This window comes from Pedobacter sp., assembly GCF_040513095.1.
In the GTDB taxonomy this organism is placed as follows: domain Bacteria; phylum Bacteroidota; class Bacteroidia; order Sphingobacteriales; family Sphingobacteriaceae; genus Pedobacter.
The window spans coordinates 1-115,343 of the sequence record NZ_JBEVDX010000046.1; the positions used below are offsets into that span (position 1 = coordinate 1).

82 protein-coding genes, 1 tRNA gene and 1 pseudogene (1 of these 84 running past the window's edge) are annotated in these 115,343 nt (G+C 43.4%); 43 read left to right on the forward strand and 41 right to left on the reverse strand.

The genetic code is table 11. The features are described 5' to 3' along the window. The 8 genes and pseudogenes from ABWY16_RS06625 to ABWY16_RS06660 form a co-directional block, all read right to left on the reverse strand. A pseudogene (locus tag ABWY16_RS06625) lies at nucleotides 1-484 on the reverse strand (SusC/RagA family protein); the annotation flags it as partial. 27 nt (nucleotides 485-511) lie between these two features. Beyond that, nucleotides 512-1,519 (reverse strand): FecR family protein, encoded by a 1,008-nt coding sequence (locus ABWY16_RS06630; protein WP_353903864.1) that lies wholly within the window; start codon nucleotides 1,517-1,519, stop codon nucleotides 512-514. A gap of 111 nt (nucleotides 1,520-1,630) precedes the next feature. Then, nucleotides 1,631-2,923 carry a DUF2264 domain-containing protein gene (locus ABWY16_RS06635; protein WP_353903865.1) on the reverse strand — a complete coding sequence of 431 codons (1,293 nt, stop codon included), beginning with the start codon at nucleotides 2,921-2,923 and terminating at the stop codon, nucleotides 1,631-1,633. Nucleotides 2,924-2,944: 21 nt separating this feature from the next. Then, nucleotides 2,945-4,468 (reverse strand): glycoside hydrolase family 28 protein, encoded by a 1,524-nt coding sequence (locus tag ABWY16_RS06640; RefSeq protein WP_353903866.1) that lies wholly within the window; start codon nucleotides 4,466-4,468, stop codon nucleotides 2,945-2,947. A 19-nt stretch (nucleotides 4,469-4,487) separates the two neighbouring features. Beyond that, nucleotides 4,488-7,346, reverse strand: a complete 2,859-nt coding sequence (locus ABWY16_RS06645; RefSeq protein ID WP_353903867.1) for an alpha-L-rhamnosidase — start codon at nucleotides 7,344-7,346, stop codon at nucleotides 4,488-4,490. A 21-nt stretch (nucleotides 7,347-7,367) separates the two neighbouring features. Next, the gene (locus ABWY16_RS06650; RefSeq protein ID WP_353903868.1) at nucleotides 7,368-9,587 is read right to left on the reverse strand and encodes a glycoside hydrolase family 3 N-terminal domain-containing protein; all 2,220 of its coding nucleotides are present in this window, start codon (nucleotides 9,585-9,587) and stop codon (nucleotides 7,368-7,370) included. A gap of 101 nt (nucleotides 9,588-9,688) precedes the next feature. Continuing rightward, nucleotides 9,689-11,368: a RagB/SusD family nutrient uptake outer membrane protein gene (locus ABWY16_RS06655; RefSeq protein ID WP_353903869.1), complete on the reverse strand. Its 1,680-nt coding sequence runs from the start codon at nucleotides 11,366-11,368 to the stop codon at nucleotides 9,689-9,691. 16 nt (nucleotides 11,369-11,384) lie between these two features. Continuing rightward, nucleotides 11,385-14,594, reverse strand: a complete 3,210-nt coding sequence (locus ABWY16_RS06660) for a SusC/RagA family TonB-linked outer membrane protein (protein WP_353903870.1) — start codon at nucleotides 14,592-14,594, stop codon at nucleotides 11,385-11,387. 324 nt (nucleotides 14,595-14,918) lie between these two features. Here ABWY16_RS06660 and ABWY16_RS06665 point away from each other — a divergent pair, with 324 nt between their 5' ends. The 4 genes from ABWY16_RS06665 to ABWY16_RS06680 all read left to right on the forward strand — a co-directional run bounded on the left by ABWY16_RS06665 (nucleotide 14,919) and on the right by ABWY16_RS06680 (nucleotide 21,579). Continuing rightward, nucleotides 14,919-17,621 carry a glycoside hydrolase domain-containing protein gene (locus ABWY16_RS06665; RefSeq protein WP_353903871.1) on the forward strand — a complete coding sequence of 901 codons (2,703 nt, stop codon included), beginning with the start codon at nucleotides 14,919-14,921 and terminating at the stop codon, nucleotides 17,619-17,621. Nucleotide 17,622: 1 nt separating this feature from the next. Next, on the forward strand, nucleotides 17,623-19,797 hold the full coding sequence (locus ABWY16_RS06670) for a right-handed parallel beta-helix repeat-containing protein (protein ID WP_353903872.1): 2,175 nt from the start codon (nucleotides 17,623-17,625) through the stop codon (nucleotides 19,795-19,797). Then, nucleotides 19,797-20,483 (forward strand): carbohydrate-binding family 9-like protein, encoded by a 687-nt coding sequence (locus tag ABWY16_RS06675; protein ID WP_353903873.1) that lies wholly within the window; start codon nucleotides 19,797-19,799, stop codon nucleotides 20,481-20,483. Before ABWY16_RS06670 ends, ABWY16_RS06675 begins: the two co-directional genes overlap by 1 nt. Before the next feature lie 187 nt (nucleotides 20,484-20,670). Further along, on the forward strand, nucleotides 20,671-21,579 hold the full coding sequence (locus tag ABWY16_RS06680; RefSeq protein ID WP_353903874.1) for a class I SAM-dependent methyltransferase: 909 nt from the start codon (nucleotides 20,671-20,673) through the stop codon (nucleotides 21,577-21,579). Nucleotides 21,580-21,619: 40 nt separating this feature from the next. Here the strand turns inward: ABWY16_RS06680 and ABWY16_RS06685 are convergent, their stop codons facing one another. Then, the gene (locus ABWY16_RS06685; protein ID WP_353903875.1) at nucleotides 21,620-22,696 is read right to left on the reverse strand and encodes a substrate-binding domain-containing protein; all 1,077 of its coding nucleotides are present in this window, start codon (nucleotides 22,694-22,696) and stop codon (nucleotides 21,620-21,622) included. Between the two features lie 323 nt (nucleotides 22,697-23,019). On the opposite strand from ABWY16_RS06685, the gene ABWY16_RS06690 reads away from it, so the two are divergent. The 5 genes from ABWY16_RS06690 to ABWY16_RS06710 are packed head-to-tail and all read left to right on the forward strand — an operon-like array spanning nucleotide 23,020 to nucleotide 30,551. Beyond that, a complete protein-coding gene (locus tag ABWY16_RS06690) occupies nucleotides 23,020-26,181 on the forward strand; it encodes a DUF5107 domain-containing protein (RefSeq protein ID WP_353903876.1) in 3,162 nt (1,053 codons plus the stop codon). A gap of 4 nt (nucleotides 26,182-26,185) precedes the next feature. After that, nucleotides 26,186-27,088 (forward strand): phytanoyl-CoA dioxygenase family protein, encoded by a 903-nt coding sequence (locus ABWY16_RS06695; RefSeq protein WP_353903877.1) that lies wholly within the window; start codon nucleotides 26,186-26,188, stop codon nucleotides 27,086-27,088. A gap of 4 nt (nucleotides 27,089-27,092) precedes the next feature. Then, on the forward strand, nucleotides 27,093-27,932 hold the full coding sequence (locus ABWY16_RS06700; RefSeq protein ID WP_353903878.1) for a sugar phosphate isomerase/epimerase family protein: 840 nt from the start codon (nucleotides 27,093-27,095) through the stop codon (nucleotides 27,930-27,932). Then, nucleotides 27,922-29,208: a sugar MFS transporter gene (locus ABWY16_RS06705; protein WP_353903879.1), complete on the forward strand. Its 1,287-nt coding sequence runs from the start codon at nucleotides 27,922-27,924 to the stop codon at nucleotides 29,206-29,208. Before ABWY16_RS06700 ends, ABWY16_RS06705 begins: the two co-directional genes overlap by 11 nt. A gap of 2 nt (nucleotides 29,209-29,210) precedes the next feature. Further along, nucleotides 29,211-30,551, forward strand: coding sequence for a M28 family metallopeptidase (locus ABWY16_RS06710; RefSeq protein WP_353903880.1), 1,341 nt, complete (start codon nucleotides 29,211-29,213; stop codon nucleotides 30,549-30,551). Here the strand turns inward: ABWY16_RS06710 and ABWY16_RS06715 are convergent. Further along, nucleotides 30,542-31,093, reverse strand: coding sequence for an RNA polymerase sigma factor (locus ABWY16_RS06715; RefSeq protein ID WP_353903881.1), 552 nt, complete (start codon nucleotides 31,091-31,093; stop codon nucleotides 30,542-30,544). The genes ABWY16_RS06710 and ABWY16_RS06715 overlap by 10 nt on opposite strands. Nucleotides 31,094-31,201: 108 nt before the next feature. After that, nucleotides 31,202-32,458 carry a YdcF family protein gene (locus ABWY16_RS06720; protein ID WP_353903882.1) on the reverse strand — a complete coding sequence of 419 codons (1,257 nt, stop codon included), beginning with the start codon at nucleotides 32,456-32,458 and terminating at the stop codon, nucleotides 31,202-31,204. Between the two features lie 324 nt (nucleotides 32,459-32,782). Between ABWY16_RS06720 and ABWY16_RS06725 the strand changes: the two genes are divergently transcribed. From ABWY16_RS06725 to ABWY16_RS06735, 3 genes are all read left to right on the forward strand, one after another. Beyond that, a complete protein-coding gene (locus ABWY16_RS06725; protein WP_353903883.1) occupies nucleotides 32,783-33,961 on the forward strand; it encodes an ROK family transcriptional regulator in 1,179 nt (392 codons plus the stop codon). Nucleotides 33,962-34,078: 117 nt separating this feature from the next. After that, complete coding sequence (locus ABWY16_RS06730) at nucleotides 34,079-37,408, forward strand: SusC/RagA family TonB-linked outer membrane protein (protein ID WP_353903884.1); 3,330 nt, start codon at nucleotides 34,079-34,081, stop codon at nucleotides 37,406-37,408. Nucleotides 37,409-37,431: 23 nt separating this feature from the next. Beyond that, entirely contained in the window at nucleotides 37,432-39,009 is a 1,578-nt protein-coding gene (locus ABWY16_RS06735) for a SusD/RagB family nutrient-binding outer membrane lipoprotein (RefSeq protein WP_353903885.1), read from the forward strand. A gap of 123 nt (nucleotides 39,010-39,132) precedes the next feature. Here the strand turns inward: ABWY16_RS06735 and ABWY16_RS06740 are convergent, their stop codons facing one another. Further along, entirely contained in the window at nucleotides 39,133-41,034 is a 1,902-nt protein-coding gene (locus ABWY16_RS06740) for a SusD/RagB family nutrient-binding outer membrane lipoprotein (RefSeq protein ID WP_353903886.1), read from the reverse strand. 17 nt (nucleotides 41,035-41,051) lie between these two features. Then, the gene (locus ABWY16_RS06745; RefSeq protein WP_353903887.1) at nucleotides 41,052-44,195 is read right to left on the reverse strand and encodes a SusC/RagA family TonB-linked outer membrane protein; all 3,144 of its coding nucleotides are present in this window, start codon (nucleotides 44,193-44,195) and stop codon (nucleotides 41,052-41,054) included. A 526-nt stretch (nucleotides 44,196-44,721) separates the two neighbouring features. Between ABWY16_RS06745 and ABWY16_RS06750 the strand changes: the two genes are divergently transcribed. After that, entirely contained in the window at nucleotides 44,722-45,096 is a 375-nt protein-coding gene (locus ABWY16_RS06750; RefSeq protein WP_353903888.1) for a response regulator, read from the forward strand. A 65-nt stretch (nucleotides 45,097-45,161) separates the two neighbouring features. Continuing rightward, a complete protein-coding gene (locus ABWY16_RS06755) occupies nucleotides 45,162-45,521 on the forward strand; it encodes a response regulator transcription factor (RefSeq protein ID WP_353903889.1) in 360 nt (119 codons plus the stop codon). A gap of 37 nt (nucleotides 45,522-45,558) precedes the next feature. Here ABWY16_RS06755 and ABWY16_RS06760 read toward each other — a convergent pair whose 3' ends face one another. Further along, nucleotides 45,559-47,334 carry a DUF885 domain-containing protein gene (locus ABWY16_RS06760; protein WP_353903890.1) on the reverse strand — a complete coding sequence of 592 codons (1,776 nt, stop codon included), beginning with the start codon at nucleotides 47,332-47,334 and terminating at the stop codon, nucleotides 45,559-45,561. 196 nt (nucleotides 47,335-47,530) lie between these two features. On the opposite strand from ABWY16_RS06760, the gene hxlB reads away from it, so the two are divergent. From hxlB to ABWY16_RS06775, 3 genes are all read left to right on the forward strand, one after another. Next, nucleotides 47,531-48,115, forward strand: a complete 585-nt coding sequence (gene hxlB / locus ABWY16_RS06765) for a 6-phospho-3-hexuloisomerase (RefSeq protein WP_353903891.1) — start codon at nucleotides 47,531-47,533, stop codon at nucleotides 48,113-48,115. A gap of 27 nt (nucleotides 48,116-48,142) precedes the next feature. Further along, the gene (gene hxlA / locus ABWY16_RS06770; protein ID WP_353903892.1) at nucleotides 48,143-48,775 is read left to right on the forward strand and encodes a 3-hexulose-6-phosphate synthase; all 633 of its coding nucleotides are present in this window, start codon (nucleotides 48,143-48,145) and stop codon (nucleotides 48,773-48,775) included. A gap of 159 nt (nucleotides 48,776-48,934) precedes the next feature. Further along, nucleotides 48,935-49,306 carry a response regulator transcription factor gene (locus ABWY16_RS06775; RefSeq protein WP_353903893.1) on the forward strand — a complete coding sequence of 124 codons (372 nt, stop codon included), beginning with the start codon at nucleotides 48,935-48,937 and terminating at the stop codon, nucleotides 49,304-49,306. A gap of 20 nt (nucleotides 49,307-49,326) precedes the next feature. Here the strand turns inward: ABWY16_RS06775 and lpxB are convergent, their stop codons facing one another. From lpxB to surE, 3 genes are read right to left on the reverse strand one after another with little or no spacing between them, the layout of a single operon-like run. Then, entirely contained in the window at nucleotides 49,327-50,436 is a 1,110-nt protein-coding gene (gene lpxB / locus ABWY16_RS06780; protein ID WP_353903894.1) for a lipid-A-disaccharide synthase, read from the reverse strand. Further along, the gene (locus ABWY16_RS06785) at nucleotides 50,433-50,702 is read right to left on the reverse strand and encodes a stationary phase survival protein SurE (RefSeq protein ID WP_353903895.1); all 270 of its coding nucleotides are present in this window, start codon (nucleotides 50,700-50,702) and stop codon (nucleotides 50,433-50,435) included. Before ABWY16_RS06785 ends, lpxB begins: the two co-directional genes overlap by 4 nt. Continuing rightward, nucleotides 50,695-51,474, reverse strand: a complete 780-nt coding sequence (gene surE / locus ABWY16_RS06790) for a 5'/3'-nucleotidase SurE (RefSeq protein WP_353903896.1) — start codon at nucleotides 51,472-51,474, stop codon at nucleotides 50,695-50,697. The genes ABWY16_RS06785 and surE overlap by 8 nt, the downstream gene beginning before the upstream one ends. Before the next feature lie 163 nt (nucleotides 51,475-51,637). Here surE and ABWY16_RS06795 point away from each other — a divergent pair, with 163 nt between their 5' ends. Further along, nucleotides 51,638-54,571 carry a M16 family metallopeptidase gene (locus tag ABWY16_RS06795; RefSeq protein WP_353903897.1) on the forward strand — a complete coding sequence of 978 codons (2,934 nt, stop codon included), beginning with the start codon at nucleotides 51,638-51,640 and terminating at the stop codon, nucleotides 54,569-54,571. Between the two features lie 188 nt (nucleotides 54,572-54,759). Here the strand turns inward: ABWY16_RS06795 and ABWY16_RS06800 are convergent, their stop codons facing one another. Continuing rightward, nucleotides 54,760-54,945, reverse strand: a complete 186-nt coding sequence (locus tag ABWY16_RS06800) for a CsbD family protein (protein WP_142530979.1) — start codon at nucleotides 54,943-54,945, stop codon at nucleotides 54,760-54,762. Between the two features lie 78 nt (nucleotides 54,946-55,023). After that, nucleotides 55,024-56,919 (reverse strand): acetate--CoA ligase, encoded by a 1,896-nt coding sequence (acs, locus tag ABWY16_RS06805; RefSeq protein ID WP_353903898.1) that lies wholly within the window; start codon nucleotides 56,917-56,919, stop codon nucleotides 55,024-55,026. Nucleotides 56,920-57,254: 335 nt separating this feature from the next. Between acs and rpmB the strand changes: the two genes are divergently transcribed. The 7 genes from rpmB to ABWY16_RS06840 all read left to right on the forward strand — a co-directional run bounded on the left by rpmB (nucleotide 57,255) and on the right by ABWY16_RS06840 (nucleotide 63,039). After that, a complete protein-coding gene (rpmB, locus tag ABWY16_RS06810; RefSeq protein ID WP_037437638.1) occupies nucleotides 57,255-57,488 on the forward strand; it encodes a 50S ribosomal protein L28 in 234 nt (77 codons plus the stop codon). Nucleotides 57,489-57,528: 40 nt separating this feature from the next. Continuing rightward, nucleotides 57,529-57,711, forward strand: a complete 183-nt coding sequence (gene rpmG / locus ABWY16_RS06815; RefSeq protein WP_008242799.1) for a 50S ribosomal protein L33 — start codon at nucleotides 57,529-57,531, stop codon at nucleotides 57,709-57,711. A gap of 24 nt (nucleotides 57,712-57,735) precedes the next feature. After that, entirely contained in the window at nucleotides 57,736-57,897 is a 162-nt protein-coding gene (locus ABWY16_RS06820; RefSeq protein ID WP_090556573.1) for a DUF4295 domain-containing protein, read from the forward strand. A 75-nt stretch (nucleotides 57,898-57,972) separates the two neighbouring features. Beyond that, nucleotides 57,973-58,935 carry a signal recognition particle-docking protein FtsY gene (ftsY, locus tag ABWY16_RS06825; protein ID WP_353903899.1) on the forward strand — a complete coding sequence of 321 codons (963 nt, stop codon included), beginning with the start codon at nucleotides 57,973-57,975 and terminating at the stop codon, nucleotides 58,933-58,935. Nucleotides 58,936-58,970: 35 nt separating this feature from the next. Next, entirely contained in the window at nucleotides 58,971-60,305 is a 1,335-nt protein-coding gene (gene rimO / locus ABWY16_RS06830; protein WP_353903900.1) for a 30S ribosomal protein S12 methylthiotransferase RimO, read from the forward strand. Between the two features lie 46 nt (nucleotides 60,306-60,351). Beyond that, the gene (gene bshC, locus ABWY16_RS06835; protein WP_353903901.1) at nucleotides 60,352-61,941 is read left to right on the forward strand and encodes a bacillithiol biosynthesis cysteine-adding enzyme BshC; all 1,590 of its coding nucleotides are present in this window, start codon (nucleotides 60,352-60,354) and stop codon (nucleotides 61,939-61,941) included. Between the two features lie 9 nt (nucleotides 61,942-61,950). After that, nucleotides 61,951-63,039: an Ldh family oxidoreductase gene (locus ABWY16_RS06840; protein ID WP_353903902.1), complete on the forward strand. Its 1,089-nt coding sequence runs from the start codon at nucleotides 61,951-61,953 to the stop codon at nucleotides 63,037-63,039. Nucleotides 63,040-63,278: 239 nt separating this feature from the next. Here ABWY16_RS06840 and lepB read toward each other — a convergent pair whose 3' ends face one another. The 5 genes from lepB to ABWY16_RS06865 are packed head-to-tail and all read right to left on the reverse strand — an operon-like array spanning nucleotide 63,279 to nucleotide 67,608. Continuing rightward, entirely contained in the window at nucleotides 63,279-64,475 is a 1,197-nt protein-coding gene (lepB, locus tag ABWY16_RS06845) for a signal peptidase I (RefSeq protein ID WP_353903903.1), read from the reverse strand. Nucleotides 64,476-64,483: 8 nt separating this feature from the next. Continuing rightward, nucleotides 64,484-65,224 carry a 4-hydroxy-tetrahydrodipicolinate reductase gene (gene dapB / locus ABWY16_RS06850; RefSeq protein ID WP_353903904.1) on the reverse strand — a complete coding sequence of 247 codons (741 nt, stop codon included), beginning with the start codon at nucleotides 65,222-65,224 and terminating at the stop codon, nucleotides 64,484-64,486. 29 nt (nucleotides 65,225-65,253) lie between these two features. Continuing rightward, on the reverse strand, nucleotides 65,254-65,874 hold the full coding sequence (locus tag ABWY16_RS06855) for a DUF5683 domain-containing protein (protein ID WP_353903905.1): 621 nt from the start codon (nucleotides 65,872-65,874) through the stop codon (nucleotides 65,254-65,256). Further along, the gene (locus ABWY16_RS06860; RefSeq protein ID WP_353903906.1) at nucleotides 65,874-66,791 is read right to left on the reverse strand and encodes a ParB/RepB/Spo0J family partition protein; all 918 of its coding nucleotides are present in this window, start codon (nucleotides 66,789-66,791) and stop codon (nucleotides 65,874-65,876) included. The genes ABWY16_RS06855 and ABWY16_RS06860 overlap by 1 nt, the downstream gene beginning before the upstream one ends. A 10-nt stretch (nucleotides 66,792-66,801) precedes the next feature. Further along, the gene (locus tag ABWY16_RS06865) at nucleotides 66,802-67,608 is read right to left on the reverse strand and encodes a ParA family protein (RefSeq protein ID WP_353903907.1); all 807 of its coding nucleotides are present in this window, start codon (nucleotides 67,606-67,608) and stop codon (nucleotides 66,802-66,804) included. A gap of 180 nt (nucleotides 67,609-67,788) precedes the next feature. Here ABWY16_RS06865 and ABWY16_RS06870 point away from each other — a divergent pair, with 180 nt between their 5' ends. Continuing rightward, nucleotides 67,789-68,310, forward strand: a complete 522-nt coding sequence (locus ABWY16_RS06870) for an NADPH-dependent FMN reductase (protein WP_353903908.1) — start codon at nucleotides 67,789-67,791, stop codon at nucleotides 68,308-68,310. On the opposite strand, the gene ABWY16_RS06875 is transcribed toward ABWY16_RS06870, so the two are convergent. After that, nucleotides 68,307-68,762: a hypothetical protein gene (locus ABWY16_RS06875; protein ID WP_353903909.1), complete on the reverse strand. Its 456-nt coding sequence runs from the start codon at nucleotides 68,760-68,762 to the stop codon at nucleotides 68,307-68,309. The genes ABWY16_RS06870 and ABWY16_RS06875 overlap by 4 nt on opposite strands. A 42-nt stretch (nucleotides 68,763-68,804) precedes the next feature. On the opposite strand from ABWY16_RS06875, the gene ABWY16_RS06880 reads away from it, so the two are divergent. Continuing rightward, the gene (locus tag ABWY16_RS06880; RefSeq protein WP_353903910.1) at nucleotides 68,805-70,436 is read left to right on the forward strand and encodes an ABC transporter substrate-binding protein; all 1,632 of its coding nucleotides are present in this window, start codon (nucleotides 68,805-68,807) and stop codon (nucleotides 70,434-70,436) included. On the opposite strand, the gene ABWY16_RS06885 is transcribed toward ABWY16_RS06880, so the two are convergent. The 6 genes from ABWY16_RS06885 to ABWY16_RS06910 all read right to left on the reverse strand — a co-directional run bounded on the left by ABWY16_RS06885 (nucleotide 70,437) and on the right by ABWY16_RS06910 (nucleotide 79,385). Beyond that, the gene (locus tag ABWY16_RS06885) at nucleotides 70,437-72,854 is read right to left on the reverse strand and encodes a TonB-dependent receptor (protein WP_353903911.1); all 2,418 of its coding nucleotides are present in this window, start codon (nucleotides 72,852-72,854) and stop codon (nucleotides 70,437-70,439) included. A 135-nt stretch (nucleotides 72,855-72,989) separates the two neighbouring features. Further along, the gene (locus tag ABWY16_RS06890; RefSeq protein WP_353903912.1) at nucleotides 72,990-75,542 is read right to left on the reverse strand and encodes a phosphocholine-specific phospholipase C; all 2,553 of its coding nucleotides are present in this window, start codon (nucleotides 75,540-75,542) and stop codon (nucleotides 72,990-72,992) included. Nucleotides 75,543-75,581: 39 nt separating this feature from the next. Next, complete coding sequence (locus ABWY16_RS06895; RefSeq protein WP_353903913.1) at nucleotides 75,582-76,721, reverse strand: TIGR03364 family FAD-dependent oxidoreductase; 1,140 nt, start codon at nucleotides 76,719-76,721, stop codon at nucleotides 75,582-75,584. Beyond that, the gene (locus tag ABWY16_RS06900) at nucleotides 76,718-78,028 is read right to left on the reverse strand and encodes a DUF5690 family protein (RefSeq protein ID WP_353903914.1); all 1,311 of its coding nucleotides are present in this window, start codon (nucleotides 78,026-78,028) and stop codon (nucleotides 76,718-76,720) included. The genes ABWY16_RS06895 and ABWY16_RS06900 overlap by 4 nt, the downstream gene beginning before the upstream one ends. Beyond that, complete coding sequence (locus tag ABWY16_RS06905) at nucleotides 78,006-78,719, reverse strand: HAD-IA family hydrolase (protein WP_353903915.1); 714 nt, start codon at nucleotides 78,717-78,719, stop codon at nucleotides 78,006-78,008. The genes ABWY16_RS06900 and ABWY16_RS06905 overlap by 23 nt, the downstream gene beginning before the upstream one ends. 87 nt (nucleotides 78,720-78,806) lie before the next feature. Continuing rightward, nucleotides 78,807-79,385, reverse strand: a complete 579-nt coding sequence (locus ABWY16_RS06910; RefSeq protein ID WP_353903916.1) for a helix-turn-helix domain-containing protein — start codon at nucleotides 79,383-79,385, stop codon at nucleotides 78,807-78,809. A gap of 126 nt (nucleotides 79,386-79,511) precedes the next feature. On the opposite strand from ABWY16_RS06910, the gene ABWY16_RS06915 reads away from it, so the two are divergent. From ABWY16_RS06915 to ABWY16_RS06925, 3 genes are all read left to right on the forward strand, one after another. Continuing rightward, nucleotides 79,512-80,093: an HD domain-containing protein gene (locus ABWY16_RS06915; RefSeq protein ID WP_353903917.1), complete on the forward strand. Its 582-nt coding sequence runs from the start codon at nucleotides 79,512-79,514 to the stop codon at nucleotides 80,091-80,093. A 250-nt stretch (nucleotides 80,094-80,343) separates the two neighbouring features. Continuing rightward, nucleotides 80,344-83,565: a SusC/RagA family TonB-linked outer membrane protein gene (locus ABWY16_RS06920; RefSeq protein WP_353903918.1), complete on the forward strand. Its 3,222-nt coding sequence runs from the start codon at nucleotides 80,344-80,346 to the stop codon at nucleotides 83,563-83,565. 62 nt (nucleotides 83,566-83,627) lie between these two features. Further along, entirely contained in the window at nucleotides 83,628-85,226 is a 1,599-nt protein-coding gene (locus ABWY16_RS06925) for a SusD/RagB family nutrient-binding outer membrane lipoprotein (protein WP_353903919.1), read from the forward strand. A 243-nt stretch (nucleotides 85,227-85,469) separates the two neighbouring features. Here the strand turns inward: ABWY16_RS06925 and leuS are convergent, their stop codons facing one another. Then, nucleotides 85,470-88,271 carry a leucine--tRNA ligase gene (leuS, locus tag ABWY16_RS06930; protein ID WP_353903920.1) on the reverse strand — a complete coding sequence of 934 codons (2,802 nt, stop codon included), beginning with the start codon at nucleotides 88,269-88,271 and terminating at the stop codon, nucleotides 85,470-85,472. A 182-nt stretch (nucleotides 88,272-88,453) separates the two neighbouring features. Here leuS and ABWY16_RS06935 point away from each other — a divergent pair, with 182 nt between their 5' ends. From ABWY16_RS06935 to ABWY16_RS06970, 8 genes are all read left to right on the forward strand, one after another. Then, complete coding sequence (locus ABWY16_RS06935; RefSeq protein WP_353903921.1) at nucleotides 88,454-89,332, forward strand: cell division protein FtsX; 879 nt, start codon at nucleotides 88,454-88,456, stop codon at nucleotides 89,330-89,332. 2 nt (nucleotides 89,333-89,334) lie between these two features. After that, nucleotides 89,335-89,556 (forward strand): DUF3098 domain-containing protein, encoded by a 222-nt coding sequence (locus ABWY16_RS06940; RefSeq protein ID WP_502930987.1) that lies wholly within the window; start codon nucleotides 89,335-89,337, stop codon nucleotides 89,554-89,556. A 6-nt stretch (nucleotides 89,557-89,562) separates the two neighbouring features. After that, on the forward strand, nucleotides 89,563-90,357 hold the full coding sequence (locus tag ABWY16_RS06945; RefSeq protein WP_353903922.1) for an undecaprenyl-diphosphate phosphatase: 795 nt from the start codon (nucleotides 89,563-89,565) through the stop codon (nucleotides 90,355-90,357). A gap of 52 nt (nucleotides 90,358-90,409) precedes the next feature. Continuing rightward, on the forward strand, nucleotides 90,410-91,171 hold the full coding sequence (gene truB / locus ABWY16_RS06950; RefSeq protein ID WP_353903946.1) for a tRNA pseudouridine(55) synthase TruB: 762 nt from the start codon (nucleotides 90,410-90,412) through the stop codon (nucleotides 91,169-91,171). A gap of 4 nt (nucleotides 91,172-91,175) precedes the next feature. After that, entirely contained in the window at nucleotides 91,176-92,039 is an 864-nt protein-coding gene (locus tag ABWY16_RS06955; RefSeq protein WP_353903923.1) for a YitT family protein, read from the forward strand. Nucleotides 92,040-92,050: 11 nt separating this feature from the next. Further along, nucleotides 92,051-92,986, forward strand: coding sequence for a bifunctional riboflavin kinase/FAD synthetase (locus tag ABWY16_RS06960; protein ID WP_353903924.1), 936 nt, complete (start codon nucleotides 92,051-92,053; stop codon nucleotides 92,984-92,986). Nucleotides 92,987-93,071: 85 nt separating this feature from the next. Continuing rightward, nucleotides 93,072-95,300, forward strand: a complete 2,229-nt coding sequence (locus ABWY16_RS06965) for a monovalent cation:proton antiporter family protein (RefSeq protein ID WP_353903925.1) — start codon at nucleotides 93,072-93,074, stop codon at nucleotides 95,298-95,300. A gap of 86 nt (nucleotides 95,301-95,386) precedes the next feature. After that, on the forward strand, nucleotides 95,387-96,424 hold the full coding sequence (locus ABWY16_RS06970) for a DUF2157 domain-containing protein (RefSeq protein ID WP_353903926.1): 1,038 nt from the start codon (nucleotides 95,387-95,389) through the stop codon (nucleotides 96,422-96,424). Between the two features lie 55 nt (nucleotides 96,425-96,479). Here the strand turns inward: ABWY16_RS06970 and ABWY16_RS06975 are convergent, their stop codons facing one another. Together ABWY16_RS06975 and uvrA are read right to left on the reverse strand one after the other, a co-directional pair. Next, complete coding sequence (locus tag ABWY16_RS06975; protein WP_353903927.1) at nucleotides 96,480-97,103, reverse strand: LysE family transporter; 624 nt, start codon at nucleotides 97,101-97,103, stop codon at nucleotides 96,480-96,482. A gap of 16 nt (nucleotides 97,104-97,119) precedes the next feature. Beyond that, complete coding sequence (uvrA, locus tag ABWY16_RS06980; RefSeq protein WP_353903928.1) at nucleotides 97,120-99,939, reverse strand: excinuclease ABC subunit UvrA; 2,820 nt, start codon at nucleotides 99,937-99,939, stop codon at nucleotides 97,120-97,122. Nucleotides 99,940-100,202: 263 nt separating this feature from the next. Here uvrA and ABWY16_RS06985 point away from each other — a divergent pair, with 263 nt between their 5' ends. From ABWY16_RS06985 to recA, 3 genes are all read left to right on the forward strand, one after another. Beyond that, nucleotides 100,203-100,778, forward strand: coding sequence for an RNA polymerase sigma factor (locus ABWY16_RS06985; protein ID WP_353903929.1), 576 nt, complete (start codon nucleotides 100,203-100,205; stop codon nucleotides 100,776-100,778). A gap of 354 nt (nucleotides 100,779-101,132) precedes the next feature. Continuing rightward, on the forward strand, nucleotides 101,133-101,825 hold the full coding sequence (nth, locus tag ABWY16_RS06990; protein ID WP_353903930.1) for an endonuclease III: 693 nt from the start codon (nucleotides 101,133-101,135) through the stop codon (nucleotides 101,823-101,825). 137 nt (nucleotides 101,826-101,962) lie between these two features. Then, nucleotides 101,963-102,976 (forward strand): recombinase RecA, encoded by a 1,014-nt coding sequence (gene recA / locus ABWY16_RS06995; protein ID WP_353903931.1) that lies wholly within the window; start codon nucleotides 101,963-101,965, stop codon nucleotides 102,974-102,976. A gap of 63 nt (nucleotides 102,977-103,039) precedes the next feature. Here the strand turns inward: recA and ABWY16_RS07000 are convergent, their stop codons facing one another. Beyond that, the gene (locus ABWY16_RS07000) at nucleotides 103,040-103,243 is read right to left on the reverse strand and encodes a hypothetical protein (protein ID WP_353903932.1); all 204 of its coding nucleotides are present in this window, start codon (nucleotides 103,241-103,243) and stop codon (nucleotides 103,040-103,042) included. Between the two features lie 33 nt (nucleotides 103,244-103,276). Continuing rightward, nucleotides 103,277-104,278 carry a tRNA (adenosine(37)-N6)-threonylcarbamoyltransferase complex transferase subunit TsaD gene (gene tsaD, locus ABWY16_RS07005; protein WP_353903933.1) on the reverse strand — a complete coding sequence of 334 codons (1,002 nt, stop codon included), beginning with the start codon at nucleotides 104,276-104,278 and terminating at the stop codon, nucleotides 103,277-103,279. Between the two features lie 117 nt (nucleotides 104,279-104,395). On the opposite strand from tsaD, the gene ABWY16_RS07010 reads away from it, so the two are divergent. Then, the gene (locus ABWY16_RS07010; protein WP_353903934.1) at nucleotides 104,396-108,781 is read left to right on the forward strand and encodes a translocation/assembly module TamB domain-containing protein; all 4,386 of its coding nucleotides are present in this window, start codon (nucleotides 104,396-104,398) and stop codon (nucleotides 108,779-108,781) included. Between the two features lie 66 nt (nucleotides 108,782-108,847). On the opposite strand, the gene ABWY16_RS07015 is transcribed toward ABWY16_RS07010, so the two are convergent. The 3 genes from ABWY16_RS07015 to ABWY16_RS07025 form a co-directional block, all read right to left on the reverse strand. Next, complete coding sequence (locus tag ABWY16_RS07015) at nucleotides 108,848-110,059, reverse strand: bifunctional 3,4-dihydroxy-2-butanone-4-phosphate synthase/GTP cyclohydrolase II (protein ID WP_353903935.1); 1,212 nt, start codon at nucleotides 110,057-110,059, stop codon at nucleotides 108,848-108,850. Between the two features lie 138 nt (nucleotides 110,060-110,197). Beyond that, nucleotides 110,198-111,634, reverse strand: coding sequence for an LptF/LptG family permease (locus ABWY16_RS07020; protein WP_353903936.1), 1,437 nt, complete (start codon nucleotides 111,632-111,634; stop codon nucleotides 110,198-110,200). Between the two features lie 30 nt (nucleotides 111,635-111,664). Then, nucleotides 111,665-112,045 (reverse strand): START-like domain-containing protein, encoded by a 381-nt coding sequence (locus ABWY16_RS07025; RefSeq protein ID WP_265793448.1) that lies wholly within the window; start codon nucleotides 112,043-112,045, stop codon nucleotides 111,665-111,667. A 103-nt stretch (nucleotides 112,046-112,148) separates the two neighbouring features. Here ABWY16_RS07025 and ABWY16_RS07030 point away from each other — a divergent pair. Continuing rightward, a tRNA-Met gene (locus tag ABWY16_RS07030) sits at nucleotides 112,149-112,222 on the forward strand. 179 nt (nucleotides 112,223-112,401) lie between these two features. Here the strand turns inward: ABWY16_RS07030 and ABWY16_RS07035 are convergent. Both ABWY16_RS07035 and ABWY16_RS07040 read right to left on the reverse strand, forming a co-directional pair. Continuing rightward, nucleotides 112,402-112,749, reverse strand: coding sequence for a DUF6169 family protein (locus tag ABWY16_RS07035; RefSeq protein WP_353903937.1), 348 nt, complete (start codon nucleotides 112,747-112,749; stop codon nucleotides 112,402-112,404). A 434-nt stretch (nucleotides 112,750-113,183) separates the two neighbouring features. Continuing rightward, nucleotides 113,184-115,343, reverse strand: the 3' portion of a protein-coding gene (locus ABWY16_RS07040) for an alpha-L-rhamnosidase (protein ID WP_353903938.1). 507 nt of this gene lie beyond the right edge of the window; the window shows 2,160 of its 2,667 coding nt (coding positions 508-2,667); its start codon lies beyond the right edge, outside the window — the gene reads right to left on this strand; its stop codon occupies nucleotides 113,184-113,186.

The following is a 115,343-nucleotide window of genomic DNA, read 5'->3' on the forward strand; positions in this document are numbered from 1 at the left end:
CTTTTCTACCGGAGGCGACATCAATTACCGTAACACCCGGAAGCGGTACGCCGCTCATATCTGTCACTGCACCTGTTACAGGAACGTCTACTGCTTTGGTGCTTTTTACTGGAGCTGCAACAGGGGACTGGATTTGCTTCTCTACATTGATCAGTACATGGTTATTATCCACTTGCGTTACACTTCCTTTATAGTTTTTTAATAGAGATCTCAGTACAGAATAAACCGACTGGTCTTTAACAGTTAAAGAAACTCTTTTTTGAGCATCGATCACATTGTCGTAACCGATAAGAAAATTAGTTTTTTGTTCAATCAGTTTAAAAACCTCTTTTAGTGTAAGGTTCTTCGCCCTGAAAGAAACGTTGGTATTGTTCATCGTCTGTGCTTCTGCGGCAAATCCCGGCAGGCTGAACTGGATAAAAAAGATGGCCGCTAAGAGTAGTTTGGCACATCTGGAAAAAGGGATCAGATAAAATTTTCGCATTTTTTTAATTTGAGATTACAAGGATTTTTAAAATTTATTTTTTGGATTGATGATTACTTTTCTTCCGTTCATGGTATAAGTCATACCTGTAAGTGCGGACAGCACATTGAGGACTTTGTCAGGACCTTCATTATAAAAACTGAGCGTGTATCGTTTGGTATCATGATGATTTGCATTGAGCGTAACCTCCAGATTGTACCAGCGGCTCAACATTCTGGCAATTTCTTCATAAGAGGCATTGTCAAAATTCAGGTGATTGGTACGCCAGGCACTGATAGAATCTACATTGACTTTTGTCAAGTGGTGACTGTCTTTAACTTTGTCATAAACCAGCGCCTGATTATGCGTCAGTGCTTTTGCAAATAATTGCGTTTTGGCATCAGGCTTTTCCACTTTGACCTTCCCGGTAGCTACGCTTACTTTCACATGTTCATCTTCGGGATAAGCCTTGATATCAAATGATGTTCCGAGCACGGTTGTCTGCAGTTTGCCTGACTGAATGATAAAAGGTTTGCGGGCATTATGGTGTACCTGAAAGAAGGCTTCGCCGATGAGTTTAACTTCTCTTTTCTGCGCATCAAAGCGGGAAGAAACAAATACACTGGAACCTGAGTTGAGGAATACAGTAGTTCCGTCTTCAAGGGTAACCTCCTTTTTTTCGCCTTTCAGCGATCTGATTTCCGTAAAGGTTTCAGGCAGTACAGCTTTTTTGCTGAACTTGTTCCTGATCAGGAGGCCCGATCCCAATAAGGCGAGAAACATTGCCGCCACCTGCATCCAGCGGAAGTTCAGTTTGCGTATTGCAGCGGGTTCTTCATTTGCGTTGCTTGCAGATTCAGCTGTTTGATTTTCAGTCAGCATTGCGGCGATCCTTGCATCAAGGTCTTCAAATACCGATGCTTCTTCGTTGCGGCTCAGCATCCTGCTTTTTTGCCCATAGTGGCTTTCGAACCAGGTTTCTACCAGCGCGCGTTCCTCTGCGGTGGCTGTTCCTTCCTGGTACCGTTGAAATAAAGATTTGATGTTATCGTCCAAAACTGTGCTTTATTAGAGCTCGCGCTCAAACACAGAATGTCCTTTAAGAAATTGTTAAGTTTAGATTAGGTTTTTGTGCAGGGTGGTCATCACATAGAACAACTAACGTCGCTAGTAAGATACTGCATGATCTGCAGGGAAGTTCTCTCCGCCCCAGACCTTTTTGGAAGTCCAGCTGGCGGCGGGAGCTGTCCAGAAAGAATCACTGGCAGGTAAGCCCAGCACTAACATGCCCGTTGTGCAGAGATAAAGACTACCTGTAGAAATGTAGTTTTCAGCAATATCCACCTGGTGCCCGCAGAAGCCTATAGTGAGCCAGCCGTTTTTATCAAAAGTGCCGGGGGCTTCAATCATTCTTTTGATGACCAGAGAAAGTGCTTCTCTTACCTGTGCGGGTTTCACTGCATCCGGTAACTTTTTCATCAGTGCGATCTGGTTCAATGCCTGCATGGCACCGAAGCGGTAGGCCAGCGATCTGCCCACGACCGGGAAAGTACCTTCTGGTGAGATCAGTCGTTCCTGGATGACAGCATACCTTATTGCCCTGTCCAGCACTGTGCGTAGATTCTCTTTTGTTTCTTTGCCTGTGTCCGCCATTACCGTAGTGATATCAACCAGCATCGGATGGATCACATAACTGTTATAATAATCGTAGTGGAAAGTTGGCCCGTCACCATAGATACCATCCCCTTTATACCATTCGGCATGTTTTTTCAGCGCATAGTCCAGTCTCACCGGATCATACTCTTCGCCAAACTTTATGAAAAAAGCTTCGATCATCCCCATGAACAGCAGCCAGTTGTTGTATCCCGGTTTAATCACGCGTGTAGATTTTAAAGCTTTGATCACATTTGTCTTTACCGCTGCGGGTAATGGTTCCCATAAATGTTTGGGAGACCTGATCAGTGCATGGGCTAAAAAAGCACCGTCTACCAATGCCTGTTCATATTCCTGACCGGTAAACTGCATAAAATCCGCGGAAGAAGGATCTACTGCCTGTGCAATGCTTTGCTGTGCCAGAAGAATATACTTTGCCCTGAGTTTTCCTTCTTCAGTTTGATCAGGACCAAGCTCCAGCCATGGAGCCATACCTGCCATTAACCTCCCAAGAGCTTCGAGATAGGTAACCCTGGTGCGGTCAAGTTTGCCGGACGGGTTTACTTCTACAGGCATCGTTGCTTTGAGGCGGCCTTCACTCAGGTTTTTTAATACAGGATCAGCGATTCTTGTAAGGGTCTTTACCCAGTAGCTGCGCAGCTGAGCCGCGGCATCAGCACTGCTTGTATTTTCTGCGGCGGCAGCAAGAGCATTTTTGCCAGGATCTGCAGCAAGAGCCGATTCCGGTGAAAGAATACTCAATGAGGCAGCCGCGGGAAATAAAGAAACAAAAAAACGTCTGTTCATCACATTAAAACTTAAGGTACATCAGTTAAGAATCCGGATCTCAGCATTAGTCCCAGCCGCTGTAATCAGCTTTTTGAAGTAATGCTGTGTCACCTTGTGTAAAATAACAGCAGGTGCCCTATTGCCGGAAGCCAGGTTCAGCTTGTTAATATATACTTTTTTTACATCATCAAATACAAGAGGCGATCTGAAATCATCTGCCAGGAATCTGAACTTAGAATTTTTAATGGTAATTCCTGCTGCATGGCGTACATACAAAGCCCAGGCCGGCAACTCTCCAAACATACTGAACTCAGGATATTCATCAGCCATTTCAGGGATTTTGCTGAGTGAATCCAGCGATACATATGCTTTACTTCGATCCGCCCCTCCGCCATAGGTAACTACTATATTTTCCATAGTTACATCTTCAATGGGATGCCCGGGCAAACCAACAATTTGTGCGGGCAGCAGGTTGTGCGGGTAAATATCTTCCTCCGGCGGACCCTCCATGGTATATCCTGCATCAGTTTTTGCATTTGGCACTTCCACACTGACATCACTGATATGTATTCTCCTGATGATGCCCGGAGGCGAGGTTTTTTTTCGCTGTCCCAAACGGATGAAGATGGCTCCGCCGGTGTTTTTTGCAGTGATGTGGGAAACATCAATATCTTCCATTGTTCCGCCGTCTACTATTTCAAGTGCTATGGCTGTTCTGTAAGTATCAAAAGCATAAATATTTTTTACTTTGATATTTCTAAAACCACCTAACGAAGCTGTTCCGAATTTCACTGCGCTGGCGCTTGACCGTATTTTACAATCTGTAACCAATACTTCTTCACAGGCACTTTTGGGATCACTTGATTTGAGACAGATTCCGTCATCTGCAGCGTCAATACTTGAGTTTTTTACCACTACATGCTGGCAATCCTGAATATCGATACCGTCATTGTTCCAGTAAGCCGTACTTTTAACCGTTATACTGTCAATGGTCAGCCGCGTGCAGTGGTTATAGGTTTGTACCCAGCAGGCAGCATTGAGCAGTGTCACTCCTTTGATTAAGACCTCATCACTACGCTGGATTTCTATCAGTTGAGGACGTAACCTTTCATTTGGACGTTTGAGCACCAGCGGATCTATCACTGAACCGTTTTTCACCATTTTGAGGACATTCATTGCCAAAGTCCTGCCCTGCCCATCTATTGTTCCCTCACCGGTAAGGGAGATATTTTTCTGATCATCAGCAATCAGCAGTGCATACCAGCGGTCGTTTCTTTCGTAATCGGCCAGGTTGGTACTGCCCAGAAGAACTGCGTTTTTCTGCAATACGAGTTCTACCCCTGTTTTCAGGTGTATGGTGCCTGTAAGGAAAATGCCTTCGGGTACAATAACTTTGCCGCCCCCTTTGCTGTTCATGGAATCTACAGCTTTCTGAATAAATTCAGTATTCATTTTAAGCCCATCTCCAATAGCACCAAAATCTTTAATATTCGCTTTCTGTGCATGGGTAGTAAAAGCCAGAATGGATAGCAGTACAGTTAAAGTTGTTGTAAATTTTCTCATTTATATTAGCATTAAACAATTATTGATAGTGATATTGATAATGGTAAGTCCCGGATCCAAGGGAAACTTTAACATCTGTACTGCCTGTTTGCTTTGCGAGTGGTTTGTTATTCTGGGTAATAAGCGCAGCAGCAGATCCCGGGAGGCTGACCTCAGCTGTCGTATTAGGAGGAATGATCACATCCAGCTGGAAAACCCCGTTGTTGAGCTGCCATTTTGAGCTGGCCTTGCCATACAGCGTTTCAAGTTCTGCATTCACAAGGCTTAAATTACCTCCGGGATGTGGTGCGATATGGATTTTTTTGTAGCCTGCTGCTTTCTCATCTGTGTTTAGTCCTGCCATCACCCTGTACATCCAATCGCCAATTGCCCCGTAAGAATAGTGGTTAAACGAGTTCATGCTTGGATCCTGCAGGTCACCATTGGCCTTGATACCATCCCAGCGCTCCCAGATAGTTGTAGCACCCTTGGTAACAGGGTATAACCATGAAGGATAAGTATCCTGAAGCAATAAGGTATAGGCGATATCATCATAGCCGAAACGGCTGAGCACATGACAGAGGTAGGGCGTGCCCAAAAAACCTGTAGTGAGGTGATTACCGTAATCTTTGATATTCTGTACCAGGCGTTTTGCCAGCTGGTCCCGCATTTCAACCGGCAGCATATCAAATGATAATGCTAAAGCAGCTGCAGTTTGTGTACCGGAGACAAGCCTTCCGTTAGCCGTCATGTATTCTTTTACAAAAGCATTTTTAATCCTGAGCAGCAATGCGCTGTAGGTTTTCACATCTTCTGTTTTACCTAAAACTGTAGCAGCATTGATCAGCAGCTGTGTTGAATGTGCATAGAACGTTTGTGCGATCAGGTATTTATCTGTTACTGCTGCCTTGCCCCCGTCATCCGTCGGGCTCGGACTGTAAAAACACCAGTCGCCAAAGTGCGTTCCGGTATTCCAAAGGTCATCTGTACTTTTGCCTTTCATAAACTCAACCCAGCCCTTCATACTGCTGTATTGCTGCTCAAGGATCCGCTGATCTCCATAGGACTGGTAAACACTCCATGGAATAATCGTTGAAGCATCGCCCCAGCCTGCTACTCCCGAAGCGGTTTTAGACATCATATCCGGTACAACCCAGGTTACCGCACCATCTTCATGCTGGTCTGCCGCCAGGTCTTTCAGCCATTTGGTAAAAAAACCGGCAACGTTCATATTGTATGCTGCAGTTCGGCTAAAAGCCTGTGCATCTCCCGTCCAGCCAAGTCTCTCGTCCCTTTGCGGGCAGTCGGTTGGCACGTCGAGGAAGTTCCCTTTTTGTCCCCACTGGATATTGTGCTGCAATTGGTTGAGCATAGTGTTGGAAGTAACAAGGCTGCCTGTTGGCTCCATATCAGAATACATAGCTACAGCCGTTATGCCTGCTGTATCCGGTTTACCCTGTAACCCTTCGATTTTGATGTAGCGAAATCCCTGATAGGTAAAATGTGGTTCATGATGTTCCATCGTATTGCTGCCCAGGATATACTTGATTTCACTTTTCGCATGGCGGAGATTGGTTGTGTAAAAGTTGCCTGTCTTATCCAGCACTTCTGCATGGTAGATACGGATCTCATCACCGGGTTTACCTTTGATATTAAGTACCACCCAGCCCACCAGGTTCTGCCCGAAATCGATTACCGTTTCCCCTTTTGGTGTGGTGATCAGTTTCTGCGCATGGAAGACCTCATGTTTCCTTACGCCCTTTACTTCCGGGGCAATCAGGTTTGTTTTTGCCTCGTCTGCAACAGCAACGCTCTGCCAGCTGTCATCGTTATAACTGCTGAGGTCCCAGTCTTTTTTCTCCAGGCGGCTGTCATAGGTTTCCCCGTTGTAAAAAGAGGAAGTCAGTATAGGCCCTGTGGCAGATTTCCACTGGCCGTCTGAAATGATCGTTTCTTCAGTCCCGTCGGCATAGCTGACTTTGAGCTGGAACAGCAGTGCGAGGTCTTTGCCCCAGATGTTTTTCCATTTATCCAGGTGCCCGCGGAACCATCCGTCCCCAACCAGTACACCCGCTACATTTTTTCCTTTATTCAGCAATGCGGTCACATCATAGGTCTGGTACTGCAAACGTTTTTTATAGCTCGTCCATCCCGGCGCAAAGTAATCGTTGCCGATTCTGTGTCCGTTGAGATAGGCTTCAAAGATGCCATGTGAAGTGATATATAAACGTGCCGATTTTACTGGTTTACCTAAACTGAAAGCCCTGCGGAACATCGGACTTGCGCCATCGGCTGTATCTGCTTTCAGGTTACTTTTAATCCATTTGGCCGACCAGTCAGAAGGCTGTAACAAGCCCATTTCCCAAAAAGCAGGCTTACTCCATCCCGACGAATTGCCTTTATTGTCCCAGATCCTTACCTGCCAGTAATAACGTTGTGAAGACTGCAGTGCCGGGCCTTTGTATGTCACATGTACCGACTGATCAGATTTAACCCTTGCCTGCTGCCAGAATATTTTTTTGCCGCTGCTTAGCGCAGCAGCATCAGTTCCCACCCGCAGTTCATAGGCTTCCTGCATGACATTGGTTCCCGTGCTTGTGAATTTCCAGCTTAAACGGGGTTGTGCAATACCTATTCCCATTGGGTTTTGCTGATATTCGGTTGTTAGCGAAGAAAATGACAGTTTCTGCGCCAGCAGGGGTACTGAGCACAGCATTGCTATCGCCACCAGGAGAAAAGCTCTAAATACCAGAGACTCCACATCGACAGCAGCGGTTTCAAAAAAATCATGATCAGCAGATTTTGCTGCTGCATTCACCTGTTCAAAGGGCTGGGGCGTAAACATTGAGCAGCGGGTGCCAATAGATCTTTTTACGATTGCGTTTAATTTCGGGTTCATATCTTGATTATCATGAAAGCATCAATTCGTCAGGTTTAATTTAACAGTACTGAGTGCCGTGGAATTTGGCCCCAGCATTACAGTGAACTCACCGGGCTCAGTGATCCACTTTCCGTCCTTCCAGAACTCCAGTGATTTGCTGCTCAGCGGAATTCTCACCAGCTGAGAAGCTCCTGCTTCCAGTGTAATCCGCTGAAAGCCCTTCAACTCCTTTAAAGGCCTTGTCAGTGAAGAGACCTCATCACGGATATACAACTGTACGATCTCATCGCCCTTCATCTTTCCCGTGTTCTTTACAGTGACCTCGGCATAAACTGTATCCCTGGTAGTCATAGTGTTACTGGAAAGGCGGGCATCTGTATAAACAAAGTTCGTATAGCTCAGCCCAAATCCAAAGGGATAGCTTGGCTCAAAAGATGATCCCCAGATCTCACGCGGACGCCCCGGGGCAAGGGAGTTGTAAAACGCCGGCACCTGGCCCACATTTCGGGGATAGGTCACGGTAAGTTTCCCTGAGGGGTTCAGTTCACCGAAAATAGCTTCAGCAATGGCTGTTCCTGTATCCTGACCTGCAAACCAGCCATCAAGGATTGCCGGAACATGTTCCTTTGCCCATTGAATTCCTGGCGGGCGACCGTGTAACAGCACCAGCACCACCGGCTTTCCTGTTGCTGCGACTGCTTTCATCAGTTTGTCCTGATCACCGGGAAGGGCGATATCATCACGGTCGACATTCTCCATGACGGTTTTATCATCATCTCCCAGTACCAGTATGCAGATATCAGACTGACTGGCTATGCGCACTGCTTCTGCGATCTGCCTGTCATCGGGATGCTGGATATTTGTACCTTTGGCATAATGAATCATGGCAGAGCTGCCCGCGGCCTTTTCTATTCCCTGCCTTACCGTCACAAAATGTTTGGGCTGCTGCGTAGAGTAGGTTCCCAGCCGCACTGTATCCGCATTGGGGCCAATAACAGCGATGGTTTTAAACTGGTTTTTCCGGATCGGCAGCAGCTGAGCTTCATTTTTCAGCAGGATCAGGCTTTTTCTCGCAGCCTCTAAAGCCAGCAGATCATGAGCGGGATTATTCAGTATACTTTTATAGTTTTTACGCGGGTAAGACAAGGAGCCGTCAATCTGTGAGAAAAAGACGTCCGCTGCTACATCTGCATTTTTCGTTTCAGTTTTCAGCTGGGCCATCTCCCTGCCCATTGGATTTTCTTCATTTTCGAGCTGTAAAGCAAACTTAAATCCGAGCACCTTTCTCACAGCCTCATCAAGTAACGCCGGAGAAATCTGTCCGTTTTTAACTGCTTCGGCCAGTGGAGGGCCATACATTCTGTTTGCTCCCCAGGTTTGCTTAAAAGCCAGTTCGGTATGCACACCGGCTTCCAGCGCTTTTTTTATTGTTTCAACCCTGCTGCCTGTCGCTTTCAGGCGGTCCTGAACCCAGCGGATATCATTGTTGTCAGAGACCACCAATCCATCGAAATTGTACTCATTCCTTAAAATATCATTTAATACATAGGTATTGATATGGCAGGGTACGCCATTGAGGCTGTGGTGCGCAGGCATGATTGAACCTACCTGTGCTTCTTCTACAGCTGCCCTGAAGGGCGCCAGGAAGATCTCATGCAAACTGCGCAGGGAAATTTCTACTGCAGCACCGTTGGCACCCAGAGCTGGTTCTCCGTCAGCAACAAAATGCTTGGCTGTGGCTATTACATGATGACTATCGTAACGCTCTTTACCTCTGCCCTGCAAACCATTGATAAAAGCTACACCTGTACGGCTTACCAGAAAAGGGTCTTCAGCATAGGCTTCTTCAAAACGCCCCCAGCGGGCATCCCTGACTACACCCAGCATTGGGGTATACACATGCTGGATTCCCAGGGCACGGGCTTCGGCAGCAATAACGGTTGAAACACGTTCAACCAGGTCCATGTCCCAGGCACTGGCGAGTGCAATAGCCTGCGGGAAAGACGTTGCACCTGCAGCAACTACCCCATGCAAACATTCTCCCGCCTGCATATGGGGAATGTTTAATCTCCTGTTGGCATTGGGATAAAACGAAGCCAGCTGATGCGCCTTTTCATCCAGCGTCATTTCCTTCAGCAACGCTTCAATTTTTGAATGCTGCTGCCGCGTTAGAGGAATATAGCCAGTCTGCTGCTGTGCCTTTGCGTAAACAAAGAACAGACAAACGGGGATTGATAAGACAAATCGGATGAATCGCATAATTATATTGACCAAAATTAAAAAGCAAGAGGGGGGCTATCCGGCATACCCCTCTTGCTACTATTAACTATTATTAACTAACCTTGAGAGCGTTAATATTTTTAATAACCGGGGTTGTTGATGATTTGAAAACCAACATTCCGGTCAATTGCCGTCTGCGGTATCGGCAGTAAGTTATTGTTAGGTGAAACAGAAGCTGCGGCTGCTTCGTATCCGAAACGTTTTGTTCTGTCATAGATTAACCCGAGCCGCGCCAGGGTTAACATCCTGAATTCTTCGCCATACAGTTCACGGGCGCGTTCATCAAGGATATAATCCATATTCACATTTGCTGCTGCAACAGGTGTGGCTTTCGCACGTGTCCTGACCACATTCAGATCTGCCGCGGCGCTGGCAGTATTTCCCTTGTTCAGGTAAGCTTCGGCTCTCAGGAAATACGTTTCAGGTAGCCGGACCAGATAAAAATCCCTTACATAACCATTGTCAGGTGTTCCGTTGATGTGTTTGTCGGTTCCGAATTTCGCCCAGTTGGGATAGATGTATAACATGGTGTCATCACGACTGGTCAGGAAAGACTTAGGAATCAGATCTTTGGGTTTAAATCCCGTGCTCGCAGCGACGGTTGGCCCAAAATAGAACTTACGTTTGATATTTGTTTCGTTGTTTCTCATGTCTGTTCCGGAGTTCCTCCAGATGGTATAATTCACATAATTGGTCTGCCTTACAAAAGCCACTCCGCGACCGGATGTATCTGTCGCCACTCCCGAATTGCCGGCTTTTATCAGGGACCATGGCTTAGACCACATCATCCTTTCGATCAAAGGCCTTGTAAAAGGAGTACTAACACCTGGTGCCGCTGCTACACCACCGGGTACAACAGCGCCGGTAGCGGTTACTTCAAACTGGGCAACAAAAATACCTTCAGTGTTGCCTGTCTGCCTGTTCTGGTTACCCATAGCAAAAAGGTCATAATAATAATCTTTGTTGATATCCAGTGCCGCCGTGGTATTGCGGCTTCCGAAACGTGCGTTTACCAGGGCATAGGAACCATCAGTACCGTCTATCACACGGCTGGCCGCTGCAATGGCTCCATCGTAGTCCTTCAGCGAAATATTCACTTCAGACAGGAAATGATCTGCTGCAGCCCGTACCACGCGGCCCGGGGCAGTGGTAGTCAGTGGCAGGTATGTTCTTGCAAATTCCAGGTCGGCTTTAGCAAAAGTCCATGTTTCTTCACGGGTACTTCTCTGGAAATCTACTTTGGGTGTAGACACAGGCTCAGAAACGATAGGCACCCCGCCGTAAGCATTGGCCAGGTTCCGGTAAGCAAATCCCCTGAAGAACCGTGCTTCGGCAATAGTAGCATTTTTTTCAGCTTCACTTGTCCACAATACTTCGGGGTTTGCTGCTGCGCTGATCAAAGTATTTGCCACTTTAATCATATCATACTGCAGGTTAAAGAAATCTGCAGAAAAGGTTTCCTGCGAATTGACCAGCCCCCAGTTATTGTATTTTGTGGTGTTATCCAGAGGATCAAACATCACATCAGTTCCCAGTCCAAGTACCCAGGCGTCATGTGTGCCATCCACCGCAGTAAAAAGCAGCTGTATATCATGGTACATTGATGCGCTTAATGCATCAAACTGTGCTTTACTGGTGAACCCGCCTTCCACAACAAGTCTATCTTTCAGGTCTTCCTTTAAAAACTTGTCATCCTTGCAGGCGGAAAATAAGAGAGATCCTGCTGCGATGGCGATTAATATATGTTTATATGCTTTCATAGCTGTAATAATTTATTTAGAAGCCTAAGTTTAAACCAAACGAAACGGTACGCATCAGCGGCAATGAGGTGTTCACAGTGGTGTTTGATGAACCGCCGTTACCTCCAATCTGCGCGCCGTTGGCAGGATCCAAACCTGTCCAGCCGGTTAATGTAAAGAGGTTGGTACCACTTACAAAAACCTTGAGGTTATTGATTTTTAGTTTTTCGGTTACACTTTTTGGAAAAGTATAGCTCAGCGATGCATTCTGAAGCCTTGCAAAGGTTCTCGACTGGTAGAAACCATAGGAGAAAGTATTGCCATAATTTGGCCGCACTGTAGTAGAACTTTCGCGCCCCGGCATCCAGTATTCTTCATTCAGCCAGTTGGCCACAGTTGGCAATACAGCTCCCGGATCCAGTCCCCTGAGGTTTGTCGACATGAAATAGTTGTTCTTGCCTCCACCTATGATTGCGTTGATGCTAAAAAACAGCTGGAAGTTTTTATAGCTGAATGTGTTTGATAAGTTCATGTTATAGTTTTCCTTGCCATAACCGATAACCGACTTGTCTTTTACATCAATCACACCGTCATTGTTCAGGTCGCGTATTTTCAGATCACCCGGAACAAAGATGTTTGCACCTGCTGCAGTTTTATACCTGTTCATATATTCGGTATCTCCGCTCTGTACAATTCCGTCTACAGTGTAATCATAGATAGCGCCCAAAGACTTTCCGATAAAGAGTGAGTTATCAATATCATCATCCTCTTTTCCATCCTTATTCACATCCAGTCCGTATAAATGCACAAGTTTGTTCCTGTTCAGCCAGAAGCTGTAGCCGGATTCCCATCTGAAACCGCCGTCCGTTTTCAGGTTGACGGAGTTAAAGGTGATCTCAATACCTTTATTCTGAACTTCACCGATATTTGCGTTCACAGTCTGGAAGCCCGTAAAGATTGGGATGTACCGGGTGAGCAGCTGATCGGTAGTTTTGCTTTTGTAGACATCGATGTTACCTGACAGGCGGTTATCGAACAAACTAAAGTCTAAGCCAAGGTTAAGTGCTGCCGTTTTTTCCCAGGTAAGTGAATTGTTGGCAATGGAAGATGGGATACTATAGGCAGTACTGGTACTTCCAAATACTGTATATCCTGAACCAATCAATGCCTGTGTTGCGTAAGGGCTTATTCCCTGGTTTCCGGTTTTACCATACGAAGCCCTTACCTTCAGATAGTTAATAAAAGTTAAGCTCTTCATGAATTTTTCTTCACTCAAGGCCCAGGCTACAGATCCGCCCGGAAACCAGCCAAACTTATTACCTTCTGAGAAAGCTGAATAGCCGTCTCTGCGGACGTTTAAAGTGGCATAGTATTTCTGATTATAGTTATAATTCAATCTGCCGATATAACCTACGTTCTGGTATTTAGAGTAGCCTCCGCCATTACTGGCACCATTGACCAGACCCGTCGAAGCCCCATTGAGAATAGTCTGCGTAGTTGCTTTGTATAAACCATAATATCCCAGAGAAGTGGTTCCGAAGGCAGCAAAATCAGAACCGTTTACAGCGAGACTTTCAATGCGCGTATAATCACGGGTGTAACCGGCCAGAGCGTCGATATTATGTTTACCAAAAGAACGCGTATAGCTTAGCAAATTGTTTATCAGCCAGTTTGAACTGGACGTAGTAGACATTGATCCGTTTGCCTTGGATAGGAACTGCAGTGGATTCGCAATTTCTGCAGGTACGAGCGTATTCACTTCTGCACCTTCATGGTGGAAAGAGGCAAGTTTTGCGTTTGCCCTGTTAGCAGTCACATCAAACCTGAAATTTAATCCCTGGATGAAAGGGATTTTCGCATTCAAAAAACCTGTACCCCTGATGCTGTTAGCGCGTTCCAGATTATCATCGTAATACCCTTGCGTGGTAATCGTACCATTGCCCACGAAAGGATTAAATAATGAAGTATTACCTGCCGGATATCTTTGCAGCAACTGGTCGTTTGTTCCATCAACATATTTATAGCTGAAGGGAGACATATAAGTAGCCATATACAAACCTGGTGAAACGCCGGAATAATCTGTGGATGAATAATATCCTGTAGCACCGTAAGAGAGCCAGTCAGTGATATTATTTTCAAGTTTCAGCGTAAAGTTTGGTTTCTTAAATTCGTCGTTGTACATAATCCCCTTCTGGTGCAGGTAACCGCCTGAGAAATAATAATTCATTTTATCGGTTTTACCGGAGATACTTACCTGGTAGTTTTGAATTGGCGCATATTGCTGCACTTCATCGATCCAGTCCATCGTGTGCCCCTCATTGTAAGCTTTCAGCTCCAGTGGTGAAAGCACCTTGGTAAGATCGGTGATATCCTGACCGCGGATAGAGAGGTTATCTTTTCTCCACTGCAGGAACTCTTCACCATTACGCATTTTGGGTACACGGGTAGCATTTTGTATCCCATAATAGGTACTGAAGTTGATTGTCGGCGCATCCGTCCTGCCACGTTTGGTAGTGATCAGGATTACACCATTTGCGGATTTCGATCCGTAAATAGCTGCTGAACTTGCATCTTTCAGGATGTCGTACGTTGCAATATCATTCATATTGATCTCATTCAGGTTTCCGTTATAGATTACTCCATCCAGTACAATCAGCGGAGAAGTGTTTGCGTTTACGGAGTTCTGTCCCCTGACAACAATATTAGGGTTTGCACCAGCGCTGGTAGATGGCCCAACGTTGATACCGGATGTTCCCTGTAATGCTTCCAGTGCATTGATGTATGGCACGGATGATTTTGGACTGTCTTCCAGTCTGATCGTTGTTACTGCACCTGTAACATCTTTCCTTTTTTGCGTACCGTAACCCACTACAACGACATCATTGAGCTGGCTCGAATTTTCTGCGAGCTGAACATTGATTGTAGTACGTCCGTTTACTTTCACTACCTGAGAAGTATACCCGATATAACTGAAGGTCAGTGTTGCATTGTCCTCCGTTCTAAGGGTATAAATCCCCTTTGCATCAGTGATGGCAGCGGGACCGTCAGAGCTGCGGACGCTCACACCAATCAGGTTTTGCCCCGTATTGTCGGTCACCTTACCAGTGATGGTAATGGGCGCGTGGTTTACTGCTGCAAGCGACACCTGACTAACTGCACAAAGCAGCATCAGCACGAATACAGTCAGCACAATTTTTCCAGTCCTTAGCGTGGAAGAGCAGGAATAAATGAGTCGATTTTTCATCATACATAATTTGTTTAGGTTGTGGGTTGGTTCTGGTTGTGTTTTGGTCAGACCGCGTTTTTGATTCGATAATGCCAAAGGGTTAGTGCTCGCATACAAAATTAATATTTGGTTCCGCGCACAAAGCATTTTAAAAGCGCTGTGTGCGAACACAATTTTAAAATTAATTTTTAATAAATCCTAATTTTTTTTTATGTTTGGCTATACCCTAACTCAATAATCTTCAGTGAGGTATAAAAAAACCATATATAGATAGTATTTGAACATTCCCGGGCTTTAGCGATCAGGAATAACCCCATAAGAACCACGCTGACAATAACCGTTTATATGAAAAAACTCCTTACCATAAGTTTGATCCTGACCAGTTCATTTAGTTACGCACAAAATAAGGACAAACTTACCCATGCCATTGACGTGGATGCTATCAGGCAAACGGAATTAACAGGCGATATCGGACTGCGTCCTACTGTCATGTCTTTGATGGCCAGACCAGCCAGTGTAGATGCTTACCTGAAGAAATTTCCGGCAAAAAAGTATTTCACCTTTCCGGAGCGCAGGGAAAATTCAATCAGGCTGCTGGACGGCCTGCCTGAAAAATGGCTTTCATATAGTGCCGCAGCATCCGGCTCCTTTACTGATCAGGCAAAACCCGGTGAGTACTTTGTTTTCCAGGTGGGTGTATACGCATCCGGCGTCCCGCTAAAAGATATAAAGGTTAAAATTTCAACATTGCAAGGCAGCGGGCTACAGATAAAAGATGTGACCTGCTTTAATACCGGCGGCATCTCCTTTAAAGGCGATGAATTTCATAAAGCACTACACCTCGGTGCAAAAAAAGTGCTGCCGCTTTGGTTTGGTATACAAATACCAGAGAACGCCAAAGGCTTATTTAGGGGAAACGTTGAGATCAAACCGGAAGGGCTCCCTGTTACCACAATCACCGTTAACCTTCATGTAAGTGGCACCGTGGTAGAAAACCGCGGGTATAATGATCAGAATTCACTGTCCCGTTTAGCCTGGCTCAATTCTAAAATTGGTTTGGATGATGATATCACTACCGGATATCAACAGCTGGTACGCAACCGGAACAATATCTCAATCCTTGGCAGAAATATCATCCTCACAGCAACCGGCCTGCCGGCAACAATTGACACATACTTTGATCTGAACAATGAAAAGATCCTGCCTGAAGGCCAGCCTATACTGGCTAAACCCCTGGAATTTATTGTTGCACAGGGCGGTAAACCGATGAAATTTAAGGTGGGTCTTACACAATTTAAAGACCATCTGCCGGGAGCCAGCAGCTGGGAAACAAAACTCATCAATGCCGATATGGTGATCACCCTGAAAGGCAGGGCAGAATATGATGGCTTTATCGGCTACACTGCGCTGGTTACCCCTTTGAAAAACACTTCAGTTGATGACATCAGGCTGGAAATCCCGATGCGTCCGGAGAAAGCGGTTTACATGATGGGACTGGACAAAGAAGGCGGATTTTCGCCTAGGGAAGACTGGCACTGGAAATGGGACGTACTGGAGAAACACCAGGACGAAGTATGGATGGGCGCAGTCAATGGCGGGCTGAAAGTGAAACTGAAAGGAAAAAACTACCGCCGCCAGCTGGTAAACATATATTACCCTTACGGACCACTGAAAGAACCTGAATCGTGGGGCAACAACCATAAAGGGGGAGTAGATATAACTAAAGCAGACAATGCAGTGCAAATCAAAGCTTATTCCGGACAGCGTAACCTGCTGAAAGGGGAAACTTATGAGTTCGACTTTGAATTGCTGATCACGCCCTTTAAAACAATCAATAAGAACATCCTGTTCAATGACCGCTATTATCATTCTGACATTGATACGAGCCTGAATTTCATTAAGGTAGCCAAAGAAAAAGGCGCGGACATCGTGGTGGTCCATCATAAAAAAGACATCTATCCTTTTATCGATTATCCATTCCATGAAGAAAACGTGCCCGATCTGAAGGCATTTATTGACAGTGCTCATGTGAACGGACTACAAACACAACTCTATTATACCACCCGCGAGCTTACAGTGAACGCACCGGAACTATGGGCCATGCGGGCACTGGACAATGAGATCATATACCCCGGCCAGGGTATGGCAACACGTACACTGGTTAATCCCAAAGGGGTACATCCCTGGCTGGGCGAAAATCTGAAAGAAAACTTTATCCCGGGATGGGTGGCCACGTTTACGCATGGAAAGTATAAGGGAAGACAGGATCTTGCAATTCTGACCACTCCGGATTCAAGGTTGAATAACTTTTTCCTGGAGGGGCTCGACTGGATGGGTAAAAATCTGAAGATCGACGGTATTTACATGGACGACCTGGCGCTGGACAGGGAAACGATGAAAAGGACCCGTAAAGTGCTCGACCGTGAGCGGCCGGGGGCAAAAATTGATATGCATACCTGGAACCATTACAATAAATATGCAAAATGGGCTTCATCCCTGAACCTGTATATGGACATGCTGCCCTTTATCGATCAGCTCTGGGTAGGTGAAGCCCGGGATTACAACCGTTCTTCAGACTACTGGCTGATTGAAGTAAGCGGGATCCCTTTTGGCCTGACCTCCCAAATGCTAAACAAGGGGGGGAATAAATGGCGTGGCATGACTTTCGGCATTACCAACAGGCTGGGCTGGTACAGGTCTACCTCTCCCGAATACCTGTGGAAATTCTGGGATGAGTACCATATCGACAAAAAAGAAATGATCGGCTTCTGGAACCCCTCCAGTCCGGTAAAAACCGATAACACGGATACGGAAGTGAGCATTTATAAAGGAAAGGATGAAGTGATTATCGCTGTAGCGAACTGGACCAGCAAGGAGCAGAAATGCAGGTTAAAGATCGACTGGCAGGCCCTGGGCTTTTCGCCGGAGGAAGTGACTGCGGAGATCCCTGAAATTACAGAGTTTCAGGAGAAAAAATCTGTCAGTTTAAAAAACGAGCTCAGCCTGGAATCAGAGAAAGGATTTTTGATCGTGATGAGAAGGAAATAAGATGAAAAGAGCCTGTTTTTTTAGTTTTGTTTTGTTGAGCATGCTGTTGTTAAACTCAGGTTTTTCAACGGCACATGCCCAGGGCATCATTAAGATTTTCGTTTCGGCACATGGCAAGCCTAATGCTTCAGGCAGTAAAAAAGATCCAGCGGGGAGTATTTCCTCCGCACTGGAAATTGCAAAAGAAGCAACTGCCGCAAATCCCCGGGCAATTAGCATATTGCTGCGCGAAGGAACATATTTTCTGGACCATACACTTGAGCTGGTACAGGGCAAAACCTGGGACTCTGCTGTCCCCTTAACTATTGCCGCCTATGGTAAGGAAAAAGCAGTTTTACATGGGGGCAGCGTTGTGCGTCCGGACTTGATAAAAGAGGTGTCCGATAAAAGTTTCGCTGCCCGCTTTAGTCCGGAGGCAGCTAAGCGTATCCGGCAGATCAACCTGAAAGAGGCAGGCATCAGCAATACCGGTAAACTGCATGCTTTTGGATTTTCGCGGCCAATGTCTCCTTCCTGGCTGGAGATCTTTATCAACGACCAGCCGGGAAAACTTGCCCGCTGGCCAAACGACAGCACAGTGCTGATCAAGGCTGTCTTAGACAGTGGCTCAATGCCCCGCTGGGGAGATAAAAGTAACCGAGGCGGTAAATTTACCTATGCGGACACAAAGCGGCCTTCAAGATGGAAGGATCCGGGCAAAGCCTGGATTGCAGGATACTTTAAGTGGGGCTATGCGGATGATGCCGTGCAGCTAAATAACATTGACACACTGAAATCTGTGATCACTACACAAAGTCCCTCGTATTACGGATTTGGCAGCGGTAAACCCTGGCGCGCCTGGTATGCTTATAACCTGCCGGAAGAAATTGACCTTGCAGGCGAATATTATGTGGATGAAGAAAGCAAAATGCTCTATTTTATGCCAGCGGATTCCCTGAAAAAAGTAGAGATATCTGTCCTTGAAACACCGATGATGGCCATTGAGGGAGTAAGCCATGTAACGCTGAGAAATCTGTACTTCACTTGCAGCAGGGGCATGGGAATTTCAATGGAGCGCACAACAGCTGTACTTATAGACGGTTGTACATTTTCGAATCTGGGGATGATGGGCATTTATATGGGCAAAGGCATTCAGCCTGAGGATCCCGCATCAAATATCGGCGGGACACCCGCTTCAAGAACCGCAGGAAACATTGTACAGTATGTGTATGAACACAGTACCTTCGACAGGGAAGCCGGTACAAAAAATGGCATTGTCAATTGTGAGATCTACAATACCGGCAGCGGCGGAATTTACATGAGCGGCGGTAACCGCCTTAGCCTTGAGGCTGGGGATAACTATGTTAACAACTGTAGCATACATGATTTCACGAGGATAGAAAAAACCTACAGGCCAGGCATTTGGATCACCGGAGTGGGCAATAGTATTACACATTGTGATGTTTATAACTCTCCATCGGTAGGAATATTCCTCCATGGCAACAACCACCTGATTGAATACAATAACCTGCACGACCTGGGTACGGATGCAGATGATATGGGTGCTTTATACTTTGGCCGCAACCCTTCAGAACTGGGCAACGTAACCCGCTACAACTACTTTCATCACATTGGGGGCAAGCACAAAACAATGGCCATTTACCATGATGACGGGGCTTGTGGAATGCAGGTCTATGGTAATCTTTTTTACCAGGCTGGCACCGTAGCAGGATTTATAGGCGGCGGCAGGGACAACGTATACACCAATAACATCTTTATCTATACTCGATTTGCCACACATATTGATGAACGGTTAAAGGATTGGGCAAAGGCCATGCTGGTTAAGGATGGTTTATACCAGCAACGCCTGGAAGCAGTAAACTTTAATAAAGCACCCTATGCCATACGATACCCCCGTCTGGCGAAATACTGGGATGACGATCCTGCAATTCCCAAACGCAACACCTTTTCGAAAAATGTACTTGTAAATATTGCTGATACTACTGAAGGTAAAGCGGCATGGCTGCCTTTCCTGAAGGATAACTATGTAACTAAAAAAGATCCCGGCTTTAAAGATTATGTGAACGGAGATTTTAGATTGAAACACAAATCCGAGGTATGGCGATGGATCACAGACTTTAAAGCTCTTCCATTAAAGAAGATTGGATACCGGTACAAAAGAAACTTTGCCAGATAATGAAGACTGTATTAGAAATACCCTATTTAACGGATTTTAACCAGCATTCCTCAGCTGAAGAACTGGCCGTGTATCTGAACGATCTGCCCAGCCATTGGCTTTTGTATACTCCCTGGCAGCAGCTAATGCACAGACCGGCCGTATCTTTTGTCATCGCCCATGGCGAAGGCGCAATCTTTCTGAAGTATTTTGTGGAAGAAGAAACTTTACGGTCTACCTATCTTCAGCCAAATGATCCGGTATACAATGATAGCTGTGTAGAATTTTTCATAGCTTTTGCAGGGGAGGAAAACTATTATAATTTCGAGTTTAACTGTGCAGGTACCTGTCTTGCGGGATTTGGTAGCGGGAGGGAAAGGCTACTCCTGCCGGCAAAGGACATTTTGAAGATCAGGCATCACTCCCGTTTACTAAATTTGAAAGTGAGACCGGAACATCAGCAAAGCCAGCCTTTACCAGTAAGCAAACAGCATCCGGTCCAATGGGAACTTACTGTGGTCATTCCTGCAGACGTTTTTATATATCACGACTTGAGTACCTTCAGAAACATCAGCAGCAGGGGCAATTTTTTTAAATGTGGCGATGCGCTTCCTGAACCCCATTACCTGACCTGGAACAATATTGTATCGCCCTGCCCGGATTTTCACCAGAAAGAGTTTTTTGCAGCAATGGATTTTCTATCCTGATTTTATTGAACAGATGACTGGTTTTACACAATACCCAAAATTAACTAACCGAAGGCGAAATTATATTGCTTGTCAATTTGCATTTTTTTTTCTAATCTTGTTTACTGTGCCCTGCAAAATTTACATCTTACGGGAATGCACATTTGACGCTAAATCCGGACCACAAAATCATAATTGAAGAAATCAGATGTTTCAAGAAGAAAGCTACAATAAACACGGGGAGTGGTACAATACACATTTCCCAACCGAGGAGTCAAAAAAAGCCTTTTTTCAGAAATTCAGGGATGCTGATCAGAATACAATCAACAACTGGCTCCAAAAAATATTATTTTCCTGTATTGATCCATTGCTGGGCACTGCGGGTATAAGCTGGCTGACAGTGGGTGATGCCTATGGGCTTGACGCACATTATATCCATACAAATAATCCCAGTCATACTGCACATGCGAGTGATCTGAACAGCGACTTCCTCGAGGTAGCCAGTAAAGAAGGCTTTGTTTCCAGCTTTTCAGCTGAAAATGCAGAGAAGCTTTCGTTTGAGAACAACACCTTTGATTATGTGCTTTGCAAAGAATCTTACCATCACTTTCCCAGGCCATACATGGCCGTATATGAGATGCTGCGCGTTGCTAAAAAAGGCGTGGTAATTATTGAACCTCAGGACCCGATCTCCAAAATGCCCGTATTGTTGTTCATCACCAACATTCTCGCTGCCATAGGCGATAAGATGGTAGGCAAAGTCTGGAAAAACAGGTTTTCCTATGAACCTGTGGGGAATTTCGTGTACAAGGTTTCGGAACGGGAATTTGAAAAACTGGCTGCCGGTATCAATTTACCTTTTGTGGCTTTCAAAAGAATAAATCCTAATTTTTATTTCAAAGGTGCAGAAACTGAGAAGGCAACGGAGGACAATGCACAGTTTAGGAAATTGAAATTCAAGAAAAAAATAGTTGATACAATGGTTAAGCTGGGCATCATCTGCAGTCAGGCTGTAGGCACTATTATTTATAAGGAAATGCCCACAGCAGCAGAAATCCTGCAGCTGGAAGCCGCAGGATTTCATACAGTAAGAGTTCCTGCAAACCCATACCTGTAAAGGTGCTGGCAACGTTCCCGCTGCTGCGGCAATAAAATATTTATAAACGGTTGTACAACATCGATTCGTCAATATAATAATTCAGGTTCTCTTTTGTCACAATGTCAAGCGGCAGAAATTTCACCGCCGAAATCTCTTTTTTAAATACCAGATGATCTACCAGCTGGTTGATCCCCCAATACCCCTGCCCTAAGGGATTCTGGTTGATCAGAAAGCTGATCAGCCCTTTATTGAGATAATACAGATTTTGCGGAATCAGGTCATATCCAATGATTTTGATGTGGGTGATAAATTTCTGTTCAAAATACTTTGCAATTTCATGCGCCTTTGAGGTAGTTACAAAACAAAACTGTATCTGCGGATTTCCTTCAAATATCGCATCCAGCTGTGCTACAAACTTTGCGTAATTGCTTCTGTTGAGTTCTGCCTTAATGATCTCATAATGGTGGTGCAGGTTATTCTGCACGAAATAATTTCTAAGTCCCTGTTCTTTCTTGGTGAGGTGGGCAGAATTACTGGTCTCTTCATCAATGTGCGCCACCAGTACGGATGGGGGTTGTGGTTGTCCGTAATGGATTAGCTTACCGGCTACCATTCCGCTCTGATAAGAATCCTGACCGATATAACTTAGCGGATCAAACTCAGGGATCTGGGTATTAAACAGCACAAAAGGGATTTCTTTCTCTTTCCACAATTCGAAAAAAGGAACGACTTCGCGGTAAAACATAGGGGCCAGCAATATCCCGTCAGGATTAGCCTCCGTAGCCTCTTCGGCCTTTTTTATAAATGATTCTGCATCATAGGGATTAAATATAAACAGGCTCACTTCAACGCCATATTGCCGGGCTTCCCTTGCGGCCTTTTCAATACCTGTTTTCGGATCATTCCAGTACCCGTCTATTCCGGGATCTCCTATCAGTGCTGCAAAATGATATACCTTTTTCGTTCCTAATGCACGGGCCATAAAATTTGGCTCGTAATTCATCTCTTCAATTATCTTCAGGATCTTCTCCCTGACCTTTTCTGAAACATTCCCCCGATCGTGCAGGACGCGGTCAACAGTACCCGTCGACACTTTCGCCTTGAGCGCAATATCCTTAATACGGATGTTCTTCATATTCAATTATATCATAAATGTTGCACAAATGTATTTAATTAGCCGACAAACAAAAAGATATACTTGGCACATCACTTTGTCTGCTGTCCTTATCCGGCTGAAATGCTGGTAAAAAGCGGTTCATTATCAAATGTTGGTAAGATATCACAAAAAATGTATACGTATTACAAAAAAAATAAATTTTGATGGTTTAAATACAATTTAAGTAGTTGTGTGCGTGCACATTTATTTGTGCTATTCCTTGCTTTTATATATTTTGTTAATTATGTTTGAGTTATCCAAACTACCGCATTCTATCTGATCACTTAATAACAGGCATAAAAATGGCAAATGAGCAAAAGAATATTGAAAGGGCTTTTATCAGGAAAGAACTGGTAATGCTCGATACATATCCTTTTTCTGATCCCAGCCCTGTACCTGAGTTTGGCAGGCTCTACCCCTACAACCGTTTTGATGGTTACGCCTATGCCTCCAGTTCTCAGTCCTGGGAGATGGTCGTGATGGAGAACAAATACATCAAACTTTGGGTCAACCCTTCTGTTGGAGGCAAGATCTGGGGAGCCATGGAAAAATCTACCGGTAAAGAGTTTATATATTTTAACAATTCGGCCAAATTCAGGGATGTTGCCATGCGTGGCCCATGGACATCTGGCGGCATGGAAATCAATATGGGGATTATTGGCCATAGCCCCTCCTGTTCATCACCGGTAGACTACCACCTTTCTGAAAACAGTGACGGCAGCGTAAGCTGTTTTATAGGGGCAACAGACTGGCCCTCGCGTACGGAATGGAGGGTTGAAATCCGCCTGGATAAAGATGCAGCCAGCTTTAGCACACGCAGCTGGTGGTATAACCATAACTGCCTCAGCCAATCCTATTACCAGTGGAACAACGCGGGCATCAAGGTTTCCGGAAATCTCGAATATATCTTCCCAGGCAACAAACGGATCGGACATTACGGCAATGCACAGAGTTGGCCGCTGGATGAAGAAGGCAGGAGAATATCTTTTTACGACCAGAATGACCATGGTGAATATAAATCATACCATGTTGTGGGTTCTTTCAGTGATTTCTGGGGATGCTACTGGCATGACGACCAGTTTGGCCTTGGGCACTCCTCTTCGTACGATGATAAACCAGGCAAGAAAATCTGGATCTGGGGATTATCGCGTTACGGGATGATCTGGGAAGATCTGCTGACGGATACCGACGGGCAATACAGTGAACTGCAGTCGGGCAGGCTTTTCAATCAGAGCATCGCATCAAGTTCCAAAACCCCTTTTAAACACAGATCCTTTCTGCCTTACACACTCGATTGCTGGGAAGAAAAATGGTTCCCCGTCAAAGACACCAAAGGTTTAACATACGGTGATCAGCAACTTTCGTTTTACCTGGAAGAAACTGAAGGCATACAGCAGCTGAATATCTGCGCAAATGCACTACTGAACCATACTCTGAAAGTATTTCATATAGGGCAGGAAATACTATCTGAGCAAATCCTGCTGCAACCCATGCAGAACCTGAGTTTCGTACTGCAGCATTTTGTAAGTCTGGATCAGGCGGTTGTATGGCTGGATGACACTATAATTTACAACGGCCCGGAGCTGAACCAGCCACTTAAACGTCCGGCAGAAACTGATGAAGCTTATGATTTTAACTCGGCCCAGGCTTTATGTATACAGGCCAGGGAATGGGAAAGACAGCGTTTTCATGAAAAGGCTATCCAGTATTACCAGCTCTGCCTTGAGCAGGACCCGTTTTTTCTGGAAGCACTCACAGGGCTTGCGGAACTGCATTTTAAACATTTAAAGTTTGATGAAGCCTTACAATTACTGATGACCGCGCTAACCATTGATACCTATCATGGTGAAGCGAATTATTTATATGCACTGGTCAATGACCGGCTGGGACAGTACGTGGATGCTAAAGACGGATTCTCCATTGCGAGCCAGTCGTCCGAGTACCGTGTCCCTTCCTTTATAGAAATGGCAAAGCTGTTCTTACGTGAAGGACAACTGGACAAATCGTTAAGTTATGTGAGCAAAGCTGCACAATATCACCATGACAACCTGCAGGTGGCTTATTTAAACATGATTATCCACAGACTAAAAGGAAACAGCGAAATTGCACTGGGCCTCTGCAAAAAGGTATTAGCAGATGACCCTATCAATTATCTTGCAAGATTTGAAATGAGTCTGGACAATAATGGTGTTCCCCGGAAACTGACTGCCAGTGAACTGCCCTATGAAACTTATATTGAACTGGCGATCTTTTATTTCAGGCTGAACTTATACACAGAAGCACTCGATTGCCTGTCCATTGCACCGGATTACGCAATGGTCCATTTATGGAAAGCTTACATATCCGCACTTACGGGGCAAAAAGAAGAGAGCCACAGGGCAATGGTAAGGGCCGCGTTATTGTCGCCACACTTTGTATTCCCGCACCGCGAAGAAGATGTAAAAGTATTGCGCTGGGTGGTAGAAAATCATGGCGACTGGAAGTTCAGGTATTACCTGGCGCTGGCCTGCATTCAAAATCTGGACACAGCAACAGCACTGAAGCTATTGCAAAGCTGTGCTGATGAACCGGAGTCCTATCCCTTTTACAAAGTGCGGGCTGATCTGCAAAAAGGAAAAGATGAAAATGGACGCCTGCACGATTTAAAAAAGGCGGCTGAACATGCCCCCGGGGAATGGAGAACGGCATACGACCTGACGAAATATTACGCTGAGCACCAGGATTGGGCAAAAGCATTACCTGTTGCCGAAAAAGCCGTAAATTCACATCCAGACAATTACTACCTGGGCCTTCAGCTTGCCAAATGTTATATGCAGACACAGCACTTTGAAAAAGCGATTGCCCTGATGAAAAACATCCGTGTACTGCCAAATGAAGGCGCATCTGAAGGCAGGAACAGCTGGCGGGAAACCCATTTGCTGACCGCTTTATCAGCGATAGACAAACAGGACTGGAAAAAATCGGTATTTCATATTGAGGAAGCCCGAAAATGGCCGGAAAATATGGGTATAGGAAAACCTTACCATGTAGATGAGCGGCTGGAGGATTTCATGCAGCTTATCAGCCTGGACGACTCAGATAAAGCAAAAACGAAGGAACTGATCCTGCGTATGGCAACCTACAGAAATAAAAACCCCGAAAGTCCCTATGGCTCTGCAGATTTTATCAGCATGGTTCTTTTGAGGGCTACAGGAGAACATAAGGCCGCTGCCGTTGTTGCGGAGAACTGGGCAAAACAGGCTTCTGATGAACTGGCCTTAAAATGGTCAATGGCCTGCCTGCAGGGGAATACAGAAGATATAGAACAACTATCATTGCTGGAACCACCCGTAAAAACGGCAATGCCTTACGAGATCCTTTTCGAAGACAGGCCATTCCTTTTTATCAAGCAATTGTACAAAAGGGGACTGTTTAACAAGTACATCCAAACAGATAAATCAACCCTGGTAATCATTAAAACCTAAGCAAATGGAAACGAACCAACTCCAAGACCTTTCTGCATACCATCAGCTGGTATCGGATTTTTTCAAATGGCCTGCCAGTAAAGAAGAATGGGAACAGTACCGCCTGACTGATGATCAGGTGAATTTCTTTCAGGAACACGGCTATCTGGCCGGGATAAAATTTTTAGAAGAGTGGCAGGTAGACCAGCTGAACCACGACCTGATCAGGATGATGGACCCCAACCTGCCTGACCATACCCTGTTCCACCAGTTTTTCTCCAATGCCTCCACTGATCCTGACTCTGTATTATTTCATGCTTTAGGCGCATGGAGAATCACTCCCGGCTTTCATGACATTTTATGGAACCCAGCATTTGTGATGGCAGCGAGCCAGCTCCTGGGTAACAGGGCCGTACGCTTCTGGCACGATCAGCTGTTTTGTAAACCGGCAAAACATGGTGGCGTTGTCGCATGGCACCAGGACTATTCTTACTGGACCAGGACGATCCCGATGCAGCATCTGACCTGCTGGGTGGCCCTTGATGATGCCACTACAGAAAATGGCTGCATGTATTATGTTCCCAAGAGCCACAACTGGGGCCTCCTGCAAAAACCTGAACTGGCCGGAGAAATGGAAGGCCTGATGGAGTTTTTAACGGAAGAACAAAATGCCGCCTTTCATCCCGTACCAATTGAGCTCAAGAAGGGATATGGCACTTTTCACCATCCCCTTCTGGTGCATGGATCTTATGAAAACCGGTCTGACAGGTCCAGAAGAGCTTTCGTACTGAATATGTTTGCCGATGGTACAGTTTCGGATACGGAACAGACGCTGATGCCTGGAACGCCGGCAATACCAAAAGGCGAAAGCATCAGCGGGCAGTTTTTTCCGCTGCTGATAGATCCGGAAACCGAACTAGCAGTATAAGCCAATGGAGATCCTGTTTTTTTGTACGCGCTGGGGAAGTGAGCAGCTGAGCTGGGACAGTTTCTCCCGGAAAGTGAGGGATGCAGGGTTTGACGGCATTGAGAGCAGTCTGCCAGGTCATCCCACTGAGCAGGAGCAGATGATGGAAGGACTGTCAAAACACGGGCTGAAGTTTATCGGTGTTCACTGGGATACCCTTACGCCAAACTTCAGCAACCACAAAAGTGAGATGGAAAAGCGGTTATTTGCGCTGGCCGCAGCAAACCCTTTATTTATCACCTCCCATACTGGAAAAGACCATTTCAGCTTTGAGCAGAATGTTGAGTTACTGACCCGGGCAGAAGAGATCAGTTTATTAACAGGAGTACCGGTGCTACATGAAACCCACAGGGGGAAGTTCAGTTTTGCAGCCCATATCACCCGGGCGTTCCTGGAGCGGCTGCCCTGGTTAAAGCTTACGCTGGATATTTCACATTGGTACACAGTGGCAGAGAGTTACTTGCAGGACCAGCATGAGTCGCTGGAACTGGCGCTGATCCATACTTCCCATATCCATTCGAGGGTAGGCTTTACACAGGGGCCACAGATTACCGATCCCCGTTACCATGAATGGCAGGAAGCCCTGCAGCACCATCTGATCTGCTGGGATAAAGTAGTCGGTATTCAGAAAAATGAAGGTTCACAAAGATTTACATTTACATCGGAGTTTGGCCCCTATCCGTATATGGCATCCTCCATTTCAGCGAATGCGGTATCCGGATGCCAGTGGGACCTCAATACTTATATGAAAGACCTGCTCAAAGGCAGGTATACAAACATTTTAACCAAAGATTATGCTGGCTGAAACTACTGCTATTGAAGTATCCGCAAGTGAAAGGCTGAACAAACAGATTGTCACCATTGGTGCTTTCTTTTTCATATTCGGCTTTATCACCTGGGTAAACGGAACTCTTATCCCCTACCTCAGGATAGCCTGCGAGCTTGAAGAATGGCAGGCATACCTGGTAACATTTGCTTTTTATATCTCCTATACGGCAATGGCTATCCCTTCTAGTAAATTACTGGAATATACGGGTATGATTAAGGGAATGCGCGTTGGGCTGATAATCATGGCCATGGGCTGTGGACTATTCATTCCGGCAGCACTGATGCGCTATTACCCCTTGTTTTTACTCGGCCTGTTTGTAGTTGGAACCGGCACCACCTTACTGCAAACTGCCGTTAACCCATACATTACGCTGCTTGGCCCGCCGGATAAAGCTGCGCAGCGTATCAGTATGATGGGCATCTGCAACAAGTTTGCCGGAGTAATTGCCCCGCTGATACTGGGGGCAATCATCCTGAATAACTCTGACGGGCTGATCCGGGAACTGGAACAGATGACGCTGGCACAAAGAACTATCCGGCTGGACAACCTTGCCCATGCAGTAATCCTGCCCTATATCGGAATGGCGCTGATCCTCATGCTGATTGCTTTCCTGATCAAGTTTGCGCATTTGCCCGAAATCGGTCCTTCAGCCGTGGCTTTTGATGAAAGTGCAGATACAGGACTGAACAGCAAACAGCGTTTGAACTTTTTACTGGGTTTTATTGCTACATTTTCTACCGTAGGACTTGAGGTTATCGCTGGTGATACCATCGGGAACTATGGAATTTATCATGGTTTATCGTTAAATGTTGCAAAAAGCCTTACCTCCTATACCCTGGCCAGTACAATGGCCGGATACATCTTTGGCGTATATGCCATTCCCCGGCTGATTGCCCAGGAGAAAGCTTACCTCTATTCTGCCTGGCTGGGCGTTCTGATTTCAGTACTGGTGATCTTTGCTCCCGGTGTAAGTTCGATCGTATTTGTGGCCTTGCTGGGTCTGGCTAACGCCTTGTTATGGCCTGCAATCTGGCCGCAGGCGCTCAGGGGATTAACGGGCAAAATGCTGAACCGGGGATCTGCCATCCTGATCATGGGCATTGCAGGCGGCGCCATTATGCCGCTGGTGTATGGCGCCCTGGCTAAATACACAAACAATCAATACGCTTATTTAATTTTAATACCTTGTTACTTCTTTAATGTCTGTTATAGCCGCAGAGGAAAAAGACAGGCAGCAATCACAACGGAATAACCATGTTCAAATTATTTTTTAAGCAGTACACATCAGCTCATCAGAAAACCGTCTTTATCCGAATTACAACAGTGGTATTTTTATTTCAGCTGGGTTTTACCAACGCTGATGCACAAGTTGCGCGTTATGGGCACCGCATCGTAAGTAAACTGGCCTCTGCTCAATTTAAAGGGCGGGGTTATGTAGAAGAGGGTGCAAAAAAAGCATCTGCTTTTATTGCTGAAGAATTTGCCAAAGATGGATTAACTCCTTTTAATTCCGGTTCCTGGTTCCAGGACTATCATCTTTCTGTGAATACGTTCCCTGGCGTTGTATTTGTTCAGCTGGACCATAAAACTTTAACAACTGCAGTTGACTACCTCGTTAGTGCATCCAGTCCTGCTGTAAAAGGTAAATTTAACGTTATCCATATCAGCCGCTCGCAGCTTAGCGGCGCAGCTTCCGCAGTTAAGGTAGCAGCAAATGCAGAAGATGCTTTTATCTTACTGGATAACAGGCCGGAAAAAAACGAAACTGCGGCAGACGCAAAACAGATTGAAACAAATGTAGAGCGGCTGCAATATGATGAAAAGCTTCGGTTTAAAGGATTACTGATTTATACAACAAAAAAGCTCACCTGGACGACCGAGACTTATCAAACAATAAGACCGGTGATCACCATTAATAAAAAAAACCTTGATCTGAAAAGTATCGATCAGCTGAACATTCAGATAGATGCTAATTTTATTTCAGATTACCAGCCGCGGAATGTAGGAGGGGTTGTAAGGGGAACCGAAGTACCGGATACAATGCTGGTCGTTACCGCACATTATGATCATCTGGGCATGATGGGCAAAAAAGTTTATTTCCCGGGAGCAAATGACAATGCCAGCGGCACTGCACTGATGATGAGCATGGCCAGATATTACGGAAGCCATCCGGGTAAATACACCATGGTGTTTATTGCCTTCTCAGGAGAGGAGATTGGCATGCTGGGTTCCCAGGCTTTTGTGGATCAGCCGCTGATCGATCTGAAAAAGATCAAATTCCTGACGAATTTTGATATGGCAGGTACCGGGGAAGAAGGCATCAGGGTAGTTAACGGCAGTATTTACAGGAAGAGGTTTGACCAGCTGGTGGCGCTGAATACGAAATACGATTTATTACCAAAGGTAGATATCCGGGGAGAATCCTGTAACAGTGACCATTGCAGATTCTACGAGCGGGGTGTTCCCAGCTTCTTTATCTATACGCAGGGAGGGATCAGGGCTTACCATGATATATACGACCGGGCGAAAACACTGCCGCTGACTGCATTTGATCATTATTTTACGCTGATGCAGAAATTCTTTGATCAGTTGTAAAGGCTAAACAGTAAAAACAAAAACAAGGCAAAAATTTCTGGATGATTCTCCTTTAATATGATCCTTAATCGTTTTAGCGCTTCAGAAATATTATTCCGGACTGTTTTCTCTGAAATATTCAGGAGGTCTGCGATCTCTCGGTTTTTCTTCCCTTCATTTTTGCTCAGCTGGTAACACTGGCGGGTGGTTTCGGGCAAAAGGTCCACGATGACATTGATTTGTTGGTGCAGCTCATGGGCCATTGTATTCTCTTCAGCAGAATGGTCAAGCGTATTTAAGCCTTGGAGCAGAATACCTTCGTTTTTCAGCTGGATGTTTTTTTTCCTGAAAGCGGATATGACCTGGTTTCTGGCAACAATGTACAGATAGGGCTGCATGTCTCGGATGGTATGCAAAGTATCTTTTTTGAGCCACAGCTCCATAAATATTTCCTGAACAACATCTTTAGCGTCTTCCAGATCAGGAAGACGAAGGTTTACAATCGCAAAAACACTTTTCTTATGTTCCTGATAGAATTCCTGAAATAAGTCTTTATCCATCATGATAATTATTCAACCGCACCTTTGCGCTCAAAAGTAGGCTTATCGTATATGCATGGCATTAACCCATTGTTAAGAATATGTTAAACAACATATGGAATATATTGCAGCTCAGGGGTCCATGGGTTCATCAAAATCGATCTGGAGTGAAACCGCAAGCGGATATATTTCAGCTTCGGTAGCTGAGAACCGTTTCCCAACTTTATACGGTACATATCCAAGTTCTTTTTGTGTCCTTGCCGGTAATAAATCAGTAATGTTATAACTCTGGGATTTTGCCGTGGATGTGATAAAAGGTTTATCCATAGGAAAGCCATACCTGAAGATCAATCTCGCGCAGTTGCGCATATTGGTTGTTGTATGTCTGGCATGTGGTTCCGCCAGTATCGCATATTCCGGGATATGCAATGTACTGATCAAAAACTTTTTCATTTCCAGGGCTTCATTGTATTTGGTTTTATAGGGGTGCACACATCCGCCCGAAACCATGATGAAAGGCGCCAATCCGTTTTGGTACTGTAATGCGGCCAGCCGGCATCTGAGCATCCCTCCTGCGCTGAGCTCTGTATCTTTATCCTCAGGGCCTTCTCCAGGAACAAGGATAAGAGTATATTTATACTGAGACCACTTTATTTTTTTTGCGTAGTCCAGCGCAGCTTTGTTAACTGTTTCGGCCATCGGCTCTTCATCTGCTACCTGATTGCGCCCATTCATTTCCAGGCTGTGTATGGCAAACAGCATTGTGGGGGTAAAAAACAGACCTTCTTTTTTAGACTCGCTTACAGACAGGGTGGTATTTAAAGCAAGCAGCTCTGGGTAACCCCTATCTCTGATATTGAAACTGATAGAATCTATCAATGGATAATTTGGTTTTTGTCCGCCTCCATAAACGCCGATGGTGTGATTTATTGCTGCTGCATCCTGTTCCCATGTTTTCATCAGCATGTCGCGGCCGGTTAGTCCGGCGTACAAAATATAACATCCGGATGGCAGCAGGTGTTTGTTTACCAGCCTGCCAAGTTCATTTTCCGGCTTATACAGTTCTCCCAAACGGCTGCTCACCTGCATGATTTCCGCTGCACTAAATTTTACAGCCTGGATATAACATGCCACATCTTTGCCACAGCTCCTTATGGCTTCGGCAATACGTTCATCTTTCATTCTGCCTATTTCCGAAAGCACAGGATCAGCCGCCAGCATTTTTTTTAGTTCAGGAATCTGTCCGAATAAAGTTAACAGGTAATAATTTTTGGAAGCCACATAGTTAGTACCGCTGATTAATTTATAAGCAGGATCAGGAAATGATTTCTGAGCAAAGCAGGAAATAGCAGAGAAAATAAAGATGAGGGTTAGCGTGCTGTATTTCATTCTCAAAAATAAGATATGATCCTATCAAATGATATTAATTTTTCAGCAACGTAAGATTAAGAATTTATTGCCCCGGGCGACGGTTATCAATAAAAATTGCTGGCTGTTCATTTTAAATTAACATCAAAATACAGAAGGCATCAATCAAAAATTGATAAGGATCTCAAAATTTTATAAAGTCACTCAAAAAATGAATGTAGTAACATCTAATATACAGCCAGTTGTATTCGTAACGATTTCTAAAAAAAAATATTTAAAAACTAACCTAAAAATTTTAAAGTGTCATTTTTCTTTTATAGTTTTAACAAAATATTAACAATGTCGATGCTCTCTCTCACATTATCCGACGCTCATCTGTCTATTATTAAAGCTATATACTTTAATAAAATAGTCAGTTCTCTGGAGATCAGTAAGGTCACCGGAGCGAGTATTCCTACGATCACCAAACATATTGAAGAACTGATTTCAGGAGGATACATTGTTGAGAAAGGTTTCGCACAATCTACCAGCGGCAGAAGGCCAGTAGTATACTCACTGGTTGCCGACAGAAACTATATTCTTTCGGTTGCAATGGACCAGTTCTATACCCGTATGGTAATAGCCGACCTCAGCGGAACCTTTGTAACAGAGATCACTGAAACCGAAATCAATCTCAACGAGGATTCTTCAGCTTTAGATAAGTTAATTGCAGAAATCAACGCTTTTATCACCGCGTCAGGCATCGATCGGAGTAAAATATTTGCGGCGGGTATATCTATGCCGGGATTTGTGGATGTAAAAGACGGCAATAACCGCAGCTTTCTCCATACCAAAGGCACAACACTCCGTGAACAGTTAACACATGACCTGGATTTGCCGGTATTTATTGACAATGACTCCAGCGTAATTGCCCTGGCAGAACTGAAATTTGGCATTGGCAAGACAAACAGCGAGGCCATGGTGATCAATCTGAGCTGGGGTATCGGACTGGGAATTATCATTAACAGTAAGATATACAGAGGCTTTAAAGGATACGCAGGCGAGTTCAGTCACATTCCGATCTTTGATAACGATAAGATCTGCAGTTGCGGTAAAAGGGGCTGTCTGGAAACACAAGCATCTTTAATCACTATTGAAGACAGCGCCTTGGAGGAAATCAACAATGGTGCATTTACCAGTCTGAAGATCGAAGAAGGCAAAGTGGACATCACAGCCGTAATTACAGAAGCAATGAAGGGCGATTCATTGTCGATCAAACTTTTATCCTACGCTGGCTACCAGATCGGCAGAGCTATCGCCATTCTGATCCATATTTTAAATCCGGAGAAAATTGTTTTGAGCGGACGCGCCAGCAAAGCCGGAAAATTTCTGCTTCCGCCTGTGCAGCAGGCTATCAACGACTATAGTATTCCAACCATTACAGAAGGTACTGAAATTATAATATCTAATATGGGCTTTGATGCCCAGCTCATTGGCTCCGCAGCATTGGCTGTAGAGCACATCAGTAAAGAGTTTTTTGTATAAAGCCTTTCCCGTACCAGCTATCAGGATTTCATAAAGCAAGCCTATAATACCCTTACAATAAATAATACCAATTACTAAATCAATTAACTAAATCAATTTATCAAACAATCAAGAAGTATGCAAAAATTTTACATGTTTTTTAAGTGTTCATTAGTGCTGATGCTGGTTTTCCTGGCAAATGCTGCTTTTGCACAAATCACGGTTACCGGTACGGTAACTGATGACGTTGGTCCCCTACCCAATGTAAGCGTTCGTATCGTAGGAAAGTCTGCAGGCACACAAACCAATGCCAGTGGAAAATTCACCATCGGTGCTGCACAGGGCGACGTACTGAGATTCAGTGCTGTTGGCTTTGCTGCAAGACAGGTAACAGTAGGAAGTGAAACTACTATCAATGTCAAATTAACTGAAGACAACAGCCAGTTAAACGAAGTTGTTGTTACAGCTTTTGGTATCAAAAGAGAAGCTAAAGCTTTGGGTTATGCTTCGAGTACTGTTAGTGCTAAAGAATTGACTGAAGCTGGTAATACTAACCTTGCCTCGGCTCTTTATGGTAAAGCTGCGGGTGTAAAGATCAATACTTCACCAGGTGGTGCGAGTAGTGCGGTAAACGTTCAGATCCGTGGTATTAACTCCATCAACTACAACTCACAACCTTTATATGTTGTAGATGGTGTTATTTTGAGAAACAACGGACAAAATGGGGCTGGTGGTGCAAACAACGGTGGTTTTTATGATGACCAAAGAATCCGTGGTAATGGTATCCTGGATGTTAATCCGGAGGACATTGAAAGTCTGACAGTACTGAAAGGTGCAAGTGCAACTGCTTTATATGGATCTGATGCAACATCCGGAGTAATTGTAATCACCACTAAAAAAGGGATTAAAGGTAAAGGTCTAGGAATTGATTTCAACTATTATGGAACAATAGAGAACGCTGCCTTCTTGCCTGATTACCAAAACGTTTATGGCCAGGGATATGACAGGGCAACTAACCTTTCGGTAGGTGCACAGGAAGATGGTTCTTTTGCTGATGCTGCTTCACCTGCAGGATTCCGTCCGAATTTCAGAGCTTACAATAACTTTGGACCAAAAATGGAGGGTCAGATGGTAAGATGGTGGGACGGCTCTATCCGTGCTTATTCTCCACAGCCTGATAACTACAAAAACATTTTCAGACAGGGATACAGTGGGTTGGCAAACGTTTCCATTTCCAGCCAATCGGACAAAGTTGATTACCGTTTATCAGCTTCACGTTTAGATTACAATGGTATTCAGCGTGAGTCTAATCAGAAGAAAAACACTTTTGCATTCAATAGTACGGTTAAAATATCTCCTAAAGTGAGTATTGACCTGATTGCAAATTATGTGAACACTATTACGCACAACAGGCCATATCTTACAAACAGACTTGCTGCCTCTTATGATGGTTTCTTTGGAAGAGAAGAAGATACTAATCTGATTCTTGAGAAATTTCAGACTTCCCAGGGTTACAAATGGGTACCTTTTAACCAGACTAACAGAAATCCTGCTGAAGCTTTCGTATTCAACGTAAGACCAAACTTGTACGACTATTTCTGGAGTACTCAGAAAAACACATATGACGAAAATGAAAACCGTCTTTATACCAGTGCATCACTGAACTGGGATGTGGTTAAAAACCTAAAATTCAGAGGACGTATCGGTAATGATTATACAGGGAAAAATATCGAAGACAGACAGTACAATGAATATCCAGTAGCATTTAACGCAGGTACAAGTACAGGAGCGTACAGCGTTTCTAAAGGTATATATTCGATCGTCTATGCGGATGCATTGTTAACCTATGGAAACAAAATTGCAAAAGACCTGAATTTCACGGCTAGTGGTGGTATTACAACAAGGAGAGAGCGTTACAATGATCAGTCTTCAGGAACCAGCAATGGTTTGGTAATCGAGAACTTCTTCTCACTAAGTAACTCTACTGGAATTCTGTCGACTAGCTCTACAAGACAGGAACTGACCAAATACGGTTATTTCGGTATTCTGAACTTTAACTACAAAGACTACTTATTCTTAGAGGGAACAGCTCGTCAGGAAGCATCTTCTACCCTTCCATCTGAGAATAATACTTATTTCTATCCTTCAGTTAACGCAGGTTTTGTATGGTCTGATGCTTTTAAATCAAGTATGCCATCCTTCCTTAGCTTTGGTAAATTAAGAGGATCTTACGGTGTCGTAGGTAACCCTGCACCAATGTACCAGTCGAACATCCTATACACACTGCAATCACTGCAGACAGTAAATGGATCAGTTCCTCAGTCACAGATTGCCAGTGCTTACGGAAACAGTACTTTAAAACCTGAGAAAAAATACGAGAAAGAGATTGGTATCGAAACAAGAATGTTCAATAACAGGTTTGGATTTGATCTGACTTATTATGATAACAAGATCAAAAATATCATCCTTAATCTTCCTGTTGCACCGAGTGTAGGTGCTGCTTCACAAATTGTGAACGTTGGAGAAATTGGCAACAAGGGTTGGGAACTTGCCATGAATGGCACACCTTTAACCGGTGCCTTCAAATGGGATGTGAGAGCAAATGTTGCATTAAATACTACTAAAGCTTATTCATTAGGTAACGGAATTACCGAAATCGGTGTTTATTCTGCAGAAAGTAATGCCATTAAAGTGGTTATCGCCCCTGGTGAAAAACTGGGTACAATTTTCGTGAACCCTCTGCAAACTGATGCAAGTGGAAGAAACGTAATCAGTTCTGATGGTTTCCATGTGATTGACCAAACCCGTTACGTAAAAGCAGGAAATGTTCAACCAGGTGTAACTGGTGGTGTTGCGAATACTTTCAGCTACAAAGCTTTCTCACTGAACGTGATGGTAGATTACCGTTTTGGTGGTCAGCTAGTATCATCTCCACAAAAATATGCTTTGGGAGCTGGCATGTATAAAAGCACCTTGAAATACCGTGATACAGAAAATGGTGGTTTAACGTATTATGTAAATCCAGCTGGTACTTATGTTCAGATACCGGTTACTCAAACGGCTGGTCCTAATGGAGAAAAAGTTTACCACGACGGTCTGATACTTCCAGGTGTTTATGCAAACGGACAACCAAATACTACAATCATTGATGCTGCCAACTATTATGAGAATGAGTTTGCTGCTTCAGGAGATTCAAACAATCAGGAAGGTGCTATCTATGATAACAGCTTTATCAAGTTAAGAGAAGTAACCTTAGGCTATACTTTACCTAACACCATTTCTAAAAAATTGGGTATGACCAACCTGAGAATATCCCTAATCGGAAGAAACCTGATGTATTTCTGGAAAACTCTTAAAAACCTGGATCCGGAAACTGTAGTGGGTAACCAATGGTACAGACAAGGTGTTGATGAGGGATCATTACCGGCAACACGCAGTTATGGATTCTCTATCAACGCTAAGTTTTAATTCACGATCTTATATATATCAAAATGAAAAAAATATTCTTAAACATATTCCTTCTGCTTTTCGTCGCAGCTACGTTCAGTGCCTGCAAGAAAACCCTGGAAGAGCAATATAACAACCCTGAGAAATCATCGATACAAAGTATCCCGACTTTCTTCACAGCTTTTCAAAACAATGACCGTATCAGACCTGCTTACTGGAATGTTCGTACTTTCCTCTTGATGCAACCTGCTGTCTACTCTCAAACCGCATCCTATTCAAATGGTAACGACAGTTACAAACAACAGGACAGTTATATCAACCAATATTGGAATGACTTCTATTATCCAGCAGGAAATGGCAGTGGCCCAATGGCATTATTCCGCCAGATGGAAGCTACATTCAAAAGCCTTTCTGCGGCTGATCAGGCAAGTCAGAAAGTTTTCTTGGAAGCTGCAAGGATTTCCTTGATTGATCAGGCTGCTCAGATGGTAGATCTGTGGGGTGATATTCCTTACAGTGAAACTGGTAGCCTTGAAACCTCAAGTACTATTGTTAATCCAAACTTTGACGATCAGAAAGCTTTGTATACTTCATTCATCAGTGATTTAGATGCATCAGCAACATTTTTTGCTACAGCCACTACAAATGCCGCTTTTACAAAACAGGATATTATGCTGGCCGGAAGTACTGACAAATGGAGAAGATATGCGAATTCTTTGCGTTTACGTTTATTGATGCGTATATCCAATGTCGATGAGGCTACTGCTAAAACTGCAGTAACTGCAATGTTGTCTAACAGTACACAATATCCGTTATTAGATGGTGGTAATGTAGCTGCATACAGCCCTGCAACAAGCGATGTATTATTAACACCACTTACTACAAATAATGACAATCTGAACAGTGCTTTGACTGAGATTGGAAGTTACTTTGCGACTGACTACCTTCTAAACAAGGTAATGCTTCCTGCAAATGACCCAAGAATTCCGGTAATGTATGATAAATATGGTAGGACTGTGAATGGAACATTTGTACCAAACAAAACTTTCAGGGCTATGCCAATTACTTATACTACAGGACAAACAGATACAGCATTTGCTTCTTATTCAATCCTGGATTCAGCAACATTCCTTCAGAATAAAAATCTGCCGGGTATCGTTTTCACAGCTTCTGAAACCAACTTCCTGAAAGCTGAGGCTTTTGAAAGATGGGGTGGTGGTGCAGCTCAGACTGCGTATGAAACTGCAATCAAGCAATCTGTCTATTTCTACTATTACCTTAATGGATTGGGACGTGGAACAACAGTTACTCCAACTGATGTAAACACTTTCCTGACTGCAGCTAACGTAGCGTATACAGGTTCAAGTGCAGATAAGCTGACTAAAATTTACACGCAGAAATGGGCTAGTTTCAGCTTCCTGCAAAGTAAACAAGCCTGGGCCGAAGTAAGAAGGACCAAAATCCCTGCACTTACCTTCCCAACTGCAGGTAAGTTAAATGGATTTGAAACGCCTCCAACAAGGTTATTATATCCAACTTCAGAAATTCTGAACAACAGTAATTACTCTAAAGTAAGACCAAAAGACACCAGATTAACAAAAATCTTCTGGGACGTTAAGTAAGAATAACGAGACGCTTATATTAAACATCCATATTAAGTGATGTAACTGACAAAAGGCCTGACCACTTCAATGTGATCAGGCCTTTTGCTTATATCTACTATTTTAAGGTATGAAGGGTGTCAGCTATTTCTGAGCCCACCAAAGTGGAGTGAGTATAGCGTCCCCTCCCCCCAATGCACTAACCGCCTGGCCATACCCGGTTGAGTTGGCATTCAGCAGGCTCGAAGGATATTTCAATCGCTGCGGCAGGAATTTCACACTGCTGGTCATATAAGTTCCGTCAGTTAGGGCCGGCAAAGTCGTGATAGGAATCTCAATTGCAGGATTTTCAAAGAATGGAAGACCTAATCTCCTGTGGTCATTCCATGTTTCCAATGGTAACCATGGAGTTTGGGCGATAAACTTCTGGGTAATGATTTTTGTCAAATGATCATTTTTTACAGTACCATTTTTGTAAAGTGTATTGGTTGGATAGGCAACAGTTTTACTGCCTGCAGCACCAGTAATACCATCTTCAAAGTTCATAACACGTGCAGTTGGCTCTGTAGTATGAGTCCAGCTTACAGAAGTTCCCACCCTGTTATAGTCGGTAGAACTTAAATAAGAGCCCAGGGCGATACCCCAATACTCAAAGCTTTTAGCTATACCAGTTTCATAAGCCGTCTGTGCTGCTACCGGTGAAGCCCATCCCCTTTCAGCACCTTCAGCCAGCAGGAAATATGTTTCCCATGGCCCAAAGAACAATCTTTTCTGGGTACTGTTCCTGAACTGGTTGTTTATACGAGGCATCGTACCGCCATAATTTACAAGCTGGTTCATCGGATCTTTTGCACCCCAGTTACCATCAGTTTTCGCATTCCATGTATTTGTAGCGTCAACTTCTTTTACGGTTGCGCCACTGGCATCTTTCAGCAATCTTTTGGTGATCGTATCGTAACCACTGTTTTGTTTTGGATAGTTTGTATTGGTCAGATCACCAGGAATACTGAATAAAACATAGGCACGGGGATCGATAGTGAACGGTAAGCCGTTAAACCAATATCCGGCCTGAGGGTCATTTGTTTTAAGGGCAAATTGTGCCGGATAGTATTGTCCTAACCAGTTTGCAGGCTTGATAGAAGCCTGAAAGCTGCTTCCTAGTTGTGCTGAGGTTTGTATACCGCCCAGACCTACGAATAAGTTATTGAGTGTGGCAGAAAGCGGTTGTGTATCCCATGTTCTGGTCATCACTCCGGTAAGCGCATTCCATCCATCCACTTCCTGTACCTGGAAATTATCTGCCTGAAGGGTAATGAAATCGTTGGTTGCTGCTGCGGCTTCAAATTCAGTTTTGGCTTTAGCGGCATCTACTTCTGATAAGCGCATGGCCAAACGTAACCGCATTGAGTTTGCGTACTTTCTCCATGATGCATATTTATAACCATAAGCAGGATCTTGTTTAGCTAATTCTGATGGATTTACAATAGCCAGATCCAGCTTGGCACTTGCATCTTTAAGTTCATCAAGCAAATAATAATAGACAGTTTTTACATCTGAAAAATCGGGATTAAGCCCTTCAAAACCTTTAACCGGTATTGGGCCAAAGTTATCAGACATCTCGCTCATCAGGTATGCTCTCCAGATTCTTGCCACCTGGATCAGGTTGTTAGTGTAAGTTTTGGATGTGCCCGCAGTAATTTGTGCGTTTCCGATTTGTATCGCTGTATTAGCAGAGTTCAGCCAGCCTGATACCTGGTTGTAATAAGCACCCGACCACCCATCATCGTAACTGGCAACGGAGATCGCTCCGCCATCCACATCTGCAGCCTGACGGCCTGCTGGTTTCCAGTAAAGTACGAAAGACCTCTCTGCAACATCCGGATTCATTTGTGCTTCAACAATAGAGTTATTGATAAAGTACTCCACCTGCACCTGCTGGTCATTGGCAGCAGTAGGATTTACATTTACTTCATCAAATTTTTTACAGGATACCATTATCAGTGTTGCTGTAAACACAACACATGATTTTTTAAATATTGAGTTCATGATATTTTATATTATGATTAAAAGCCTAAGGTTAAGTTGAATGAGAACGTACGTGTAGTTGGAGGACTGGAATTTTCAAATCCAACGGCATTTCCGCCGGTAGCAAAAACAGACTCAGGATCTATTCCATTTAAATGACTGGTAATCAGCCAAACGTTATTACAGGATACACCAATTTTAGCCCGTTGAACAAACGTTTTAGCTAAAATTTTTGGAGAAATATTATAGCTCAGGTTCACGTTTCTCAAACGGATATTGGTTGCATCATATAAATTAGCTTCCGTGATTCCAAGGTTACCCACTCCTGCAACTGCCGTCCAGTATTGCTGAACAGATACTGATTTGGTATTTGCTTCATAGGTGTTGGTTGTGGTATTTAACACTGCACCGGCAGCCACCATGTCATCCCTCAATCCATTGACAACTGTATTTGAGGCTGTCCCATTTTCCTGCATTCCCGCGAGTGTTCCTGAGAAGATCTTTCCGCCAAAACGTCCGTCTACCAGGAATGACAGGTTGAAACCTTTGTAACCAAATGTATTGGTAATACCCACCAGCGCATCTGCCTGCTGGTTACCCAATTTTACACCCTGCTCTCCCCTTTGAGGAAGCCCATTGGCATCTAACAGAATCTGACCGTCCATAGGACTGCCCGGACTGTTCACCCTCAGAAATTTACTTCCGTAAATCTCTCCGTACTTACCTCCCGCAACAGCGAGGACACTGATGTCATCATATCCACCCAACCTGTATTGGGTAACGTCCCCACTCAAGTATTTTACTGTGTTATCATTGTGTGAATAGTTTGCAGCAAGATTCCAGTTTACTGAATTTGGATTGCTGAGAATATTCGCATCTACCATCAACTCATAACCTTTATTCTGAATGTTTCCGGCATTGATTTTTTTAGATGAATAGCCACTCAATGGATCCAGGGGAAGGTCAATCAGCTGATTGGTAGCATTTGATTTGTAATATGAAAAATCAAAACCAAAGCGGCCTTTGAAGAATCGCATTTCGGCACCTGCTTCATATGATTTAATCAACTCGTTAACTACGTTTTCATCATACAATGTACCGTTTCTGCTGGCGGTTGTATTCCCGTTGGGGTCTTTGCCAATATTATAGGTATTATACAACTGATAAGCGCCCAGATCATTTCCAACAGATGCGTATGAAGCTCTCAGTTTAGCATAGCTTAACCACGATGGCAACGTTTTACCCAGTTTTGTTAACATATCTGTAATCACGTAGGATAAACTTACAGACGGATAAAAAAATGAGCGGTTGGATGGACTCAATGTAGAACTCCAGTCATTTCTGAACGTACCGTCCAGAAATAAATATCCGTCCCAGTTCACTTGTGCAGTACCGTACACGGAGTTGATCTTTTTCTTGGTGTAAACCTGTGAAACACCTGGGCTGTTTACACCATTATTAAGCGAGAATAAATCGGGAACTACCAACTGTCCTGAGCTTGCACCAAGGATATTTCTTTCCTGAGACATTAAATTACCACCAACAGTAAATGCGCCGCCCAAACGATCGAAAATGTTGTCTTTGTGGCCTGATAGGAGTGCACTGAAATTGGTTTCAGTAAAGGTTTCCTTGCTCAGGCTATACTGTCCGGTAGTTGAAGACGGGCTTCCTCCATACAATTTTCCTTCAGTAGTTGTAGTGTATTTATCAGCACCACCCTGTACCTGGGCTGTCAGCCAGCTGTTAAAATTATATTTTAAGTTGCCATTCATCACATACCTGTCCCGAACATCCTGGTTTAAATTATAATCTTTGGCCCAGTATGGATTAAGCTGTGTGCTGGTTGGATTGTACCAGGTCATTTTTCCATTCTGATCTCTGGATTGAATAAACTGGGTAATATCCAGTGATCTCGGCAAGTTGTATAAAGTACCAAATACGTTGTTTACATTATTACCGCTGTTTGGCCTGTTTTCAGCATTATTATTGGTGTACTGAATTTTAGTATCGGTCTCCCATCTGTTGTCTTTTCCAAATTTACTAACTGCTCTGGCTGTTAAATTGGTTCTGTGCAGCTCTGTTCCGGGAATGATACTTTTATCATCCAGTTTATTAAATGATGTATAAATTGAAGTACCATTACTCACCTGCTGCTGCAGGGAAACGCTTTGGTTAGAGCTGATACCCTGGTCGATATAACTGCTGATGTTATCAAAGCTGCGCAGTGGTGTCGGTTGGTCATTCCAGGCAGTTACACTTTGTCCGGCAATTTTAGGTCCCCAGCTTAAGCCAGACTGATTGTCAAATACATTATTTGTTCCCTGCCCAAAATCATTCTGCAATTTAGGATTGGTAAAAACGCTTTCGATACCCAAAGTAGACGAAACGGTAATCCCCACTCCCTTCTGTGCCCTTCCGCTTTTGGTAGTAATCATAATTACTCCGTTACCTGCTCTGGAACCATACAAAGCTGCTGCTGAAGGGCCTTTCAGTACAGAAATACTTTCGATATCCTCGGCGTTGATATCCGAGAGACCGTTACCCATATCTATTGCAGGATTGTAAAAATCATTATTTAGCGTACCGCTTGCAGCATTTACATTTCCTGTAAAATTGTTCACAGGCACACCATCTATTACAATCAGTGGCTGGTTGTCACCTGTCAGTGAGTTATTTCCCCTCAAGGTGATCTTGGATGATCCGGCAGGACCATTACTTGAACGTGTTACCTGTAAACCCGCCACCTTACCTGACAGAGCATTTACAAGGTTGGGTTCCCTGGCCTCAACAAGGGTTTCACCTTTTACTTCCTGTACTGCATAACCCAGAGATTTCTTTTCTCTTTTAATTCCAAGGGCTGTTACAACAACCTCAGACAAGGCATTGTTATCATCTTCCATTACAGCATTTACTGTAGCTGAGGAACCTACTGCAATTTCCTGAGATTTATAGCCAACGTATCTGAATACCAACACTGCACCCGGCTGGGCAGAAATGGCAAATTTACCGGCACCGTCCGTACTTGTGCCCTGGCCTGTTCCCTTGATTTGTACGCTAACTGCAGGAATAGGCGAGCCTGTGGCATCTTTCACTATTCCCGTTACTGTCTTTTGTGCATAAGTACTCAATGTTAAGAAACTTAACAGAAGAGCATAAAAACACCTTTCGTAGATTTTTTTCATGTCTGGTTACGTTTTTTTGGTTAAATGATTTTATAGTAGAATTGATTTTGTTCAATAACTAAGCGCTAGTAGCAGGTAATCGGGCCTGAATAACCAGGAAAAATGAAGGAAATTAAATTTGTTTGGCAAATTAGGCTTGAACGGTAAGGAACCGGCATGCTTCAAACTTGAAGCAGTTTATCGTTTTAGCTAAAAAGCCAAAGGGCATTTTTGAAAAATCACAAACAGCCTTAAACGAAAGTTTAGTTGTGCAAACACATAGTTTTATTAACGAAATCCTAAACAACATTACCTTTTTAACAGATACATTCATGAGAACGAGAGTGATTTACAGAATAAACTTAAATAATAAACTGAAGATTTTATAAAAATTTTGGTCTATCTCAAATATTTTACAATCAATCAGAACAGGTGTAAGTTGCCTTGTTTTTTACAGGTGATCAGTATTCACTCCCAGATAATCTATTAAATTCAAAACTATTTTTTCTTCTTACCGTTGTCTTTCCTGAACTGGCAACATAATGAGATGAAGAAATATATACATGTAGTAGAGGACAACGAAGATATCAGGTATATCGTAGAATTTTTTCTGATGGATTTTGATTACGAAGTACAGTTATCTTCTAATGTTAAAGAATTCATCGCCAGTCTGAAAGGCCCGCTCCCGGATCTGTACCTCGTTGATGTCATGCTTCCTGATGGTAACGGTCTGGAGATCTGCAATCACATTAAAAGCAACGAAGCCACTAAACATATCCCGGTGATCATTATGTCGGCACATTCTAACGAGAATGAGGTCAGAAGGGAATCCCTAGCAGATGATTTTATAAGTAAGCCCTTCGATCTCAACGATCTGGTTGCAGCTATTGAAAAACAATTGCAGGCAAAAAGCCACAAATAAGAAGCAGGTTATTGCCTGCAGTAATAGATGATTAATTTTAATTCAATAATACTTACATTTGAGACATGTCAAAATTGATACAGATCATCGAAGATGATGAAGCTATCCGGGATGTGATAGAGTACATATTACAGCAGTCGGACTATGACGTCCATGTGGCTGCCAATGCTAAAGAATTCAAAATAAATCTGCTTAACCTATTGCCAGACCTCATCCTTATGGACGTAAGGTTACCTGACGGCAATGGCCTGCAGTTATGCAGAAAACTGAAACAGAGTATTGATACAAGGCATATCCCTGTAATCATTATGTCTGCACACGCCACAGCGAAGGAGAGCAGTAAAGATGCTCTTGCGGATGATTTTATTGCCAAGCCTTTTGACCTGGACGATCTGCTGCTGCTGTGTGAGAAACACCTGGCATAAATAAAAAAGGGGCATTTGATATGCCCCCTTAATTCCTCTATTGTTTTGCTGCCCAGGCTTCCATCTTGGATTCAAATACACTCAGGGGCAGTGAACCGTCCTTCAGTACCTGTGTATGGAACTCTGCAACATTGAACCTGGCACCCAGTTTATTTTCGTATCTGCTGCGTAATTCCCTGATCTTCATTGCTCCTGTTTTATAACCCAGTGCCTGCGCAGGGATGCCCATATACCGTTCTATTTCTGCGGTAGCATACTGCTCATTGGCCGGCTCATTGGCCATCATATATTTTATTGCCTGCTCCCGGCTCATGTTCCTGGTGTGGATAGCTACATCAACGACCAGACGAATAGCCCGGTGCATTTCATCACCAAGACCACCCATGTATTGGTAAGGATCAGTATATAGTCCCAGTTCTTTTCCGAGCGATTCACAGTAAAGTGCCCAGCCTTCTACATAAGCATTATGCATCCCAAAACGACGGAACTTAGGCAAAGCCGTATTTTCCTGGGTAAGTGAGATCTGGTAATGGTGCCCCGGAATGGCTTCGTGCAGGAACAATGATTCCATACCCGAGGTGGTATTAAAGGTCTTAGCATCCAGGATAGGCACATAAAATATACCAGGGCGTTTACCGTCTGCAGAACCCTGATTATATTCCGCACTGGCGGATGCTGCACGAAATGCCTCCGTCTGGCGGATCTCAAACGGTGTTCTAGGCGTTACATTAAATAACTTCTTCAAATTCGGCTCCATCCTTTTATGGATATCTTCGAACGCGGCCAATACCTCTGCAGGAGTTTTGTAGGGCATAAATTCAGGATCCGTTTTCATATATTCGAAGAAGGCCATCAGGTCTCCTTTAAAACCCGTCTGATTTTTGATGCTATCCATCAGTGACCGAATCCTCGCCACCTCTTTTAAACCCGTCTGATAGATTTCTTCAGGAGTTTTGGTTGTTGTGGTTTGCTGTTTTACCAGGTAGGTATACATTTCCTTCCCCCCTGGCATAGACGAGAAACCTGAAGTTGTCCTTGCTTTTGGCAGGTATTCATTCTTCAGAAACTCACCAAGTTTTTTATACGCAGGAACAATGACCGTCAGAATAGCTTTTTCATACTCCCCCGTAATTCTTTTTTTATCAGCCGCAGAGAATTTTTTCGGAAGCAGGTTCACAGGACCATAAAACAGGCTCTTTTTAGGATCAGTCACCACCATACTTAACATTTGGGGATACATCTTGAGTACCAGTGCTTTTGGTAAAACCACACCAGCAGCCATTCCCTTTCTGAAATTACCTGCAGCAGTATCTGCCCATACTGAAAATGCAGTCACACGTTTCAGCCAGTTGTCATAATCCTTGACGGTTTTAAAGGGTTGTGCTCCTGTGCCAGAGCCGAGCTGACCAATTGTAAGCGGCAGGGCGAACATCTGGTTGAAAGGAAGGTATTCAAAATGATATTTCGAACCTTCGAGATTAATTTCGAGCTGGTCTTTTAGAACATCGTATGAAAGGGCATCATTTTCATCAAGCTGCGACCTGTCGTATTTTTTTAAACTATCTGAATATTGCTTGTTAAACTGTTTTACCGTCTCGAGATAAGCTGCAGAACCATCATTAGGTAGCAGGTCATTATACCGGTTATCACCAATATAGGTAGCACTCAGCGGATATAACTGCAGGGATTCTTCATAGTATTGGTCCAGCAGTTTACCAAATTGCTGGCTAGCTGCGGCAGTGTCATTTTTTGGTTTTTGCTTACAGGCCGATAAGGCAGCGGCAGCGAGAAGGATGAGAGCAATTTTCTTCATTATTTTCAAATTTGTATAATAAATCTAAAAAAAATTGGCAGGTATTGCTAATCACAAGGTTTTTTATTTGCACTATGATTATGGCAATTCTGTGATCTGAAACGCCGGATGTTTCCTGATAGTCCCACATAATGCGCATATAGTCTAACGTTAAGCCCTCCTGGCCGGACTACCTTTGGCGCAGATAAAAACCGATATGAGTACACCAATTGAACAGGACACCGCAACAGGCATCAGAGAAAATCTAATGATGATCCTTGAAGAAAACCTCAAACTTGCAGAACAGCTGGATTTTGATCAGATCGCTTTATTAATCCCTTATATTCAGAATGCCGATCGCATATTTCTGATTGGTGCCGGCCGCTCAGGCCTGGCATTGCGCTCAGCAGCTATGCGCCTGATGCATTTTGGACTGACGGTTTTTGTTGCTGGTGAAACAACCACACCTGCGATCAGGGAGGGTGATTTGCTGATTGCTGCATCCGGCTCAGGTACCACAAGTACCATTGTAAAAGCTGCAGAAAAAGCCGCCGCTACAGGTGCTGTTGTAGCAGCTATATCTACCACTACCGAATCGCCCCTGGCAAAATTATCTTCACTGGTACTGATCCTTCCTGCGGCACAGAAACAGGACCATGGAAAAACCATCTCTGACCAGTATGCAGGAAGCCTTTTTGAACAGGCAGTGTTACTGCTTACTGATGCCATCTTTCAGACCCTCTGGGCGGCAGACGGAACGCCTGCAGAAGAACTATGGAAAAGACATGCTAATCTCGAATAATTAAGTATACATATATAAACAAACATCATGGCAAAATTACAAGTCGCAATAGACTTATTAACTACAAAAGACGCATTAGAACTGGCTGCTAAAATTGCTCCTTATATCGATATTATTGAACTGGGAACTCCACTAATCAAAAATGAAGGAATAGCAGTAGTTACTGCAATGAAAGCTGCGCACCCTGATAAACTGGTATTTGCGGATTTAAAAACTATGGATGCAGGTGAACTGGAAGCTGACATCGCTTTTAAAGCTGGTGCGGATCTGGTAACTGTACTTGGAGCTGCAGGCGATGCAACTATCGCAGGTGCTATTAAAGCTGGTAAAGCACATGGAAAAGGTGTTGTTGTTGATACCATTGGCGTAGCTGACCGTGTTAAGCGTGCTCAGGAAGTAATTGAATTAGGAGCTGAGTTCGTAGAACTGCACGCAGGTTTAGATGAGCAATGGACTGCCGGATATTCTATCCAGGTATTGATTGACGAAGCTGCGCGTGCAGGTGTTCCCGTTTCGATTGCTGGTGGAGTAAACATTGGTAACATTACTGATGTAATTAAAGCAGGAGCAATCGTTGCTGTTGCAGGTGCTGCAATTTATGGAGCAGAAGATCCTGCTGCTGCTGCAAAAGCATTGCGTGAAGCAATTGATGCGGTTTAATCTTTTAAAAAGACAATATATCAAGGGCTGGCGGAGAAATCTGACCAGCCTTTGTGTTTGATGAACACTTCCAAGGTCAGTAAATGTTAGTCCCACTGCCTTGGTATTGGAACAATGTTTGATAGGAATTAGAATTGAAAAATAAAAATGGGATCAAATATGACTAAGAGAATACACGTGCTTGAAGATGATAGCGATATCAGGTATATCATTGAATATTTGCTCAAAGACGAAGGATACGAACTTCAGCTTTCCTCTTCAGTGAGTGAACTAAAAAGTAAACTCCGCGACTCTCTTCCTGATCTGTTTATTATCGACGTGATGCTACCGGACGGAAATGGTATTGAAATCTGTGATGATCTTAAAAGCGATATGTTTACCCGCCATATCCCAGTGATTGTAATGTCCGCTAATCCCAGAAGTAAACAGATGAGTTCTCAGGCATGTGCAGATGATTATATCAGCAAACCTTTTGACCTGGATGATGTGGTAAACCGGATTAACAATCTGCTGCTGAAAAAAACTGCCTGATGAATTGCTGATCTGAGTGATCAGCTTTCTTTCAGATACGCCCTGATCAGTTTGGCTGTCCTGCCTGAGGCACCGGGCTCTCCCATAATTTTAGCTAAATCCATGTAGCTTTCCATCATATTTTCCCTTTTGGGACCATCTGTCAGCTCTTTTAAACATGCTGTAACATTTACTGTATTACAGTCATTCTGGATCAGTTCGGTAACGATACCTTTATCCATGATCAGGTTGACCAGCGAGATAAACCTGATTTTTACCAGCATCCTGGCAATTGCGATTGAAATTGCCCCGCCCTTGTAAACCACTACCTGCGGAACTTTAAACAGTGCAGTCTCCAATGTGGCTGTGCCTGAAGCAACAACAGCTGCTTTGGCTATATGCAGCAGATCGTAAGTCTGCCCAAATACAAGTTTCACGTTTTTAGCACCAATGAAGCCCTGGTAATAAGCAGGCTGGAAACTCGGTGCTGCAGCAACAACAAACTGCTGATCGGGGAAACTTTCAATGACACTCAGCATTACCGGGAGCAGTCTTTCTATCTCCTGTTTACGGCTGCCGGGCAATAAAGCAATGATATCATCGCCAATCAGTCCGTTTTTGCTTAAGAAATCTTTATCCGGTACAAATAAGGCCTTCTCATCCAGCAAAGGATTACCTACGTAGTCGACCTGCATGCCCCATTCCTTATAAAAATCTACTTCAAAGGGAAGGATGCAGAACATTTTGTCGACCACCTTCTTGATTTTCAATACCCTCTTCTGGTTCCAGGCCCATACTTTCGGGGAGATATAGTAGCATACCCTAAGGTTGTTTTCCTTTGCAAATGCAGCGATCTTGAGATTAAAACCAGGGAAATCAATCAGCACCAGTACATCCGGCTGATAGGCCATAATGTCTTTCTTGCAGGTTTTCATATTCCTGAGAATGGTCTGCAGATTGAAGAGAACTTCCGTAAAACCCATAAAAGCCATATCAGCATAGTGTTTCACCAATGTTCCGCCTTCGGCTTTCATTTTATCACCTCCGAAATAACGGAATTCGGCATTTGCATCCTCTTCCTTGAGGGCCTTCATCAGGTTTGCCCCGTGCAGGTCGCCGGAAGCCTCACCGGCTACAAGGTAATACTTCATGGCTGCGATATTTTATAGAAAAAGAAGAGAAAGCCCCAGACAAATGTGGCACTTAGGATCCCCCTTCCCGTGTTTTCCTTATTGATCTTAAAAAAATATTTCAGTAAGAGCGCATTTACAGCGATGCAGCCAATCAGCAGCAGGTCTGCTTTCGCCAGCATGGCAACGCGGTGCATAACGAACCATACAATGGAAATCAATACACCCGGTACGAGAAGCCCGATACCGAAACCTGCCCAAACACTATTTTGAATACGGTTAGTCATTAAATGTCCAGCTGTTTAACAATGGAATTGCATGATGTGCGGTAAGGTCAAACTGTACAGGAACAACTGATACATATCCGTTATCGAGTGCCCATACATCAGTGTCTTCGCCTTTATCATTGTTCTGGAACACACCAGTCAGCCAGTAATACGGGCGGCCATGCGGATCCTGGCGTTCATCAAACTCTTCGGCCCATTTTGCATTGGCCTGACGGCAGATTTTAATCCCTTTGATACCGTTTCCCTTTGGAAAGTTCACATTGAGTAACGTAGCCTGCGGCAAACCGTTATCCAGCACCTGCTGTGCAATAGTTTTCACATATTTGAGGCAGTGGCTGAAATCAGCTTCCTCAGAGAAATCATCAAGGGAGAAACCTATCGAGGGGATTCCTTCTATCGCACCTTCTACGGCGGCAGACATCGTGCCTGAATAAATCACATTGATCGAATTGTTTAGTCCGTGATTAATACCGGAAACACACAGATCAGGCTTTTTACCCTTAAATATTTTATTGACGGCAAGTTTTACACAATCTACCGGTGTGCCGGAACATTTGTACATATCCACACCTTCATACAATTCTACTTTATTGAAACGCAATGGTTTACCTATTGTAATCGCATGTCCCATGCCCGACTGAGGGCCATCAGGCGCCACTACAACTACATTTCCAAGTTCTTTTACTGCTTCAATCAGATTTCTGATACCCGGCGCAGTGATACCATCATCATTTACCACTAAAATATTGGGTCTCGATTGCTCTTTCTTCATAAGGGTAAAAGTACAAGATTATAGGTTAAAACTATGATAAATTCAGTTTTCAAAAGTATATTTGAGTAAACTTATTAAAGGTGAAAATAACGTAATCCTGCTCATTCGTAACTTAATGAACAAAATAACGTCATAGTCTCATCCATAAAAAACAAAAAAACTGATGAAAAAAAATTTATTAACGTTCTTATGCCTGCTGCTTACCGGAACAGGTGTGATGGCACAACCTGTATACCAGTGGAAAACTGCCTCCTCTGCCGGATATACCTACAGGTATGTAACCAATGATCCAACAAAATCCCGGTTTTACATGCTCAAAAACGGATTAACGGTCATCCTCTCTGAAAATACCAAAGAACCAAGTATCCAGTACAGGATGGCTGTGAGAGCCGGTAGTAATACCGATCCCCGCACCGCGACAGGACTGGCACATTACCTGGAGCACCTTTTATTTAAAGGAACCGATCGTTTTGGTACAATGGACTACGCCAAAGAGAAACCCCTGCTGGATAAAATATCAGCCCTCTATGAAAAGTATCATGCTACAACTGATCCGGCAAAACGTAAAGCGATCTATGCTGAAATAGATAAAACTTCCGGCGAAGCATCAAATTATTCTATTGCCAATGAATATGATAAAATGATGAAATCTATTGGCGGTCAGATCACCAATGCACACACCTGGTACGAAGAAACCGTATACGAAGAAGACTTCCCTTCCAATGCAACGGATAAATTCCTGGCCCTGCAGGCTGAGCGTTTCCGTGCTCCGGTTTTCAGGATTTTCCATACTGAGCTGGAAGCTGTTTATGAAGAAAAAAACCGCGGACTGGACAATGACGGCTGGAAAATCAATGAAAAGCTCAACGCATTGCTGTACCCTACACATAATTACGGACAGCAGACTACTATAGGTACAGTAGAACATCTGAAAAACCCTTCACTTGTAGAAATCCGCAAATTCTATGACAAGTATTATGTACCTAACAACATGGCGCTGGTATTGTCAGGTGATTTCAAATCGGATGAAATGATCAAAAAAGTGGATGAGCATTTCTCCTTCATGCAGAACAAGCCTGTAGTGGCCTATGAGCCTGCACCTGAAAAACCCCTGACTAAAATCCAGACCGCCGATATTTATGGCCCAAGTGCCGAAGTGATCAGGATCGGCTACAGGGGATATCCCGAGAGCAGCCGGCAAAGTATGCTGCTGGACCTGATCGGCAGTATCCTTTCCAATGAGAAAGCTGGTCTGCTGGATATAAACCTGAACAAAAAACAGCGTGTACTGAGCTCCGGAGCCGGTTATCAGCAAATGAAAGACTATGGTACGTTCATCTTACTGGCACAGCCCAAACAGGGACAGACGCTTGAACAAGCCAAACAATTACTTCTGGAACAGATTGCGCTGCTGAAAAAAGGCCAGTTCGATGAAAGCCTGATCAAAGCTACTGTCGCCAACAGCAAACTTACCCTGCTAAAATCGTTTGATAAAAACGATTTCCGTGCAGAGGCGATCACCAATGAATTCATTATGAACCGCGGTACCAAATGGGATAAATCATTGGGTAATCCGGATGCAATGGCAAAGGTGACCAAGAAAGAGGTAGTAGACTTTGCAAACCAGTTCTTCAAAGATAACTATGTTGTGATCCTGAAACACAAAGGCGAGGATAAGACAATCCAGAAAGTGGAAAAACCAGCAATCACTGCTGTAAAAACCAACACGAATGAAACCTCTGTCTTCACTAAAGATTTACTCGCAGCAAGTTCTAAACCTATTGAAGCCCGCTTCCTGGATTACACCAAAGACCTGAATTTTGGCAAGGCAGGCATCGCCGATGTGGTAACTGTACAAAATAAGGAAAACAGTATCTTCAGCCTAAGCTACCGTTTTGACATGGGTACCTGGAATAATAAAATGGCTCCATTCGCTGCCAGATACCTCACATACCTGAGCACCGACAAATACACAGCAGAGGAAATCAGCAAGCAATTTTATAACATCGCCTGCAACTACACCTTCAATGTTTCCAATGATGTGACCACCGTAACCATCAGTGGCCTGCAGGAAAACTTTGATCAGGCAGTAAACCTGGTAGAGCACATTTTTGCTAACTGCAAGCCCAATGAAGCTGCCTTAACAGAACTGAAAAGCAGCATCCTTAAATCAAGGGAAAACAACAAGCTCAACAAAGCGGCAATCCTTTCAGGCCTGATGAGCTACGCACAATACGGCCCACAGAACCCGACAAATTTCGCGCTGAGCAACGATGAGGTTAAACAAATGACCTCTGCCCAGCTGCTGGACATCATACACCACCTGAAAGACTACAAGCACAGCATCAATTACTATGGCCCTGAAACACTGGATGCATTTACCAAAAACATAGAAAAGGTACACATATTGCCTGCAGCATTTACTGAAGCACCTGCAGCAAAAACATTCAGCTACACCAGCAATACTGACAATCAGGTATATTTTGCTAACTATGATATGGTACAATCGGAAATCCGCTGGGTAAGGAACAGCTCAAAGTACGACCCTTCAGAAGCGGCGAAAATATCCCTCTTTAACAGCTATTTTGGTGGTGGTATGGGATCCATCGTATTCCAGACCATTCGTGAATCAAAAGCTCTGGCTTATTCTACCTTCGCATTTTATGCCACACCGGATAAAAACACGAAGGATTTCACAATGGTAGCCTACGTAGGCAGCCAGGCAGATAAAATGACGGATGCCGTTGCTGCAATGAATGAACTGCTGAATGTGCTACCGGAGTCTGATAAGAACTTTGAATCTTCCAAATACAGTGCCCTGAATGCCCTCGAAACCTCAAGGGTGACAAACGACGATATCATCAGCCATTATTATGCTGACAAAAGACTGGGACTCGATCACGATTCAAGGATCGATGAATACAGTGGATTGAAACCCCTGACCTTTGCTGACATCAAAACTTTCCATAACGATAAAGTAGCGAACAAGTCTTATAACTACTGTATCGTAGCTTCGGATAAAAAGGTAAAAGCTGATGACATGCAGAAATTCGGCAAACTGAACACGCTGACCTTGGAGCAGATTTTCGGTTATTAAAATGAATTAAGCATGATGGCTTGTCCATCATGCTTATCCACCATGCATGGCCGCCCTGCTTGTCCGCCATGCACGGCCATCATGCTACCGGGATGATCTTTAAATAATTAGACCTCTTATTTCAATACCTATGTTGCCCTTCAGCAGCATACAGCATTGAAATAAGAGGTCTAATTATTTAATAGAAACTACAAAGACTTCAGCCAATCAATAACCTCATCCCGGGTCTTACCAGTTTTTTGCTGAATCCTTCCATAAAGCTCATCATCTTTCCCTTCTTCATGTTTCAGATCATCATCAGTAAGATCGCCATAAGCCTGTTTAACTTTACCTTTCAACTCGTTCCATTTTCCTTTTAATTCTAACTTATCCATGGTAATATGTTTTTTCGTTAAATACTGCTTAAACAACAACCACGGATAAGAATTTGTTTTTTCGGCTATAAGCAGAGCTTACAACTTCTGCGCTGCCGCAATAATTTCCTCCACTACTGCAGGATCAAGCAAAGTACTCGTATCGCCGAGGTTAGATGTTTCCCCTTCAGCAATCTTCCTGAGTATCCGGCGCATAATTTTGCCCGAACGCGTTTTAGGCAAGCCTGAAACGAAAAGTATCTTGTCCGGCTTCGCGATTGCCCCGATCACACGGGTTACCGTTTGCAGAATATCCTTTTTGGTCAGGTCGGCTTCATTGTGCAGTTTCGGATAAATGACAAAGGCAAAGATACCCTGGCCTTTAATCTCATGCGGATAACCCACAACTGCACTTTCAACTACACCTGCGTGCATATTGATCGCATTCTCAACCTCAGCGGTACCAATTCTGTGTCCTGATACGTTGATTACATCGTCCACCCTGCCGGTGATTTTATAATATCCGTCTTCATCCCTCATACAGCCGTCACCAGTGAAATACAGATCCGGATAAGTAGAGAAGTAAGTTTGTTTACAGCGTTCATGGTCTCCATAAGTAGTGCGGAGCATTCCCGGCCAGGGGAACTTGATGCAGAGGTTACCGTTTACACCATTTCCTTCAATTTCATTTCCCTGCTCATCCACCAGGATCGGCTGAATACCAGGCAAAGGTAAGGTAGCGCAGGCAGGCTTTAATGGTGTTACAAAGGCGATCGGCGAAATCATTAATCCACCTGTTTCCGTTTGCCACCAGGTATCTACAATCGGGCAGTTCTTGTGTCCTACCTCTTCATCGAACCAGTGCCACGCCTCTTCATTTATCGGCTCCCCTACCGAGCCCAGAACCCTCAGGCTGCTCAGGTCAATTCCGTTTAAAGGTTCAGTGCCATAACTCATCAGTGAGCGGATCGCAGTAGGTGCTGTATATAAGATATTAACCTTGTGCTTTTCTATAATTTCCCATAATCTGGATGGCGTAGGATGTGTGGGCACACCTTCAAACATCAGCGTAGTAGCACCCTGAGAAAGCGGGCCATATACAATATAAGAATGACCGGTGATCCAGCCGATATCAGCAGTACAGAAAAATACCTCATCAGGCTGATAATTAAAAGCATTGCTGAAAGTATAACCAGCATATACCATGTATCCGCCAACGGTGTGTACAACTCCTTTGGGTTTGCCGGTAGATCCTGATGTATACAGGATAAACAGCAGATCTTCAGCGTCCATTTCTTCTGCCGGGCAGTCTGTATCTACCTGTTTGATCTCATCTTCAAACCAGAGATCACGTCCCTTAAGCATAGAAACCGGAGTACGTGTATGTGTCAGTACGATCACTTTTTCAACTGTAGGGCATCCGATCAGGGCATCATCAATGACTTCCTTCAGCTGAATCTGCTTGTTGCCACGGAAAGATCCGTCGGCCGTAATCACGAGTTTACATGCTGAATCATTGATTCTGTCTGCGATAGATTTAGCGGAAAACCCGCCAAAGATCACAGAGTGCACTGCACCTATGCGGGCGCAGGCCAGTACGGCAACGGCCAGCTCGGGCACCATCGGCATGTAAATACATATACGGTCACCTTTTACTACACCGTTCTTTTTCAGTACGTTGGCAAAACGGCAAACCTGCTCATGTAAGACCTTATAAGTAAGCGTTATACTGGATTTATCAGGATCATTGGATTCCCATATGATGGCAGGTTTATCGCCGTTTTTGGCCAGGTGGCGGTCAAGGCAGTTCTCTGTAATATTCAACTTTGCGCCCTCAAACCATTTGATATTTGGTTCGGTGAAATTCCAGGATAAAACTTTATCCCATTTCTTTCTCCAGAGGAAGTTTTCAGCTATTCCGGCCCAGAATTTTTCAGGCCATTCCACGCTAAACCTATACGTTTCTTCGTATTCGGCAAAAGATTTGATTTGCATAAAATGATTATTTGGTTGTGCTATATTATAATTTGGTTGTGCTTTAATTCCTGTGCTATATTACTCAAATATAAATTATTCGAAAGGTATATAAATAATTATTAATCGAATTATTAGCCCGGCACTTCCGTTAACCGGCTGTCTGACCTGCCTGGAATTACCTGCAACGTATATTTAAAGGATTTTGTATACCTTTATACCGGGAGACCGTACTGATTCTGCATTATTTTTCAAAAATAATCTTGTGTAGTATTGGTTGTTACAATAATTATTGTGATATTTGCACACTCTTAAAAAATTAAGCGAAGAACAATTTAAATATATATATTAAAGGCATGTCTAGAGTTTGTGATTTAACCGGAAAAAAGGCAATGAGTGGTTTTAATGTTTCTCACTCAAACGTTAAAACTAAACGTAAGTTTTATCCCAACTTACAACTTCAGAAATTTTATATTCCTGATGAAGACCGTTGGATAACACTGAAAGTTTCTACTTCAGCTATCAAAACCATCAATAAAATTGGTATAACTGAAGCGATCAACCGTTTCGTTAAAAAAGGATTTTTGTAAAAAACATTGTTGATGCGAAATCAACTAAAACAATAAAAAAATGGCAAAAAAAGGTAACAGAGTACAAGTTATTCTAGAGTGTACAGAGCATAAAACTAGCGGCATGCCTGGTATGTCTAGATATATCTCTACAAAAAACCGTAAAAACACTACAGAGAGATTAGAATTGAAAAAATTCAATCCAGTGTTGAAGAAAGTAACGGTTCACAAAGAAATTAAGTAATAACCATTTCCAATCTTTTAGATCATGGCAAAAAAAGTAGTTGCAACCCTGAAAACAGGTAAAGGTAAAGAATATTCAAAAGTTGTTACGATGACTAAATCACCAAAAAGTGGTGCTTATTCTTTCAAAGAAGTTATCGTTCACAACGATCACGTTAAAGATGCTATTGCTGGAACAAGCAAGTAATTTTAATATTTAATCATATTAAAGCCGTCCCTTCATTCTGATGGGAGGGCTTTTTTTGTTTTCATCTATATTTCTATGGGATTATTTGATTTCTTCAAGAAAAAGGAAACTGCCCCTGAAGCTCAGGAGGCACTAAATAAAGGTTTAGAGAAAACTAAAGAAGGGTTCCTTAGCAAGATCACCAAGGCTGTCGCCGGAAAATCAACTGTAGATGACGACGTACTGGATAACCTGGAAGAAGTTCTGGTAACTTCTGACGTTGGCGTTACCACTACACTGAAAATCATTGAGCGCATCCAGGACCGGGTGTTGAAAGACAAGTACCTTTCGACTTCCGAATTAAACCTGTTGCTCCGCGATGAGATCCAGCTCCTGCTAGCAGAAAACAACAGCAACGATTTCCGCAGTTTTGAATACGGAGAGCACAAGCCCTATGTCATCATGGTGGTTGGGGTCAATGGTGTTGGTAAAACTACCACCATTGGTAAACTGGCGCATAAACTGAAAGCTGAAGGGCTAAAAGTGGTGCTGGGTGCAGCAGATACTTTTAGGGCTGCTGCGGTAGAACAGATCAAGTTATGGGGCGAGAGGGTTGATGTTAGAGTTGTAGCACAGGCAATGGGCTCAGACCCTGCTTCTGTAGCATTCGATACGATACAATCAGCCGTAGCCAACGGCGAAGATGTAGTGATCATTGATACTGCCGGACGTTTGCACAACAAGATCGGACTGATGAACGAACTTGGCAAGATCAAGAAGGTAATGGAAAAAGTTATTCCGGGTGCCCCTCATGAAATCCTGCTGGTACTGGACGGTTCTACCGGACAAAATGCTTTTGAGCAATGCAAACAGTTTACCGAGGCAACAGATGTAAATGCGCTTGCAATTACGAAACTCGATGGAACCGCCAAAGGTGGTGTGGTGATCGGCATCTCCGACCAGTTTAAAATCCCGGTGAAATATATCGGAGTTGGTGAAGGTATGAATGACCTTCAGTTATTTGATAAAAAAGCTTTTGTAGACGGGCTCTTTAAATAGTATCCCGGTACAAAACGCAACAATACATACATACAATGAACACAAAAACGATTTCTAAAATTATCCCCGTTAAACCACCAAAAATCAATGTAATTACATTGGGCTGTTCGAAGAATTTATATGATTCGGAGGTGTTAATGGGGCAATTGAGAGGAAATAGCCTGAATGTGGTTCATGAGGCAAACGATATCAACAAAGACGATATCATCGTAATCAATACCTGTGGTTTTATCGACAATGCAAAACAGGAGTCCATTGATACTATTCTGCAGTACAGTCAGCTGAAAGACGAAGGTAAAGTAAGCAAAGTGATTGTTACAGGTTGTCTTTCCGAACGCTACAAACCTGAACTGGAATCCGAGATCACTAATGTGGATGCTTTCTTCGGCACCAACGATCTGCAGAATATCTTACATTCCCTGGGTGCAAACTACAAACATGAACTCATCGGCGAAAGGTTGCTGACTACCCCATCGCATTTTGCGTATTTTAAAATTGCTGAAGGCTGTAACCGCCCATGCTCTTTCTGTGCCATCCCGCTGATGCGTGGTAAACATGTATCTACCGAAATGGAAGCCCTGGTTCATGAAGCAAAAATACTGGCCGCCAATGGTACCAAAGAACTGATCCTGATTGCGCAGGACCTTACTTATTATGGTCTGGACATTTATGGTAAACGTAACCTGGATGAATTGCTGAGACGTTTATCAGATATCAATGGTATCGAATGGATCCGTTTACAATATGCGTACCCTTCAGGTTTCCCTATGGAAATTCTGGATGCCATGAACGAACGCGAGAATATCTGTAAATACCTGGATATGCCTTTACAGCACATCACAGATAATATGCTGAAATCGATGCGCCGTGGTATCACCAAACAGAAAACTATCGACATCGTTAACCAAATCAGGGATAAAGTTCCAAATATCGCTATGCGTACCACGCTTATCTGTGGTTACCCGGGTGAAACTGAAAGGGACTTCGAAGAGATGTTGCGCTGGGTTGAAGATACGCGTTTTGACAGACTGGGCTGCTTTACATATTCGCATGAGGAGAAAACACATGCACATAATTTAGTGGATGATGTACCTGATGAAGTGAAACAGGAACGTGTGGATGCTATTATGGAATTACAGCAGGGAATTTCCTTTGACATCAACCAGGAAAAAGTAGGCAAAACCTACAAGGTTCTGGTAGACAGAAAAGAAGGTGATTTCTTTATCGGGCGTACAGAATATGACTCTCCGGAGGTTGATAATGAGGTTTTGATTGACGCCAGTACAGGATATGCTGCAAACGGAAGTTTTGTGAACGTTCATATAGAACGTGCGGAGGACTTCGATCTATATGGACAGATTGTAAAATAATTTTGGCATATAATAAAATGTAGTTTATTAGCGTAATTTCGTGGCAATGCAGGCCAAGTACATCACCTATCAACAAACAAATTCTTTTTCTTCTGTTGTATTAGATTACATCGCTGGAAAGGACAAACTGGAGTCTTTTTATCAATACTCCCCTACGCTTCAGGGCTTTCAAAAAGCAATAGAAGAACGCAAATTTTCGGGCGACCGCAATTTGCTGGTGGATACGCTTAAAAGGCAGTATGCCCAACTGAAGCCATCGGCTTTGGTTACTCAAAATATCAACTTATTAGCTGATGACCGGACGTTTACGATTACAACCGGTCATCAGCTGAATATATTCACAGGACCCCTTTATTTTATCTATAAGATCGTTACGGCAATCAAACTTGCAGCAGATCTGAAAAAAGAATATCCTGACTATAATTTCGTACCTGTTTACTGGATGGCTACCGAGGACCATGATTTCGAAGAAATCAATAATGTGAAGGTAGAGGACAAAAGGATCACCTGGCAAATGAAAGCCGCAGGTGCTACAGGCAGGATCAATACAAAATCTATTACTGAAACACTGGTAGCATATAAGGGTTACCTGGGGATTTCTGAAAACGGGCACAAATTAGCGGAGCTGGTAGAGAAAGCTTATACTACTAACCATACACTTGCAGATGCAACACGCGAGCTTGTAGATGCTTTGTTCGGTTCTAAAGGGCTGGTCTGTACCGACGCTGATGATGCAGCATTGAAAGCACAGTTTTCGCCTGTCGTTTACCGTGACATCACCGAACAGAACAGCTTTGAGCTGATCAATAAAAGCAGCGAAGCTTTGGAAAAAGCAGGCTACAAACCACAGGTAAATCCAAGAGAGATCAATTTCTTTTACATGGATGATCAGCTGCGAGAACGTATCGTAGAAGAAAATAACGAATACAAAGTACTCAACACTTCCATAAGTTTTACTAAAGAAACGTTAAAGGCTGAAATCGATCAGCATCCTGAACGTTTCAGTCCCAATGTAGTGATGCGCCCGGTATACCAGGAAGTAATCCTTCCAAACCTCGCTTATATTGGCGGTGGGGCAGAAGTAACTTACTGGCTGCAGTTAAAAGCTAACTTTGATTTCTATAGTGTTCCCTATCCGATCTTGATGTTAAGAAACTCTGCCCAGATCGTTGATGAAAGAAGTTCCAAGAAGATGGAAAGCCTGGGAATCGATTCTCTGAGTTTATTTGACACCGATGAACAGCTGAAAAACCAGTGGATCAGGGCAAATGTTGTGGATGATCTGCTCACGCTTGAAGCTGAACAAAAGGCGATCATTGCGATCTTTGAACAAATCAAAGTCAATTCTTATAAGGTAGACAAAGGACTTTCTCTTTCTGCCGAAGCCGCTAAGGTTAGAACATTGAGGCTGGTAACCAACCTTGAAAAGAAACTGATGCGTGCAGAGAAACGCAAACATATTACAGCCCTTACACAAATTGAAAACCTCAAAGACAAACTGTTTCCTAACGGCGTATTACAGGAAAGAGTATTGAATATTGCTCCAATGTATGTGCTCTATGGAGATGATTTTATTGAAAGTCTTCTCAGTGCTTTTCAGCCGCTCGAGTATAAATTTACTATTTTGTTCGCTTAACTCTATCCCATGACCTCATATACTTTCACAGAAGAAAAACTCAGGAATTTCACCAGGAATGTATTTTTGAAAATGGGATGCCCTCCGGCAGATGCAGATCTGGCTACCGATGTATTGTTATGTTCAGATTTACGCGGGATAGATTCTCACGGTGTAGCCCGTTTAAGCGGTTATATCCGTTTATGGGAAAAACAGCGCATCAATGCAACTCCAAACGTTCGTGTAGTGCATGAAACGCCAACTACTGCGACAGTAGATGGTGACGGCGGACTTGGACTCGTAGTTGCCCCTTTCGCAATGAAAGTAGCAATAGAAAAGGCTGCTATATATGGTACAGGCTGGGTAGCGGTAAAAAACTCCAATCATTTTGGTATTGCGGGCTACCATGCTTTAATGGCGGTAGAGAAAGATATGATTGGTATCAGTATGACCAATGCCAGCCCTTTGGTTGCCCCTACTTATGCGAATGAAAGACTATTGGGCACAAACCCGATGTGTTACGCTTTCCCTGCGGGGAAATATCCTCCGGTAGTTGTTGATATGGCAACAGCAGCCGCAGCAAATGGGAAACTGGAAATTGCACAGCGTGCGAACCTGCCCATCCCCGAAGGTTGGGCACAGGATAAAAACGGTAAAACTTCTACTGATCCAAATGAATTGAAAGCCGGTGGATCATTACTTCCACTGGGCAGCGATAAAGACCATGGCAGCCACAAAGGCTATGGATTGAGTGCAACTGTTGATATACTTACCGCAGTTCTATCAGGTGCCAACTACGGCCCTTGGGTACCCCCATTTGTAGCTTTCCTTGACCCCCCTACAGATCCTGTTGGAGAAGGTATTGGACATTTCTTTGGTGCGATGCGCGTTGACGGCTTCAGACCAACGGCCGATTTCAAACAGCACCTGGATAACTGGATCGAGCGTTTTAAAAGTGCCAAAACTGTAGATCCCTCTAAAAAAGTAATTATCCCAGGCGAACCGGAATACGCTTTTGAACAAGAGCGCAGGATATCCGGAATCCCACTTGTTGAACCTGTCGTGATTGATCTGAATGAACTTGCAGATAAACTGGGTATTGAAAGGTTATCTGATTAGTTTAATCAAAAGAATTTCCAATAGTCTTTATACAGCACAGATCGCGAATACATTCAAATACTATTGAACAACAAAAATTATGCTCTGGGTTAAAGCGCCCCGCATTGGATACCCCTAAAAAAATGAGTGTTACTTTTTCGATACCTTCTGGTGCCCTTCAGCAGCAGGCAGTATCGAAAAAGCAACACCCATTTTTTAGCGAAGCCAGGAGGATCCCTATCTTCCCAGTAATACTTATATTAGTGTATCCCTCTGAATATCCTGCTCCACCTGATCTTGCTGAAGAAAGATCCGTTGGTATCATAACTCATCCAGATAAACAAAGCTTTCCCTACAACGTGGTCTTCAGGAACAAAGCCCCAGTACCGTGAATCCAGTGAATTGTGCCTGTTATCTCCCATCATCCAGAAGTAATTCATTTTGAAGGTGTAACTATCAGTTTTCACACCGTTAATTATCCAGCCTGTACCTGATTTCTCCAGTTTATTACCTTCATAAATCTCAATCGCACGTTTGTACAAAGGCATAGTGTTCGAATCCAGTTTCACTGTCCAGCCTTTCTTAGGGATCTGAATCGGGCCCCAGTTATCAGCATTCCATTTCCTGTTTGGATCCTGAGGAAATATACTTGGTTCAGCAACATCCGGCGCAGCGGTACGCTGTGTAACAGACGCAACAAAATCAAGTTTCTTCACCTCTTCCATCTGATCAGGCGTGCCAATGAAGTTATAGCTATCCTGCGAAATCGCCATGATGTCTCTTTCGATCACAAAACCCATATCTTCAAACAGCTGGAAATTGACATCGCTTGATTTAAACTTCACTGTATAATCAATCTGACCTGTTCTCTTCATCGGCTCTGCCTTACCGTTAACTGATACCAGTCCGTTAGACATACTCAGAATATCTCCGCTGATACCAATACAGCGTTTGATATAATTCTCTCTCTTATCAACTGGTCTGCTCGTAACCGTATACTGGCTGTGAACAGCCTCGCGGCCCACAGAGCGCACCATTTCGTAGTAATCCCGGTCCTGTGCTTCTAAGGCTACCGTATCCCCATCCGGGAAGTTGAAAACCACAACATCATTTCTTTTGATTTCCTGGATTCCCGGAAGTCTTCTGTATTTCCATTGTACGCCATCCCAATATGCTTTTGTACCTGTTACAGGCATAGTATGGTGTGCAAAAGGAAAAGCTACAGGAGTCATCGGGATCCTTGCACCATAATTCACCTTACTTACAAACAGGAAATCACCAATTAAAAGTGATTTTTCCATTGAACCCGTAGGGATGGTATATGCTTCTATAAAAAATACGCGGATGACAGTCGCGGCAATGACAGCGAAGATGATTGCATCAAACCATTCTTTACTTTTAGTTTTTTTCTTTTTTGGCGCAGTATCATTCTTCTTTTGCCAGAACTTCAGATTCATATTTTTTGCTATTTAAAATTAAATATATCAGATATATTATAAAATCCCTGTTTGTTTTTTAACCACTCGGCAGCCACTACGGCACCCAGTGCAAAACCTGCACGGTTATGTGCTGTATGTTTGATCTCTATCTCGTCTACTTCAGAGCTGTAAATCACTGTATGCGTACCCGGGATATTCTCAATTCTTTGTGAAGCGATCAATATCTGGTCCTGTTTAACTACTTCGAGTTCAGTCTGGCCTTCGAGCTCATTTACCCATTCTGTTTTTCGGTCCAGTTGATCAATAATACCTTCTGCAATGGTCATTGCTGTACCACTTGGTGCATCCAGTTTCTGGGTATGGTGAATTTCCTCCACCTGAACATCATATGCCGGATAATCATTCATGATTTTCGCCAGTACCTCATTGATATGGAAAAACAGGTTGACACCGATACTGAAGTTCGATCCGTATAACAGGGAATTGTTACCAGTCAGGCATTCATTTTTTATTTCCTGCAGCTGTCCGTACCAGCCGGTAGTACCTACCACTAATGGAACATTCGCTTCGAAGCAGGTGTAAATATTCTTAATCGCAGAATCGGGAAGACTAAAATCGATGGCTACATCTGCTTTTTTTAAGTTCGAAACTGTCAGTTCTTCCAGGTTCTTACTCCCGATTTTAAGCACAATATCGTGCCCTCTCTCTATGGCAAAACGCTCAATAATCTGACCCATTTTACCGTAACCGATTAAAGCTATATTCATATTTTTATATTATAATTTAGATGGAGTATTTATAATCTGAAGCCAATTTTTAAGGCCGGAGCAAAAGAATTAAATCCATATTTCACATTTGAGTTGATCATGGAAGGAGATATTTTGATGGCCATGTTATCACCTACATCAAAATATTTGAGGCGGGCATCCACATAAGCTTCGATAATATTTACCGCGTAGAGCGCTACAAACGAAAACATAACGACCTCTCTGTTTCTGCGGTAAACGTCCTTGGCCGTTATTAAGCCATTAATATCTGTGTAGACTGCAAACCTGCTTCCTCTGGGGGACTGCCCGTTATTGGCCTCCCGGTACTGAATTTCGGAGAGGAATTCATGATAATTATTGTTGTTCTGAATATATGACATGGCTAATAATGTACCGCCGATATAGATCGCAGAAACTTTAATCCCGCGGTAAACCGTCAGCCCATTACCAATCTGTCCCCATCCGGGGATCATTGCAGACCGTATCGCGGCTTTTCTGGCAGCAACTTTACCAAGATTCACATACTTTGCAGTATCCGTTTTGGCAGGAGTACGTTTAAGGCTGTCGCCTTTAACTGTAAACTCTTCCTGTCCCCTGACCACCATTGCAGTGCAGCACAGGAAGACCGATAACAATAGGATTTTTGACATTACCAGTCTAATAATTCTAGGATTCTGCTCAGGTCATCATTGGAAACAAATGGGATTTCGATAGCGCCTTTACCATTTTCACCTACCTTCAGCTTTACCTTGGTTGCAAATCTTGAGGCCAGGTCCCTCTGCAGTTTCTGGTATTCAAATGAGGTACCTCCCGCTTGTTTAACCGCTTTGGGTTTAATCTGCAGGCTGTTGATACTTCTTACCAGTTCTTCAACCTTACGTACGGATAAACCTTTGTCAATAATTTCCTGGTGGATCCACAATTGTTTTTCAGGCTCTTCAACATTGATTAGTGCACGGGCATGGCCCATACTGATTTTCTGGTCACGGATAGAGATCTGTATTGCGGGCGGCAGTTTCAGCAACCGCAGGTAGTTGGTTACAGTACTCCTGTTTTTACCTACACGTTCGCCCAGTTGCTCCTGTTTGAGGCTGCATTCATCCAGCATACGCTGAAAGCTCAGTGCCACCTCAATTGCATTCAGGTTTTCGCGCTGGATGTTTTCAATCAGGGCCATTTCCAGCATCTGCTGATCGTTGGCCTGGCGTACATACGCTGGAATTTCAGTGAGACCGGCTAATTTGGAAGCCCTCAAACGGCGCTCACCCGAAATCAGCTCGTATTTACCATTATCGGCAGACCTTACAGTGATCGGCTGGATCAGTCCCTGTATCCTGATGGATTCTGCCAGTTCGTTCAGGGCGACCTGGTCAAATTCTGTTCTTGGCTGAAAGGGATTGGTAGCAATGTCACTGATTTTGATGGTACCTATGTTGTTCGGCTGAGCCTTCTGTTCAGTTTCACTGATCGGGTTCATCGCATTTTTTGGCGGATGGATCGAATCAGAATCATCCAAAAGCGCACTTAATCCTCTTCCTAAACCTGTTTTTCGCTGAAAAGATGTCATTCAATTATATTTAAATAGTAGTTACTGAAGTCACACCCGGGCTTTCCTTAACCAATCCGTTTTTACGGACGATCTCCCTGGCAAGATTCAGATAATTAATCGCACCCTTACAATTGGCATCATGCATGATCACAGAAACCCCATAACTTGGCGCTTCGCTCAAACGGGTGTTACGCTGGATGATGGTGTCAAAAACAAGGTCCTGGAAATGCGTTCTCACTTCCTCTACTACCTGATTGGATAAACGTAAACGCACATCATACATAGTCAGTAAAATCCCTTCGATTTCCAGTTCAGGGTTTAACCTGTTCTGTACAATTTTTATGGTGTTCAGCAATTTGCCCAGACCTTCAAGGGCGAAATATTCGCACTGTACAGGAATAATGACAGAATCTGCTGCTGTTAGCGCATTGATAGTGATGAGTCCGAGAGAGGGGGAGCAATCGATAATGATAAAATCGTACTGGTCTTTAATTTTCTCCAGTACAGCTTTCATTTTATATTCCCTGTTGGTCAGGTTGATCATCTCAATCTCTGCACCAACAAGATCGATATGTGCCGGCAAAAGGTCCAGGTTAGGCGTTTCCGTCTTTTGGATGGCTTCTGAAGGCTCAACATCATTGATAATGCATTCGTAAATACTGTTTTTGATACTTCTTGGATCAAATCCAATACCGGAAGTAGAATTGGCCTGAGGATCTGCGTCTACCAATAGGGTTTTGTATTCTAATACAGCCAGGCTGGCGGCTAAATTTATAGATGAAGTTGTTTTACCTACACCACCTTTTTGATTTGCCAATGCAATAATTTTACTCATTTATCTTTTTAATAATTACCAATTATTTCCCTGAGAACTCGTGAATTAGATTCTTTGTCTGTAAAAACGCTATTTTTTCCTATATTTAGGGGCTTTTTAACAAATAGCTAAGATACAAACTAAATGACAATATTAGTGTTAAACACCTAAGTGTTTTAAACATCTTATTAACAATATCACATGGTTACCATCATTTCCGGCACAAACAGACCTGGAAGCAATACGCTGAAAGTCGCAAAATATTATCAGGAAGCACTCGCAAAAAAAGGTCAGGAGGCCAGCATCCTGGATCTGATGGACTTGCCGGAGAACTTTATCAACACCGATATGTTCGGGAAGCGCACAGAAGCCTTCAGTAAAATCATCCATTCAATGGACGGTTCGGATAAATTCGTTTTTATCATTCCCGAGTACAATGGCAGTTTCCCTGGTGTCCTGAAAGCATTTATTGATGCCTGTGATTTTCCGGGAAGCTTCTACAATAAAAAGGCCTGTCTGGTGGGCATATCAGGTGGCAAATACGGCAATATCAGGGGCATAGACCATTTTGTTGGCGTCTGCGGATATCTGCACATGAATGTTTTACCACTGCGCCTGCATATTCCTGCCATCAAAACGGAGCTGGACGAGAACAATGCCTTCTTCAGGGAAGACACCTTAAAGTTCACGGGAGAACAGATAGATAAGTTTATTGATTTTTAAAGCCCGAAGCTGGTCCAGGTTTTACCTTCATTACCAAATACAAAATACCCCGGGTAAAGCATCTCTGCCACGTCTTCGAGCGCAGAAACAAAAGATTCAGGATCACTGAAAAAAGCAGAGGTATCTTCCATTAGATAAACCCTGTTGTATTCTACAGCGGGCCATTCGTTTTCGAGCAATGAGGGAACGGCACCCATAAAATCAAGCATACTCACCTGTGTTTCGTGGTAAATTAAAACTTTAGCCTGCAGCGGATCAAACTGTATTTCACCCCCGGCAGACTCAATAAGGATATTCAGCACCGGGTTAACTGCATTCTCCCTGTCCAGAACGCAGACAGGTACTTTATCCATAAATTTAATCTTATGCTCTACAATATCTACGCGTTCCTGAAGGTCTTCGCGTAAGCTTTCGTCCTCAACATTATTTATAACTGCATTTAAAAAAGACATAGGATTAATTATTACTTTGTGCAAAAATACTATTCCTTGCCGATGCCCCGAATTATAAAAGAGATTTTTTACACATTGAGTGTGATTGCGCTGTGCAGCTGCAGCCAATCGGCAGACGACCATGGTAAAAAGGTGTTCAACCTCAACCTCGATCAGAACCTCACCTCTATGGATCCTGCTTTTGCCCGCAATCAGTATGCGATATGGATGATCAACCAGATCTTTGACGGCCTGGTGCAGATCGACAGCGCGCTGAATACGGTACCTTCCATAGCAAAATCATGGGAGGTCTCAGCAGACGGGCTCAGTTATACCTTTCACCTCCGCAACGATATCTTCTTCCAGGATGATCCGCTGTTTAAAAACGGAAAAGGGAGAAAAGTAAATGCATCAGATTTTGTCTACAGTTTTAACCGGCTGATTGATCCGAAGGTGGGCTCTTCCGGCGGATGGATTTTCAGCGATAAGGTAAAAGACATTCATAATTTTATCGCCCTCAACGATACTACGTTCAGGATTAACCTGACCAAGCCTTTCCCTGCATTTCTTAACCTGCTTTGTACACAGTATTGCATGGTTGTACCCCGCGAAGTGGTAGAACATTACGGAAAAGATTTCAGGAGTCACCCGGTAGGCACAGGGCCATTCAAATTTAAATACTGGAAAGAGGATGAGATCCTGGTACTGCTGAAAAATGAGCATTACTGGGAAAAAGAAAACGGGGTACAGCTCCCCTATCTGGATGCTGTAAAGGTTACTTTCATCAGCGACAAACAAAGTGCGTTTATGAATTTCATTAAAAAAGACCTGGATTATTTCAACAGCGTTGATGGCAGTTACAGGGATGATATCCTCACTAAAAGCGGTAGCATGACCAGCAAATACAAAGGTAAGTTTCAGCTGATCAAAGCACCTTATCTGAGTACCGAATACGTTGGTATACTCGTAGATACATCGAAATCTATGGTCAGGAATTCTCCTCTAAGATTTAAAAAAGTGAGACAGGCGATTAACTACGGTATAGATAAGCCGAAGCTGGTGAAATACCTGAGAAACAATATCGGCGTTCCTGCAACTTCGGGATTTGTACCCAAAGGGATGCCGGGCTTTGACAGCACTCTAGTGAAGGGTTATCATTATGAGCCAGCTAAAGCAGCAAGGCTACTTGCTGAAGCGGGCTATCCTAACGGAAAGGGAATGCCTGAAGTTACACTTGTAACCTCCACTTCGTACAAAGACCTGATAGAATTTATCCAGGGAGAGCTTACAGCGCTGGGAATAAAGGTAAAAGTAGATGTAAGACCGAGTGCGAGCCTGCGCGAGCTGATGGCTAAAAACGAAGTCAACTTTTTCAGGGGATCCTGGATTGCAGATTACCCGGATGCAGAAAATTATCTTTCCGTTTTTTACTCCAAAAATAAAGTTCCCTTCGGGCCTAATTACACCGGTTACTTCAATAAGGAATTTGACAGGTTATTTGTAGAGAGCTATTATGAAAGGGATGCAAAAAAGAGATACATCCTCAACCAGCGTATGGACAATATGGTGATTGAGAATGCATCTGTGGTACCGATACTCTATGATCAGTCGGTCACTATGCTGCAAAACAACATCAGCGGGTATTCAATTAACCCGCTGAGCTGGATGATATTGAAGCGTGTAAAGAAGGATTAGCTATTGCTTAGGCTGCACACCGCCACCTATGCCTCCGGCACCTTCATCCTGTTTCAGATCGTCATTGTTTACGCCCTTTTTCTTTTTAGGCTGCGTGAAAGTCACCTTGCCGAATTTGTAGCTAAAGTTCACACCAAATGACCGCAGCGGGTAATAGATGTTAGTGCTTTGCAGGAAGGTCGGACTACCATTTTCTGTACGGATATGCAGGTCCCTGTTGAAAGGATTTAATACATTTACGCCCACGGTAGCCTGTTTCTTCATTATATCTTTCTTAAAGGCCCCGCCATAAAACGCCATTGCGCCGGCAGTTCCCTGGAAAGTTCTCCTCGTTCCGTTATAAACACCAAAGATCTCAGTATTCCATCCGCCTTTAAAAGAAATTGCAGAGCGGGCAAAGACTGTGTAGTTTGCATAAGTACCCGTGCTTACATTAGTTTGGGTATTCCTTACGTTGTAGGTGTTTACACTGAAGTTACTCATCAATGTCCATTTTGGCAGGGGATTATAGGAACCGAACACATTGGCACCGAATGACCTGTTGTTACCCACATTTGAATAGGTAGTCAGCAATTGACTAGGAATATAAATACTTTCAATCACATCCATTGTAGAACGGTAGAATACCGATGCATTGATGACTGATCCTTTGATAAAGGTAGAATAGCCCAGTTCAACCAGGTCGGTCAGCTCAGGGCTCAGGGATGGATTTCCCTGCGACTGATTCTGCGGATCTGTACTGTTAAGGAAAGGGTTCAGGTAGTTCAGACTTGGACGCTGCATCCGCCTGTTGTAACTCAGCTTTAAAGTACTGTTGCCTTTCATCTTTTTAGAGATGATAGCACTTGGGAAAAGGTTAAAATAATCATTATTGAAATTCAGGGACGAGCCTGATACACCACTAATATCCGTATACTCAGCTCTCAAACCAGCTTTCACATCAAGAGCTTTCGCCAGCTTAAAACTCAGCACACCATAGGCTGCACCTACATCCTGGTTATAATCAAAATCCTGGTCACTGCTGGCATATTTACTTTGGATCGTTCTGAAAATCCCTTTTAGTCCGGTTTCAAGAATTACATCCTTACTGAAGGGATAAGTATAATCCGTCTGCACGGTGTATTCATTATTCTTCCCTGTATTGTCTCCCAGGATACGCGCAGTGCTCTGCCCATTCGGAAAAACATTGTATGTATTGAAGTCCGTGGTATTTCTGCCAAAGCTCGCCTGTCCCGAAACAGTAAATTCTTCGCCTTCCTTCTTAGTTGTCCTTCTGTAATCTGCACTCCAGTCTAAGTTTTTAAAACTTACGTTGTTCTCAGAAAAACGCTGGTAGTTTGAGATAGTATCTACAACCCTTCTGATTGCGTTGACACTTCCGTCAGAACCTGTAGTGAAGTCATTGTATTTGATATTGGTAGAAAGGCTGTTGTAGCCATTGATATCATAATCAAGTCCTACACTTCCATTATAACCATATCGTTTAGCTTTTGTAAATCCATCCTGCAGCAGTGAAGTATTTGCTGTATAATTGTCATTGAGCAAAATGACCCTTGTATCCTGAGGGATGGCATACTGTACTCCAAAATTACTTGTGATACCCAGGCGGCCTTTCTTGCCATTCAGACTGAAATTACCGTTATTCTGACGGGTACCGGCAGATACACTCGCATTTCCGTTGATTCCCTGGGCAGTTTTCTTTTTAGTGATGATGTTGATGATACCACCGGCACCTTCAGCATCATATTTTGCCGAAGGACTGGTAATCACCTCTACACTTTTGATTTCTTCTGCAGGTATCATCTTTAAGGCATCAGAGACACTGTTAGACATCGTTCCCGAAGGCTTTCCGTTGATCAGTACCCTTACAGCACTTCCGCGCAGTGTAGGATTTCCATCGATATCTACAGAGACCATGGGAACTTTACGCATCACATCACTGGCATTTCCACCGGCAGTAGTTACGTCCTGCTCTGCGTTGTAAACTACTTTATCGATCTTATTCTCGATCATAGGCGTTTTACCAGTTATCGATACCTCTTTAAGATTGCTTTGCGTACCAGAGATATAGATTGTACCGGCATTCAGATCAGGTTTTTCCGGACTTGTTTTTAACAAAACCGTTTTACTTTTATAGCCCATAAAACCAATGGACAACTTGTATTGATCCGGAGAAACATTTTGTAGTGTAACCTTGCCTTTTGCATCTGTTACCGCGCCATTTACAGATTTATTGTCTTTTACACGGATCAATGATATTGTGGCATAGTCGATCGGGGTTTTTGTAGCTGAATCGGCAATGATAGCAGTGATCCTCCCGGTGATCGTGATTTTTTGTCCGGAGCCGCCAAGACCGAATTGTGCCTGTGCGTTTTGCATGAATCCCAGAACAGCCAGTATAAGTAATAGTCGTTTCATTTAGGTAGCGTTAATAGTTTTTTTGTCTGATTAGTCTCTGCAAATTTAAATTTGTTACGCTAATCAAAAATTCTTTTTTTGCCGGCAGAAGTAAACTGCCGGCGAAACAAGGAAAACTACCGGTAAAAAAAACTCCTATACTATCACTCTACCCATATATGGATCGCTGAAACTGCTTTTACCTGTTTCTACACGCCCGGCATATCGCTTTGTAAAATTTTGATGTCCTTCTATTTTTACACTGAAATCGTACCAGCCATGACTGTTCTTCAGGTCTAAAACCAGAGTTGTTGCCTGAGAGGCCCTTGCAATTTTATGATGGTTATTGATTTTGTAGCTATGATCGGTTATTTCCACTGTATAAACTTCAGATGAAGCATTAATAATCTTAAGTTCAAGGTTGCCGGTAAGCCCTCCTTTTTTTGTCTGATCATGCTGATAAGCCACAGATACATCAACCGAAGGATCTTTTTCATCCCCCATGAACTCTCTGTAAAAACCATTAGGCCCATAAACGCGCAGATGGTACAGCGCATTTTCAAACTCTGCAAGAGGCCATGCATCACTGATCTGATCGCCCGCTTTTAGTCCGTAAGCCCATGTTCTTACCTCGTCTAAAACACCCGGATGATCAATGTGCATATATTTTCCCGGCGCATACACATTGAAAGGTGCCCCGGCAGTCTGTTGACCGAACACATCATTCCTATTGTCAAATGAGATTTCAAAGGATTTTTTATCTCCGCTCAGTTTACCATCTGCATATAACTCATAAGGCAGTGCGCAGGAAGGTCTGATACCGCTTTCCTGTTTTGGCATGTAGGCTGAAGCCTGCGGATGCCGGTTGATCTGTGCAATTTCCTGCGCCGTCAGCAGCTTGAAACCGTCCGGAAGTTTTTTAAATTTCGCTTTATGTATATCCTCAAGAAAACCGTTTTTAACAATGGATTGAGGGTTAGCAGTCTTTTCATTGGTATCAGGCCTGAAAACCGAACTCAGGTCTCCGCAAACTGTACGGCGCCAATCGCTGATATTCGGTTCTTCTATTTTCTTCCCGGTCTTTTTTGACAGGAAGTGCTCCAGGAACTGCAGCGTAGAGGTATGATCAAATACTTCTGAATTGACATATCCGCCGCGGCTCCACGGCGAAGCAATCAGCATAGGCACGCGGTATCCTAATCCGATCGCACATTCACGGTCATATTTTACAGGAAATTCTTTTCTCTCCAGTTCCTGTTCAAGCGTCACGTATTCTACCCTTGTATCAATCCCTTCAGATACTTTACCTGTCCCTTTTTTGTGGGAATGAGGTGCTACAAACGGTGGGATATGATCAAAGTATCCATCGTTCTCATCATAAGTAACAATAAATATGGTCTTTTTCCATACCTCAGGATCCCTGGTCAGGATATCCATTACTTCAGAGATATACCAGGCACCATACCATGGGGCACTTGGATGATCAGAGAAATTCTCGGGAGCCGTGATCCAGGATACTGTTGGGAGTTTACCTTTTTTTACATCTTCCCTGAACTGGTAAAGTACATCGCCTTTCGGCACTTTCATCGTACGCGGTATCCCATTATCATTGTAGGCCAGCTCTGTTACCAAATGATAATCAGGATCATTTTTATTGGTATCAAAAGCCTTGATGTGGATATTCTGCTGGTGCTCAGGCAGGCGGTCAAACTGTCCGGGTTCCAGCAGTTGCTCCTTGTTTTTATAATCCAGTTGTTTTTGGTTCAGCTGTTTCTGCAGATGATCGATATGTGCGTCTCCTGCTGTGAGGGCCGCCAGTTCAGTTTTAAGCGTTTCAATTTCTGCTGCCAGTACCGGCAGGCGTTTTTTCAGCTGTTCCAGATGTTTAGGGTGCAGGTTCACATGATATTGCGAAAAGAATTCCAGCGGATTATCCTGAAAATTTGATAACCATGAATCTTCTTCACCTTTGAAACCTACGTCAATTGCTACCTCATTCTGGTAACACTTCCAGCTGATATCGTTCTCTTCGAGCCTCTCCGGAAAAGTTTTCCAGGTCAGCGTACCATAGTCCATATCTTCGTTCCAAACATGAGCTTTGGAATTCTCTTTCTGTTCTTCACGGATGGTGCCCGACCAGAAGTAGAGGCGGTTGGGATTAGTGCCGGTCAGTGCAGAACAGAAGTTCTGGTCACACACAGTAAAGGCATCAGCCATCGCATAATAAAAAGGGATATCTTCCCTGGTGTGGTAACCAAGCGTTAATGGCATTTTTGCGTAATCGGGATGACCCGATTTTTTCACATTGAGCCACTGGTCAAATTTACCGTCATTTCTTGCATTGACCTGGTTAGACCAGCTATGAGGCAGGGAACTCATCCAGGTAGATTTGGTATCTTTAATATTCAGACGGAATGGTGCGTAGGTTTCTCCCGCAGCATTGCTCTGCATCCACACCTTATTTTTATTAGGAAGATCAATAGCACGGGGATCATTAAAACCACGCACACCTTTGAGCGTACCAAAACAATGGTCAAATGAGCGGTTCTCCTGCATCAGGATTACTACATGTTCGGCATCCAGATATGTACTGCCCGCTTTGGGATCAATCGCCATCGCTTTGAGGATAGAGGAAGGCAATACGCTGTACAGACCTGCAGCACCTGATAATAGCGCTGCCTTTTTTATAAATTCTCTGCGGTTGTCCATTTGGGAAAAATAAGTATCTGGTATAATCCGGATATGAATTTATGATAAAATATTTGTTCGTGCTGCAATTATCTGCTCACATAAACCAAAAGACAGGGTCATGCCATTTCCGCCAAGTCCGTTGATGATGGTTACGCCAGCTTCAGCTTCGAGGATAAACTCTGTTTGCCCGTCTGGCATTTTAGGATAGATGCCATTCCAGGTCTGGATCAGCCTGTTGTTCTTCAGGGTGGTAAAAGTCTGCAGGTAATCCAGGATCATCCGGTTGATAAAATCTTTGTCGAACGGATCATGCACCAGCCCATACTCGTGAGAATCACCCACTGTAAGCTCGCCGGTATGGTTTTGTGAAACCATTACGTGCACGCCCCATTTTAAGTATTCCGCATATTGTTCTTCATAGCGTCTGCGTAAAGCCGGTAAAGATGGTGCGGATTGAAATCCGGGATAATGGATCATGGACAAGCCACCGCAAAGCGAAGGGCCAATACGCCATCCGTCGGGCTGTGCCTGCAGGCGCATCATCTGCAGTTTGCATTTGGTGATCCCTGCTGCGCTGAACAATTCCGGGTAGAGTGTTTCAAACTCAGCACCGCTGCAGATATATATTTCATCGGCTTCCCAGCGCTGCTGACCTGAGATAACAGCAGGATGCTGCACCTGGCTGATCGCCGTGTTCCAGTAGAAAGTAACATCGTATTTATCACTGAGATAATCGGCTACCTTTTGTATAGCTACCCGGGCTTCCACAATCATTTCCGTGCCGCTCCATAAAGCTCCCTTTAAACCGCTGGGCTTTACCGCTGGTGATTTCTGCAGCGTCTCTTCGATACCTAGCAGGCTGCAATCTCGGACAGAACGGTTTGCCTCTGCATATTCAGTCATGACCTGCAATTCATCATCGTGATAGGCAATGTGCAATGAACCGACTTCATCATGCCAGATTCCCGCTTCTGTACAGATCTCTTTCCAGATACTCCTGGAAAGCATGGCCCGCTCAAACAAGGGGCCTGTAGGTTGCCCAATAGGCCAAACCATCCCAAAGTTGCGTATAGAGGCACCTACTGCTCTTTCATTACGCTCAAATACCGTTACCCGGTAACCCCTTTTGGCCAGTGCCCTTGCAGTAGCCAGGCCTACTATGCCTGCTCCAATTACTATGGCAGATCGTTTACTCATGCGGTATATAAATTAAGTTTACGCTTATCTTTATGTTCTCTGTTTGCCGTTTGTAAAAAGTAGAAGAGCGACAAAATTCCCCCGATCCCTCCGGTGACTGACAATACCAGCAGGCCATGTTTAAAAAACAGGTCCCAGCTGATCCCCGGTTTCACCAGTTCTTTGACCATTAAAATGCTGATACTGCCCAGGTATCCCATAGCATCAGCTATGTACATCACAAAACCCACATTGCTTTTGTAATTGAAGGAAGCGATCATCCTTTCAAAAAAGATGGCATTATAGGGCACATACCCCAAATACAATCCTAATCCGGCCATGGTCATCCAGCTTACGGGACCAATCAGTTTAAGATCGAACAAGACTGTTGACACACCTGCAAGGATACAACCGCCAATAATCATAATATGGATCAGGCTAAAAGCAAGCAGGTTCTTTCTGATCAGGATCAGCAAACTCATTGCGGTAAGAACGATCACTGAGATAATGGTATCGATATGGGTATAGATCGTATTGCTTTTAATACCTATGCCAGTCCAGATCTCCACTTCAAAGTTATCCCTGATATCCCGCATCATGGTAAGCATCACATAAATAATTACTGTAAGGGAAATTCCGGGCAGGAAACGGATTAAAAAGGTTTTCCTTTCTGCAGCAGACATTGGTACACGTTCTGCCCTCAGTTCCTTATCCTTATCTGTTGGCGGGGGCATCAGTTCCATGCAAAACACAAAAAATAACAGGGGAATAACAAATAGGGCGCCTGTACAAAAAGGCATAAAATATTCATTGATATGAAAGACATCCATCAGTGTCCTGCCTGTTGTTTTCACAAATCCAGAGGCGAAAATCAGGCTGATAGACATTACTGATGCCATAAATTCTGTGGATCTTCTGCCTTCAAGATACCCAAAGACCAGTCCCCAGATCATCCCAAGCGGAAAGCCATTGACAAACAGCATGGAAATATTGTAGGGAGCAGGGATCAGTGCAAAGCCAAGCAGGGCGAGCCAGGAGATGCCAATGAGTACAAGGATGCTTTTTGCCCTGTTTTCTGGTTTAACCTCTGCAATGAAACGGATCCCGTAAAATTTACTGAGGGTATAACCTAATACCTGTGCGATAACCAGCCAAACCTTATAATCAATATGGTAATACTGCTGCCCGCTGTAAACACCTGCGGCAAAAGCTTTGCGGAAGGCATACATACAGGTATACGTTCCGAAAGCCGCCAGCGCAGCCATCACAGATAGCAAACCGTATGGCCATTTCGCAACCCAGGCTTTAAGATGGCTCATCTGTTGCATCTGCCTTGCTTTTGATAATCTCCAGCACCTCTGCTATATTATCAATGATATGTGTGGGATGATATGTCTCCAGGCCTTCCCTGCTGAATGCACCGGTGGTTACACCAATCACAAAACGGCATCCTGTATTCTGGCCTTCCCTCACATCTACTTCGGTGTCCCCTACTTTAACTACGTCATTGGCATCAGCGATATTACCTTCTTTCATCATCTTCTCGATCATGAAAGGGAAAGGACGGCCCTGTGGAACCTCATCAGAACCAACAAGGTGATCGATCAGGTCCTTTTCGCGCCACTGCAGGCGGTTAATTATCGCATCGGCGATGTCACGGGAAAAACCCGTATTGATACCCACCTGGATCCCCATTTCGCGCAGCGCAGCAAATGTTTCTTCAACATCCGGCAGAGATTCAATCGTTCCTGCAAAACTGTAATGATCAATCATTTCCCGTACAAATGTTGTGTGGATATCACGAACCAGGCTGTCGGTTATTTTTGAAGCATCAGGCTCATGCGTATGCAGCATTTTGGTAATGGCCTCCGTTTTTTCATAACCCATAATCGGGTTAATCAGGTCAAGAGGTACACTGTAGCCATATTTTTTTAAGGCCGACTGAAAGGCTTTGCTTACATCATTGTTATCTTTAACCGTAGTACCGGCAAGATCAAAAACCACTAGTTTGACAGACATATATTGCTTATTAAAATGTTAAGCAATACTAAACTTTGTTTATTAAGGTTAAACTAACTAAATATTAAGATTTGATTAAGAATCAGCTTAATTCTTCTCTTCAAAAAAGTAAACCACCAGCATCCTTGCTGTTTGCCGGCCCAAATTCCTGGGCGTATGCGGTATTCTGCCATCAAAGAGCATGGAATCGCCCTGGTTAAGTACATATTTTTCTTCGTTGAACTGATATTCTATCTTACCCTGCAAGATAAACTTGTACTCGAAAGCCTCGGTTTGTACCAGGGGGCGCTGGGCATTGGGCTCTAGTTCCAGGATCACAATATCTACTGTCGAGGCTGTAAATGATTGTGTAAAAACACGCTGGTACAAAAACCCTTCGGCGTGTTCTTTTTCGAAATGGTCATACTCTGCCCTGCGTTTAATGATCACGGGCGACTGGCTATCTTTTGATCTGATGTCCTTGAAAAAAGAGTTCAGGTCTATTTCGAGTGCTTTGATAATATCGATCAGCACTATTAATGAGGGGATCGTCCGGCTGTTCTCTATTTGTGAAATCAATCCCTTGCTTACGTTCGCCCTCAGTGACAGCTCCTGAACTGTAATATTCATTTCACGCCTGCGTTCTTTTATCCGGTTACTAATCTGTATTAGTACATCACTTCTCATTAGCTTTGTGTGTTATGCCGCAAAAATATAAAATAATCCGGGGCAGCACAATACAACCTATTTTATATCACTGTGATAACAATTAGATAACATACGGGATTTTCCTTTGCTAAAAACAAAAATAATATGTCAGTATCCGCACGCCAGGCCCAAATCATCGTAAACGAAATTTTTGCTCTCTATGAAAAACACGGGGATGAAGATTATATCGGGGAGCCGGTTTCCCAGCTGGAACATATGTCGCAGGCCGCAGCACTCGCCGCTGAAGACGGACACGACGACGAGGTTATACTCGCTGCCTTTTTCCATGATATCGGACACCTTTGTGCGAGTGATGATGCAGCAAGCATGGATGGCATGGGCGCTGTAGACCATGAAAAATTAGGTGCAGAATATCTTTCCGAAAAAGGATTCTCCGATCGCCTTACCCAGCTGGTTCAGAGTCACGTAATCGCCAAGCGTTACCTCACCTATAAATTTCCTGAGTATTATGAAAAACTTAGTGAAGCCAGCAAGACTACGCTAAATTTCCAGGGTGGAAGAATGAGCAAAACAGAGGCGGAAGAATTTGAAGCTCATCCGGATGCAGAACTTATGATCCAGTTACGGTACTTCGACGATAAAGCCAAAGAAACCCATATGGCGGTTAATAACATTGCCTTTCTGAAACAACTGTCATTAAAACATTTATCCAATACCAAACTTTAATACACCTGCCCAACATTAAGCCTTTGTAAAATATTTATCCGAAATTTATTACCACAACCCTTCTGCTTAACGGTGAGGACATGAAATCTTAAGATACACTTAACCTAATCTTAGTTTACAAATAATAAACAAAGTTTAGTATTGCTGTATCAAAAAACATTTTATTTCCTCAAATAAATACAAGCAGATGGGACACATTTACAAGCCGTTAAAAACTTTGTTGACTGTGCTGTTAATTTGTATTGCGCCGATGATAGCATTCGGGCAATCTCCAATTACAGGAACAGTTAATGATGAAACAAATCAGCCCCTACCAGGCATTAGCGTTGTGCTAAAAGGTACATCCAAAGGTACTACCACCGATGGAAATGGTCGTTTTACAATTTCGGCAGCGCCGGGACAGGTTCTTGTCTTCCGCTCTGTTGGATATGACGCCAAAGAATTAATTGTTACAGGCAACAGCACAATGACCGTTAACCTTATCAGCAACAGCAGTCAGCTAAGCGAAGTGGTTGTTACCGCACTGGGTATAAAGAAAGAAACCAGGCGTATAGGTTATGCAACTCAAACTGTGAAGGGCAGCGACCTGACTACTGCACGCGATGCCAATCCTATTACGGGACTGATCGGTAAAGTAGCAGGCTTATCAGTCGGCCCCTCTGCAGAGTTACTGGGTGCACCAAATGTAAGTCTGAGGGGAAATACCATCTCCTTATATGTAGTGGATGGTTTTCCGATCAATACTGATACTTATAACATCAGTCCGGATGACATTGAAAGTTATACTGTCTTAAAAGGCCCGGCAGCCGCAGCACTTTATGGTAACCGCGCCTCATTCGGAGCAATCCTGATTACTACAAAAAAATCAAACAAAGAAGGTAAAGGTCTTGCAGTTGATTTCAACAGCAGTACGGTAATCAATAAAGGATTCCTGGCTTTTCCAAGGGTACAGCATTCTTATGGTGCCGGAGAAAACACCATGTACCAGTTTGTGGATGGTAAAGGCGGTGCACCGGGTGGTGTGGATGCCGATTATGATATCTGGGGTCCTTATTTCGCTGGTCAGCTGATCCCTCAGTATGACAGTCCTGTTGTAAACGGTGTAAGAACAGCTACTCCTTATACAGCAAGAGGCGCCAATAACTTAAACAACTTCCTTCAAACAGGATATCAGACAAACAACAATATCTCCCTCTCTTCTACCGGAGATACTTATACTACACGTTTTTCTGCTTCGCAGCAACATCAGTCGAGTTATATCCCTGAACAGTACCTGGATATTGCCAACCTGAACATGTATGCAGCTTTTACACCAGGCAAACGCTGGAAGTTTGAGGCAAACGTAGATTTTAACAGACAGACAACGGATAACTTCCCTGACGTACAATATGGCCCTAACAGTATCATCTATAACCTTGCTGTATGGACTGGTGCCGACTGGGATGTAAATGCACCGGATATCAAAGCAATATGGCAGCCGGGTAAAGTAGGTGTGCAGTCGCAGTTCGCAGAATACACACGTTACCATAACCCATGGTTACTGGTGAAAGAATGGACGCGCGGACATTACAAAAATGACCTTTACGGCTACTTCTCTGGCAACTACAAAATTGACGATCACCTGAATGCTACATTACGTTCACAGATCGATACCTATAACATTCTGCGCACGGAGAAACTGCCTTATTCTGCCCACCCTTACGGACGTGAAGGAAACCAGGGAGATTACCGCGAAGACCGCAGGGACCTGTTCGACAATAACACTGAGGTGATGTTAAACTATGATTACACCATCAAAAAGTTCCTGAACCTGTCAGGTGTTGTGGGTGGAAACATGAGAAACTTTAAATACAACTCAAGCTGGACTTCAACAGATTACCTGAGCGTACCGGAAGTATATACTTTCAGCAACTCTAAAAATGCTGTACAGTCAACAAGTTTTAATTCGCAGATGCGTGTAATGAGTGCTTACTATTCATTGGATGCAAGTTTCGGCAAGTATGCTACTTTATCCAGTACAGGCCGTATTGATAAATCATCTGCTTTTCAGATGCCAACAACTTATTATTACCCAAGTTTATCACTTGCGACAGTTGTTTCTGATTATATCAAACTGCCAGCAGCTATTTCTTACCTGAAAGGCCGTGTGTCTTATTCAAGTATCAAATCTGATGCAACTTCTACCACCATCGGCCCTGCTCCATACAACTCTATTTCGGTATATGGAGGAACAACTTCAGGTGATAATCCTTTATTCTACAACCCGCTTGGATATGGAACAACTTATGCTTCTCCATACAATGGCCCGGATTATTCATTGGTAAGCTCATATTCTTCTACCAAGCCTTACAACAGTCAGGCCGCAGGATATGCATCTGACTACCTGTTCCAGAATGGAATTAGAACTTCTACCCGCTTAAACTACGAAGAAGGTTTTGACATCAAGTTTTTGAAAAACCGTTTAGGTTTCAGCGCTACCGCTTTCCAGTACATTGACGGACCTCAGATTCTGGCCAATACTATCTCTACAAGTACAGGTTATTCGATTGAATACATCAATGCTTTAAAAACCAAAAAAACAGGTTACGAAGGCTCACTAACCGGAACACCGATCAGAACTTCTACCGGATTTAACTGGGATGTGATGGTTAATATTTCCACTTATAAACAAGTTTATAAGGAATTGCCTCCTGGACAAGATATATACAATACCTTTTTTAAGGAAGGCGACCGTACTGACAAATTGTATGGAACTGCCTTTGTGAGGACGCCAGACGGACAAATCATCAATGACGCTTCAGGAAAACCACTGATCAACCCTGTGCGCCAGTTCCTGGGCAATATGAACGCCAATTTTGCGTGGAGCATCTCCAATACATTTAAATATAAAAGCCTGAGCCTGGGCTTCCAGTTCGACGGATCAGTGGGCGGAAAGATTGTTGATTACATGCACAACAAAACTATGCGTGGTGGCAGCAACATCGAAACGGCTGAAGGTGCCTTGGGCGCAGCACGATACCAGGATTGGCTAAACAATACCAATACTGCTTATACAGGCTCATATGTAGGTGAAGGTGTGGTGATTTCTAATGGCAAATCAATTAACTATAACTCTGCTACAGGTGCAGTATTAAACTATGGCGAACTGCAATATGCTCCAAATACAAAAGCATCCTTCGTACAAGGTTATGTGAGCACATATTACAATGCTGACGAGGCCAACCTTATGAGCAAAACTTATGCTAAACTGCGCGAATTAACCCTGGGTTATGATCTTCCAAAGAAATTCCTGGAGAAGTCGTTTATCAAAAAAGCATCGGCTTCAATCTACGGACGTAACCTGCTTTACTTCTACAAAGACAAAAGATTCAAGGATGTGGATCTTGACCAGTACAACTCTGCTGTCGGAACTACCGGATTGCAGTCGCCCACAGTACGCAGCTATGGTTTCAATTTAAACCTTTCATTCTAAATATATGAACCCTGCATCAGCATGATGCAAGCTTCATTACGGATAAATTCAAAAATGAACTCATGAAAAACATTATCAAAATATATGTACTGCCCCTGGTCATTTTACTGGCGGCAACAAGTTGTAAAAAGAGTTTTGAGGACTTGACAATTAACAACAATAAGCCGTCTTCTGTACCGGCATCACTGCTGTTTAACGGAGTACTGAACAGTATGGCAGACCTTCCTGAAGAAATGCCGGAGGTTTACAACCAGTATTACCTGTATAACTATGACTACTATGGTAACAACAGATATGATTTAAGCTACGGCGATGATTATTATAAAACCTTAAAAAATGTGGTTGCAATGGAAACTGCAGCTACAAACAATGGTGGTGCCGCAGTGAATCCTTACGAAGCTGTTGGTAAATTTTTTAAAGCCTATTTTTTCAGTAAAATGAGTTTGGAGATGGGCGATATTCCTATGTCGCAGGCCTTAAATGGCCTGAATACGCTTGAACCAGCGTATGACACACAAAAAGCCGTAATGCTACAGTCGCTAGCCTGGCTGGAAAGTGCAAATACAGATATGGCACAGCTGGTTGCCAATCCATCTCTGGGTGGCAGCGGAGACGGCGGTACGCTGAGCAATGATATCTTTTATGGCAACGACCTGAGCAAATGGCAAAAAGCCGTTAACGCATTAAGGTTACGCCTTTTAGTTCAGCTCAGCAAGAAAACTGCTGATGCGGACATGAATGTTGCTGCACAATTTGCATCCATTGTAAACAATCCTGCTAAGTATCCTTTGATGTCAGGTGTGGATGACAACCTACAATACACCTATGTAACTCCAAGTAATTTTTATCCTTCCAATCCCAATAACTTTGGTCAGAGTGGTTCACGTAAAAATACATCTGCTACTTACATCAGCCTGTTGACCCAGCTGAAAGACCCAAGGGTTTTTGTCACTGCTGAACCAGCACGCTATGCGGTAGATAATCTGAAACAAAGCCCTACGGACTTCGGTTCTTTTATCGGAGCTGATGCTGGAGAGGATTTAAGTACCATGTACAAAAATGCCGGAGATCAGAAATATTCCTTCATCAACAGAAAGCACTACTATTCTACCTATACCGGTGAGCCTACTATACAGATTGGCTATGCTGAGCAGCAATTTAACATCGCCGAAGGCATCAACCGTGGATGGGCAGCTGGAGATGCTTCAACTTATTACAAAGCCGGTATTAAGGCTTCTATGAATGGCTACGGTATTCCAGACAACGGTATCTTCATTGCTTATTTCTACCGTCCGGGTTCAACAGATGTTACCAAAGCATCGAACTATGATAACTACAGTATTACAGCTAACTTTGATGCTTACTATGCGCAGCCATCAGTTGCTTATGCAGCTGGTACTGCCGGTTTAACCAGGATCCTGCAACAAAAATATATTGCGCTGTTCCGTCATTCGGGCTTAGAGTCATATTTCACTTACCGCAGAACGGGTATTCCTACCTTTACAACAGGTCCGGGTACAGGTAACGGAACGCGTATCGCAACGAGGTTCCTCTATCCTGAAGCTGAAAGAACTTCAAATGCTGCTAACTATAATAAGGCGCTGCAAAGCCAGTTTGGTGGTAATGATGATATCAATGGTATCATGTGGATTCTGCAATAGATTTCCTTTAGGAATTTTGCTTAAGTAAAAGAACGTAGTAGTATATCGGGGCTGCCTGCCGCTGAAGGGCGCCAGAAGGCCCCGATATACTACTACGCTCTTTTATCTAGGGTAATACCTTGCAGTTTATTGAAAGATCATCCGGGGTCATCCGGCTAAGATTTTAGCCATAATTCGATAATAAATAAGAAGAGCCACATTTTTGTGGCTCTTCTTATAATATAAAGCTATAAGTTATCAGGCTTAAACAACCAGATTGATAATCCTTCCCTTCACGACGATTACCTTCTTAGGTGTCTTACCATCAAGATACTTCTGCACCTGCTCATCAGCAAGGACAATCTCTTCGACTGCTGCTGCTTCAAGCGTAAGACTTAAATTCAGGTTCATCCTGGTTTTACCATTCACCGAAACAGGATAACTAAACTCATCCTCTACCAGGTAAGATGGATTAAACACCGGGTAATCTGCAAAAGATAAACTTTCGCTGTTGCCCAGCAACGACCAAAGTTCTTCAGTGATATGCGGTGCGTATGGCGAAAGTACAATCACAAGATCCTGCAGGATCGCACGTTTATTACATTTCAGATCAGTCAGTTCATTTACGGCGATCATAAAGCTGGAAACCGAAGTATTGAATGAAAAACGTTCGATATCTTCCTGTACCTTTTTAATGATCTTATGCAATGCTTTCAATTCAGCTTTGCTTGGTTCAGCATCACTGACATTAAATTCCCATGCATCGTTATGGAACAAACGCCAGAACTTGCGAAGGAACTTAAACACTCCTTCAATCCCATTTGTATTCCATGGTTTACTTTGTTCAAGCGGCCCTAAAAACATCTCGTACATCCTCAGCGTATCAGCACCATAACTGCCAATCAGCACATCAGGGTTCACTACATTGAACTTGGACTTAGACATTTTCTCCACTTCTACCCCACAGATATACTTTCCGTTTTCAAGGATAAATTCTGCTTCAGTAAACTCAGGTCTGAAAAGTTTGAACTTCTCGATATTCAGGATCTCATTGTCAACAATGTTCACATCCACATGCAGCGCAGAAGTCTTGTACTGATCCTTCAGTCCATGAGAAACCAGAGTATTGGTAGCCCTGCCATCCGCCTCAATCACACGGTACACAAAATTACTGCGTCCCTGGATCATGCCCTGGTTGATCAGTTTTTTGAAAGGTTCTTCTTCATTTACATAACCAAGGTCTTTCAAAAATTTGTTCCAGAAGCGGCTGTACAACAAGTGGCCTGTAGCATGCTCAGATCCTCCTATATACAAATCCACATCCTTCCAGTATTCGATCGCTTCTTTTGATGCAAAAGCAGTCTTATTCTGCGCATCCATATAACGGTACCAGTACCAGCTGGAGCCAGCCCAACCCGGCATTGTGCTCAGTTCATAAGTGTACTGGTCTTCATAACTCCAGTTTTCGGCCCTTCCCAGCGGAGGTTCACCTGTTTCTGTAGGCAGGTACTTATCGATTTCCGGCAATAACAGCGGAAGCTCTTCTTCTTTGATCAGGTAAGGGATACCCTCCTTAAAATAAACAGGAATTGGCTCACCCCAGTAACGCTGACGGCCAAAAATAGCATCGCGCATGCGGTAGTTGATTTTAGCTTTGCCCACTTTCATTTCTTCCAGCCAGCTGTTCAGCGTTTTTACAGCTTCGGCATAGGTCATTCCATTGATAAAACCAGAATTGATGTACAGACCCTCTTTGGTAGAATCTGCCTGAACATCAATATCTTTCTGCCCATCCAGGATTTGCACTACAGGCAAGCCAAAATGTTTTGCAAATAACCAGTCGCGCTGATCACCACTTGGCACACCCATTACAGCACCGGTACCATAACCAGCAAGCACATAATCTGCAATCCAAAGCTGCACACGTTCACCACTTACCGGGTTAATCACATAACTTCCCGTGAAAGCTCCGGAAACAGTTTTTGTATCGGCCATACGGTCAAGCTCAGACTTTTTCTTTGTCTGTGAGATATAGTTTTTAATATCCTCGGCCTGAGCTTCAGTAGTTACAAACGGTACCAGCTCATGTTCAGGTGCAAGCACAAGATAGGATACGCCAAAAATAGTATCTACACGGGTGGTAAATACTTCGATATAATCAGCAGGAACTGCTGCTCCTTCTCTCTCCTCAATCCTGAAACGTACACTGGCACCAACACTTTTGCCAATCCAGTTCCGCTGCATTTCTTTAACTGGTTCCGGCCAGTCGATCGTATTCAGCCCCTGCAGCAAACGCTCGGCATAAGCCGAAATACGCATACTCCACTGCATCATTTTCTTCTGCTCCACAGGATGGCCGCCGCGTTCAGAATAACCTTCCTTCACTTCATCATTTGCAAGTACCGTTCCCAGTGCAGCACACCAGTTTACTGTACTCTCACGAAGATAAGTCAGACGGTATTTCAGCAGCTCTTCCTGTTTCTCTTCAGCAGTCATCGCAGCCCAGTCGCCCGGCATAAAGTTTTTCACCTCTTCATCACACACCGCTCTTACATCGGCGCTGCCGGATGCATTGAACTTTTCAATCAGAGTAGTAATATCTTCAGCTTTGTCCGTATCCAGGTTATACCATGAATTGAATAGCTGCATAAAGATCCACTGTGTCCATTTATAGTAATCAGCCTCACTTGTGCGGATCTCACGGCTCCAGTCAAACGAAAACCCGATCTGATCCAGTTGGCGGCGGTAAGTACTGATATTAGTTTCGGTTGTTAATGCCGGGTGCTGACCAGTCTGTATAGCATATTGCTCAGCCGGCAGTCCGAAAGAATCATATCCCATTGGGTGCAGCACATTAAAACCTTTTATTCTTTTATATCTTGAAAAGATATCAGAAGCGATATAACCCAGCGGATGGCCCACATGTAAACCTGCCCCTGAAGGGTAAGGAAACATATCCATCACATAAAATTTGGGTTTTGCAGAGTTATTTTCTGCCTTAAACGTTTGGTTCTCTGCCCAAAACTGTTGCCACTTCTGCTCTATTTCTTTAAATTGGTAATCCATTTACAGCTATTCCTTAATACAGCGCGAAAATAACTAAATAAAGGGTGTTTCAGAAAGGTTATCAAAAGAATTTGGATTGATAACCATTTAGATACGATACAGTACAGTTTAACCGTTTAAAAGGCATATAATTAATTTTATTGCTTATATTTTTTTATTTTCGCAGAACATAAATCAACAACATGGAAGAATTTGAAGTTAGCGATGCTTCTAAGAAAACGAAAACAATCTATATCTCTACTATATTCAGCATTACACTTGTCCTGTTAATGCTTGGTGTACTGGGTTTAATACTGGTACATGCAAAAAATCTTTCCAACTATGTGAAAGAGAATATTGTACTGAACATTATTGTAGATGAAGGTGCGAAAGAAGCAGACGTATTACAATTTCAGAAAGAGCTGAATGCCAATCCCGCGGTGAAACAGACCCAGTATGTGAATAAAGAACTGGCAGCGAGAAACCTTACGCAGGATCTGGGAGAGGATTTCGTGAACTTCCTCGGGTATAATCCCTTATTGTCTACTGTAGACGTTTACCTGAAGGCTGATTATGCGAACAACAAAAGCATCGATGCCCTGAAAGCCAATATCAGCAAAAACCCTGTTGTTAAAGAGGTGATTTACCAGAGCTCGCTGATCGATATGGTTAACCAGAACATCAATACCATCGGTTTGATAGTCCTTGGTTTTGCAGCTATATTATTGGTGATTTCTATTGCACTGATCAACAACACAATCAGGCTGGCCATTTTCTCACAGCGCTTTATTATCAAAAGTATGCAGCTGGTTGGAGCTACCAAGAACTTTATCCGTAAACCCTATATTTTAGTTGCCATGTTACACGGCCTGATCGCTTCATTCATTGCCGTGATCATTTTATTAGGACTATTATTTTACGCACAAAAAGAAATCCCAGAGATTGTTATTCTGAGGAATTATACAGAATTTGGTATCGTGCTGCTATTTTTAGTGGGTGTTGGTATCTTTATCACAGCCCTGAGTACAACCTTTGCAGTTAACCGTTATTTACGTTTAAAAATTTACGACCTTTACAGATAATCATGGAGAAAAAAGCAACACCTGCAAATCAGGACCCGAAAAACGAATTGGTTTTCACCAAAAAGAATTATCAGCTGCTGCTGATCAGCATTGCAATTGTAGCCCTTGGTTTTATACTGATGATGGGTACAACTGACATCTACGATGTAAGAAAAACGCTGATCGCCCCTATGGTTGTGCTTTTCGGATTTGGCTTTGGTATCTACGCAGTTCTGAAAAAGTAACCCTTCATGAATCTTATTCAAGCAATTATTCTCGCTGTTATAGAGGGATTAACGGAGTTTTTACCCGTGTCTTCTACCGGCCATATGATCCTGGCGTCATCCTATATGGGAATCGCCTCCGATCCATTTGTTAAACTGTTTACAATAGTGATTCAATTGGGCGCTATTCTTTCCGTAGTAGTTTTATACTTTAAACGTTTTTTCAGAAGCCTCGATTTCTATTACAAGCTCCTTGTCGCATTTATCCCGGCAGCAGTATTTGGTTTCCTGTTAAGTGATAAAATCGATGAACTGCTCGAAAGTCCCATTACAGTGGCCATATCACTGGTGATCGGTGGATTTATCCTTTTATTTGTCGATAAATGGTTCAGCGAACCCACTGTCCATAATGAAGAAGAGATTTCCTATGCGACAGCCTTAAAGATAGGTTTTTTCCAGTGTCTGGCAATGATCCCCGGAACATCAAGGTCCGCAGCCACTATTGTTGGCGGGATGACACAGAAACTGAGCAGAAAAGCTGCTGCTGAATTTTCATTCTTTTTAGCGGTGCCTACAATGTTTGCTGCGACGGCCAAAAAGCTGCTCGACTTTTACAGAGCAGGAAATACCGTAACACACGATGAAGTACAGATCCTGTTAATAGCCAACGTAATTGCTTTTGTGGTAGCCCTGCTGGCCATCAAAACCTTTATAGGTTTCCTGAATAAAAATGGTTTTAAACTTTTCGGCTGGTACAGGATCATCGCGGGAATCATCATCATCCTGCTTATCTACAGCGGACATGACCTCCAGATCATATAATTTTGTAAATTTGCCGCTTAATTAAATTATAGTTTTGAGCGTAGAAAAGTTAATGGAAAGGTCCTTCAATTTTGCTGAAGGTGAATTGTTACTCATCAATAAACCTTATGAGTGGACAAGTTTTGATGTAGTAGGGAAAATTAGAAACTCCCTCAAACCGCTTAAACTAAAAGTAGGCCATGCTGGTACATTAGATCCGCTGGCTACTGGTCTGCTGATCCTGTGTACAGGAAAGCTCACCAAACAAATTGATACTTTCCAGGCAGAAGATAAAGAATATACAGGTACGATGATCCTAGGGGCTTCAACCCCTTCATTTGATCTCGAAACTACAGTAGACGCAGAATATCCGCTGGAAAACATTACTGAAGAAGCTATTTATGCTGCTACAGTTCCATTTACCGGAGAAATCCAGCAGTATCCGCCCGCACATTCGGCAGTAAAAGTCAACGGAGAACGTTTATATGTAAAGGCCCGCAGAGGTGAAGAGCAGGAACTCAGGCTGCGTTTTGTAAATGTACCCGTGTTTGAAATTACCCGTATTGCCTTGCCTGAAGTAGACTTTCGTATTGTCTGCAGCAAAGGCACCTACATCAGGTCACTGGTTTCCGATTTTGGTAAACAGCTGAACAACGGTGCCTACCTGTCAAAACTTACCCGTACCCGCAGCGGTAATTTCCTGCTCGAAGATGCATTTGAAGTAACAGATCTCGTTGATTATCTTCGCAACAAAAGAACTGCAGACGCGGCAGCTGTAAAAACAGAAGCAGAACTGAAGGCCGCGGCAATAGCAGCGCCTTCAGAAAATACCTGATGACATGCACAATCATTCAAAAAACAAATACTTCCGCTTCTTCAGAGATCTTCTGCTGATCACCTGCGGAATCTTTTCGGCCTGTTTCGGACTGAAGAGCTTCCTGATGCCCAGTGGTTTCATCGACGGGGGAGTAACCGGTATTTCGTTATTGATCAGCACATTGACAGGGCTAAAGCTTTCCTACCTGATCATGATCATCAATATTCCTTTTGTTATTCTTGGGTTTACCCAGATCGGGAAAGCCTTTGCAATTAAAACAGCCTGTGCAATTGCTGTTCTGGCGGCATTCCTGATCATTATTCCTTTCCAGCCTGTTACACATGATAAACTGTTGATCGCATTTTTTGGCGGGCTCTTTCTTGGGGGAGGTATAGGACTGGCCATGCGTGGCGGATGTGTGATTGACGGAACAGAAGTCCTGGCACTGTATATCAGCAAAAACAGCCAGCTTACAGTAGGTAACATTATCCTGATCCTCAATGTGATCATCTTTGGCATTGCGGCCATTTTTCTGGGCACAGAAACCGCAATGTACGCAATACTGACTTACCTGTCGGCCTCAAAGACAATCGACTTTGTAGTCAACGGCCTGGAGCAGTACATAGGTGTAACCGTGATATCGGAGAAGAAAGATGAAATCAAGCAGTTCCTGATCAACGACATGAAACGCGGCGTAACCATATACAAAGGTGAAGGCGGATATGCAGAGAAAAAAGAGATTGACATTTTATATACTGTAGTGACCAAACTGGAAATGGGCAAACTGCAAAACGAGATCCGGCAGATCGATCCGGATGCCTTTGTGGTGCAGCAGCAGATTTCCGATATCAAAGGAGGGGTGGTTAAACGCCATGCCCTGCATTAATTCTAAAGATTTTGAAAATATATAACCACCTGTCCGAATTTAAAAGGTTGAACAATGCAGTTGCAACCATAGGTACATTTGACGGCGTACATTTTGGCCATCAGAAGATCATCAACAGGCTTTGTGAACTGGCCCGCAGTACGGGCGGGGAAAGTGTGATCCTTACGTTTTTCCCGCATCCGAGAATGATCATCGATCCCGAGAACCAGGACCTTAAGATGATCAATACAATTGAAGAAAAAGCAGCGATCCTGGCCTCACTTGGTGTAGACCACCTGATCATCACTCCTTTTACGAGGGATTTCTCCAACCTGAGTCCTTCAGAGTATATCAAGAATATCCTGGTGGACACCATTGGTATCAAACAAATCATCGTAGGTTACGATCACCGTTTTGGAAAAGACCGTACCGGTGGCATGAATGACCTGATTGCTTTCTCAGGCCCTTACGGTTATGAAGTTGAAGAAATTGGCGAGCAGGATATCAACGATGTGGCAGTGAGCTCTACCAAGATCAGGGAATCCCTGCTGAGCGGACAAGTTGGCCTCGCAGCTGAGTACCTCGGTTATCCCTTTTCTCTTTATGGACCGGTGATCAAGGGCGATAAAATTGGCCGTACCATTGGCTATCCTACAGCCAATATTTTCATAGAACAGCCCTATAAGCTTATACCTTCGGATGGGATCTATGCTGTAACGGTAGATATGGAAAATAAATCCTACCAGGCCATGGCCTATATCGGGCAGCGCCCCACCATCAATGGAATGACCCGGAATATCGAGGTCAATATCTTTGATTTCGATCGCGAAATTTACGGTCAGTATATCAAAATGAACTTCCACGAGTTCCTCAGACACGATGTAAAGTTCACCGGACTGGAAGCTTTAAAAGTACAGTTGAAGCAGGACAAAGATGATACGATAAGCTATTTCGCTAAACAGCCATAAACAGAGAAAACAGCATTTACTTATTGAAAAACGCCTTATTTTAGTATATTACGATAATCAGTTAATTTACCAGTGATTATTTAATATGCTACATTTACCCGTTTTAATAACCGATTTAGGTTTAATACTTGCGGCAGCGGGGGTAACCACCCTCCTTTTTAAAAAGATCAACCAGCCTTTAGTGCTGGGCTATATTTTAGCCGGACTGCTTGTTGGCCCGCATATCCATTTCTTCCCTACGGTTACCGATCATGAAAGCGTCCATATCTGGGCGGAAATCGGAGTTATCTTCCTGTTGTTCAGCCTCGGTCTTGAATTCAGTTTCAAAAAGCTGGTCAAAGTTGGGGGCTCGGCCTCAATCACTGCTATTGTAGAAGTTTTCTTTATGCTGCTGATCGGCTTCGTAGCCGGTAAACTGATGGGCTGGGCAACAATGGACTGTATTTTCCTGGGCGGGATCTTATCCGTTTCTTCAACTACCATCATCATCAGGGCCTTTGAGGAACTGGGGGTAAAACATAAAAAATTCGCAGGTCTTGTTTTTGGCGTACTGATCGTTGAAGACCTGGTAGCCATCCTGTTATTGGTATTGCTTTCCACCCTTGCTGTGAGCAGGCAATTTGCAGGAACAGAAATGGTATTCTCTATCCTGAAACTCTGCTTCTTCCTGATCCTCTGGTTTATCGGGGGGATATTTCTCGTTCCCAGTTTTCTGAAAGCTACAAAGAAACTGATGAATGATGAAACCATGCTCATTGTTTCTTTAGCACTATGCCTGTTGATGGTCATGCTGGCCGTTAAAGTGGGCTTCTCCCCCGCCCTTGGCGCTTTTATCATGGGCTCCGTGCTGGCAGAAACCACACAGGCAGAAAAAATAGAGCACCTTACCAAATCCGTAAAAGACCTGTTTGCAGCAGTATTTTTTGTTTCTGTAGGGATGCTGATCGATCCGGGAATTCTGGTTACCTACGCTGTGCCTATTCTGATTATTACACTGGCAACCATCACTGGTAAATTCCTTAGCTCAGGCATGGGCGCCCTGGTATCCGGGCAGCCCTTAAAAACAGCCGTACAGACAGGAATGAGCCTGGCCCAGATCGGTGAGTTCTCTTTCATTATTGCTACGCTGGGTACAACGCTCAAAGTTACAAGCGACTTCCTCTATCCTATCGCAGTGGCTGTCTCAGCTATCACTACTTTCACTACGCCCTATCTGATCCGAACTTCAGAACCCTTTTTTTTATTCCTGGAAAGGAAGATGCCGCAGAAATGGGTAGCCGGCATTAACCGGTACAGTACAAGTACTGCGGGGATTACAACGATGAGCGACTGGAAAGTGTTACTAAAGGCTTATACCTTCAACACGATCATCCACTCGGTGATTCTGATAGCGATTATCTTTGCGGGTTCGCGTTACCTTCAGCCCTTCGTTACGGAACATCTGATCGGCGGAAACCAGGGGATCATCATCAGCCTGATTGTTTCACTAATTGTGATGACACCTTTTCTCTGGGCACTGGCAATCCGCAGAATAGAACGAAAAGCACATGCCCATCTTTGGCTCAATAAAAAATATACACGCGGTCCGCTGATCTCTCTGGAAGTATTAAGGATCGGCCTTGCACTCTTTGCTGTAGGTTTTCTGATCTTCCAGTTTTACAGTACATGGGCATCTATCCTCGTGGCACTGGTACTGATTATCCTTGGTATGACCATCTTTTCCAGGAAACTGCAGGCCTTTTACGACCGGATGGAACACCGGTTCCTCTATAACCTGAATGCCCGCGAAGAACAGAACAAACAACCAGAAATTTTACCCTGGGACACGCACTTAACAGAACTCATTGTTTCTCCGGAATCAGACCTGGTTGGAAAATCGCTCATAGAGCTGGCCGTGAGGGAAAAGTATGGTGTAAATATCGCCCTGATTGAACGCGGGCACAAGATGATCCCTACGCCCCACCGTGACGAAAGGTTATATCCCAATGATAAGGTGATGCTGATTGGTACGGATGATCAGCTGGCCGCCGTCAAGGAACTCTTCAGTGGAGCAGTAAAGGAAAATGACGAAACGTACTTCCCCAAAAAGGACATGACACTGCAAAAGATTGTGATCAGCAGTTCTTCTCCAGTTTTTGCCCAGACCATCCGCGATTCAGGGATCAGGGAACAGACGCAGGGACTGGTGGTTGGGATTGAACGCAGAGGGGTAAGGATATTGAATCCCGATTCAAACCTTGTATTTGAAAATGAGGATATTGTATGGATAGTAGGAAACAACAAAAAGATACCGGAGCTGCTCAAGAAAACTTAAGAAACATTTTTTTGTTACGCATTTAAAGAATAGCTTCGTTAAGATCTTACTTCAGGTAAGTACTAAAGTAAACACATTGCAGTAAAATGAAGATAGACCAGGAGAAAAGCGAATTTTTGGACGAAATGCTGGAACACTGGCAGGAAGAACACCTGCTGACCAGAGATCAGGTCCGGAAATTAAAAGCAAGTTACGAGGCCAAATCTTTCGACTGGCGCCGGCTCGCACAGTATTCCTTCTGGATTGCTATGGCCTGCGGTGTAATTTCGCTTGGAGCACTGCTGATTGACAATCAGATTCTTGACTACCTTAAAAAACTCTACGATACACCTGACGGCATTATCAGCCTGTTATCTGCAGTGGCAGCCGGAGTACTTTACTGGCTCAGCTTCAAAAGAAAAAAAACACTGCCCCAGCAGGTATTCAGTAATGATGCAATCATCTTTACCGCGGTGATGCTAACTGCGAATGCGATAGCCTACCTGGGTAAATCTATAGGCCACGGCGGGAGCCACTTTTCACTGCTCATTTTGTTTTCTGTATTGGTATATGGCATTCTGGCCTTTGTATTTCAGTCACGCCTGATCTGGGTATTTGTACTCATCTCGCTTGGCGCCTGGTTTGGTACAGAGACAGGCTACTTGTCGCGCGGCAACCTGTATTTCCTGGGAATGAACTATCCCTTGCGTTTCGTTCTCTTCGGATTGGCGCTTACCGGAATATCATTATTATTGAGAAAAATCAAGGCCTTTCAGTTTTTCTACTTTACCACTTATATCAGCGGAATGATGTACCTGTTTGTCTCCCTCTGGCTGATCTCTGTATTCGGGAATTTCGGCACACTTGACCAGTGGTATGGCATCAAGCAGATCAGCCTGTTCTACTGGGCACTGATATCTGCTGCCGCCTGTGTGATCAGTATCATTGCAGGACTAAAATTCAGGGATGAAGTGGCCCGGGAATTTGGCATTACCTTCCTCTTCATCAACCTGTACACACGTTATTTTGAATATTTCTGGGACACCTGGCACAAAGCATTGTTCTTCTGTGTCCTGGCCGCATCTTTCTGGTTCATCGGCCGCAGGGCAGAAAAAATATGGAACATCGAGTTCCTGAAGAAATAGGCTCACTCAGAAAGCAATCTATTTACCTGCAGCAAAGAAAACGGTTTGTATGCAATTAGTGCCTGATAAAATGGATGTAGATCAGCTTAAAAACATGATAGGCGGAGAGCCCGAAAAATAAACCCGCAATAGCTTTGTTCACAACATAGTTATTCAGTGTAAACTTAGTTTGGATATACTGCGCAAACCGGGCAAAACCATACAATGCCACAGCAGCACCAATACCTGAGCCTATACTAAAGATACACAGGGAAATATATCCCTTGTCTATCCACTCATGAGCAATCAGGTAAGTACCCACAAATAACCAGTAAGGAATCTGCATCGGGTTTAGAACACCCAGCAGCATACCGTAGCGGATACTGTCCTTTTTTGAATAGTCTGCTTTAGGCATCTCCTTGCGCGACCGCCATGTGGTGATCCCAAGTACAAGAAACATAACGATCATCACGCCATCAATATATTCCCCTACTTTGATCTCGCTGGACAGCCACTGTACAAAGCGCATTACGCCCAGGGTAAACAGCACTTCAATAGACGAAAATGCGAGGATAAAATAAATAGCCTGCTTTATTCCCCTTGTAATGGTGATCTGAACAACAGTCAGATTGATATTTCCCGGCGGGATATAACCTATAGAGTTAAGCAGTATCCCCAGGAAAAAGGTTAAAAAAAGCATGTGCGAATATAGATATTTATTTTTCTGTTAATGCCGGTGACAGATGGTCTTTCAGATATTTTCCTGTGTAAGAAGTTTTTTCATTGATCAGGTTTTCAGGCGTGCCCTCAAAAACTATGTGCCCGCCTTTGTCTCCTCCTTCCGGACCAATATCAATCACCCAGTCGGCCGACTTGATCATGTCCATATTGTGCTCAATCACAAGGATCGTATTTCCCTGTTCAATAAGCGTGTTCAATGCGATCAGCAGTTTTTTGATATCATGGAAATGCAGTCCTGTAGTAGGCTCATCAAAGATGAACATCGTTTTACTGGCATTATTTCCCTTGATCAGAAACGAAGCCAGTTTGATCCGCTGTGCCTCACCTCCGGATAATGTATTTGAAGACTGTCCCAGATGAACATATCCAAGTCCTACATCTACCAGCGGCTGCAGTTTATTTAATATTCTAGGTTCGTTCTTAAAGAACTCTACTGCTTCATCAATAGTAAGATCAAGGATGTCAGACACATTTTTGTCCTGATAAGTAATATCCAGGATCTGCTGTTTAAACCGGCGTCCGCTGCAGGCTTCACAAGGCAGGTATATATCTGCCATAAACTGCATCTCTATTTTTACTTCCCCTTCTCCCTGGCACACATCACAACGCCCGCCTTCAACGTTGAAAGAAAATGCTGCCGGTTTTAAGCCCGATGCTTTCGACGCAGGCAGTGCCGAAAATAAAGCCCGTACATCATCCCATGCTTTGACATAAGTTACCGGGTTTGAACGTGAAGAGCGCCCGATAGGGTTCTGATCTACCATCTCAACCTGGCTGATCAGATCGTAGTTCCCGGATATCCCGTCATACAGACCTGTTTGCTCACCTGCATAATTACCAATAGCTTTCTGCAAAGCAGGATACAGGATCTTTTTGATCAGGCTCGTTTTACCGGAACCTGAAACACCGCTTACTACGGTGAAAACTCCCAGCGGGAATTTCACTTCTATATTTTTAAGGTTGTTCTCCCTTGCCCCTTTGATCAGGATATGGTCGGCCCATTTTCTGCGGGTAGCCGGGATTGCAATGCTTTCCCTGCCGGATAAATACATTCCGGTAAGGCTCTTTTTATCTTTTATAATCTGATCATACGTACCGCTGAATACCAGGTTACCACCCAAGGTACCGGCTTCCGGGCCAATGTCAATGATATGGTCGGCCGCTTTCATCATCTCTTCCTCATGCTCCACTACCAGTACGGTGTTACCTACATTCCTTAAAGAGACCAGTACTTCAATCAGTTTATTGGTATCCCTTGGGTGCAGACCTATACTCGGTTCATCCAGCACATAAATTGATCCCACCAAACTACTTCCTAAAGAGGTAGCCAGGTTAATCCGCTGTGATTCTCCGCCAGAAAGCGTATTGGACAACCTGTTCAGCGTTAAATAACCCAAACCTACATTGTTCAGGTACAGCACGCGGCTGGTTACTTCCGCCAGTAAACGTTTGGAGATTTTTACGTCAGTTTCTGACAGTTCAAGATGGTCAAAGAATTGCTGAATAGAAGACAATGGCATCAGTACCACGTCAACAATAGATTTCCCGCCAATCTTTACATACGAAGCGTCTTTACGCAATCTTGATCCCTTACAATCCGGGCAGATTGTTTTTCCACGGTAACGCGATAACATTACACGGTACTGTATCTTATAAGTTTGTGTTTCCAGGTCAGTGAAGAAAGCATCCAGACCTTCAAACCATTTATTTCCTGTCCATACCAGTCGCTGTTCCGCTTCCGTCAGTTCATTAAAGGAACGGTGAATCGGAAAGTCAAACTTACCGGCATTCTTAATCAGCTTATTCAGCCATTCGCGCATTTTCTCGCCTCTCCATGGAGCAATAGCATTGTCATACAAACTTTTGCTTTTATCCGGGATCACCAGGTCTTCATCTATACCGATCACGTTTCCGTAACCTTCACAGCGTTTACAGGCACCATATGGATTATTGAAACTGAAAAAGTTAGGTGTAGGTTCTTCAAAGCGGATGCCGTCGAGCTCAAAGCGGTCGCAGAAATGCGAAACCTTTTCTTCATGCTCTACATAACAATCCCCTTTACCTTCAAAAAAAGCCGTTTGTACAGAGTCTGCCAGTCTGCTCATCGTTTCTTCATCGTCGTGAAAAACGATACGGTCGATCAGGATACGTATAGTAGAAGCATCAGTAAGTTCGTAATCCTTAAAGTCCTCATCTTCGAGAATAGATTCAATTTTACTGACTTTATCATCAAGATAAACTCTCAGAAAACCTTTCTGCAGCAACACAGCCAATTCTTCTTTTACAGAACGGTTGTTATGCGGGTGCAGCGGACAAAATATCGTTACTGTACTGTCGTTACCCAATCCGGATACAAAATCAACAACTGTACTTACAGTATCTTTTTTTACTACAGCTCCTGTTTCGGGAGAGATCGTTTTACCGATCCTTGAAAAAAGCAGTTTCAGATAATCATAGATCTCTGTGGACGTACCAACAGTGGACCTTGGATTGGAGGTGATCACCTTTTGCTCTATCGCAATCGCAGGTGCTATACCTTTAATATAATCAACATCCGGCTTATTCATTCTTCCCATAAACTGGCGCGCATAGGATGAAAGGCTTTCTACATAACGTCTCTGCCCTTCAGCGTATAACGTATCAAATGCCAGTGAAGACTTTCCGGAACCAGACATACCTGTGATGACAACCAGCTTGTTTTTTGGAATGGCAACATCAATATTTTTCAGGTTATGTACCCTGGCACCCTTTATAATAATGTTTTTATGTGGATCTTTCTCGGTTTCCTTACTCATTTAATTCCTTATAGGATTTGCAAATATAACCTAAAAAACACAGAATTAGTTTTTCGGTGTACAGCAAAAATAAAGCACTACAACTACTTTTAATTTTTTTTAGTATTTTTATTGTTGTATTCTGATAAAAAAATGCTTCTTTTGAATAAATTAAGCAATCAACCAATTCATCTCATTCAAACTCATAGGAGAAACGCTATAGATAAGAACATCTACTAAGTATTTTTTAGCAAACAGCAAAGGAATTTAGTACAGATAATACTATGAATTTACAATCCTATAGTGACCAGGACTTGGTAACGTTATATCTAAGCGGCAACGAGTCGGTTTTGGAAGAACTTTTAAACAGACACAAGTCCAAAATATACACTTCAATTTATTTGTTGGTCAAAGATCAGTACCTGGCAGAAGATATCTTTCAGGATGCTTTTATAAAAGTGATCAATACCCTGCGTTCAGGCAGATATAATGAGGAAGGTAAATTTTTACCCTGGGTAATGCGTATTGCCCACAATCTGGTAATCGATTACTTCCGACGTGAGAAACGCGCACCGGTAATTACCAGTGCTGACGGCACGGATGTGCTCAATATGCTGCAGGTTTATGAAGAAAGTGCCGAAGAAAAAATTCTGCGCGACCAGACGCATACCGACCTCAGAACATTAATCCAGTTACTGCCCGATGAACAAAAAGAAGTGCTGATCATGCGCCATTATGCAGACCTGAGCTTTAAAGAAATTGCAGACCTGACCGATGTGAGCATCAATACTGCTTTGGGAAGAATGAGATATGCCCTCAGTAATCTCCGTAAGATGATGAAGGTGAAAGAAGTAACCTAGAGGGGACGTTAAAATTCCATTAAAAATATTGTTATCACCTGCAAAATAAATAGTAACTTGTTTCGTTCTATTAATAACTAAAACAGAAACAGTTAATTGCTTATGATAACAACGTCTACTTCTATTAACGATTTAAACCACTCAAATCAGCAGGCTGAAAATTTAAGTGGGGAATCCCTTAATGACCTTGATTTAATGTTCTACGAAAGCATTAAACCACAGATGGATTTACTGAATAAGAATCCTGAGGATGAAACAATATCCAGGATACTGGCTTATTCCAGATCTCTTTAAAAGGACCAGAATATTAAGCTGCCACCAACCATGGCAGCTTTTTTTATTTTATCTTTGCACATGCTCAAAAAAGAAAGGTATAAACACTTTGTAGCCTATTTTTCTGCAAAGCAACCCGATGCTGAAACAGAACTGCATTACAACAACCCTTTTCAACTGCTCGTGGCAGTGATCTTGTCTGCACAGTGCACTGATAAAAGGATTAATCAGATTACCCCTGCGTTATTTCAGCGCTTTCCAAATGCCAAAGCACTTTCAGAAGCCACACCGGATATCGTATTTGACTATATCAGGAGCGTGAGTTACCCAAACAATAAAGCCAAACACCTGGTAGGCATGGCCAATATGCTCGTTAATGAATTTGACAACCAGGTTCCTTCAGACATTGACCAGCTGCAGAAAATGCCGGGTGTCGGCCGCAAGACCGCAAATGTTATTGCTTCTGTCATCTATAACGCTCCTGCTATGGCGGTAGACACACATGTATTCCGCGTAGCGAACAGGATTGGGCTTACCAATGGAAAGACACCGCTGGCCGTGGAAAAAGACCTGGTAAAGTTCCTGCCGCAGGAAGATATCCATATTGCACACCACTGGTTGATCCTGCACGGGAGATACATTTGTGTAGCCAGATCTCCTAAATGTGATATCTGCCCTCTTACTTCTATCTGCAGGTATTATGAGAAAATAGTTTTGCCAACAATGACGAAAACAGCCAGGCCAACTAAAGAAATTAGCCATTCTATAAATTAAAAATCAGTATTTTTATTTGTTTTGCTATTTATTGAAAAATAATACCTAATATTGCTAATATATTTAGTCACAACTTACCAACATATAGTTTTTATAAAGAATAATTATTCTATATTTACGAATACAATTTAACAAAGATGACTCCGAACTCAGATAAATTAAAAGCATTACAACTTACACTCGATAAGTTAGAAAAATCTTACGGTAAAGGTGCCGTGATGAAATTGGGTGATACACCTACTGAATCTATTGAAGCTATTTCAACCGGCTCTATCAGTTTAGATATTGCTCTGGGTATTGGCGGGGTTCCAAAAGGACGTGTGATCGAGATCTATGGTCCTGAATCATCCGGTAAAACGACTCTGGCTACCCACATCATTGCTGAAGCACAGAAAAAAGGTGGTGTAGCAGCATTTATTGATGCGGAACATGCTTTTGATAAGTTCTATGCGAAAAAATTGGGTGTGGATGTAGATAATCTGCTGATTGCACAGCCAGACAATGGTGAGCAGGCACTCGAAATTGCCGATAACCTGATCCGCTCCGGTGCGATCGATGTAATCGTAATTGACTCTGTAGCGGCACTGGTACCAAAAGCAGAGATCGAAGGTGAAATGGGAGATTCCAAAATGGGTCTTCAGGCACGTTTGATGTCTCAGGCTTTAAGGAAACTCACCGGTACAATTGCCAAAACAGGATGCTGCTGTATATTCATTAACCAGTTGCGTGAGAAAATCGGTGTAATGTTCGGTAACCCGGAAACTACTACTGGTGGTAATGCACTGAAATTCTATGCCTCTGTACGTTTGGATATCCGCAGAACCTCACAGATCAAAGATTCTGATGAAGTATCCGGTAACAGGGTAAAAGTGAAGATCGTTAAAAATAAAGTTGCACCGCCTTTCCGAATTGCAGAATTTGATGTAATGTTCGGTCAGGGTATTTCTAAAGTTGGTGAGATCATTGATTTGGGTGTAGATTTCAATATCGTGAAGAAAGCCGGTTCATGGTTCTCTTATGGAGATACTAAACTGGGACAGGGAAGGGATGCTGTAAAACAGTTATTGCTTGACAATCCTGAACTGGCGGATGAAATTGAAGCCAAGATCAGGGCCGAAGTAACCGGAGAAAAATTAGAAGAGTTACAATAGGAACTGCCTGAAATAAAAAAAGGGATTTGCATAGCGCAAGTCCCTTTTCTGTTTATAATGACCTTATCGCTGCTGAATATTTGTTGCTTCGGGAGACATATATTTAGAGTCAACAGTGATGATCACATAAGCAGCAACAAAAATCGCAATAACGAGTACAACCAGGCCGATGTAATTCTTTTTCTTATCCTGTTTGATCAGATAAATGAGGAAGATGACCAAAGGGATCAGCATCAGGCCAAAAAACATAAAGCTCATTGAGTTCATAATGGTATGTATTTTACGTTTGTATATTTTTCTTTAAAATTCCATTCTTGATGCGGGAGCAATGTCTTGTCCCACAAATTCCTTATTGATATATTTATAATGACCTGCTATAGCGATCATGGCCGCATTATCAGTACAGTATTCAAAAGCAGGAATATAAACCTTCCAGTTGAGTTCTGCAGCCTTTTCAGCCAACGCCGCACGTAAACCTGTATTCGCAGATACACCTCCTGCAATAGCGATTTCCCTGATGTTGTATTGCTGCGCGGCTTTTTTCAGCTTATTGAGGAGAATATGGACAATGCTGTGCTGTACAGATGCACAGATGTCATCCAGGTTCTCCTTAATGAAATCAGGATTTTCTTTTTCCTGTGCACGGATAAAATACAGGATCGCGGTTTTTAATCCGCTGAAACTGTAGTTCAGGTCTTTGATCTGTGGTTCAGGAAATTTGAAGGCCAGCGGGTTTCCGTTTTTCGCATGTTTGTCGACCAGCGGCCCTCCCGGATAGGGAAGGTTCAGGATCTTCGCAGTTTTGTCAAAAGCTTCTCCGGCAGCATCGTCGAGCGACTGACCTACGATTTCCATATCAAAATAATCTTTTACCAGAACAATCTGGGTATGACCACCGGAAACGGTAAGGCACAGAAAAGGAAAAGATGGTTTAGGATCTTCAATAAAATGCGCCAGGATATGCGCGTGCATATGATTGACCGAAATAAGAGGCAGGTCCAGTGCCAGCGCAAAGGATTTAGCAAATGATACACCCACCAGCAAAGATCCTAATAATCCGGGACCCCGTGTAAAAGCTACAGCATTTATATCCTTTTTGCTAACTTTAGCATCAATTAATGCCTGCTGTATAACTGGAACTATATTTTGCTGATGAACTCTCGAGGCAAGCTCGGGCACAACACCACCATAATTTTGATGAATAGTTTGGTTTGCAATAACATTGGCAGTAATTTTGCCATTGTTACAGATCGCAACTGAAGTTTCATCACAAGAAGATTCGATAGCAAGTATTACTGACACCTTTGATTATAATTAAGCTACAAAACTATCAAAAAACTATTAAAAATACTTCTTTGGATTATTGCATCAATTCTGCTGTTGCTCGCCATTATTCTATTTTCGCTTCAGTTCAGGCCTGTGCAGACTTTTATCGCAAAAAAAGCCGCAGCTTATCTTTCAAAAGAATTAAATACTACCATTTCTTTACACAGTATCTATATTAAACCGTTTAAGTCGGTTGTAATTGAAGACCTTCTCGTACTGGACCAGCAAAAGGACACGCTGCTGAACACGCCCAGGTTTATTGTCGATCTCGACCTGTTCTCCCTGGAGAAAAGGGTAATTGACATCAATACGGTCCAGATCAACGACGGCTCTTTCTTCCTCAAACAATATAAGGAGAAGGACAAAGGCTCCAACCTCGATTTTATCATTGATTATTTCGACTCCGGACCTTCTACAGGCCCAAAGAAAAAACCTTTCCAGGTTTCGGTAGACCGGGTGATCATCAATAACCTTCAGCTGAAATACAAAAACCTGAGCGTTGATACGCTTATCAACGGCGTGAATTTCGATGATGTGGAGCTTAGAAATATGAACGGTATTTTTGAACAGCTCAATACCAAAGATCACGTCATGCAGGCAGATATCAAAAATCTGACCTTTAAAGAAAAAAGCGGTTTCTACCTGAAAAACCTGACTGCCTTTACCACAATTGATACCAACCGCATAGAACTGAAAAAACTGTTGCTTGTCACCAATAAGAGTCGCCTTACAGACTATTACGAAATGACTTTCAGCAAATTTGCCGATTTCAACGACTACGTCAATAAGGTAAGGATGAAAGGCCATTTCAAAAACAGCCACCTTGCCTCAAGGGATATCTCCTTCTTTGCCCCGGAGCTTTCAAGGATGAACCTGGATATTGACATTGACGGACAAATCACCGGGCTCGTTAACAACCTGCGGGCAAAAAAGCTTGCTGTAAAAGCCGGGAAAGCAACCTATTTTAAAGGTGATTTTAACCTGAAAGGCCTGCCCCATCTCAAAGAGACTTTCATGGAACTAAAGGTAGAAATGCTGGCTACCAATAAAAAAGATCTGGACGAAATATTAGGCAATACCACAGGAAACAAAACAAAAGTGATCCCGGTGATTGTAGAGAAGTTCGGGAATATCTATTTCAACGGAAATTTCACCGGCTTTCAGAATGACTTCATCGCCTTTGGCGAGTTCAAGACTAAACTTGGAAGAGTAGTATCCGATGTGAATATGAAGATCAACTCCAAAGGAGTACCTTCTTATTCAGGAAATGTGAAGACGTACGACTTTGCCCTGGGCAGCCTGCTGAATGAAAAGAGCCTTGGCAATATCACCGCTTCGGTATATGTTAAAGGTAAGGGTACTGAAATCAACAGCCTGACCGAAGAAATCAACGGAGATATCAAGTATATCGACTTTAACAATTACCGCTATTCCAATGTTAAGATCGACGGTAAATTCGATAATAAATTCTTTGACGGAAACCTGAAGGTCAACGACAAGAACTTACAGCTTGTATTTGACGGAGGAGTAAACTTAAACCCGAAACTGCCGGTCTTCAATTTCAAGGCCACCATCAAAAACGCAAAGTTAAGGGCATTACATTTATTTAAAGATTCGCTGAAAGTGGATGCAGTGTTCAGCACGAACTTCTCCGGTACCAACCTCAATAATATCCAGGGAGACCTGCTGATACAAAAGATCAGACTTGATAATGTCAAAGGCATATACAACATAGATTCTGTACAGCTGCAGGCGCAGGGCATCGGAATAGACAGGACACTGAGGATCAAATCTGACGTGCTGGATGCCAGCATCCGGGGGCAATACGACCTGAATACGCTACCTTCCTACTACAAGCAACTCGCCAAAACCTATATCCCATCGCTGAAAACAGATATTGTTAAGTTCAAAGACCAGATATTCCAGTTTAACCTGACCGTCAAACGTTTTGAACCGGTAGCAGAATTGATCGCTCCAGGACTCGAAATCCAGGATCAGGCTATCCTGCTAGGCAATTTCGACTCCAAAAAGAATATAGCTACACTCAATGGCTTTGTGAAAAAACTGACCTATAAGGGGGTAATCGCAAACAATATCATTATAGATGAGAATACCACTCAAAACCAGCTGCAGGCGATCATCACTTCAGACCGTGTGGACCTAAACGACAGTCTTTATATCAAGAATGTAAACATATCCAATATTTTAAGAAATGACAGTCTCGCCCTCAACGTGAAGCTGTCCAATGCGGATGATGCCAATCAACTCGATTTAAACGGCCTGGTAGAATTTGGAAAAGATACTACAGCCAGAATCAGTATCCTGCCATCAATATTAAAGATCAACAGCCAGGACTGGGCGATCCAGGAAAAAGTACGCATCAATTTCAGGGCCGGGAAAACGGAGATCAGCAATTTCGATCTCAAGAATGGCAATCAGCTGCTTACAGTAGACGGGGTGCTCTCTGGCGATCCGAATGACGCATTAAAAGTAGGTTTCAAGGAATTCAGTTTAAAAACGATAAACCCATTTGTAAAAACCCTTGGAATTACCCTTTCGGGCAATGTAAACGGGGAAACCAATTTACACAGCCTGCTGAAATCCCCGCGCATCAGGGACGGGATCACTATTGATTCCCTGACATTGAACGATACCTACATAGGTACACTCAGGGATACTTCTTCTTTCAATCAGGAAGCCAACGTAGCAAACGTATTCATGCGCATCAATACATCTGAAAAGGAGACCTTTAAGATTGACGGAAAGCTCGACCTGAAGGAAAAGGACATGGACCTGACGGTTAGAATGGACGAAACCGAACTTGCGGTGCTTACCCCTTTTGTGAGCGAGCTGGTATCTAACCTTAAAGGACAGATATCCTCTGATCTTACTGTAAAAGGCCCTTTCAGCAAACCTGAAATCAATGGAAATATTATCCTGAAGGAAGCTCAGGTAATGGTGAACTATCTCAAGACTACCTATAAAATAAGTGATAAGGTTGAGGTAGCGAACAGTGTGGTACAAATCAATAACCTCGACCTGAAAGATGTTGGTGGAAATACGGCTACAGCCAATGGCTCTGTGGATCTCAACAAGATCAACACCCCTAACCTGGATATTACCATCAAGGCCAGAACCTTTATGGCGCTGAACACTACAGCCAAAGACAACCAGCTGTATTTCGGACAGGCATTCGCTACAGGAACATTTATCTTTAAGGGGCCAACCAATAAAATGTACATCGGCATTGATGCCAAAACCGAGAAAGGGACCGTATTTAACCTGCCGCTCAATAGTTCCGAAACCGTCTCAGCAAAAGAATTTATTACTTTCCTCAGCAAGGATACGCTGGCCAACCAGAAAAAAGCCACTAACTTTGACGGACTGACGATGAACTTCAAACTTCGTATAGACCCAAACAGCACAGCTAACTTATTTACCAACGTAGGAAACCTGAGTGGCAAGGGAAATGCAGAGCTGGAACTGAACATCAACAGCCTCGGCGATTTCGAAATGTCAGGAGATTACATCATTGAATCCGGAAATTTTGATTTTACGGCACAGGAAGTCATCAATAAAAAATTCACCATCCGTCAGGGGGGAACCATCCGCTGGATCGGAAATCCCAATAATGCACAGATACAGCTGAAAGCGATTTACGAACTCAGAGCGAGTTTAAGCGATCTTTATCAGGCTGCAAACAGAAGTGAAACAAACAGTGCAAATGCCAACCTTAGGGTGCCTGTAGAGGTTGAGATGGGATTAAGTGGCTTACTTACGCAGCCAGATATCAAACTGGACATTTTTTTCCCTTCAAACCCTTCAATCAAAGAAGAACTGCAGGCTTATTTCAGCGACGCCAACAACCTCAATCTGCAGGCATTCAGTTTGATTATCCGCCGTAGTTTTGCGCCGGGCTCAGGCCGCGAAGACCTTGGCAAGCAACTGTCGTCAGGCGTTGCAAGCACGGCCACAGAGCTGCTTTTTAACCAGTTTAACAATGTGCTATCTACGCTTAACCTCGACTTTGTAGATATCAACGTCCGCTCACTCAGTGAAGCCAGTGCTTCCTTCAGGTTCTTTGACAACAGGGTAACCGTGAATGCCGGTGTGGTTGACAGGCGGATCAGCAACAGCGACCTTTCTCCAATTGGCTTTAACAGCGCAAATGTGGGAGGTGAGGTAGAAGTACTGGCTCTCATCAGAAGAGATGGTACGCTGATAGGCAAACTGGCCAATAAGCCTCCAACGATACAAAGTATATTCGCTAATCCCGGTATTACCAATACCAACGTAACCTCGGTAGGACTGATCTACTCACAGCAGTTTGATAACTTCAGGGAGTTTATTCAGAAGGTGACCGGAGAATACCGCCGAAATCAGCGAAAGAAAGAGGGCGAAACCCGGCAAAAAGCGAAACAGTCGCTCAACAAAGAAGCCATTACAGAGGAGCAGAAAAAGCTGAAGAAAAACAGATAATTATTAATAACAGAAAAGGGCCGGTGATTACACCAGCCCTTTTCTGTTATACCTATTGTGTGCATACTATCCTTTCATGATCGTATGCCCCATTTTATCTCTCTTCGTTTTCAGGTAGGTCTCGTTGTGGGTGTTGCTCAATATTTCAATAGGAATATTCTCCACCACCTCTAAACCATAACCAATCAAACCTGCTCTTTTAGTAGGGTTATTGGACATCAGGCGCATTTTACTGACACCCTGTGCCCTTAAGATCTGTGCTCCTACGCCATAATCACGTTCATCACCCTTGAAACCCAATTTAATATTGGCTTCTACGGTATCAAAACCAGCATCCTGCAGGTTATAGGATAAAAGTTTATTCACCAGCCCTATCCCGCGGCCTTCCTGGTTCATGTAAACAACAACCCCTTTTCCTTCAGCCTGAATCATTTCCATAGCCTTATGCAATTGCGGTCCGCAGTCGCAGCGGCAGGAGCCAAATATATCGCCTGTGATACATGAACTATGTACACGTACCAATACGGCCTCATCCGGAGTCCACTCGCCCTTGCTCAATGCAAGGTGAATTGCATTGTTCTCCAGCTGTGTATAGGCGGTCATTTTAAAATCACCCCATTCTGTAGGCAGGTTAATTGTCACATCTTCCCTGATCAGGCTTTCCTGGTTCAGGCGGTAAGCAATCAGATCTTTAATTGAAACTATTTTCAGCTGGTGCTGTTCAGCAATTTTCAGCAGATCCGGCAGTCTGGCCATCTCGCCATCGTCCTTCATGATCTCTACCAATACTCCTGCAGGCTCCATACCGGCAAGTACAGCCAGATCAACAGCTGCCTCGGTGTGACCGGCACGTCTCAGTACGCCACCGTCTTTAGCACGCAACGGAAAGATATGTCCGGGTCTGCCCAGTTCCTTTGGATCTGTAGCCGGGTTAATTAATGCTTTTATTGTTTTAGAACGGTCTGACGCAGAAATACCTGTAGTACATCCGTGTCCTATCAGGTCCACTGAAACCGTAAAGTTAGTTTCATATGCAGCAGTGTTCTTGCCTACCATCAGTTCGAGATCCAGTTCTTCACACCTGGCTTCTGTAATTGCGGCGCAGATCAGCCCCCTGCCATAGGTGGCCATAAAATTGATCACTTCCGGAGTGGCATTGGCAGCAGCAGTAAGGAAATCACCTTCGTTCTCACGGTCTTCATCGTCAACAACGATTACAACTTTACCTGCCTTGATATCTGCAATAGCATCTTCTATTGCGTTCAGTTTAATTTCCATTTTGTAGCATTAGTATTAGACATCCTACTTTATAAATTGATAATAAACACCCATTTATCCAGATAAGAATAAACAAAGTTACAACCTTAAATGATAATATGTGCTTTCAAATATCATGCGTAAGTAAGGAACATCAGACTATTTCTGTACCGCTTTCTTTTTGCTGAAAAGTTTGTTGAAAAAGGCCTTGTACAAGGTGATGTCGAAGAGGGCAGAATCTACAGTTGCTTTGTAGGTAAGGAATGCCCCTACCGGACTAAGTACAATAATTGCCATCCAGATCCCGAGTATCGGATTGATATTTCCCTGGTTGGCAGATTTCTCTGCTACCGTGGTGATAATGTGGTAGAACAGGAAGAATATAATAGCCATTACCACCGGCAATCCAAGTCCGCCTTTCCTGATAATCGCACCCAAAGGTGCTCCAATAAAGAAGAGCATGAGACAAGACACTGCAAGAGTAAATTTTCGCTGGTATTCAATCCTGATCCTGATCAGGTTTTTCACCCGCTCCTGATGATCCGCTAACCTGCCATCCGTAGTTTGTTCCACAGATTTGGCCTGATCCAGGGCAGATTGCATGGTTGATACGCGCTGAGCTGCAGGCACAGAATTCAGTACCGGTCCTTTTAGTTTTGCAGGCGCCATCTTTATACTTGTGTACCCCTTAGTGTAGTTGTTCTGTTTAAAATAAGTTCCGATGGCAATCCTTGCAAAGCGGTTCACACTGTCCAGTTCCTTTGTTAGTGAATCCCCTTTATGTTTAAGACCTTTGAGATTGAGCATCTGGTTGTTTGTCCGGAAACTGTTTTCGTCGGTTCGCGCCATCTTAAAGCTTGAGATATCAAACTTCTGTGCAGTTTCTCCAAAACGCATTCTGGTGAGCTGCTGACGTGGATTATAGGTAGCGTTCTGACTGCTCGATTCCTCGTACCTCACCCCATCCTTTAGCCTGAGTACAAGGAACTGCTTGTCTTTAGTGGTATTCATTGTGCCGCTTTTGGCAATAATGATTTTTGGTACACCGTTATTGCCCGTATGGTCATAGATCATGATCCCGGTAAGGGAAACACCGTCTTCGCCCTTTTTATCTACCCGGATCGAATACTGGGGAATACTGTTATTAAATACGCCCTCCTTAATCAGGAAAGAGAGCTTCTTGTTTCTTACATCCCAGAGCAGGGAGCCAAACTTCAGATTGGCCTTGGGAAGCATATATTCTGAGAACAAAAATGACGAAAAGGCAATGCAGATGATCAGCACCAGTAAAGGCCGCATCGCCTTTTGCAGCGATATGCCTGCAGATTTTATCGCTACCAGCTCATAATTTTCCCCCAGTGTTCCAAAAGTCATGATGGAAGAAAGTAAGATGGCCAGCGGCAGCGCCATAGACACATTTGCAGCAGATGCATAAAACATCAGCTCCAGTATGATATACCATTCAAACCCCTTTCCAATCAGATCATCCACATATTTAAACAGGAAGAACATCAGCAGGATGAACATTACCACTAAAAATGTGACCAGGAAAGGTCTAATGAATGCTTTCAGCAGAAGTATATGAATCTTTTTCAATATACAAATGTAGACAATGCATCTGAAAATTTATGCACCAATTACACTATGCAGGTAGGTGATCTGGTTATCCCAGATTTGGGTTCTTTCTTTCAGTGTATCTTCAGTAGCGAAATCTGTAATAGAAAGCGCTACATCGTTTGTTAATTCATCCTGTACGATTTCCATTTCAAAATAACAGTGAGGCTCATCATCGATCCATTTGAACTTAACCATTTTATTTTCTTTGAAGCTTAACATTTTGGCTTTCTGAACTTCGTCATCCCATGTAAATGTATACACCTGATCACGGAAAACAACATCATCTGCAAACCATTGGGACAGCCCGTTTGGCTCACTGATGAAACTAAACAAAATACGCGGAGACGATTTCAACTCATATTCTAATGTAAATTTTTTCTTTTCTGACATCTTAAATCGCTTATATCTTGTTATTTGTATATTATTTTTTTATTTTTTTCTAAAGGAAAGTATTTTATTCTATATTTGCAACTCTTTAAAAAAACAAGCCCACGGCGGGGTAGCTCAGATGGTTAGAGCGCAGGATTCATAACCCTGAGGTCGGCAGTTCGATCCTGCTCCCCGCTACTGAAAAAGCTCATCGCAAGATGGGCTTTATTTGTTTTACAGCATTTCGTACCTCTGCTTTCATACCTTGCATCGAATGTCTTTCCGTAGCGGTGCTAAAGCCGCAAATAGAAGTTTAAACTATTAATGTGTATAATAGGGAAAACATTTGGGTTTACAATAATATCGCCGAAAAAATGTTAGGGGCTGTTCCGCTCAACACTTGATCTATAGTAGCCATTCTTCTCAGGGGCTACTGGTGCATCATACCTTTCTAAAGTGCTTTCCGCATGATCAAACCATCTCTCAAAATTAGCATGACTGTTTCTGCCCCTGCCGTCGCTGTTGAGGCAGATATATAATACGACATTATCAGGCTGTTGCCCGAAGACCTCATCAATAAAGTGAATGACAGTATTTCGTATCTCTGGATGCTGCGCTTGCGGTTTATTCCTCATCTGCTGGATGACAGGCAATCCCAAAGGAAAGCACCGGAAGTTCTTTTTCCTCATTTCCGCTATCTGTGAAGAAATGTTAACAAGTGCCATCCTTCGCACTATTTATCTAATAGCGGGCGGACAAGTTTGATTCCTTTCAGCGAGGAAAGCGAGACATTCTTTTGAACGGCATCAGCAATACGCTCCTTATTCTCTATCAATTTATTGAGAGGATTTTGGCGGTTTTTGGTATTCTTGCTACTATTCGTATCATCGCTTTACTTTTGCAATCAGATTATAAATAAATACAATATTGATTTAAATCAACATTGTATCTGACAAAACAGTTAAGGTATAAGTAGTTACCTTAACTGTTTATGATCCTTTTCAATTTTGCTCTGATGATATTTTGATTTATTAATATATAAACAGGCATGGATTTTCATATAACGAACAAACACAAGCACGTTTATATTATTAAACAAGATAATTAAGATGAATTTAAACTTAAAATCAGCGTTAAGTTATGGTTAAATTATATAAATTTATCTAAAATAAAAATTGTAAACTCCGGAAACAAGCTGTTTGATACTCCCAGCTACAACCTTACCGTCAAGATAAACCTTCTGTCCCTCCGCAGGCACAGGCAGTATTACAGAAGCAGTGGCATTCGCAGGAATCTCTACCCTGTAGGAGACACCTGATCCCTTTCTCGTCCATGATGATACAATATTACCATACGGCCCATTGTGTATTGCTTCAAAATGATCCAGCCCTTTCACGAAATGAGGCTCCAGGATCACGTTCTTAAACCCTGGTTTTGCCGGATCTGGCCTGATGCCTGCAATCCCCTTGTATAACCAGGCACCAATCTCGCCAAACATGATATGGTTCATTGAGATATCTGATTTGGCATCAATAGGCCAGTTCTCGTACAAGGTTGTTGCGCCGTTGGCCATCCACCAGCCCCAGCTAGGATAAGTCTTCTGCGAAGCTACACGGTAAGCAATATCTGCATACCCATTTTCGCTCAGAGCATTCAGAATAGCTTTAGTCCCCAGCAAACCTACATCCAGATGAAAGCCATCTGCTTCCACACGTTTGGCCAGGTTTTGGGCAACCTTCGCTTTGTACTCTTCGGGAACTATGTTCCAGTATAGCGGCACACTTAATTCTGTTTGTACACCTGCACCATATATCCCGGTCTCTTTATTCAGGTACTTTGCATTAAAGGCGGCTTTAATTTTTGACGCCAGCTCCGTATACTTCTTATAATCCGATGTTTTTCCAAGGATCTTAGCCGTCTTAGCCAGGATCACTGCATCAGCATAATAATAACAGGTAGACGTGAGTTCTACCGGCGCTTTCGATTTCACAGGCACCCAGTCGCCCAGGCCCCAACCGGTCAGTCCCGAAGGGTAACCTTCATCAATATGGTTCACATACTTTCTGATGTTCTCATAACAGTCTGCAAGTAACTTCTGGTCTCCGTAAAACATATAGATATTCCAGGGGATAATAGCGATAGTACTGGTCCAGTCTGGCCCGTTACCCCATTCATAACCCCAGCCATCCGTAGGGATAATAGAAGGTAATACCCCATTTGGCTGCTGCTCGTCGCGATGATCAGCCAGCCATTTTTCGTATATGGTGATTCCGTCAAAATTATACAAACCTGTTTCTATAGCGATCTGAGCATCACCTGTCCAGCCATTTTTTTCACGCTGAGGGCAATCGGTCGGGTAACCAAAAAGGTTAGACAGGTAGGAATTATTGGTAGCAGACCAGATCTGATTGATCAGAGGCTCAGAAGAAGTTACATTACCTGTCACAGGCACATCACTATGCATGAAATACCCTACCAGACTTGTCTTATTAAGTTCCAGAGGAACACTGCTGGTTACCTCCACATACTGAAACCCTTTATAATTGAAATGCGGCATAAAGGACTCTTCGCCTTTCCCGCTCAGGGTTAAAATATCCACCTGAAAAGGATCCTGGTTATCTGTCGGGCGATAATGCACATCGATATTGGACATATCAGCACGGCCGTCCGGGTACAGACGTTCTGCATGCTTTAATCGCAAAACCGTTCCTGCAGCACCCTTGACAGTGATCTTTGATACCCCTGAGATATTTCTTCCAAGATCAAAGATATAAGTTGTGTCATTAAACTTCTTCAGGCTTTTTACAGCAATCTCCTCCACATTCCGGATCGGATGCAGAGCCTGTGCAACGATGTTGCCGGAAGGTGCAGAGCGGTTGATCACATTTTTCCAGGAGGAATCATCAAAGCTGACCGTGTTCCATCCTGTTTTCTCCAGTCTTGCGTCATAATGTTCCGCAGTGTAAATACTGTTAAATATGATCGGACTTAACGCTGTTTTCCAATCTTTACCAGATGTAATTGTTTCTACAGAGCCATCTTCATAAGTAATTCTCAGGTCCAGACAAAAAGCAGGGCGGTTACGCCAGGGAGCTTTATCAAAGTCCCATACGGCGGTCGACTGATGGTTGTACCAGCCATTACCCAGTATAACACCGATCGCATTTTTTCCTGAAACCAGGCATTTAGTGATATCGTAAGTAACGTATAAGGTACGCCTGTCGAAACGGGTATACATAGGATCCATCCGGTGGTTGCCGATCTTAGCCCCATTGATGGAGAGTTCATATAATCCTGCAGCGGCGATGTAAGCCCTGGC

Excerpts from the sequence above, each read along its gene's own strand:
- ABWY16_RS06700 (WP_353903878.1), top strand. The coding sequence starts at position 27,093 with ATGGAGATCCTGTTTTTTTGTACGCGCTGGGGAAGTGAGCAGCTGAGC.
- ABWY16_RS06870 (WP_353903908.1), top strand. The coding sequence starts at position 67,789 with ATGGTTACCATCATTTCCGGCACAAACAGACCTGGAAGCAATACGCTG.
- ABWY16_RS06655 (WP_353903869.1), bottom strand. The coding sequence starts at position 11,368 with ATGAAAGCATATAAACATATATTAATCGCCATCGCAGCAGGATCTCTC.
- ABWY16_RS06975 (WP_353903927.1), bottom strand. The coding sequence starts at position 97,103 with ATGCTTTTTTTAACCTTTTTCCTGGGGATACTGCTTAACTCTATAGGT.
- ABWY16_RS06645 (WP_353903867.1), bottom strand. The coding sequence starts at position 7,346 with ATGAACCCGAAATTAAACGCAATCGTAAAAAGATCTATTGGCACCCGC.
- ABWY16_RS06650 (WP_353903868.1), bottom strand. The coding sequence starts at position 9,587 with ATGCGATTCATCCGATTTGTCTTATCAATCCCCGTTTGTCTGTTCTTT.
- ABWY16_RS07035 (WP_353903937.1), bottom strand. The coding sequence starts at position 112,749 with ATGGCACTTGTTAACATTTCTTCACAGATAGCGGAAATGAGGAAAAAG.
- ABWY16_RS06635 (WP_353903865.1), bottom strand. The coding sequence starts at position 2,923 with ATGAACAGACGTTTTTTTGTTTCTTTATTTCCCGCGGCTGCCTCATTG.
- ABWY16_RS06800 (WP_142530979.1), bottom strand. The coding sequence starts at position 54,945 with ATGGATAAGTTAGAATTAAAAGGAAAATGGAACGAGTTGAAAGGTAAA.
- ABWY16_RS06710 (WP_353903880.1), top strand. The coding sequence starts at position 29,211 with ATGTTCAAATTATTTTTTAAGCAGTACACATCAGCTCATCAGAAAACC.
- rpmG (WP_008242799.1), top strand. The coding sequence starts at position 57,529 with ATGGCAAAAAAAGGTAACAGAGTACAAGTTATTCTAGAGTGTACAGAG.
- ABWY16_RS06895 (WP_353903913.1), bottom strand. The coding sequence starts at position 76,721 with ATGAGTAAACGATCTGCCATAGTAATTGGAGCAGGCATAGTAGGCCTG.
- dapB (WP_353903904.1), bottom strand. The coding sequence starts at position 65,224 with ATGAATATAGCTTTAATCGGTTACGGTAAAATGGGTCAGATTATTGAG.
- ABWY16_RS06690 (WP_353903876.1), top strand. The coding sequence starts at position 23,020 with ATGGCAAATGAGCAAAAGAATATTGAAAGGGCTTTTATCAGGAAAGAA.
- ABWY16_RS06920 (WP_353903918.1), top strand. The coding sequence starts at position 80,344 with ATGATAGCATTCGGGCAATCTCCAATTACAGGAACAGTTAATGATGAA.
- ABWY16_RS06720 (WP_353903882.1), bottom strand. The coding sequence starts at position 32,458 with ATGAAATACAGCACGCTAACCCTCATCTTTATTTTCTCTGCTATTTCC.
- ABWY16_RS06900 (WP_353903914.1), bottom strand. The coding sequence starts at position 78,028 with ATGCAACAGATGAGCCATCTTAAAGCCTGGGTTGCGAAATGGCCATAC.
- truB (WP_353903946.1), top strand. The coding sequence starts at position 90,410 with ATGGAAAGGTCCTTCAATTTTGCTGAAGGTGAATTGTTACTCATCAAT.
- ABWY16_RS06880 (WP_353903910.1), top strand. The coding sequence starts at position 68,805 with ATGCCCCGAATTATAAAAGAGATTTTTTACACATTGAGTGTGATTGCG.
- ABWY16_RS06740 (WP_353903886.1), bottom strand. The coding sequence starts at position 41,034 with ATGAACTCAATATTTAAAAAATCATGTGTTGTGTTTACAGCAACACTG.
- lpxB (WP_353903894.1), bottom strand. The coding sequence starts at position 50,436 with ATGAAGTATTACCTTGTAGCCGGTGAGGCTTCCGGCGACCTGCACGGG.
- ABWY16_RS06945 (WP_353903922.1), top strand. The coding sequence starts at position 89,563 with ATGAATCTTATTCAAGCAATTATTCTCGCTGTTATAGAGGGATTAACG.
- ABWY16_RS06890 (WP_353903912.1), bottom strand. The coding sequence starts at position 75,542 with ATGGACAACCGCAGAGAATTTATAAAAAAGGCAGCGCTATTATCAGGT.
- ABWY16_RS06695 (WP_353903877.1), top strand. The coding sequence starts at position 26,186 with ATGGAAACGAACCAACTCCAAGACCTTTCTGCATACCATCAGCTGGTA.
- ABWY16_RS06785 (WP_353903895.1), bottom strand. The coding sequence starts at position 50,702 with ATGACTAACCGTATTCAAAATAGTGTTTGGGCAGGTTTCGGTATCGGG.
- ABWY16_RS06705 (WP_353903879.1), top strand. The coding sequence starts at position 27,922 with ATGCTGGCTGAAACTACTGCTATTGAAGTATCCGCAAGTGAAAGGCTG.
- ABWY16_RS06775 (WP_353903893.1), top strand. The coding sequence starts at position 48,935 with ATGACTAAGAGAATACACGTGCTTGAAGATGATAGCGATATCAGGTAT.
- ABWY16_RS06730 (WP_353903884.1), top strand. The coding sequence starts at position 34,079 with ATGCAAAAATTTTACATGTTTTTTAAGTGTTCATTAGTGCTGATGCTG.
- leuS (WP_353903920.1), bottom strand. The coding sequence starts at position 88,271 with ATGGATTACCAATTTAAAGAAATAGAGCAGAAGTGGCAACAGTTTTGG.
- ABWY16_RS06855 (WP_353903905.1), bottom strand. The coding sequence starts at position 65,874 with ATGTCAAAAATCCTATTGTTATCGGTCTTCCTGTGCTGCACTGCAATG.
- ABWY16_RS07000 (WP_353903932.1), bottom strand. The coding sequence starts at position 103,243 with ATGAACTCAATGAGCTTTATGTTTTTTGGCCTGATGCTGATCCCTTTG.
- ABWY16_RS06820 (WP_090556573.1), top strand. The coding sequence starts at position 57,736 with ATGGCAAAAAAAGTAGTTGCAACCCTGAAAACAGGTAAAGGTAAAGAA.
- hxlA (WP_353903892.1), top strand. The coding sequence starts at position 48,143 with ATGGCAAAATTACAAGTCGCAATAGACTTATTAACTACAAAAGACGCA.
- nth (WP_353903930.1), top strand. The coding sequence starts at position 101,133 with ATGCTCAAAAAAGAAAGGTATAAACACTTTGTAGCCTATTTTTCTGCA.
- ABWY16_RS06865 (WP_353903907.1), bottom strand. The coding sequence starts at position 67,608 with ATGAGTAAAATTATTGCATTGGCAAATCAAAAAGGTGGTGTAGGTAAA.
- surE (WP_353903896.1), bottom strand. The coding sequence starts at position 51,474 with ATGAAGAAAGAGCAATCGAGACCCAATATTTTAGTGGTAAATGATGAT.
- bshC (WP_353903901.1), top strand. The coding sequence starts at position 60,352 with ATGCAGGCCAAGTACATCACCTATCAACAAACAAATTCTTTTTCTTCT.
- ABWY16_RS06860 (WP_353903906.1), bottom strand. The coding sequence starts at position 66,791 with ATGACATCTTTTCAGCGAAAAACAGGTTTAGGAAGAGGATTAAGTGCG.
- ABWY16_RS06985 (WP_353903929.1), top strand. The coding sequence starts at position 100,203 with ATGAATTTACAATCCTATAGTGACCAGGACTTGGTAACGTTATATCTA.
- ABWY16_RS06925 (WP_353903919.1), top strand. The coding sequence starts at position 83,628 with ATGAAAAACATTATCAAAATATATGTACTGCCCCTGGTCATTTTACTG.
- ABWY16_RS06755 (WP_353903889.1), top strand. The coding sequence starts at position 45,162 with ATGTCAAAATTGATACAGATCATCGAAGATGATGAAGCTATCCGGGAT.
- ABWY16_RS06935 (WP_353903921.1), top strand. The coding sequence starts at position 88,454 with ATGGAAGAATTTGAAGTTAGCGATGCTTCTAAGAAAACGAAAACAATC.
- ABWY16_RS06675 (WP_353903873.1), top strand. The coding sequence starts at position 19,797 with ATGAAGACTGTATTAGAAATACCCTATTTAACGGATTTTAACCAGCAT.
- ABWY16_RS06905 (WP_353903915.1), bottom strand. The coding sequence starts at position 78,719 with ATGTCTGTCAAACTAGTGGTTTTTGATCTTGCCGGTACTACGGTTAAA.
- ABWY16_RS06665 (WP_353903871.1), top strand. The coding sequence starts at position 14,919 with ATGAAAAAACTCCTTACCATAAGTTTGATCCTGACCAGTTCATTTAGT.
- ABWY16_RS06670 (WP_353903872.1), top strand. The coding sequence starts at position 17,623 with ATGAAAAGAGCCTGTTTTTTTAGTTTTGTTTTGTTGAGCATGCTGTTG.
- ABWY16_RS06725 (WP_353903883.1), top strand. The coding sequence starts at position 32,783 with ATGCTCTCTCTCACATTATCCGACGCTCATCTGTCTATTATTAAAGCT.
- ABWY16_RS06760 (WP_353903890.1), bottom strand. The coding sequence starts at position 47,334 with ATGAAGAAAATTGCTCTCATCCTTCTCGCTGCCGCTGCCTTATCGGCC.
- ABWY16_RS06875 (WP_353903909.1), bottom strand. The coding sequence starts at position 68,762 with ATGTCTTTTTTAAATGCAGTTATAAATAATGTTGAGGACGAAAGCTTA.
- uvrA (WP_353903928.1), bottom strand. The coding sequence starts at position 99,939 with ATGAGTAAGGAAACCGAGAAAGATCCACATAAAAACATTATTATAAAG.
- rpmB (WP_037437638.1), top strand. The coding sequence starts at position 57,255 with ATGTCTAGAGTTTGTGATTTAACCGGAAAAAAGGCAATGAGTGGTTTT.
- acs (WP_353903898.1), bottom strand. The coding sequence starts at position 56,919 with ATGCAAATCAAATCTTTTGCCGAATACGAAGAAACGTATAGGTTTAGC.
- ABWY16_RS06745 (WP_353903887.1), bottom strand. The coding sequence starts at position 44,195 with ATGAAAAAAATCTACGAAAGGTGTTTTTATGCTCTTCTGTTAAGTTTC.
- ftsY (WP_353903899.1), top strand. The coding sequence starts at position 57,973 with ATGGGATTATTTGATTTCTTCAAGAAAAAGGAAACTGCCCCTGAAGCT.
- ABWY16_RS06795 (WP_353903897.1), top strand. The coding sequence starts at position 51,638 with ATGAAAAAAAATTTATTAACGTTCTTATGCCTGCTGCTTACCGGAACA.
- ABWY16_RS06940 (WP_502930987.1), top strand. The coding sequence starts at position 89,335 with ATGGAGAAAAAAGCAACACCTGCAAATCAGGACCCGAAAAACGAATTG.
- lepB (WP_353903903.1), bottom strand. The coding sequence starts at position 64,475 with ATGAATCTGAAGTTCTGGCAAAAGAAGAATGATACTGCGCCAAAAAAG.
- ABWY16_RS06735 (WP_353903885.1), top strand. The coding sequence starts at position 37,432 with ATGAAAAAAATATTCTTAAACATATTCCTTCTGCTTTTCGTCGCAGCT.
- ABWY16_RS06970 (WP_353903926.1), top strand. The coding sequence starts at position 95,387 with ATGAAGATAGACCAGGAGAAAAGCGAATTTTTGGACGAAATGCTGGAA.
- ABWY16_RS06955 (WP_353903923.1), top strand. The coding sequence starts at position 91,176 with ATGCACAATCATTCAAAAAACAAATACTTCCGCTTCTTCAGAGATCTT.
- ABWY16_RS06885 (WP_353903911.1), bottom strand. The coding sequence starts at position 72,854 with ATGAAACGACTATTACTTATACTGGCTGTTCTGGGATTCATGCAAAAC.
- hxlB (WP_353903891.1), top strand. The coding sequence starts at position 47,531 with ATGAGTACACCAATTGAACAGGACACCGCAACAGGCATCAGAGAAAAT.
- ABWY16_RS07025 (WP_265793448.1), bottom strand. The coding sequence starts at position 112,045 with ATGTCAGAAAAGAAAAAATTTACATTAGAATATGAGTTGAAATCGTCT.
- ABWY16_RS06965 (WP_353903925.1), top strand. The coding sequence starts at position 93,072 with ATGCTACATTTACCCGTTTTAATAACCGATTTAGGTTTAATACTTGCG.
- ABWY16_RS06910 (WP_353903916.1), bottom strand. The coding sequence starts at position 79,385 with ATGAGAAGTGATGTACTAATACAGATTAGTAACCGGATAAAAGAACGC.
- ABWY16_RS06750 (WP_353903888.1), top strand. The coding sequence starts at position 44,722 with ATGAAGAAATATATACATGTAGTAGAGGACAACGAAGATATCAGGTAT.
- ABWY16_RS06680 (WP_353903874.1), top strand. The coding sequence starts at position 20,671 with ATGTTTCAAGAAGAAAGCTACAATAAACACGGGGAGTGGTACAATACA.
- ABWY16_RS06715 (WP_353903881.1), bottom strand. The coding sequence starts at position 31,093 with ATGATGGATAAAGACTTATTTCAGGAATTCTATCAGGAACATAAGAAA.
- ABWY16_RS07015 (WP_353903935.1), bottom strand. The coding sequence starts at position 110,059 with ATGGAAATTAAACTGAACGCAATAGAAGATGCTATTGCAGATATCAAG.
- recA (WP_353903931.1), top strand. The coding sequence starts at position 101,963 with ATGACTCCGAACTCAGATAAATTAAAAGCATTACAACTTACACTCGAT.
- ABWY16_RS06915 (WP_353903917.1), top strand. The coding sequence starts at position 79,512 with ATGTCAGTATCCGCACGCCAGGCCCAAATCATCGTAAACGAAATTTTT.
- ABWY16_RS06840 (WP_353903902.1), top strand. The coding sequence starts at position 61,951 with ATGACCTCATATACTTTCACAGAAGAAAAACTCAGGAATTTCACCAGG.
- ABWY16_RS06685 (WP_353903875.1), bottom strand. The coding sequence starts at position 22,696 with ATGAAGAACATCCGTATTAAGGATATTGCGCTCAAGGCGAAAGTGTCG.
- ABWY16_RS06660 (WP_353903870.1), bottom strand. The coding sequence starts at position 14,594 with ATGATGAAAAATCGACTCATTTATTCCTGCTCTTCCACGCTAAGGACT.
- rimO (WP_353903900.1), top strand. The coding sequence starts at position 58,971 with ATGAACACAAAAACGATTTCTAAAATTATCCCCGTTAAACCACCAAAA.
- ABWY16_RS06640 (WP_353903866.1), bottom strand. The coding sequence starts at position 4,468 with ATGAGAAAATTTACAACAACTTTAACTGTACTGCTATCCATTCTGGCT.